The 114,852-nt window shown below is 47.6% G+C and carries 118 protein-coding genes and 2 tRNA genes (1 of these 120 only partly in view); 109 read left to right on the top strand and 11 right to left on the bottom strand.

Annotated features, from left to right (window positions below; all coding sequences use genetic code 11):
* The 7 genes from DWW13_RS06800 to thiI form a co-directional block, all read left to right on the top strand.
* Positions 1 to 262: the 3' portion of an MFS transporter gene (locus DWW13_RS06800; RefSeq protein ID WP_117804627.1), read on the top strand. Its footprint begins 569 nt before the window's first position; 262 of the gene's 831 nt are visible here — the last part of the coding sequence; its start codon lies beyond the left edge, outside the window; the stop codon is at positions 260 to 262.
* Positions 250 to 792 carry a hypothetical protein gene (locus DWW13_RS06795; RefSeq protein ID WP_117804626.1) on the top strand — a complete coding sequence of 181 codons (543 nt, stop codon included), beginning with the start codon at positions 250 to 252 and terminating at the stop codon, positions 790 to 792. The genes DWW13_RS06800 and DWW13_RS06795 overlap by 13 nt, the downstream gene beginning before the upstream one ends.
* 112 nt (positions 793 to 904) lie before the next feature.
* The gene (gene prmA, locus DWW13_RS06790) at positions 905 to 1,861 is read left to right on the top strand and encodes a 50S ribosomal protein L11 methyltransferase (RefSeq protein WP_022461849.1); all 957 of its coding nucleotides are present in this window, start codon (positions 905 to 907) and stop codon (positions 1,859 to 1,861) included.
* 42 nt (positions 1,862 to 1,903) lie between these two features.
* The gene (locus tag DWW13_RS06785) at positions 1,904 to 2,656 is read left to right on the top strand and encodes a 16S rRNA (uracil(1498)-N(3))-methyltransferase (RefSeq protein ID WP_022461848.1); all 753 of its coding nucleotides are present in this window, start codon (positions 1,904 to 1,906) and stop codon (positions 2,654 to 2,656) included.
* Positions 2,656 to 3,810, top strand: a complete 1,155-nt coding sequence (locus DWW13_RS06780) for a cysteine desulfurase family protein (RefSeq protein ID WP_118660036.1) — start codon at positions 2,656 to 2,658, stop codon at positions 3,808 to 3,810. The genes DWW13_RS06785 and DWW13_RS06780 overlap by 1 nt, the downstream gene beginning before the upstream one ends.
* Positions 3,811 to 3,826: 16 nt before the next feature.
* Complete coding sequence (thyX, locus tag DWW13_RS06775; protein WP_022461846.1) at positions 3,827 to 4,483, top strand: FAD-dependent thymidylate synthase; 657 nt, start codon at positions 3,827 to 3,829, stop codon at positions 4,481 to 4,483.
* A 9-nt stretch (positions 4,484 to 4,492) separates the two neighbouring features.
* Entirely contained in the window at positions 4,493 to 5,671 is a 1,179-nt protein-coding gene (thiI, locus tag DWW13_RS06770; protein WP_082424694.1) for a tRNA uracil 4-sulfurtransferase ThiI, read from the top strand.
* A gap of 133 nt (positions 5,672 to 5,804) precedes the next feature.
* Here thiI and DWW13_RS06765 read toward each other — a convergent pair whose 3' ends face one another.
* Positions 5,805 to 6,038, bottom strand: coding sequence for an HPr family phosphocarrier protein (locus DWW13_RS06765; RefSeq protein WP_022461844.1), 234 nt, complete (start codon positions 6,036 to 6,038; stop codon positions 5,805 to 5,807).
* A gap of 162 nt (positions 6,039 to 6,200) precedes the next feature.
* Here DWW13_RS06765 and mtaB point away from each other — a divergent pair, with 162 nt between their 5' ends.
* The 5 genes from mtaB (at position 6,201) to DWW13_RS06740 (ending at position 10,827) form a co-directional block, all read left to right on the top strand.
* Positions 6,201 to 7,535, top strand: a complete 1,335-nt coding sequence (gene mtaB, locus DWW13_RS06760) for a tRNA (N(6)-L-threonylcarbamoyladenosine(37)-C(2))-methylthiotransferase MtaB (protein ID WP_118719654.1) — start codon at positions 6,201 to 6,203, stop codon at positions 7,533 to 7,535.
* Positions 7,536 to 7,795: 260 nt separating this feature from the next.
* A complete protein-coding gene (gene murB, locus DWW13_RS06755; RefSeq protein WP_416388352.1) occupies positions 7,796 to 8,707 on the top strand; it encodes a UDP-N-acetylmuramate dehydrogenase in 912 nt (303 codons plus the stop codon).
* A 29-nt stretch (positions 8,708 to 8,736) separates the two neighbouring features.
* Positions 8,737 to 9,618 carry an RNase adapter RapZ gene (gene rapZ, locus DWW13_RS06750; protein ID WP_022461841.1) on the top strand — a complete coding sequence of 294 codons (882 nt, stop codon included), beginning with the start codon at positions 8,737 to 8,739 and terminating at the stop codon, positions 9,616 to 9,618.
* A gap of 10 nt (positions 9,619 to 9,628) precedes the next feature.
* A complete protein-coding gene (gene whiA / locus DWW13_RS06745) occupies positions 9,629 to 10,567 on the top strand; it encodes a DNA-binding protein WhiA (RefSeq protein ID WP_055227735.1) in 939 nt (312 codons plus the stop codon).
* Positions 10,564 to 10,827 carry an HPr family phosphocarrier protein gene (locus tag DWW13_RS06740; RefSeq protein WP_055227733.1) on the top strand — a complete coding sequence of 88 codons (264 nt, stop codon included), beginning with the start codon at positions 10,564 to 10,566 and terminating at the stop codon, positions 10,825 to 10,827. The genes whiA and DWW13_RS06740 overlap by 4 nt, the downstream gene beginning before the upstream one ends.
* Positions 10,828 to 10,926: 99 nt before the next feature.
* Here DWW13_RS06740 and DWW13_RS06735 read toward each other — a convergent pair whose 3' ends face one another.
* Positions 10,927 to 11,682 carry a GNAT family N-acetyltransferase gene (locus DWW13_RS06735; RefSeq protein WP_055220765.1) on the bottom strand — a complete coding sequence of 252 codons (756 nt, stop codon included), beginning with the start codon at positions 11,680 to 11,682 and terminating at the stop codon, positions 10,927 to 10,929.
* 187 nt (positions 11,683 to 11,869) lie between these two features.
* On the opposite strand from DWW13_RS06735, the gene DWW13_RS18795 reads away from it, so the two are divergent.
* From DWW13_RS18795 to uvrB, 48 genes are all read left to right on the top strand, one after another.
* Positions 11,870 to 12,925 (top strand): hypothetical protein, encoded by a 1,056-nt coding sequence (locus DWW13_RS18795; protein ID WP_158579755.1) that lies wholly within the window; start codon positions 11,870 to 11,872, stop codon positions 12,923 to 12,925.
* A gap of 504 nt (positions 12,926 to 13,429) precedes the next feature.
* Positions 13,430 to 13,747, top strand: coding sequence for a 30S ribosomal protein S10 (rpsJ, locus tag DWW13_RS06725; RefSeq protein WP_117510469.1), 318 nt, complete (start codon positions 13,430 to 13,432; stop codon positions 13,745 to 13,747).
* A 193-nt stretch (positions 13,748 to 13,940) separates the two neighbouring features.
* Positions 13,941 to 14,576 (top strand): 50S ribosomal protein L3, encoded by a 636-nt coding sequence (gene rplC, locus DWW13_RS06720; RefSeq protein ID WP_022461666.1) that lies wholly within the window; start codon positions 13,941 to 13,943, stop codon positions 14,574 to 14,576.
* A gap of 26 nt (positions 14,577 to 14,602) precedes the next feature.
* A complete protein-coding gene (gene rplD, locus DWW13_RS06715; protein ID WP_022461665.1) occupies positions 14,603 to 15,223 on the top strand; it encodes a 50S ribosomal protein L4 in 621 nt (206 codons plus the stop codon).
* Positions 15,223 to 15,522: a 50S ribosomal protein L23 gene (gene rplW, locus DWW13_RS06710; protein ID WP_022461664.1), complete on the top strand. Its 300-nt coding sequence runs from the start codon at positions 15,223 to 15,225 to the stop codon at positions 15,520 to 15,522. Before rplD ends, rplW begins: the two co-directional genes overlap by 1 nt.
* Positions 15,523 to 15,583: 61 nt before the next feature.
* Positions 15,584 to 16,429, top strand: a complete 846-nt coding sequence (rplB, locus tag DWW13_RS06705) for a 50S ribosomal protein L2 (RefSeq protein WP_055266980.1) — start codon at positions 15,584 to 15,586, stop codon at positions 16,427 to 16,429.
* Between the two features lie 11 nt (positions 16,430 to 16,440).
* Positions 16,441 to 16,722, top strand: coding sequence for a 30S ribosomal protein S19 (gene rpsS, locus DWW13_RS06700; protein ID WP_022461662.1), 282 nt, complete (start codon positions 16,441 to 16,443; stop codon positions 16,720 to 16,722).
* A 33-nt stretch (positions 16,723 to 16,755) separates the two neighbouring features.
* Positions 16,756 to 17,142: a 50S ribosomal protein L22 gene (gene rplV, locus DWW13_RS06695; protein ID WP_022461661.1), complete on the top strand. Its 387-nt coding sequence runs from the start codon at positions 16,756 to 16,758 to the stop codon at positions 17,140 to 17,142.
* Positions 17,143 to 17,154: 12 nt separating this feature from the next.
* Positions 17,155 to 17,811 (top strand): 30S ribosomal protein S3, encoded by a 657-nt coding sequence (rpsC, locus tag DWW13_RS06690; RefSeq protein ID WP_022461660.1) that lies wholly within the window; start codon positions 17,155 to 17,157, stop codon positions 17,809 to 17,811.
* A gap of 2 nt (positions 17,812 to 17,813) precedes the next feature.
* The gene (rplP, locus tag DWW13_RS06685) at positions 17,814 to 18,251 is read left to right on the top strand and encodes a 50S ribosomal protein L16 (protein WP_022461659.1); all 438 of its coding nucleotides are present in this window, start codon (positions 17,814 to 17,816) and stop codon (positions 18,249 to 18,251) included.
* Entirely contained in the window at positions 18,241 to 18,450 is a 210-nt protein-coding gene (gene rpmC, locus DWW13_RS06680) for a 50S ribosomal protein L29 (RefSeq protein ID WP_022461658.1), read from the top strand. The genes rplP and rpmC overlap by 11 nt, the downstream gene beginning before the upstream one ends.
* Positions 18,451 to 18,466: 16 nt before the next feature.
* Positions 18,467 to 18,724: a 30S ribosomal protein S17 gene (gene rpsQ, locus DWW13_RS06675; protein ID WP_022461657.1), complete on the top strand. Its 258-nt coding sequence runs from the start codon at positions 18,467 to 18,469 to the stop codon at positions 18,722 to 18,724.
* Positions 18,725 to 18,759: 35 nt separating this feature from the next.
* Entirely contained in the window at positions 18,760 to 19,128 is a 369-nt protein-coding gene (gene rplN / locus DWW13_RS06670) for a 50S ribosomal protein L14 (RefSeq protein WP_022461656.1), read from the top strand.
* Between the two features lie 10 nt (positions 19,129 to 19,138).
* Entirely contained in the window at positions 19,139 to 19,480 is a 342-nt protein-coding gene (rplX, locus tag DWW13_RS06665) for a 50S ribosomal protein L24 (protein ID WP_243026061.1), read from the top strand.
* Between the two features lie 20 nt (positions 19,481 to 19,500).
* Positions 19,501 to 20,040 carry a 50S ribosomal protein L5 gene (rplE, locus tag DWW13_RS06660; RefSeq protein ID WP_022461654.1) on the top strand — a complete coding sequence of 180 codons (540 nt, stop codon included), beginning with the start codon at positions 19,501 to 19,503 and terminating at the stop codon, positions 20,038 to 20,040.
* A gap of 16 nt (positions 20,041 to 20,056) precedes the next feature.
* Entirely contained in the window at positions 20,057 to 20,242 is a 186-nt protein-coding gene (locus tag DWW13_RS06655) for a type Z 30S ribosomal protein S14 (RefSeq protein ID WP_022461653.1), read from the top strand.
* Between the two features lie 24 nt (positions 20,243 to 20,266).
* Positions 20,267 to 20,668 carry a 30S ribosomal protein S8 gene (gene rpsH, locus DWW13_RS06650; protein ID WP_022461652.1) on the top strand — a complete coding sequence of 134 codons (402 nt, stop codon included), beginning with the start codon at positions 20,267 to 20,269 and terminating at the stop codon, positions 20,666 to 20,668.
* Between the two features lie 80 nt (positions 20,669 to 20,748).
* Positions 20,749 to 21,288 (top strand): 50S ribosomal protein L6, encoded by a 540-nt coding sequence (gene rplF / locus DWW13_RS06645; RefSeq protein ID WP_022461651.1) that lies wholly within the window; start codon positions 20,749 to 20,751, stop codon positions 21,286 to 21,288.
* A gap of 17 nt (positions 21,289 to 21,305) precedes the next feature.
* Complete coding sequence (gene rplR, locus DWW13_RS06640) at positions 21,306 to 21,674, top strand: 50S ribosomal protein L18 (RefSeq protein ID WP_022461650.1); 369 nt, start codon at positions 21,306 to 21,308, stop codon at positions 21,672 to 21,674.
* Between the two features lie 20 nt (positions 21,675 to 21,694).
* Positions 21,695 to 22,204, top strand: coding sequence for a 30S ribosomal protein S5 (rpsE, locus tag DWW13_RS06635; RefSeq protein WP_022461649.1), 510 nt, complete (start codon positions 21,695 to 21,697; stop codon positions 22,202 to 22,204).
* Between the two features lie 14 nt (positions 22,205 to 22,218).
* Positions 22,219 to 22,401 (top strand): 50S ribosomal protein L30, encoded by a 183-nt coding sequence (gene rpmD, locus DWW13_RS06630; RefSeq protein ID WP_022461648.1) that lies wholly within the window; start codon positions 22,219 to 22,221, stop codon positions 22,399 to 22,401.
* Positions 22,402 to 22,413: 12 nt separating this feature from the next.
* The gene (gene rplO / locus DWW13_RS06625; protein ID WP_022461647.1) at positions 22,414 to 22,854 is read left to right on the top strand and encodes a 50S ribosomal protein L15; all 441 of its coding nucleotides are present in this window, start codon (positions 22,414 to 22,416) and stop codon (positions 22,852 to 22,854) included.
* Positions 22,854 to 24,170 carry a preprotein translocase subunit SecY gene (secY, locus tag DWW13_RS06620; RefSeq protein WP_022461646.1) on the top strand — a complete coding sequence of 439 codons (1,317 nt, stop codon included), beginning with the start codon at positions 22,854 to 22,856 and terminating at the stop codon, positions 24,168 to 24,170. The genes rplO and secY overlap by 1 nt, the downstream gene beginning before the upstream one ends.
* 167 nt (positions 24,171 to 24,337) lie before the next feature.
* Positions 24,338 to 24,982 carry an adenylate kinase gene (locus DWW13_RS06615; protein WP_022461645.1) on the top strand — a complete coding sequence of 215 codons (645 nt, stop codon included), beginning with the start codon at positions 24,338 to 24,340 and terminating at the stop codon, positions 24,980 to 24,982.
* A gap of 3 nt (positions 24,983 to 24,985) precedes the next feature.
* Positions 24,986 to 25,756, top strand: coding sequence for a type I methionyl aminopeptidase (gene map / locus DWW13_RS06610; protein WP_022461644.1), 771 nt, complete (start codon positions 24,986 to 24,988; stop codon positions 25,754 to 25,756).
* Positions 25,753 to 26,004, top strand: coding sequence for a KOW domain-containing RNA-binding protein (locus DWW13_RS06605; RefSeq protein WP_022461643.1), 252 nt, complete (start codon positions 25,753 to 25,755; stop codon positions 26,002 to 26,004). Before map ends, DWW13_RS06605 begins: the two co-directional genes overlap by 4 nt.
* 3 nt (positions 26,005 to 26,007) lie before the next feature.
* Positions 26,008 to 26,226, top strand: coding sequence for a translation initiation factor IF-1 (gene infA, locus DWW13_RS06600; RefSeq protein WP_022461642.1), 219 nt, complete (start codon positions 26,008 to 26,010; stop codon positions 26,224 to 26,226).
* A 683-nt stretch (positions 26,227 to 26,909) separates the two neighbouring features.
* Entirely contained in the window at positions 26,910 to 28,376 is a 1,467-nt protein-coding gene (locus tag DWW13_RS06595) for a VanW family protein (protein WP_158555030.1), read from the top strand.
* Between the two features lie 93 nt (positions 28,377 to 28,469).
* Positions 28,470 to 28,673, top strand: a complete 204-nt coding sequence (locus tag DWW13_RS06590) for a hypothetical protein (RefSeq protein WP_055220743.1) — start codon at positions 28,470 to 28,472, stop codon at positions 28,671 to 28,673.
* Positions 28,670 to 28,783 carry a 50S ribosomal protein L36 gene (gene rpmJ / locus DWW13_RS06585; protein ID WP_003022746.1) on the top strand — a complete coding sequence of 38 codons (114 nt, stop codon included), beginning with the start codon at positions 28,670 to 28,672 and terminating at the stop codon, positions 28,781 to 28,783. Before DWW13_RS06590 ends, rpmJ begins: the two co-directional genes overlap by 4 nt.
* 295 nt (positions 28,784 to 29,078) lie before the next feature.
* Positions 29,079 to 29,447 (top strand): 30S ribosomal protein S13, encoded by a 369-nt coding sequence (gene rpsM, locus DWW13_RS06580; RefSeq protein ID WP_022461573.1) that lies wholly within the window; start codon positions 29,079 to 29,081, stop codon positions 29,445 to 29,447.
* A 50-nt stretch (positions 29,448 to 29,497) separates the two neighbouring features.
* The gene (gene rpsK / locus DWW13_RS06575; RefSeq protein WP_022461574.1) at positions 29,498 to 29,890 is read left to right on the top strand and encodes a 30S ribosomal protein S11; all 393 of its coding nucleotides are present in this window, start codon (positions 29,498 to 29,500) and stop codon (positions 29,888 to 29,890) included.
* 16 nt (positions 29,891 to 29,906) lie between these two features.
* On the top strand, positions 29,907 to 30,500 hold the full coding sequence (gene rpsD, locus DWW13_RS06570; protein WP_022461575.1) for a 30S ribosomal protein S4: 594 nt from the start codon (positions 29,907 to 29,909) through the stop codon (positions 30,498 to 30,500).
* Positions 30,501 to 30,572: 72 nt separating this feature from the next.
* Positions 30,573 to 31,535, top strand: a complete 963-nt coding sequence (locus DWW13_RS06565) for a DNA-directed RNA polymerase subunit alpha (RefSeq protein ID WP_022461576.1) — start codon at positions 30,573 to 30,575, stop codon at positions 31,533 to 31,535.
* Positions 31,536 to 31,639: 104 nt separating this feature from the next.
* Positions 31,640 to 32,176, top strand: coding sequence for a bL17 family ribosomal protein (locus DWW13_RS06560; RefSeq protein WP_022461577.1), 537 nt, complete (start codon positions 31,640 to 31,642; stop codon positions 32,174 to 32,176).
* Between the two features lie 186 nt (positions 32,177 to 32,362).
* Positions 32,363 to 33,262: a diacylglycerol/lipid kinase family protein gene (locus DWW13_RS06555; protein ID WP_117761416.1), complete on the top strand. Its 900-nt coding sequence runs from the start codon at positions 32,363 to 32,365 to the stop codon at positions 33,260 to 33,262.
* A gap of 179 nt (positions 33,263 to 33,441) precedes the next feature.
* Complete coding sequence (gene fba / locus DWW13_RS06550) at positions 33,442 to 34,305, top strand: class II fructose-1,6-bisphosphate aldolase (RefSeq protein WP_022461579.1); 864 nt, start codon at positions 33,442 to 33,444, stop codon at positions 34,303 to 34,305.
* Between the two features lie 415 nt (positions 34,306 to 34,720).
* Entirely contained in the window at positions 34,721 to 36,835 is a 2,115-nt protein-coding gene (locus DWW13_RS06545) for a glutamine synthetase III family protein (RefSeq protein WP_117761415.1), read from the top strand.
* 205 nt (positions 36,836 to 37,040) lie between these two features.
* On the top strand, positions 37,041 to 37,727 hold the full coding sequence (locus DWW13_RS06540; RefSeq protein ID WP_117510477.1) for a WecB/TagA/CpsF family glycosyltransferase: 687 nt from the start codon (positions 37,041 to 37,043) through the stop codon (positions 37,725 to 37,727).
* 5 nt (positions 37,728 to 37,732) lie between these two features.
* On the top strand, positions 37,733 to 38,602 hold the full coding sequence (locus tag DWW13_RS06535) for a YitT family protein (RefSeq protein ID WP_117510478.1): 870 nt from the start codon (positions 37,733 to 37,735) through the stop codon (positions 38,600 to 38,602).
* A 185-nt stretch (positions 38,603 to 38,787) separates the two neighbouring features.
* Entirely contained in the window at positions 38,788 to 39,876 is a 1,089-nt protein-coding gene (locus DWW13_RS06530) for a PucR family transcriptional regulator (RefSeq protein WP_117510479.1), read from the top strand.
* A 26-nt stretch (positions 39,877 to 39,902) separates the two neighbouring features.
* Positions 39,903 to 40,586, top strand: a complete 684-nt coding sequence (ftsE, locus tag DWW13_RS06525; protein WP_022461638.1) for a cell division ATP-binding protein FtsE — start codon at positions 39,903 to 39,905, stop codon at positions 40,584 to 40,586.
* Positions 40,576 to 41,490 carry a permease-like cell division protein FtsX gene (gene ftsX, locus DWW13_RS06520; RefSeq protein WP_022461639.1) on the top strand — a complete coding sequence of 305 codons (915 nt, stop codon included), beginning with the start codon at positions 40,576 to 40,578 and terminating at the stop codon, positions 41,488 to 41,490. Before ftsE ends, ftsX begins: the two co-directional genes overlap by 11 nt.
* An 83-nt stretch (positions 41,491 to 41,573) precedes the next feature.
* Positions 41,574 to 42,833 carry a S41 family peptidase gene (locus tag DWW13_RS06515; protein WP_055220738.1) on the top strand — a complete coding sequence of 420 codons (1,260 nt, stop codon included), beginning with the start codon at positions 41,574 to 41,576 and terminating at the stop codon, positions 42,831 to 42,833.
* 119 nt (positions 42,834 to 42,952) lie between these two features.
* Positions 42,953 to 44,197: an aminopeptidase P N-terminal domain-containing protein gene (locus tag DWW13_RS06510; protein WP_118719650.1), complete on the top strand. Its 1,245-nt coding sequence runs from the start codon at positions 42,953 to 42,955 to the stop codon at positions 44,195 to 44,197.
* 27 nt (positions 44,198 to 44,224) lie between these two features.
* Complete coding sequence (locus tag DWW13_RS06505; protein WP_117804619.1) at positions 44,225 to 45,103, top strand: NifB/NifX family molybdenum-iron cluster-binding protein; 879 nt, start codon at positions 44,225 to 44,227, stop codon at positions 45,101 to 45,103.
* A 228-nt stretch (positions 45,104 to 45,331) separates the two neighbouring features.
* The gene (locus tag DWW13_RS06500; protein WP_118719648.1) at positions 45,332 to 47,407 is read left to right on the top strand and encodes an efflux RND transporter permease subunit; all 2,076 of its coding nucleotides are present in this window, start codon (positions 45,332 to 45,334) and stop codon (positions 47,405 to 47,407) included.
* Between the two features lie 211 nt (positions 47,408 to 47,618).
* Complete coding sequence (gene uvrB, locus DWW13_RS06495) at positions 47,619 to 49,607, top strand: excinuclease ABC subunit UvrB (RefSeq protein ID WP_117813028.1); 1,989 nt, start codon at positions 47,619 to 47,621, stop codon at positions 49,605 to 49,607.
* Positions 49,608 to 49,818: 211 nt separating this feature from the next.
* Here uvrB and DWW13_RS06490 read toward each other — a convergent pair whose 3' ends face one another.
* A complete protein-coding gene (locus DWW13_RS06490) occupies positions 49,819 to 50,037 on the bottom strand; it encodes a helix-turn-helix domain-containing protein (protein WP_055228291.1) in 219 nt (72 codons plus the stop codon).
* 172 nt (positions 50,038 to 50,209) lie between these two features.
* Between DWW13_RS06490 and DWW13_RS06485 the strand changes: the two genes are divergently transcribed.
* Positions 50,210 to 50,575: a hypothetical protein gene (locus DWW13_RS06485; RefSeq protein ID WP_117804611.1), complete on the top strand. Its 366-nt coding sequence runs from the start codon at positions 50,210 to 50,212 to the stop codon at positions 50,573 to 50,575.
* A 77-nt stretch (positions 50,576 to 50,652) separates the two neighbouring features.
* Here DWW13_RS06485 and DWW13_RS06480 read toward each other — a convergent pair whose 3' ends face one another.
* On the bottom strand, positions 50,653 to 50,871 hold the full coding sequence (locus tag DWW13_RS06480) for a helix-turn-helix domain-containing protein (RefSeq protein ID WP_117509604.1): 219 nt from the start codon (positions 50,869 to 50,871) through the stop codon (positions 50,653 to 50,655).
* A gap of 284 nt (positions 50,872 to 51,155) precedes the next feature.
* On the opposite strand from DWW13_RS06480, the gene hrcA reads away from it, so the two are divergent.
* The 19 genes from hrcA to DWW13_RS06385 all read left to right on the top strand — a co-directional run bounded on the left by hrcA (position 51,156) and on the right by DWW13_RS06385 (position 74,978).
* Positions 51,156 to 52,214 (top strand): heat-inducible transcriptional repressor HrcA, encoded by a 1,059-nt coding sequence (gene hrcA, locus DWW13_RS06475; protein ID WP_022461073.1) that lies wholly within the window; start codon positions 51,156 to 51,158, stop codon positions 52,212 to 52,214.
* Positions 52,215 to 52,263: 49 nt separating this feature from the next.
* Positions 52,264 to 52,875 (top strand): nucleotide exchange factor GrpE, encoded by a 612-nt coding sequence (gene grpE / locus DWW13_RS06470; RefSeq protein WP_055218747.1) that lies wholly within the window; start codon positions 52,264 to 52,266, stop codon positions 52,873 to 52,875.
* A 66-nt stretch (positions 52,876 to 52,941) separates the two neighbouring features.
* Positions 52,942 to 54,819 (top strand): molecular chaperone DnaK, encoded by a 1,878-nt coding sequence (gene dnaK / locus DWW13_RS06465; RefSeq protein WP_117509603.1) that lies wholly within the window; start codon positions 52,942 to 52,944, stop codon positions 54,817 to 54,819.
* A gap of 225 nt (positions 54,820 to 55,044) precedes the next feature.
* Complete coding sequence (gene dnaJ, locus DWW13_RS06460; protein ID WP_118719646.1) at positions 55,045 to 56,256, top strand: molecular chaperone DnaJ; 1,212 nt, start codon at positions 55,045 to 55,047, stop codon at positions 56,254 to 56,256.
* A gap of 329 nt (positions 56,257 to 56,585) precedes the next feature.
* Complete coding sequence (locus tag DWW13_RS06455) at positions 56,586 to 57,185, top strand: Crp/Fnr family transcriptional regulator (RefSeq protein WP_118719644.1); 600 nt, start codon at positions 56,586 to 56,588, stop codon at positions 57,183 to 57,185.
* 203 nt (positions 57,186 to 57,388) lie between these two features.
* The gene (locus DWW13_RS06450) at positions 57,389 to 57,862 is read left to right on the top strand and encodes a zinc ribbon domain-containing protein (RefSeq protein ID WP_118719642.1); all 474 of its coding nucleotides are present in this window, start codon (positions 57,389 to 57,391) and stop codon (positions 57,860 to 57,862) included.
* Positions 57,863 to 58,017: 155 nt separating this feature from the next.
* Complete coding sequence (locus tag DWW13_RS06445) at positions 58,018 to 58,527, top strand: zinc-ribbon domain-containing protein (protein WP_118595864.1); 510 nt, start codon at positions 58,018 to 58,020, stop codon at positions 58,525 to 58,527.
* A gap of 140 nt (positions 58,528 to 58,667) precedes the next feature.
* A complete protein-coding gene (locus DWW13_RS06440) occupies positions 58,668 to 60,596 on the top strand; it encodes a hypothetical protein (RefSeq protein WP_118719640.1) in 1,929 nt (642 codons plus the stop codon).
* Between the two features lie 28 nt (positions 60,597 to 60,624).
* Entirely contained in the window at positions 60,625 to 61,314 is a 690-nt protein-coding gene (locus tag DWW13_RS06435) for a zinc ribbon domain-containing protein (protein ID WP_055228299.1), read from the top strand.
* 12 nt (positions 61,315 to 61,326) lie between these two features.
* On the top strand, positions 61,327 to 63,819 hold the full coding sequence (locus tag DWW13_RS06430; protein WP_118719638.1) for a S8 family serine peptidase: 2,493 nt from the start codon (positions 61,327 to 61,329) through the stop codon (positions 63,817 to 63,819).
* 325 nt (positions 63,820 to 64,144) lie between these two features.
* Complete coding sequence (gene hisA / locus DWW13_RS06425; RefSeq protein ID WP_118719636.1) at positions 64,145 to 64,921, top strand: phosphoribosylformimino-5-aminoimidazole carboxamide ribotide isomerase; 777 nt, start codon at positions 64,145 to 64,147, stop codon at positions 64,919 to 64,921.
* A gap of 301 nt (positions 64,922 to 65,222) precedes the next feature.
* Positions 65,223 to 65,750 (top strand): ribosome hibernation-promoting factor, HPF/YfiA family, encoded by a 528-nt coding sequence (hpf, locus tag DWW13_RS06420; protein ID WP_055218411.1) that lies wholly within the window; start codon positions 65,223 to 65,225, stop codon positions 65,748 to 65,750.
* Between the two features lie 234 nt (positions 65,751 to 65,984).
* On the top strand, positions 65,985 to 68,555 hold the full coding sequence (gene secA / locus DWW13_RS06415; protein WP_118719634.1) for a preprotein translocase subunit SecA: 2,571 nt from the start codon (positions 65,985 to 65,987) through the stop codon (positions 68,553 to 68,555).
* 141 nt (positions 68,556 to 68,696) lie between these two features.
* A protein-coding gene (gene prfB, locus DWW13_RS06410; RefSeq protein WP_117509617.1) for a peptide chain release factor 2 occupies positions 68,697 to 69,804 on the top strand; the annotation gives its coding sequence in 2 pieces (ribosomal slippage) (positions 68,697 to 68,747 and positions 68,749 to 69,804; 1,107 coding nt in all).
* Positions 69,805 to 69,915: 111 nt separating this feature from the next.
* Positions 69,916 to 71,169 (top strand): SPFH domain-containing protein, encoded by a 1,254-nt coding sequence (locus DWW13_RS06405; RefSeq protein ID WP_022461321.1) that lies wholly within the window; start codon positions 69,916 to 69,918, stop codon positions 71,167 to 71,169.
* 56 nt (positions 71,170 to 71,225) lie between these two features.
* Complete coding sequence (locus tag DWW13_RS06400) at positions 71,226 to 72,335, top strand: TFIIB-type zinc ribbon-containing protein (RefSeq protein ID WP_118697830.1); 1,110 nt, start codon at positions 71,226 to 71,228, stop codon at positions 72,333 to 72,335.
* The gene (locus DWW13_RS06395; protein ID WP_118719632.1) at positions 72,332 to 73,177 is read left to right on the top strand and encodes a TPM domain-containing protein; all 846 of its coding nucleotides are present in this window, start codon (positions 72,332 to 72,334) and stop codon (positions 73,175 to 73,177) included. Before DWW13_RS06400 ends, DWW13_RS06395 begins: the two co-directional genes overlap by 4 nt.
* A 106-nt stretch (positions 73,178 to 73,283) precedes the next feature.
* Positions 73,284 to 73,730 (top strand): ACT domain-containing protein, encoded by a 447-nt coding sequence (locus DWW13_RS06390; RefSeq protein WP_022461318.1) that lies wholly within the window; start codon positions 73,284 to 73,286, stop codon positions 73,728 to 73,730.
* A 30-nt stretch (positions 73,731 to 73,760) separates the two neighbouring features.
* On the top strand, positions 73,761 to 74,978 hold the full coding sequence (locus DWW13_RS06385; protein ID WP_022461317.1) for a homoserine dehydrogenase: 1,218 nt from the start codon (positions 73,761 to 73,763) through the stop codon (positions 74,976 to 74,978).
* A gap of 89 nt (positions 74,979 to 75,067) precedes the next feature.
* Here DWW13_RS06385 and DWW13_RS06380 read toward each other — a convergent pair whose 3' ends face one another.
* Both DWW13_RS06380 and DWW13_RS06375 read right to left on the bottom strand, forming a co-directional pair.
* Positions 75,068 to 75,886: a DUF975 family protein gene (locus tag DWW13_RS06380; protein ID WP_118719630.1), complete on the bottom strand. Its 819-nt coding sequence runs from the start codon at positions 75,884 to 75,886 to the stop codon at positions 75,068 to 75,070.
* Between the two features lie 19 nt (positions 75,887 to 75,905).
* Positions 75,906 to 76,382: a DUF4190 domain-containing protein gene (locus DWW13_RS06375; RefSeq protein WP_022461315.1), complete on the bottom strand. Its 477-nt coding sequence runs from the start codon at positions 76,380 to 76,382 to the stop codon at positions 75,906 to 75,908.
* A gap of 209 nt (positions 76,383 to 76,591) precedes the next feature.
* On the opposite strand from DWW13_RS06375, the gene DWW13_RS06370 reads away from it, so the two are divergent.
* The 4 genes from DWW13_RS06370 to DWW13_RS06355 all read left to right on the top strand — a co-directional run bounded on the left by DWW13_RS06370 (position 76,592) and on the right by DWW13_RS06355 (position 81,614).
* Positions 76,592 to 78,736 (top strand): Tex family protein, encoded by a 2,145-nt coding sequence (locus DWW13_RS06370; protein WP_022461314.1) that lies wholly within the window; start codon positions 76,592 to 76,594, stop codon positions 78,734 to 78,736.
* 66 nt (positions 78,737 to 78,802) lie between these two features.
* Complete coding sequence (locus DWW13_RS06365; protein ID WP_022461313.1) at positions 78,803 to 79,567, top strand: YlmH family RNA-binding protein; 765 nt, start codon at positions 78,803 to 78,805, stop codon at positions 79,565 to 79,567.
* A 163-nt stretch (positions 79,568 to 79,730) separates the two neighbouring features.
* Positions 79,731 to 80,816, top strand: a complete 1,086-nt coding sequence (trpS, locus tag DWW13_RS06360) for a tryptophan--tRNA ligase (RefSeq protein WP_022461312.1) — start codon at positions 79,731 to 79,733, stop codon at positions 80,814 to 80,816.
* Positions 80,817 to 80,918: 102 nt separating this feature from the next.
* Positions 80,919 to 81,614, top strand: coding sequence for an anaerobic ribonucleoside-triphosphate reductase activating protein (locus DWW13_RS06355; RefSeq protein ID WP_022461311.1), 696 nt, complete (start codon positions 80,919 to 80,921; stop codon positions 81,612 to 81,614).
* Positions 81,615 to 81,622: 8 nt separating this feature from the next.
* Here DWW13_RS06355 and DWW13_RS06350 read toward each other — a convergent pair whose 3' ends face one another.
* Positions 81,623 to 82,912, bottom strand: coding sequence for a DUF6128 domain-containing protein (locus tag DWW13_RS06350; RefSeq protein ID WP_147398315.1), 1,290 nt, complete (start codon positions 82,910 to 82,912; stop codon positions 81,623 to 81,625).
* Here DWW13_RS06350 and tadA point away from each other — a divergent pair.
* From tadA to DWW13_RS06290, 12 genes are all read left to right on the top strand, one after another.
* Positions 82,912 to 83,460, top strand: a complete 549-nt coding sequence (gene tadA / locus DWW13_RS06345; protein WP_022461309.1) for a tRNA adenosine(34) deaminase TadA — start codon at positions 82,912 to 82,914, stop codon at positions 83,458 to 83,460. The genes DWW13_RS06350 and tadA overlap by 1 nt on opposite strands.
* 179 nt (positions 83,461 to 83,639) lie before the next feature.
* Positions 83,640 to 83,725, top strand: a tRNA-Ser gene (locus tag DWW13_RS06340).
* Positions 83,726 to 83,897: 172 nt separating this feature from the next.
* Entirely contained in the window at positions 83,898 to 85,331 is a 1,434-nt protein-coding gene (locus DWW13_RS06335) for an RsmF rRNA methyltransferase first C-terminal domain-containing protein (RefSeq protein WP_117761689.1), read from the top strand.
* Positions 85,332 to 85,521: 190 nt separating this feature from the next.
* Positions 85,522 to 86,817, top strand: a complete 1,296-nt coding sequence (locus DWW13_RS06330; RefSeq protein WP_117761688.1) for a PcsB-like coiled-coil domain-containing protein — start codon at positions 85,522 to 85,524, stop codon at positions 86,815 to 86,817.
* Positions 86,818 to 87,053: 236 nt separating this feature from the next.
* Positions 87,054 to 87,127, top strand: a tRNA-Pro gene (locus DWW13_RS06325).
* A 99-nt stretch (positions 87,128 to 87,226) separates the two neighbouring features.
* Positions 87,227 to 88,012, top strand: a complete 786-nt coding sequence (locus tag DWW13_RS06320; RefSeq protein WP_022461306.1) for a Cof-type HAD-IIB family hydrolase — start codon at positions 87,227 to 87,229, stop codon at positions 88,010 to 88,012.
* Between the two features lie 517 nt (positions 88,013 to 88,529).
* On the top strand, positions 88,530 to 91,748 hold the full coding sequence (locus tag DWW13_RS06315) for a response regulator (protein WP_117761687.1): 3,219 nt from the start codon (positions 88,530 to 88,532) through the stop codon (positions 91,746 to 91,748).
* Between the two features lie 58 nt (positions 91,749 to 91,806).
* A complete protein-coding gene (locus tag DWW13_RS06310) occupies positions 91,807 to 93,651 on the top strand; it encodes an ABC transporter substrate-binding protein (protein ID WP_117761686.1) in 1,845 nt (614 codons plus the stop codon).
* Between the two features lie 146 nt (positions 93,652 to 93,797).
* A complete protein-coding gene (locus DWW13_RS06305) occupies positions 93,798 to 95,939 on the top strand; it encodes an ATP-binding protein (RefSeq protein WP_117761708.1) in 2,142 nt (713 codons plus the stop codon).
* Positions 95,940 to 96,112: 173 nt separating this feature from the next.
* Positions 96,113 to 96,577 carry a MarR family winged helix-turn-helix transcriptional regulator gene (locus DWW13_RS06300; RefSeq protein WP_022463031.1) on the top strand — a complete coding sequence of 155 codons (465 nt, stop codon included), beginning with the start codon at positions 96,113 to 96,115 and terminating at the stop codon, positions 96,575 to 96,577.
* A complete protein-coding gene (locus tag DWW13_RS06295) occupies positions 96,561 to 97,910 on the top strand; it encodes an MATE family efflux transporter (protein ID WP_022463032.1) in 1,350 nt (449 codons plus the stop codon). The genes DWW13_RS06300 and DWW13_RS06295 overlap by 17 nt, the downstream gene beginning before the upstream one ends.
* 163 nt (positions 97,911 to 98,073) lie before the next feature.
* Positions 98,074 to 98,511 carry a MarR family winged helix-turn-helix transcriptional regulator gene (locus DWW13_RS06290; protein WP_022463033.1) on the top strand — a complete coding sequence of 146 codons (438 nt, stop codon included), beginning with the start codon at positions 98,074 to 98,076 and terminating at the stop codon, positions 98,509 to 98,511.
* Between the two features lie 90 nt (positions 98,512 to 98,601).
* Here the strand turns inward: DWW13_RS06290 and DWW13_RS06285 are convergent, their stop codons facing one another.
* A complete protein-coding gene (locus DWW13_RS06285) occupies positions 98,602 to 99,243 on the bottom strand; it encodes an endonuclease III domain-containing protein (protein ID WP_022463034.1) in 642 nt (213 codons plus the stop codon).
* 45 nt (positions 99,244 to 99,288) lie between these two features.
* On the bottom strand, positions 99,289 to 100,164 hold the full coding sequence (locus DWW13_RS06280; protein WP_022463035.1) for an AraC family transcriptional regulator: 876 nt from the start codon (positions 100,162 to 100,164) through the stop codon (positions 99,289 to 99,291).
* A gap of 167 nt (positions 100,165 to 100,331) precedes the next feature.
* On the opposite strand from DWW13_RS06280, the gene DWW13_RS06275 reads away from it, so the two are divergent.
* The 3 genes from DWW13_RS06275 to DWW13_RS06265 all read left to right on the top strand — a co-directional run bounded on the left by DWW13_RS06275 (position 100,332) and on the right by DWW13_RS06265 (position 104,364).
* A complete protein-coding gene (locus tag DWW13_RS06275; protein ID WP_055265074.1) occupies positions 100,332 to 101,282 on the top strand; it encodes a phospho-N-acetylmuramoyl-pentapeptide-transferase in 951 nt (316 codons plus the stop codon).
* A gap of 276 nt (positions 101,283 to 101,558) precedes the next feature.
* Positions 101,559 to 103,877 (top strand): alpha-xylosidase, encoded by a 2,319-nt coding sequence (gene yicI / locus DWW13_RS06270; protein WP_118719628.1) that lies wholly within the window; start codon positions 101,559 to 101,561, stop codon positions 103,875 to 103,877.
* A gap of 193 nt (positions 103,878 to 104,070) precedes the next feature.
* Positions 104,071 to 104,364, top strand: coding sequence for a hypothetical protein (locus tag DWW13_RS06265; protein ID WP_118719626.1), 294 nt, complete (start codon positions 104,071 to 104,073; stop codon positions 104,362 to 104,364).
* A gap of 58 nt (positions 104,365 to 104,422) precedes the next feature.
* Here the strand turns inward: DWW13_RS06265 and DWW13_RS06260 are convergent, their stop codons facing one another.
* Both DWW13_RS06260 and DWW13_RS06255 read right to left on the bottom strand, forming a co-directional pair.
* Complete coding sequence (locus DWW13_RS06260) at positions 104,423 to 104,989, bottom strand: Uma2 family endonuclease (protein WP_118719624.1); 567 nt, start codon at positions 104,987 to 104,989, stop codon at positions 104,423 to 104,425.
* A gap of 54 nt (positions 104,990 to 105,043) precedes the next feature.
* Positions 105,044 to 105,286 carry a kinase gene (locus DWW13_RS06255; protein ID WP_118719622.1) on the bottom strand — a complete coding sequence of 81 codons (243 nt, stop codon included), beginning with the start codon at positions 105,284 to 105,286 and terminating at the stop codon, positions 105,044 to 105,046.
* Between the two features lie 257 nt (positions 105,287 to 105,543).
* Here DWW13_RS06255 and DWW13_RS06250 point away from each other — a divergent pair, with 257 nt between their 5' ends.
* The 10 genes from DWW13_RS06250 to DWW13_RS06205 all read left to right on the top strand — a co-directional run bounded on the left by DWW13_RS06250 (position 105,544) and on the right by DWW13_RS06205 (position 114,786).
* Entirely contained in the window at positions 105,544 to 108,210 is a 2,667-nt protein-coding gene (locus DWW13_RS06250; protein ID WP_118719620.1) for a glycoside hydrolase family 3 protein, read from the top strand.
* Between the two features lie 107 nt (positions 108,211 to 108,317).
* Positions 108,318 to 108,581, top strand: a complete 264-nt coding sequence (locus DWW13_RS06245; RefSeq protein ID WP_022461716.1) for an IreB family regulatory phosphoprotein — start codon at positions 108,318 to 108,320, stop codon at positions 108,579 to 108,581.
* Between the two features lie 12 nt (positions 108,582 to 108,593).
* Complete coding sequence (gene ruvX / locus DWW13_RS06240; RefSeq protein WP_118719618.1) at positions 108,594 to 109,037, top strand: Holliday junction resolvase RuvX; 444 nt, start codon at positions 108,594 to 108,596, stop codon at positions 109,035 to 109,037.
* A gap of 15 nt (positions 109,038 to 109,052) precedes the next feature.
* Positions 109,053 to 109,313: a DUF1292 domain-containing protein gene (locus DWW13_RS06235; RefSeq protein WP_118719616.1), complete on the top strand. Its 261-nt coding sequence runs from the start codon at positions 109,053 to 109,055 to the stop codon at positions 109,311 to 109,313.
* Between the two features lie 140 nt (positions 109,314 to 109,453).
* Positions 109,454 to 111,118: a ribonuclease J gene (locus tag DWW13_RS06230; protein ID WP_118719614.1), complete on the top strand. Its 1,665-nt coding sequence runs from the start codon at positions 109,454 to 109,456 to the stop codon at positions 111,116 to 111,118.
* A gap of 5 nt (positions 111,119 to 111,123) precedes the next feature.
* A complete protein-coding gene (locus DWW13_RS06225; protein ID WP_158579754.1) occupies positions 111,124 to 111,459 on the top strand; it encodes a YlbF family regulator in 336 nt (111 codons plus the stop codon).
* Positions 111,460 to 111,485: 26 nt separating this feature from the next.
* Entirely contained in the window at positions 111,486 to 111,899 is a 414-nt protein-coding gene (locus tag DWW13_RS06220) for a solute-binding protein (RefSeq protein ID WP_118719610.1), read from the top strand.
* A 30-nt stretch (positions 111,900 to 111,929) separates the two neighbouring features.
* Positions 111,930 to 112,595 (top strand): O-methyltransferase, encoded by a 666-nt coding sequence (locus tag DWW13_RS06215; protein ID WP_118719608.1) that lies wholly within the window; start codon positions 111,930 to 111,932, stop codon positions 112,593 to 112,595.
* Positions 112,592 to 113,821: a peptidase U32 family protein gene (locus DWW13_RS06210; RefSeq protein ID WP_118719606.1), complete on the top strand. Its 1,230-nt coding sequence runs from the start codon at positions 112,592 to 112,594 to the stop codon at positions 113,819 to 113,821. Before DWW13_RS06215 ends, DWW13_RS06210 begins: the two co-directional genes overlap by 4 nt.
* A 254-nt stretch (positions 113,822 to 114,075) precedes the next feature.
* Entirely contained in the window at positions 114,076 to 114,786 is a 711-nt protein-coding gene (locus DWW13_RS06205; protein ID WP_226906334.1) for a WecB/TagA/CpsF family glycosyltransferase, read from the top strand.
* Positions 114,787 to 114,852: the final 66 nt, after the last annotated feature.

The raw sequence follows: 114,852 nt of genomic DNA, 5'->3' as shown, positions 1-114,852 counted from the left end.
ACTTCTGGTACTCCGAAGCTTCTTTTATCTGTGTGCTGTCTGCGTTTTGTTGCAGGCCGCTGCAATCAAAAAAATTCCGGTGAAACAGCAGGAGGAGGGCAAAGCTCCGGCAGAAGCGGGAAATGCATCCTCACGTTTTTCTGTTTCTGACCTGCTGGAGGCGATCACAAGTGTGGGAAAAATAAAGCATTGCGCTGGTTCTTCGTGCCGGTGGTCTTTTTCTATATCACCTGGCAGCTTGACTGGAGCATGTGGTATTTAGGACAGGTCAAATACTGCAAAATGTCGGAGATGACACTTTCCATCTGCAACGGTGTTTTCAATATCGGTCAGCTTGCGGCAGTTGGAATGATCGCGAAGGTTGTCCGGAAAAAATCGCCGGATTTTGCACTGATTTTCGCCGGGATCGGTCTTTGCTTCTGCCCGGTTATTATGATTTTGGTTCCACATTTACCGTTGGCGTACCGCGGGGTTACTTTTATTGTTCTGATGACGGTTCTGAACGCTCCACAGTGTGCCGTTGCACTCTGCACGGTACAGATTCTTTTAAATGCCGCACCGGAAAAGAACCGTTCGCTTTTGATCAGCCTCTTTACGATGATGACGACGCTGACCAACAGTGTTCTGCCGTTGCTTGGTGTCCGTCTGTATACGGCACTTGGGGCAGATCTTACGGCACTGTACCGGTTCAACCTGATAGATCTTGGGGTTCGCATTTTATCCACACTCGGGCTGATATGGCGTTATCAGAAGGCGAAAAAAGATGGCTTTCTGACAAAGATTTCGGATTGAGACGGGCCGTAAAAGCCGAAAATAACATTTACAACAGGAACGATATCGTGTATGATAAATGTGGTTTTCTTTGCACGTATGGAAAAGAGAAGCGCAAAAAGGAGTTTAAACAATGAAATGGAATAAATTTACATTAAAAACAAGATCGGAAGTGGAAGACATTGTGATCTCCACTCTGGCCGATGTGGGAATCGAAGGCGTGGAAATTCAGGACAAACAGCCTTTGACCGAGAGCGACAAACAGCAGATGTTCGTGGATATCATGCCGGATATTCCGGATGACGACGGCATTGCCTACCTGAATTTTTACCTCGATGTGGATGAGGACAAGGAGAAGGTTCTTGCAGATGTCCGCGCGGCACTTGCAGAAATGCAGGAGTTCCTGGACCTTGGAGAGTGCACCATCACAGAGTCTGAGACAGAGGACAAGGACTGGATCAACAACTGGAAACAGTATTTCAAACAGTTCTATGTGGACGACATTCTGATCATCCCGTCCTGGGAGGAAGTAAAGCCGGAAGACCGGGATAAAATGATCATCCATATCGATCCGGGCACAGCCTTTGGAACGGGTATGCATGAGACAACACAGCTTTGCATCCGTCAGTTAAAGAAATATGTGACAAAGGATACCGAGCTGCTTGATGTCGGAACCGGAAGCGGTATTCTTTCGATTATTGCACTGAAGCTTGGTGCGCGTCATGCGGTCGGAACAGACCTCGATCCGTGTGCGGTTCCTGCGGTTGAGGAAAACAAAGAAGTCAATGGAATTCCGGTAGAAGCTTTTGATATGATGATCGGAAATATCATTGATGACAAAGAAGTACAGGACAGAGTCGGATACGAGAAATACGATATCGTTACCGCCAATATTCTTGCAGATGTTCTCGTTCCGCTGACGCCGGTAATCGTACACCAGATGAAGCCGGGCGCTGTTTATATCACATCCGGCATTCTCGATGTGAAAGAGGAAGTTGTCAAAGAGGCAGTCGTTGCAGCGGGACTTGAAGTAGTTGAAGTTACACATCAGGGCGAATGGGTTTCTGTTACAGCAAGAAAACCGATGTAAATTAAGAAAAGCGAAACACCAGAAGAGAAAGAGAACAGATTCATGTACCGTTTTTTTGTAGAAGAAAGTCAGATTTATGACGGCACTGTCCACATCACGGGCAGTGACGTTAATCACATCAAAAATGTGCTCCGCATGCGGCCGGGCGAAAAAATACTGGTCAGTACCGGAGGCGAAAAGGAATATCATTGTGCCGTTTCGGATTTCCCGGAAGGTGAGGTTCTTGCCGCAGTAGAAGAAGTCACAGCAGCAGACAGAGAACTCCCGTCCGGAATTGTACTGTTTCAGGGTCTGCCAAAAGGTGACAAAATGGAACTGATCATCCAAAAAGCAGTGGAACTTGGTGCGACGGAAATTGTTCCGGTGGAGATGAAACGCTGCGTTGTGAAGCTGGACCGGAAAAAGGCGGAAAAGAAAGCAGAGCGTTGGCAGACGATCGCGCTTGGTGCGGCAAAGCAGTCCAAACGGATGCAGATTCCGACGGTACACATGCCTGTTACATTTCAGCAGGCGCTTGCAATGATGGCAGAATCAGACGTTCGCCTGATGCCGTATGAGAACGCAGAGGGGATGGAAGGAACGAGAAGAATTCTGGAATCCATTGAACCGGGTGAATCTATTGCGATCCTGATCGGACCGGAGGGCGGCATCGACGAAGCGGAAGTGGAAATGGCCATGAAGGAAAAGGTAGAGCCGATTACGCTCGGAAAGCGCATTCTGCGCACGGAAACGGCCGGAATGACCGTGCTTTCCATTCTGGTGTATCTTTTAGAAGGAAGGGAACGAACAAGATAATGGAAGCATATCTGGACAATTCCGCAACCACCTGTGTTTATCAGGAAACCGCAGATCTCGTCTGTGATCTGATGGTAAATCATTATGGAAATCCGTCTGCGATGCATCAAAAAGGGGTAGAAGCAGAACAATATATCAGAACCGCCCAGGAAACGCTGGCAAAGATTCTGAAAGTCAAAGAAAAAGAAATTTTCTTTACCTCCGGTGGCACAGAGTCCGACAACTGGGCGCTCGTCGGAACAGCAATGGCAAATAAGAGAACGGGAAACCACATCATCACAAGCGCGATCGAGCACCCGGCCGTGTCGGCACCGCTGGCATTTCTGGAGGAGCAGGGATTCCGTATTACGCGCCTGCCGGTAAATAAAGAAGGCCTTGTGGATGTGAACGAACTCGAAGAAGCGATCACGCCGGAGACGATTCTCGTTTCGATTATGTATGTCAACAATGAGATCGGTTCTGTTGAGCCAATCGGGGAGATCGGACGCAGAATCAAGGCGAAAAATCCGAAAACGTATTTTCATGTCGATGCGATCCAGGCGTTCGGCAAATACCGGATTTATCCGAAACGGATGGGCATCGACATGCTCTCCGTGAGCGGCCACAAGATCCACGGACCGAAGGGAAGCGGCTTTTTATATATTGATGAGAAAGTAAAAATCCGTCCGCTGATCTTAGGCGGCGGCCAGCAGAACGGCATGCGTTCCGGAACCGACAATGTGCCGGGCATCGCAGGCCTTGCGAAATCCGCTGAGATCGTTTACAGGCATTTTGACGAGCAGACTGCGCAGATGCGTGCCTGCAAACACCGTCTGATCGAAGGCTTGCGGGAGCTGGACGATGTGGTCATCCATGGCATGCCGGAAGAAGAGGGTGCGCCGCAGATTGTCAATGCATCGTTCTTAAATGTGCGTAGTGAAGTGCTGCTGCACACGCTGGAGGACCGCCAGATCTACGTTTCCGCCGGAAGCGCCTGCTCATCACACAAGAGAGCCGGAAGCCCGACGCTGACTGCCATCGGCGCATCGAAAGCCGAGATGGAGTCTGCCGTGCGGTTCAGCTTCAGCGAATTTACGACACTGGAACAGATTGATTATACCCTGGATACGCTGCGCGAGGTACTGCCGATGCTGCGCAGATTTACCAGGAAATAATAGAAAGAGGAAAATTATGATTACAATACAGCCGGAAATTGAAATCCTGAGCACCGAATCCTACGAGGATATGCTGCGCCGGATCGAGAAAATCGGAAGAGTCTGCTACAAGAGCGAGGAGCGCATTGGAGAAGGCACTGCAGAGAAATTCATCGCAGGCATCATCAAACGCGGCCATGAATCCGTCATTGAGCACGGCTCCATCACCGTAAAAGTAACGTGCGACCGCGGCGTGACCCATGAGATCGTCCGCCACCGTATCGCAAGCTACAGCCAGGAGAGCACCCGCTACTGCAACTATTCGAAAGATAAATTTGGAAACCAGATCACCTGTATCGATCTGGCAACCGGATTTTCCTATGATCTGGACGACGAGAACGACCGTAAAAAATACGAGGTATGGCAGAAAGCAATGGAAGCTGCAGAGCAGTATTACTTCCAGATGCTCGAACTCGGAGCAAAGCCTGAGGAGGCAAGAAGCATTCTTCCGAACTCCCTGAAAACCGAGATCGTCATGACCATGAACTTAAGAGAGTGGCGCCACTTTATCCGGCTTCGAAGCGCCAACGCCGCACATCCGCAGATGCGTCAGGTATCTGACCTGATCCTGAAGAAATTTTCTGAGGAATATCCTCTGTTCTTCCGCGATCTGGCTGAGAAAAAAGGAGAATAAAAAACGATGATGTACAAAGCATTTCTGGTAAAATATGCCGAGATCGGCATTAAAGGAAAGAACCGTCATCTGTTCGAGAAAGCGCTCTGCGTACAGATGGAGCACGCGCTTGCCCCGGTAGACGGAAATTTCCAGGTCACCCGTGAGATGGGACGAATCTATGTCAACACCGAAGGAGACTTTGATTACGAGGGCGCTGTCGATGCGCTGACAAGAGTTTTCGGTATCGCCGAGATCTGCCCGGTTGTCATTTTAGAGGACACCGGCTTTGAAGATCTGGCAGAGGCAGTGGTTTCCTACGTGAAAGAGCTGTACCCGACCGAGGAGAAAACCTTTAAGGTATGCGCACGCCGTGCGAACAAAAACTATCCGATGCACACAATGGAAGTCAACTGCGAGCTGGGCGGCCGCATCCTCGATGTCTGCCCGAACCTCAAAGTAGACGTTCATGAGCCGGATATCTATCTGAACGTCGAGCTGCGTCAGAAGATTTATCTGTACTGCGAGAGCATCGCAGGCCCTGGCGGTATGCCGGTCGGCACAAACGGACAGGCCATGCTGCTGCTTTCCGGCGGTATCGACAGTCCGGTTGCCGGATACATGATCGCAAAACGCGGTGTTAAGATTGATGCCGTTTACTTCCATGCTCCGCCGTACACCAGCGAGAGAGCCAAACAGAAGGTTGTGGATCTTGCAAAACTCGTTGCACGCTACAGCGGCCCGATCCGTCTGCATGTGGTCAACTTCACCGAGATCCAGCTTGCAATCTACGAAAAATGCCCGCACGACGAGCTGACCATCATCATGCGCCGTTATATGATGAAGATCGCAGAAGCGTTTGCACGTCAGGACAAATGCCTTGGCCTGATCACCGGAGAGAGTATCGGACAGGTGGCAAGCCAGACGATGCATTCCCTCGCCGTTACCAACGAAGTCTGCACCATGCCGGTCTTCCGTCCGCTGATCGGTTTCGACAAACAGGAGATCGTCGATATTTCCGAAAAAATCGGTACGTACGAGACATCCGTTCTGCCGTATGAGGACTGCTGCACGATCTTCGTTGCAAAGCATCCGGTGACAAAACCGAACCTGAATGTCATCAAATGCTCCGAGCGCCATCTGGACGACGTGATCGACGAGATGATGGAACGCGCAGTTTCTACCGCAGAGACGATCGAGGTCTGCTAAGGAAAACTTGCTTTAAAGAACAAAAAGGCCGGATCTTGTTTTGGGGGTTCTGAAAAACAAGATCCGGTCCTGATGATAAACAAAGACAAAAAAAGAGCCGCGGCGAGTGCGCGGCCCTTATGTTCTATCGTAATTATACAATGTACGGAGCAAGAACATCAAGTACGGTCTGAAGAGCATCTCCATCAGCATGGACGTTCAGGTCGATCGGTTTGGAAAGGTCGAGGCTGAAGATTCCCATGATGGATTTTGCGTCGATTACGTATCTTCCGGATACCAGATCGAAATCAAAATCGAATTTGGAAATGTCGTTGACGAAAGATTTTACTTTGTCGATAGAATTAAGAGAAATCTGTACTGTTTTCATGTTTGTAATCCTCCCTGTTATTTGGTTAACATTATTTATTACCCTCATTTAACAGCTTTATCTTACCGTCTGGAGGGGAAAAAGTCAATGCGAAAACATACAAAGATAAAGTGGAATCTTCGTGATTTTTAATAATAAAGATGAAGAAGAAAGGAGTATGGCATGAAAAAAACGGTAGCTTTGCATAATCTTGGGTGTAAAGTGAACGCATATGAGCTGGAAGCCATCCAGCAGCTCCTCGAAGACAGAGGGTACGAGATCGTGCCTTTTGCACCGGGAGCGGATGTTTACATTATTAATACGTGTACCGTGACGAACATTGCGGACCGGAAATCGCGGCAGATGCTGCACAAAGCGAAAAAGATGAATCCCGATGCGGTTGTTGTGGCCTGCGGCTGTTATGTGCAGGCGGCTGGGGAAAAACTCGAAGAGGATACGGCGATTGATCTGATCATCGGAAATAATAAGAAGAAAGATCTTGTGGATATTCTGGAAAACTTTCTGGCAGAACGTGAGGACGGTGGAAAACCATCCAACGCGGAGTGTAAGAGCTTCCTCGTGGATATGACACACAACCGTGAGTACGAGACACTCTCGATCAGCAAAACGGCGGAGCACACCCGCGCATTCCTGAAAGTACAGGATGGATGCAATCAGTTCTGTACTTATTGTATCATTCCGTACGCACGCGGCCGAGTCAGAAGCCGCCGCCAGAGTGATGTGGTAGAAGAAGTAAAACGTCTGGCAGAGGCCGGTTATCAGGAAGTAGTGCTGACGGGTATCCACCTTTCCTCCTACGGACTCGATTTCCCGGAGGGCGAAAAAGAGACGCTGCTCGATCTCATCCGTGCTGTTGATGCAGTGGACGGCATCAGAAGAATCCGTCTCGGATCCCTGGAGCCGGGCATCATCACCGAAGAGTTTGCAGAGGCGATCGCCGCAATGCCGAAGGTGTGCCCGCATTTCCATCTTTCGCTGCAGAGCGGAAGCAATGGAACACTGAAGCGGATGAACCGGAAATATACCGCAGAAGAATACAAACACAAATGCGATCTTCTGCGTAAGGTATATGGAAATCCGGCGCTGACGACCGATGTGATTGTCGGTTTCCCGCAGGAGAGTGAGGAGGAGTTTGAAGAGTCGCGCGCCTTTGTCGAGGACATTCATTTCTTCGAGACTCACATCTTCAAGTATTCGAGAAGAGAAGGCACCCGCGCCGCAGCGATGGCAGGCCAGATTCCGGAGCAGGAGAAGACGAAGCGCAGCCACGTTCTGCTGGAACTGGACGAGAGACGGAGACAGGAATATATGGAAGGCTTCCTCGGAAAAGAGCTGGAAGTGCTCATGGAAGAAGAAGTCGAGATCGACGGCGTCCATTACTGGACGGGACACACGAGAGAATATCTGCGCGTTGCCGTTCTTTCAGAAGAAAATCTCATGAATCAGATGGTGCTTGTCACCCCGGCGAGAATCCATGGAAAAGACTGTCTGATGTAGGAAATGATACCAATCCGGAAGATCTGATAGAAAAAAGAGCCGGAACGAAAAAGTTCGTTGCACTTTTTGAGGGTTCGTGGTAGAATACCCCGTGAGCCTGCAAAAAGGCGGGCAGACGAAGAAGAAAAACAGCGGCTGGCAGAACGAACGAAGAAGTGAGGGATGTCGGCTGCTTTCGCGTCTAAAAAGTATAATCTGTAATTCGTAGTAATTCGTAATGAAATGTTCGGCCGCAGATGCGGCAAAGGGTAAAAATCGTGATCAAAGAAGAGATTGTCAGAGAACTTTATGCAATTGCAGGGGAAGATGCGGTACAGACCGCAGAACCGATGAAAAATCATACGACCTTCCGTGTGGGCGGTCCGGCAGATTATTTCGTCGCTCCTCATACAGAAGAAGAAATTAGAAAAATCGTGGCTCTCTGCGAAGAAAAAGAGATCCCGTGGTTCGTCACCGGAAACGGCAGCAATCTCGTTGTAAGTGACGAGGGCTACCACGGTGTGATTCTTTCGGTTTACAAAAACTTTCAGGGAATCGAAGTGGAAGGAAACAGAATCCGGGCGAAAGCCGGAAGCATGCTCGTATCCATCAGCCGGGCGGCAAGAGAAGCCGGTCTTTCCGGTATGGAGTTTGCCTCCGGAATCCCTGGAACTTTAGGCGGCGGCGTCCGTATGAACGCGGGAGCCTACGGCGGAGAGATGAAGGATATTGTACAGAATGTCACTGTACTCACAAGAGAAGGTGAGATCCGGAAACTGGAAAAAGAAGAGCTCGGCTTCGGCTACCGTGCCAGCGTCATCAAAGACAGAGGCTACGTCGTACTTGGAGCAGAACTTATGCTTGTTCCGGGAGATAAAGAAGAAATTCTTGCCCGCATGCAGGAATTGAAAAACAAGCGGGTAGAGAAACAGCCGCTCGAGTATCCGAGCGCCGGCAGCGCATTCAAGCGGCCGGAAGGCTATTTTGCAGGCAAGCTTGTGATGGATGCCGGATTTTCCGGCTACGCAGTCGGCGGTGCAAAAGTATCGGAAAAACACTGCGGCTTTCTGATCAATGCAGGTGGTGCAACCGCATCGGATGTGATGGAACTGATCCGTCAGATCCAGGCAAAAGTAAAAGAACAGTTTGGCGTACAGCTTGAGCCGGAAATCCAGTTCCTCGGGGAATTCTGATTTTCGTTATCCACCAAAGGAGAAAAAACATGCGTTTTGTAATTGTGACCGGCATGTCCGGTGCGGGAAAAAGTACAGCGTTGAAAATGCTGGAGGACGCGGAATATTTCTGCGTCGATAACCTTCCGATCCCGCTGGTTGAAAAATTTGCACAGCTTACCGCCGACGGTACTTCCGGAGAAATCCAGAAAGTGGCAGTCGGAATCGATATCCGAAGCGGCCAGGCGCTCCCGGACCTGCAGAATGTTCTGGAGTGGATGAGCATCAACGGAATCTGCTATGAGATCCTGTTTCTGGACGCGTCCGATGACGTGCTGGTCAAACGATACAAAGAGACGAGAAGAACGCACCCGCTGGCAGGCCTTGGACGGGTGGATGAGGGAATTAGAAAAGAGCGCAAAGCACTTGAGTTCCTGAAAAAAGATGCGGACTACATTCTCGATACGAGCCAGCTTCTCACAAGAGAGCTGAAAGCGGAGCTCGATAAGATTTTCGTGCAGGATCAGAAATTCAAAAATCTGATGATTACCGTGCTCTCATTTGGATTCAAATACGGAATCCCGGCGGATTCGGACCTTGTTTTCGATGTGCGGTTCCTGCCGAATCCCTACTACGTAGAAGGCATGCGCCCGCTCTCCGGCAACGATGCTCCGGTGCGGGATTATGTGATGGGATTTGAGACAGCGCAGGTGTTTGCGGAAAAATTAGAGGATATGATCCGTTTTCTGATTCCGAATTATATTTCCGAGGGCAAGCATCAGCTCATTATCAGCATCGGCTGTACCGGTGGAAAACACCGTTCCGTAACCCTTGCCAACGAGCTGTACCGGCGTCTTTCCAACGCGAAGGACTATGGAATCCGGATTGAGCACCGGGATCTGGAAAAAGACGCCATCCGAAAAGGAATTTAGAGGTGGAAGGATGTCATTCTCAAGCGAGGTAAAAGAGGAATTATCGAGACATCTTCCGACGGCACGCCACTGCCAGATTGCGGAAACAGCGGCGATCCTGTCACTCTGCGGACAGATTTCCGAGAAGGACGGGACGATACGGATTCAGACAGAGAATGCGTATGTGGCAAGAAAGTACTTTACTTTATTGAAAAAAACATTTAATATAGAGGCAGAGCTTGCAGTTAAGCTGAATCAGAAGGAAAATACGTATCTGATCCGCGCAAATGACAGGGAAGAAACCCGTCAGATTCTGCAGGCAGTGAAGTTACACGAGACAGACCGGCAGTTAACAATGCCGATTCCGGCTGTTGTGGTACAGCGTCAGTGCTGCAAACGGGCATTTCTGCGGGGCGCATTTTTAGCGTCCGGTTCCATCAGCGATCCCAACCGGTTTTACCATCTCGAAATTGTCTGCCCCGATGCGCCGAGAGCAGAACAGGTGCAGGAACTTCTGAAAAGCTTTGGAATTGATGCACGGATCGTTCTCCGGAAAAACCACCATGTGGTTTATATGAAAGAAGGCGCACAGATTGTGGAGATGCTTGGCATCATGGAAGCCAACATCGCACTTATGAATCTGGAAAACGTGCGGATCTTAAAAGAAATGCGCGGCAGTGTCAACCGAAAGGTGAACTGTGAAACTGCCAACATCAACAAAACGGTCAGCGCGGCGATCCGCCAGATCGAAGATATCCGGTATATCGAAGAAACCACAGGCTTTTCTTCTCTGCCGGAACCGCTGGAGCAGATGGCAAGGCTCCGCTTACAATACCCGGAAGCATCGCTTCTGGAACTGGGCAAGATGTTAACGCCGGTTGTTGGTAAATCCGGAGTTAATCATAGATTAAGGAAACTAAAAGAGATTGCAGAAGATTTGCGAAGGAAACAAGGAGGAGAAGTATTATGATTAAGAAACCAATCACAATTCGTCTTTCAAGCGGCCTGGAGGCGAGACCAGTTGCCATGCTGGTACAGGTAGCGAGCCAGTACGAAAGTGAAATCTACGTCGAGAGCGGCAGAAAAAAAGTAAATGCGAAGAGCATTATGGGTATGATGACACTTGGTCTGGACAATGGCGAGGAAGTTACCGTGACCGCAAACGGAAAAGACGAGAGCGAAGCCATGGACGGCGTTGAAAAATATTTAAGCAGTCCTTCTGCTGAATAATCTTACTGCACTTATAGCATAAACATAGAGCAAAACGGCATGTCAGAAAATTTTGACATGCCGTTTTGCTATGCTTTTTTATGCGAAAACAGACGAAAATCAGACCACGTTCTTCGCGCGGAACCAGTAGGTATAGAGATAGGAAAAACCGAGCGATTCATACAGTGTGATCGCAGGCGTGTTTCCCTCGACAACCTGAAGATACGCTTTCGTTGCACCGAGCCGGATTCCCTCGGAGAGGATTGTGCGGCAGATCGAGGAAGCGTAGTGGCGGTGGCGGTACGCAGGATGCACATGGATGGCATAGACACCGACGTAATCGCGGTCGCGGATGCCAAGGCCGGTGGCAACGATTGTTCCGGTTTCATCCTGGATGGAGGTACAGATGGTTTCTTTTGGAATGGCGCGGTACATCGAAGGAACGACCATACGGTGCATCACGTTCGTCGTGCTCTTTAAAGCAAAGAGGCTGTCAATCCATTTCGGCGGGATAAAGCTGCTGACGGTCACGGCAACGGCAGGATCCTTTTTGGCAAAGTTCGCCAGATCCATTGTCATGACGTGCGTCGTGTGCTGGACTACATAGCCGCGGTCGGCGAGCATTGCATCAAAGCCCGGATTGACAAGCGGACTGATCTTGAAAATTGCCGGTGTACCCCAGCGACGGTAGATCTCCTCACAGTACTGCACTTTTTCCTCCACCGGAATCGTGGACGGCCCGATCTGCTCGACGCTGTTGGTCCGGTGTGTATAAAAATAAGAAAAACGAAGAATCCATCCGTCGTACAGCTCGATCTGGTGAGACGGCCATGCGTTCAGGGAAAGATCTTCGATGGTTTTGATCAGTGTATTCATATGAAAGTATTCCCCCTTTGGTTATGTATATAGTATAGAAGAAACAGGACAGATCTTCAAGAAAAAATCGAAAAATTCGACACGCGGAACCGGGCGGCCGGGACACGATGCGTAACGTTTTCTTGCATAATCGAAGAAAAGGGGTTATAATAGGGGGCAAAGACTGAGAATACAAGGAGAATTGAATATGTCAAAATTACTGAAGGTAATTGTGAATACGCTGCTTCTGCTTGCAATCCTGTCAGCAGGCGCACTGGTGATTCCGCCGTTTGCCGGCATCACGACACTTGTCTCAGACGGGATGGGAAATACCAACATTTCTCGCGGCGCTGTCACGTACGCAAAGAAGACAGATACGTCATCGGTTGCGACGGGAGAAAAAATCCTGGTTGATGACAATTCCGGAAAGTATATCTATACGATACAGTCCCTCGACACCGCTGCCGGAACCGCATCCGTAAAAAATGTGATCAGTGGAGACACAACGGAAATTACCGTGAGAGCAACCGTGAGCAAAGTGATCGTCACGATTCCGGTGATCGGCTTTCTGTCGATGGCGGCGCAGAGCAGAGAGGGAATCATGATCATCGGACTTGCCATCCTGTTTCTGGTCATTCTGTTTATCCTTTCCGAGGTATGGAAACGTGATGAAGAAGAGGAGGATGATGAAGAAGAGGAAGAAGACGAGGACGATGAGAAAGCGTCCGAAGAGCTTCGCAGCAGAAAGAAAGCTGCCCTGGAAGAAAAAAAGAAACGGGAAGAACAGGAAATGACCGAACAGTTGAGAGCAGCCGACCAGAAGACGGCAGAAGAAGAGAATCAGGACGAATTTGAAATTCCGGATCTGGAAGAAGAAGAAACGGAGCAGGTGTCCTTTAATACCGTCGATCTGCAGAACCTTGTAAGAGGAGAAGAAACCGAAGAAATTCCGGAAGCCGTGGAAGAAACGGAAATCGTCGAAGAAGCTGCCGCAGAAGAAACAGCGGAAGAAGTGACAGAAGAAACCGAAGAAACGGAATCAGCAGAGCCGGAAACTGTGGAAGAAATCGAAGAGTTTGAAGAAACCATCGAAGAGCCGGAAGAAGAGCCGGAACCGGAACCGTCCGAACCGATCGAACTTGCCATGCCGGTTTACACGGCGGAAGAACTCCTCCAGAAGGCCCACGCAGCCGGAGATGACCCGAAAGTCATTGAAGATCCTGCAACCGGCATCACAATCTTAGATTATTCCGACATTCTGTAACTATTCAGAGCCATGCGAACGAAAAGAACGCAAATCATGCTTGCATGAATGGACGTTCTTTTCTTTTTGTTCATATGGCAAGAAGCCACATCGAGATGCATCGCAGCGGAATCGAGATGGGGCTCTGAATAGTTGGAAAACGTCAAAAAAGAGAGAGATATAGGAAAAGTGCACAACACGGCACCCCTGTATTTCTCTTTTTGCATAAAAACGGATAAATCGAAAAAAATAAAAAAAAACCTTGATTTTTCGCGTGCTTTCTTGTATACTAACAACTGTTGTGACATTGATAGCGTTGAAGCGCGAGGTTGCCGCTGAGAAACAGCGGGTTTTCCGTGGAGCGAATGTCAAGTTAAAGAAACTGGCGACAAGTCACTGTACCCACAATTAAGTCCACCTGTAAGAGTGGAAACGACCGTGTGCAAACATCAGGACACACACGGGTAAGTGTACAGTCACCGCTTGTCGTACTCGTAAAAGTGCGAAAAGGAGGCGACTTTTTTTATGGCAAGTCAAGTAATGAGAATTACACTGAAAGCGTATGATCATCAGTTAGTAGATGCATCTGCACAGAAAATTATCGAAACTGTAAAGAAGAACGGAGCAACGGTGAGCGGACCAGTACCGCTTCCAACGAAGAAAGAGGTAGTAACTATCCTTCGTGCCGTTCATAAGTACAAAGATTCCCGTGAGCAGTTCGAGCAGAGAACCCACAAGAGACTGATTGATATCATCGCACCTACCCAGAAAACAGTGGATGCATTATCAAGACTGGAAATGCCGGCTGGCGTTTACATCGACATCAAGATGAAAAACAAATAAGATCAGCTGTAAAAAGTCCGGGATCAGCCCCCGGCCATCAATTAAGTAAGCAATAGATGATATAGAAGCAACACTCATTCGAAGGAATCAACATCCCTAAGGGTCATAGTGTTCCACTTATATCAACTGTTCGCTAGAATGAACTTCTTTATAATAGGAAGTTCCGCTGTAGATAAAACAGGAGGTAAAAGGAATGAAGAAAGCAATTTTAGCTACAAAAGTCGGAATGACTCAGATCTTCGACGAAAACGGTGTTTTAGTACCGGTAACTGTATTGCAGGCAGGTCCGTGTGTTGTAACACAGGTGAAAACCGCAGACAACGACGGGTACAGTGCAATTCAGGTAGGCTTCGGCGAGAAGAAAGAAAACCGTGTGAACAAACCAATGAAAGGCCAGTTCGCAAAAGCAGGTGTTTCCTGCAAGAGATATCTGAAAGAGTTCAGATTTGAAGATGCTGAAACCTATACATTAGGACAGGAAATCAAGGCCGATATCTTTGGCGCAGGCGACAAAATCGACGCTACTGCAACAAGCAAAGGTAAAGGATTCCAGGGTGCCATCAAGAGACATGGTCAGTCCAGAGGACCTATGGCTCATGGTTCCAAATATCATCGTCACGCAGGTTCCAATGGTGCTTGCTCCGATCCGAGTAAGGTATTCAAAGGAAAAAGAATGCCAGGACAGATGGGCGGAAAGAAAATCACCGTACAGAACCTGGAAATCGTAAAAGTTGACGTAGAGAACAATTTACTGTTAGTCAAAGGTGCTGTACCAGGACCGAAGAAATCCATGGTTACCATCAAAGAGACAGTAAAATGCGGTAAATAAGTTCGTTGAAAGGAGGAACACACGTAATGGCTAACGTATCTGTATTAAATATGGAAGGCAAAGAAGTTGGCAGCATGGAGCTTAATGATGCAGTGTTCGGTGTAGAAATCAACGAGCATCTGGTACATCAGGCTGTAGTGCTTCAGCTTGCAAATAATCGTCAGGGAACTCAGAAAGCTAAAACCCGTTCCGAAGTAAGCGGTGGCGGAAGAAAACCGTGGAGACAGAAAGGAACAGGTCACGCAAGACAGGGTTCAACAAGAGCTCCTCAGTGGACAGGCGGCGGAGTTGTATTCGCTCCAGTACCAAGAGATTACTCTTTCAAAATGAACAAGAAAGAGAAAAGAGCTGCATTAAAATCCGTTCTGACAAGCAAAGTTCAGGAGAACAAATTCATCGTTCTTGATGAGCTGAAACTTGCAGAGGTTAAAACAAAAGAGATGAAGAAAGTGCTTGATAACCTCAAAGTAAACAACGCACTGGTAATCATCGGAGATGACAGCGAAAACGTAGCACTTTCCGCAAGAAATATTGCTGGCGTTCAGACTGCATCTGTTAATACCATCAATGTATTCGACATGCTGAAATACAACACCATCATCGCAACCAAGAGCAGTGTTGCATCTATCGAGGAGGTGTACGCATAATGGCAGATATCAGATATTACGACGTAATCCTGAAACCAATCGTAACTGAGAAGAGCATGAACGCTATGGGCGAGAAGAAATACACATTTATGGTTCACCCGGAAGCAAACAAATCTCAGATTAAAGAAGCAGTTGAGAAAATGTTCGAAGGAACAAAAGTAAAAAGCGTAAACACCATGAACATGGACGGAAAGAACAAACGTCGTGGAATGGTAGTTGGAAAAACTGCAAAGAGCAAGAAGGCAATCGTTGCTCTGACCGAGGACAGCAAAGACATCGAAATCTTCGAAGGACTTTAATTAGCAGCTGTTCGAAATATGCACACATAAGTGCGATACGAAATGAAAGGAGAACAAAGTAATGGGAATCAAAAGCTTTAACCCATATACACCTTCCAGAAGACACATGACCTCCTCTGATTTCAACGAAATCACGAAGAGCACACCGGAGAAATCTCTGGTAGTGTCCCTGAAGAAAAACGCTGGTCGTAACAACCAGGGTAAAATCACTGTAAGACACCGCGGAGGCGGAAGCAGAAGAAAATACAGAATCATCGACTTCAAGAGAAGAAAAGATGATGTTCCGGCAATCGTTAAATCGATCGAGTACGATCCGAACAGAACAGCAAACATCGCTCTGATCTGCTATGCAGACGGCGAGAAAGCATACATCCTGGCTCCGGAAGGACTGAAAGTTGGCATGAAGGTTATGAGCGGCGCTGCTGCAGAGGTAAGACCTGGAAACTGCCTGCCGCTGTCCGAGATTCCGGTTGGTACCATGGTTCACAACGTAGAGCTTCATGCAGGCAAAGGCGGACAGCTTGTTCGTGCAGCTGGTAATGGCGCTCAGCTGATGGCTAAAGAAGGTAAATACGCAACCCTTCGTCTTCCGTCTGGAGAGATGAGAATGGTTCCGATCAACTGCCGTGCATCCATCGGTGTTGTTGGAAATGGCGAGCACAGCCTGATCAACATTGGTAAAGCAGGACGGAAACGTAACATGGGTATCCGCCCGACTGTACGTGGTTCTGTCATGAACCCGAATGACCATCCACATGGTGGTGGAGAAGGAAAGACCGGTATCGGACGTCCGGGCCCGTCTACTCCTTGGGGAAAACCGGCTCTTGGCCTGAAGACCAGAGCAAAGAACAAGCAGTCTAACAAGTACATCGTAAGAAGACGCGATGGAAAAGCTTTATCGAAATAAGGAGGTAAACGATGTCTCGTTCATTAAAAAAAGGACCATTTGCAGATGAAAGCCTGTTAAAGAAAGTTGACGCTGCAAACGCTTCAGGAGATAAAACAGTCATTAAAACCTGGTCACGTCGTTCTACAATCTTCCCGTCATTCGTTGGACACACAATCGCTGTTCATGACGGAAGAAAACATGTGCCGGTATACGTTACAGAGGATATGGTTGGACACAAACTCGGTGAGTTCGTAGCAACCAGAACCTACAGAGGTCACGGCAAGGACGAGAAGAAATCCGGCGTCCGCTAAGTAGAATGATTTGAGAGAGGAGGTTTTTTAGCAATGGCTAAAGGACATAGAAGTCAGATTAAAAGAGCAAGAAATGCTAACAAAGATACCAGACCGTCTGCAAAGTTATCCTACGCTAGAATGTCTGCGCAGAAAGCTGGATTTGTTTTAGATGCAATCCGCGGTAAAGACGTAACAACCGCACTTGGTATTGTAACTTATAACCCGAGATATGCCTCCAGCGTAGTGAAAAAACTGCTGGAGTCCGCAATCGCAAACGCTGAGAACAACAACGGTCTTTCCAGAGAAAACCTGTATGTAGCTGAGTGCTTCGCTAACAAGGCTCCGACCATGAAGAGAATTCATCCGAGAGCACAGGGCAGAGCTTACAGAATCCTGAAGAGAAACAGCCACATCACGATTGTGTTAGACGAGAAATAAGGAGGACATGTCATGGGACAGAAAGTTAATCCACACGGCCTGAGAGTCGGTGTTATTAAAGACTGGGATTCCAAATGGTATGCCGAGGGTGATTTCGCAGATAACCTCGTAGAGGACTACAACATCCGCACATACCTGAAGAAGAAACTGTACAGCGCAGGTGTTTCCAAGATCGAAATCGAAAGAGCATCTGACAGAGTAAAAGTTATCATCTACACCGCAAAACCGGGCGTTGTTATCGGTAAAGGCGGAGCAGAGATCGAGAAAGTAAAAGCTGAAGTTCAGAAACTGACTGACAAAAAGCTTATCGTAGATATCAAAGAAGTAAAAAGACCGGACCGCGATGCACAGCTCGTTGCTGAGAACATTGCATTACAGCTGGAAAACCGTATTTCCTTCCGTCGTGCTATGAAGTCTACCATGCAGCGTACGATGAGAGCTGGCGCTAAGGGAATCAAAACATCTGTATCCGGACGTCTTGGTGGAGCTGATATGGCTCGTACCGAGTTCTACAGCGAGGGAACTATTCCGCTGCAGACCCTGCGTGCCGATATCGATTATGGATTCGCTGAAGCAGATACCACTTACGGTAAAGTTGGCGTAAAAGCATGGATCTACAATGGCGAAGTACTTCCAACCAGAACTAAAAAGGAAGGGAGCGAGAATTAATTATGTTAATGCCGAAGAGAGTAAAACGTCGTAAACAGTTCCGTGGTTCCATGAAGGGTAAAGCCCTCAGAGGAAACAAAATTAACTACGGTGAATTTGGTCTCGTAGCCCTTGAGCCATGCTGGATCAAATCCAACCAGATCGAGGCAGCCCGTATCGCCATGACACGTTACATCAAACGTGGTGGTAAAGTTTGGATCAAAATTTTCCCGGACAAACCAGTAACCGCACAGCCGGCTGAAACCCGAATGGGTTCCGGAAAAGGTTCTCTGGAGTACTGGGTAGCAGTAGTAAAACCAGGCCGTGTAATGTTCGAAATCGCAGGTGTTCCGGAAGAAACAGCCCGCGAGGCATTACGTCTTGCCATGCATAAGTTACCATGTAAATGCAAAGTTGTTTCTCGTGCAGACTTAGAAGGCGGTGATAACAGTGAAAACTAACGAATTTGTAAAAGATTTAAATACAAAGAGCGCAGCTGAGCTGAATGACGAATTAGTAGCTGCTAAAAAGGAACTCTTCAATTTAAGATTCCAGAATGCAACCAACCAGCTTGACAATACAAGCCGAATCAAAGAGGTTCGCAAAAATATTGCAAGAATCCAGACTGTTATTGCCCAGAAGGCAAACGCAGCTGAGTAATTAGGAGGAAAATATCGTGGAAGAAAGAAATCTTAGAAAAACTCGCGTGGGCAAAGTTGTCAGCGATAAGATGGATAAGACTATCGTGGTTGCCATCGAAGACCATGTAAAACATCCTCTGTACAAGAAAATTGTAAAAAGCACATATAAGCTGAAAGCACACGATGCAAACAACGAGTGCCATGTAGGTGATACCGTACGAGTTATGGAAACAAGACCTTTATCCAAAGATAAGAGATGGAGACTTGTGGAGATCGTTGAGAAAGCGAAATAAATAAGAGATCAGAATGCTAAAGGAGGAATACCAGCATGATTCAGCAGGAAACTAGACTGAAAGTCGCTGACAACACCGGTGCAAAAGAAATCTTATGCATTCGTGTTATGGGCGGTTCTACAAGAAGATATGCCAACATTGGTGATGTAATCGTTGCTTCGGTCAAAGATGCAACACCAGGCGGCGTTGTTAAAAAAGGTGACGTAGTAAAAGCTGTTGTTGTAAGAAGCGTAAAAGGCGCTCGTCGTAAAGACGGTTCTTACATCAAATTTGATGAGAACGCAGCAGTTATTATCAAAGATGACAAAACTCCAAAAGGAACCCGTATTTTTGGACCAGTAGCCAGAGAGCTTCGTGAGAAACAGTTCATGAAGATTGTTTCCTTAGCTCCGGAAGTATTATAGGAGGACAGCTATGTCAATGAAGATTAAAAAAGGCGATACCGTAAAGGTAATCGCCGGCAAAGATAAAGACAAAACCGGCAAAGTAGTCAGCGTTGACGTAAAGAACAACCGTGTTGTTGTTGAAGGCGTAAACATGATTACAAAGCATGAGAAACCGTCTATGGCTAATCAGCAGGGCGGAATCGTAAACAAAGAAGCTCCTATCGATGCATCCAACGTAATGCTGGTTGTAAAAGGAGTTCCGACCCGCGTTGGAATCAAAGTTGAGATGGTTGAGAAAAACGGCAAAACAAAAGCTGTTAGAACCCGCGTTGCAAAAGCAAAAGAGCTGAACGGCGCAGTAATTGATTAAGGAAGAGAGGAGGCAAAACCGTGAGTAGACTGAAAGATCTTTACAACGAGCAGATCGTTGATGCAATGACCAAAAAATTTGGATACAAAAACGTGATGGAAGTGCCGAAGCTCTCCAAAATCGTAATCAACATGGGTGTTGGTGAAGCTAAGGAGAACGCTAAACTTCTGGACGCTGCAATCAGTGATATGGAAGCTATCACCGGACAGAAAGCAGTTACCACCAAAGCGAAAAATTCCGTAGCAAACTTTAAAATCCGTGAGGGTATGCCGATCGGATGCAAAGTTACCCTTCGTGGCGAGAAAATGTACGAGTTCGCAGACCGCCTGATCAACCTGGCACTGCCTCGTGTACGTGACTTCCGCGGCGTAAATCCGAACGCTTTCGATGGCAGAGGAAACTATGCTCTTGGTATCAAAGAGCAGCTGATTTTCCCAGAGATCGAGTATGATAAAGTTGATAAAGTCAGAGGTATGGACATTATCTTCGTTACCACTGCTAACACAGATGAAGAAGCTCGTGAATTACTGACATTATTCAACATGCCATTCGCAAAGTAATAGGAGGAATTGATTCATGGCTAAAACAGCAATGAAAATCAAACAGCAGCGCAAAGCTAAATTCTCTACAAGAGAATACAATCGTTGCAGAATTTGTGGCCGTCCACACGCATATTTAAGAAAATACGGAATCTGCAGAATCTGCTTCCGTGAATTAGCATACAAAGGCCAGATTCCTGGCGTTAAGAAAGCTAGTTGGTAAAATTTTAGAAGGAGGCAAATTCAAATGAGTATGAGTGATCCGATTGCAGATATGCTTACAAGAATCCGTAACGCTAACACTGCAAAACATGATACAGTAGATGTTCCGGCATCCAAAATGAAAATCGCAATCGCTGATATCCTGGTAAACGAGGGATACATTGCAAAATATGAACTCAGCGATGAGGGTGCATTCCAGAATATGCACATCACCCTGAAATACGGCGCTGACAAAAACGAGAAGATCATCACCGGTCTGAAGAGAATCTCCAAACCGGGTCTGAGAATCTATGTTGGCAAGGACGAGCTGCCGAGAGTACTTGGCGGACTTGGAATCGCTATTCTTTCCACAAACCAGGGTGTTATCACCGATAAAGAAGCTCGTAAGCTGCAGGTCGGCGGCGAGGTTCTGGCATTCGTTTGGTAATAGAAACGAAACAAGGCAACTGAAAACAGAGAGAGCTTAAAGCTCTCTCCGAAAATCTAAGTTAATAGGAGGAAATTGGTATGTCACGTATTGGAAGACTGCCAGTGGCAATTCCTGCAGGTGTAACAGTAGACATCCAGGAAAATAACCACGTTGTAGTAAAAGGACCAAAAGGAACATTAGAGAGAACTCTCCCGTCTGAAATGACCATCAAACTGGAAGACGGACACGTAGTAGTTACAAGACCGAACGATCTGAAGAAAATGAAAGCTCTTCATGGTCTGACCAGAACTCTGATCCACAACATGGTAATTGGTGTTAGCGAAGGCTATACCAAAACACTGGAAGTAAACGGTGTAGGTTACAGAGCTGCAAAACAGGGCAACAAATTAGTTCTGTCTCTTGGATATTCTCATCCGGTAGAGATGATCGATCCGGAAGGACTCTCCTCCGCTGTAGACGGCAACAAGATCATTGTTTCCGGTATCAGCAAAGAGAAAGTTGGCCAGTATGCCGCTGAAATCAGAGACAAGAGAAGACCTGAGCCATACAAGGGCAAGGGAATCAAGTATGCTGATGAAGTGATCAGACGTAAAGTTGGTAAGACTGGTAAGAAATAATTAAGGAGAGTGTGAACATGATTAGTAAAGTATCAAGAGCGCAGATGCGCCAGAAAAAGCATAGAAGATTACGTAATCATATCGTAGGTACTGCACAGCGTCCGCGTCTGTGTGTATTCCGCAGCAATAACCATATGTATGCTCAGATTATCGACGATACGATTGGAAATACTTTAGTTTCTGCTTCTACTCTTCAGAAAGATGTTAAAGCAGAGCTTGAGAAAACCAACAATGTAGATGCAGCAGCATATCTTGGAACCGTTCTTGGAAAGAAAGCTGTAGAAGCAGGTATTACTGAAGTTGTATTTGACCGTGGCGGATTCATCTACCAGGGAAAAATCCAGGCATTCGCAGACGCAGCTAGAGAAGCTGGGCTGGTATTCTAAGAAAGGAAGGAAAAGAACACATGAAGCATACAATTATTGATGCAAGCCAGTTCGAACTGGAAGAAAAAGTCGTATCAATTAAGCGTGTTACAAAAGTTGTTAAAGGTGGTCGTAACTTCCGTTTCACAGCTTTAGTAGTTGTCGGCGACGGCAATGGACACGTAGGCGCAGGCCTTGGAAAAGCAGCCGAGATTCCGGAAGCTATCCGCAAAGGTAAAGAAGACGCTATGAAGAAACTGGTAAGCGTAGCAATCAATGAGAACGGAAGTATCACTCATGACTACGTAGGTAAATTCGGAAGCGCAGAGGTTCTGTTAAAGAAAGCTCCTGAAGGTACTGGTGTCATCGCTGGTGGCCCAGCCCGTGCCGTAATCGAGTTAGCTGGTATTAAGAACATCCGTACAAAATCCCTTGGATCCAGAAATAAGCAGAACGTAGTTCTGGCTACCATCGCTGGTCTGTCTGAGCTGAAGACTCCAGAAGAAGTAGCAAGACTTCGCGGCAAATCTACAAACGAGATCTTTGCTTAAGGAGGATGTGAAAAATGGCAGATAAATTAAAAGTAACACTGGTGAAATCCCCGATCGGATGTGTTCCGAAACACAGAAGAACCGTGGAAGCACTGGGTCTGAAAAAAGTTAACAAGACGGTAGAACTGCCGGATAACGCAGCAGTTCGCGGCATGGTTAATCAGGTTTCTTACCTGGTTAAAGTAGAAGAAGCATAAGGAGGTACCGTAATGGACTTATCTAATTTACAGCCGGCTGAAGGTTCCAGACAGAACGATAACTTCCGCAGAGGCCGTGGACATGGTTCAGGAAATGGTAAAACAGCAGGTAAAGGCCACAAAGGACAGAAAGCACGTTCCGGAGCACCGAGACCGGGATTTGAAGGTGGTCAGATGCCTTTATACAGACGTCTTCCGAAGAGAGGTTTCAAAAACAGAAACTCCAAGGAAATCGTTGGAATCAATGTAGATGCTCTGAATCGTTATGAGGACGGAGCTGTTGTAACCGTAGAAACTATGATTGAGACTGGTCTTGTTTCCAATCCGAGAGATGGCGTAAAAATCCTTGGAAACGGTGAAGTCACCAAAAAACTCACTGTAAAAGCAAATGCTTTCAGCGAGAGCGCAAAGGCAAAAATTGAAGCGGCAGGTGGAACAGTCGAGGTGATCTAATGTTTAAGACCTTTATCAATGCATTTAAGGTCAAAGATGTTCGTCGCAAAATATTTTATGTGCTTATGATGCTTGTTGTCATCCGGTTAGGCTCTCAGATGCCTGTACCGGGTGTCAATACAAGCTTTTTTGCGAATTATTTTGCAAATAATACGAATGAGGCATTCAGCTTCCTGAATGCATTCACGGGCGGCGGTTTCGACCGTTTCTCCATCTTTGCTCTGAGTATTACACCGTACATTACTTCTTCCATCATTATTCAGCTGCTCACCATTGCAATTCCACGACTTGAGGAAATGCAGCGTGACGGCGAAGAGGGAAGAAAGAAAATGACTGCGATTACTCGTTATGTGACAGTAGGTCTTGCATTGTTTGAGTCTGTTGCCATGGCAGTAGGCTTTGGACGCCAGGGACTCCTCACCACTTTTAACGCAGTTAATGTGATTGTTGTAGTGGCAGCTCTGACAGCCGGTTCTGCCTTCCTTATGTGGGTGGGAGAACAGATCAACGACAAGGGCGTTGGAAATGGTATTTCTATGGTCCTGTTAATCAACATCCTTTCCAGAATCCCGCAGGATATGGTAACCCTTTACGAAACCTTCGTAAAAGGCAAAACCATCGCGCGTGGTCTGCTGATGTGGATTATCATCGCTGTTGTGATCATCGCTGTTGTTGTGCTGGTACTGATCCTGAATGGCGCTGAGAGAAGAATTCCGGTACAGTATTCCAAGAAAATGGCCGGAAGAAAAATGGTTGGCGGACAGTCATCCAATATTCCGCTGAAGGTAAATACAGCGGGCGTTATTCCGATCATCTTTGCATCATCCATCATGTCTTTCCCATCGATTATCCTGTCGTTTGTCGGAAAGTCGGATATCAAAGGTATCGGCGGAACGCTGATCAAGATGCTGAATTCCAACAACTGGTTTGACAAAACCAATCCAGTTGCTTCGCTGGGCCTGATTCTCTACATTGTCCTTGTTATTTTCTTCGCTTATTTCTATACCTCCATCACCTTCAACCCGATGGAAGTTGCAGATAACATGAAAAAACAGGGCGGCTTTATCCCAGGCATCCGCCCGGGTAAATCCACGGTAGATTATCTGAACAATCTGCTCAGCTATATTATTTTTATCGGTGCAGCAGGTCTTACCATTGTTGCAGTGATTCCATTTTTCTTTAATGGATTTTTCAAAGCGAATGTATCCTTTGGAGGTACTTCTCTGATCATTATTGCCAGCGTAATTCTGGAAACCTTAAAACAGATTGAATCCATGATGCTGGTACGCAATTACAAAGGATTCTTAAACGATTAAGGCATAAGAGGGACTGTCTGGATAAGACAGGCCCTTTCTTTTGTTTAAAGCGCTTTTAAAGAGGCTTTAACAGAGAAAATTTTTGCTATTGTGGTTTATTTTATGGTATAATAGGGTAAATTACACGCAGTGGATTGCTGCAAATTCAAACATGGGAGGAAAAGCGCATGAAAATTATTATGTTGGGGGCACCTGGTGCCGGAAAAGGTACACAGGCAAAACAGATCGCTGCAAAATATGAGATTCCTCATATTTCAACCGGCGATATCTTCCGCGCAAATATCAAAGAGGGAACCGAGCTTGGAAAGAAAGCGAAAGCATTCATGGACAAGGGAGAACTCGTTCCGGACGAGCTGACCTGCGATCTTGTTGTAGACCGTATTTCCAAACCGGACGCAGCAAAGGGCTACGTGCTGGATGGCTTCCCAAGAACGATTCCGCAGGCAGAGGCACTGACCAAAGCCCTGGAAGCACGCGGAGAGAAAATTGACTACGCAATCAATGTAGAAGTACCGGATGAAAATATCGTTCACCGTATGGGCGGACGCCGTGCCTGCATCGGATGCGGAGCAACCTATCATGTAGAATTTAACGCACCAAAGGTAGAAGATGTATGCGATACCTGCGGCGGCGAGCTGGTTCTCCGTGATGACGATAAACCTGAGACCGTACAGAAGAGACTGTCTGTATACCATGCTCAGACACAGCCTCTGATTGACTACTATAAGAAAGCCAATGTTCTGGTGGAAGTTGACGGAACCCAGGATATCAACGTGGTATTTCAGGATATAGTAAAGATTTTAGGAGCGTAAAGGATGTCCATATCAATTAAAACTGCCCGGGAAATTGAAAAAATGCGCCGTGCCGGTGAACTGCTGGAGAAGGTACACGATGAATTAGGCCGCGCCATCCATCCGGGAATGTCAACCTGGGAAATCAACAAGCTCGGAGAAGAGATGATCCGCAGCTTCGGATGCACTCCCAACTTTTTAAACTATAATGGGTATCCGGCTTCGATCTGCGTTTCTGTGAACGAAGAAGTGGTTCACGGAATCCCAAGTAAAAAACGGATTCTGAAAGAGGGCGACATTGTCAGCCTGGATGCGGGACTTATCTATGAAGGATACCATTCCGACGCAGCCCGCACACACGCGGTCGGTGAGATCTCGCCGGAGGCAAGAAAACTGGTGGAAGTAACACGCCAGGCCTTTTTTGAAGGAATCAAATACGCAAAAGCAGGCCATCATCTTCATGAGATTTCGGCGGCGATCGGTGCATACGCAGAGAGCTTCGGCTACGGCGTTGTCCGCGACCTGGTAGGCCACGGCATCGGAACGCACCTGCACGAAGATCCGGCAGTGCCGAACTTCGCACAGCCAAGCCGCGGCGTCCGTCTGCAGCCTGGCATGACGCTCGCCATCGAGCCGATGATCACAGCCGGAGGCTATGCAGTCAGATGGCTGGATGATGACTGGACCGTTGTGACAGAAGACGGCTCTCTTGCCGCACATTATGAGAACACGATTCTGATTACGGAGGGAGAACCGGAAATTCTGACACTTTCGCATACGGAGGAGGATTTATGAAACCGATTGTGAAAGGAATGTTTGCCAGAAGCCTGGCCGGCCACGATAAAGGAAAGCTGTATGTGATTTCGGATGTACAGGAGCCATACGTATTCCTGGTGGACGGAAAAATCCGTACCGCCAACCGGCCGAAAAAGAAGAAGCTGATTCACGTACAGCCGGATTACGAAATGACGGATGCGGTTCGTGATGAAGATATCCGTAAGGCATTAAAAGAAAAAAGTTGCAAAGAGTTGAAGGAGGATTAATCAATGTCTAAGGCAGATGTAATTGAAGTAGAGGGAACTGTCCTCGAGAAATTACCAAACGCAATGTTTAAAGTAGAACTGGAAAATAAACACGTTGTACTGGCTCATATCAGCGGAAAGCTGCGTATGAACTTTATCCGTATTCTTCCGGGAGACAAAGTAACCATCGAGCTGTCCCCATACGATCTGGACAAGGGACGTATTATCTGGAGAGATAAATAAGAAATACGATAAAAAAAGCCATCCGGCATGCCGGATGGCTTTTTCTCTGTATGTGTTTCTCTGTATTCATCCCCAATAACAGTAACCGTTCTACAGAACAAAGATTTCGATCACCGGCCTTCAGATTTCTGACAGCCACAAAGCAAGCACCAGTCTGCAAACCCTGCAGCATCCGCGGCGGCGGGCATCTGAATTTCTTTTCAGTCCCTTTTGAAACCTTCCAGATGTATTATGCAATATTTTAATAGAAAAAGCAATGAAAAAAGTATAAAATTTTATGAAAACTTTTTGTAAAAACCAGGAGAATTTGTGCACTTTTGAAACAAAATTTTTAAACCGTCAGAAAAAAAAGAAAAAGTGAAAAGACAGGAGAAAAGAGCGGCCGGAAAACCGTGAAAATGACAGATGAGGGCTCGAAAGCGACAGAAGAATATATGTTTGTGAATTCTGTGTGAAGTTGAAATATTTGGTTGAATTCTCAAAATAATGTGATACAATGCAATAGAGAAACTTTACGGAGAAATTTTACCGGGAAGGATCTCCTGTGCGGTGCGGTAAAATCCATGTACCGGCAGAAATCAGGGAAACATTTTATGAAACAGCAGGCTGCAGTCTGAAAAAAATTCGGATCTGCAGCAATGGCATCGCTGCTCCTTACAGATAACAGGAAAGGAAAATGTGCAATGACAAAAAGGGGAAAGAAAAAAGGCCTTGTTGCAGCATTGAGCGTAGTTGCAGTGATTGTTTTACTTGCCGCTGCATATGGAATCTTCTGTCTGATCATCGAGGATGACAAAATCTGGGCAGATGCTTCTATTAACGGAGTAAACATTCAGGGAATGAGCAAAAAAGAAGCTGCGCAGACAGTAGAACAGAAGTTTGAAGAAGATTATAAAGATACAGCTGTTACCGTTGAGCTGGATGGTCAGCAGTATACGATGAACGTATTTCCAATGCTGGGGATGGATGCTTCCGCAGAAATTGAAAAAGCATATGAAAAAGGCCATGGAAATCTTCTGGTTCGCGGTCTGGAGTGGGTCGAGATGAAATGGGGAAAGGCAGAGAAGCTTTCCTATGATGTGCAGCCGACTGCGACCCATCCAGATGAGGTGGAAGGAATTGTACAGGCATCCGGCATTCAGGATTACAACTCCATGCAGGATACTACATATGAAGTAACAGATACCGGCCTGATCGTGCATAAAGGCATTTCCGGAACCAGACCGGATGTGGATGCCTTAAAACAGCAGATCCAGACGAATGTGACAGCAATGAATTTCCAGGATGTAATTTCCTGCCCGACGGCAGAAAATCAGCTGACAGAACCGGATTTTGCCGGAATTGCAAGCCAGATTTATACCGATCCCGTCAATGCGACGCTGGATCCGGATAACGGATATTCCGTTGTGGCATCGAAAAACGGAACCTCAATGAATGCGGACAATGCGAAAGCCGAGTATGAGAGTGCAGAAGAAAATACGGATATCACGATTCCGTTTACATTTACCGAGCCGGAGATTACAACCGAGAAGATGAACGCAAACCTGTTTAAAGACACGCTTGGAAGTTACAGCTCCAGCGCAGCGGGTGGAACGAGCGGAAGAATTCACAACGTCGGACTTACGGCATCTATCTGCAACGGACAGATTGTTCTGCCGGGAGAAACCTTCTCTTTTAATGGTGTCGTAGGTGATACAACGGCGGAAAAAGGATATCAGGAGGCAGCAGGCTATCAGGATGGCAAAGTCGTCCAGGTACTTGGAGGAGGCGAATGCCAGGTGTCCTCCACACTGTTTTCCGCTATTTTGTACACAGACCTTGATGTGGTGGAAAGAGCCAACCATTCGATGCCGGTACATTATGTGCCGTCTGGAATGGATGCAACCGTATTCTGGGATTCACCGGATTTCAAATTTGAAAATAATCATAAGTACCCGGTGAAAATTGTGATGAATATGGACAGCAGTGACACACTGACCGTAAAAATTCTCGGAACAAAAGAAAACGACTATACCATTGAGCCAAGGGTAAAGCAGATCGATGAAATGAGTAATGTAACGTATCGTGATTACAAAGATGCAAGCGGAAATGTAGTAAAATCAGAATCCGTATGCGCAAGCAAATACAAACCGCTGAACTCAGGATCATGATGCAAAAAAGATGTTACCTGTAAAAAACAGGCGGGACAGAGAAGAGAAATCTGTCCCGCCTGTTTTTTTCTTACCGGTGGGAGAGATGAAAAAATGCACAGAAAAAGAGCAAAAAAAAATGAAAAAATATGTAAAAAATTTCTTGCATTTCCGGGAACAAAATGCTATACTATAAAACGAACTTTTGCGCGTGGACTTTTTTCTAACCCACAAAAAGAAAACGCATTCCAAAAGTTTACAACAGAAAATTCCCCTACACGGGGCGCTAAGGAGCAAAGAAAGGAGGATTCATCATGAAGGTTAGATCTTCTGTAAAACCGATCTGCGAGAAATGCAAAGTTATCAAAAGAAAAGGTAGCATCAGAATCATTTGTGAGAATCCAAAGCACAAACAGCGCCAGGGCTAATCCGTCATTAGGCTTGATCGTAATTGTGCAGATTTTAAGTGCGGCTGCAGCGAGGACGCGCGTGAATGCGTTGTTCTGCTGTTAATATTATAAAGTGAGACACCTGGCAAGTTGCAGCCAGGACACCTCCGGCGGGTGGACGCGCGGAGCGCAGACATCCCTTATAATATTGCTTAATACTCCGATCTGTCAGGTGGCAGAAGGAGAAAGGTCGTGCGAACACGGCTGGATACACGCATACCTGTATCCCAATTAGGAAAATATTAATGTTTTAGAAAAATGGAGGACAAAGTACATGGCTCGTATAGCTGGTGTAGACTTACCAAGAGACAAACGTGTTGAGATTGGTCTGACCTATATCTACGGAATCGGTAGAACAAGTGCAGATCGTATCTTAAAAGAAGCTGGAGTAAATCCGGACACACGCTGCAGAGATTTGACAGACGATGAAGTAAAGAGACTCAGCGCAGTTATCGATGAGAGTCAGGTTGTAGAAGGAGATCTTCGTAGAGAAATCGCTATGAACATCAAACGTCTGCAGGAGATCGGATGCTACAGAGGTATCCGTCATCGTAAAGGCCTTCCGGTTCGTGGTCAGAAAACAAAGACCAACGCAAGAACCCGCAAAGGTCCTAAGAGAACTGTTGCAAATAAGAAGAAATAATTTAACCAGTAGTCCAATATAAGATTAAGAAAGTGTAGGTTAGTTTTAAAATGGCAAAAGTGACAAAGAAAACGACAAAACGTCGTGTCAGAAAAAACGTTGAACACGGACAGGCACATATCCAGTCTTCCTTCAATAATACAATCGTAACACTGACTGATGCAGAAGGAAATGCTCTTTCTTGGGCAAGTGCCGGCGGTCTGGGATTTAGAGGTTCAAGAAAATCTACTCCATACGCAGCTCAGATGGCTGCAGAAACTGCTACCAAAGCAGCGCTGGTTCATGGCTTAAAGACTGTTGACGTTATGGTAAAAGGACCAGGATCAGGTCGTGAAGCTGCAATCCGTGCCCTTCAGGCATGCGGTCTTGAAGTTACAAGCATCCGCGACGTAACACCGGTTCCGCACAACGGATGCCGCCCACCAAAACGTAGAAGAGTCTGATTAGGAGGTTAAGAACATGGCAGTAAATAGAGTACCAGTCCTGAAAAGATGCAGATCCCTCGGAATGGATCCTGTATATCTTGGAATTGATAAGAAGTCCACAAGACAGCTGAAAAGAGCAAACAGAAAAATGTCTGAGTATGGTCTTCAGTTAAGAGAAAAACAGAAAGCAAAATTCATCTACGGCGTTCTGGAGAAACCTTTTGTTAACTATTACAAAAAGGCTGACAGAATGGAAGGACAGACTGGTGAGAACCTGATGATCCTTCTTGAACTCCGTCTGGACAACGTTCTGTTCCGTATGGGAATGGCTAGAACCAGAAAAGAAGCACGTCAGATCGTTGACCACAAACACGTTCTGGTTAACGGCAAACAGGTAAATATCCCGTCTTACCTTGTAAGCGCTGGTGATACCATCGAAATCAAAGAGGGTAAAAAATCCTCTCAGAGATATAAAGACATCGTAGAGGTTACAGGCGGCCGTCTGACTCCGGAATGGATCGAGGCTGATCTTGAGGCACTCAAAGGTGTTGTAAAAGAGCGTCCTACCCGCGAAATGATCGATGTTCCGGTTGACGAAGTGCAGATCGTCGAGCTGTATTCTAAATAAAGAATCGCCATACGCGGAAGGCTTTATTCCCATGAGTAATGAGCCAACCAATTTAAAAGGAGGGGCTTTCGAGTGTTTGATTTTAACAAACCGAAAATTGAAATTACTGAGATTTCTGATGACAAGAAGTACGGCAGATTTGTGGTTGAACCTCTGGAAAGAGGCTACGGTATCACATTAGGTAATTCTCTTCGCAGAATTATGCTTTCTTCCCTCCCTGGAGCAGCAGTAAGCCAGGTTAAAATCGAGGGCGTTCTTCATGAATTCAGCTCCATCCCTGGAGTAAAAGAAGACGTTACAGAAATCATCATGAACCTGAAGAGCCTTGCAATCCGCAATAACAGCGAAACCAACGAAGCAAAAGTTGCTTATATTGAGTTCGAGGGCGAGGGAGTTGTAAGAGCATCCGATATTCAGGTAGATCAGGATATTGAGATCATGAATCCGGATCAGGTAATCGCAACCCTGAACGGCGGCCCGGACAGCAAGCTGTACATGGAGCTGACGATCACAAAAGGCCGCGGTTATATCAGTGCTGACAAAGGCAAGAGCGATGACATGCCGATCGGCGTTCTCGCTGTGGATGCTATCTATACACCGGTTGAGCGTGTAAACCTCAAAGTGGAGAACACCCGTGTAGGTCAGATTACCGATTACGATAAACTGACACTGGATGTTTACACCAGAGGAACACTGGATCCGGACGAGGCAGTCAGCCTGGCAGCTAAGGTTTTAAGCGAGCATCTGAAACTCTTCATCGATCTGTCTGAGAATGCGAAGACAGCAGAAGTTATGATCGAGAAAGAGGACAATGAGAAAGAGAAAGTTCTGGAGATGAACATCGACGAGCTTGAGCTTTCCGTGCGTTCCTATAACTGCTTGAAACGTGCCGGTATCAATACCGTAGAAGAGCTGTGCAACAAAACTTCCGAAGACATGATGAAGGTTCGTAACCTGGGCCGCAAGTCTCTGGAAGAGGTACTTGCAAAGCTGAAAGAACTGGGACTGTCACTGAGTCCTGGGGACGGAGAATAAATCACAGCGATTTATCTTTCCGTTTGATTTGTAGACGAAAACCCCCTGTCAGTAAGTCCGAGGCAGCATGACTTGTGGGTTCCACAAATGGAGGAAAATTTAAAATGGCAAAATATAGAAAACTTGGCAGAACATCTGACCAGAGAAAAGCATTATTAAGAAACCAGGTAACCAACCTTCTGTATCACGGAAAAATCGTTACCACTGAGACCAAAGCAAAAGAGATCCGTAAGATCGCTGAAAGCATGATCGCACTGGCTGTAAAAGAGAAAGATAACTTTGAGACCGTTACCGTTACTGCTAAAGTAGCTCGTAAAGATGCTGATGGCAAACGTGTGAAAGAAGTAAAAGACGGCAAAAAAGTTACCGTATACGATGAAGTTCAGAAAGAGATCAAAAAAGATCTTCCGTCCAGACTTCACGCTAGACGTCAGATGGCAAGCTTCTTCTATCCTGTAACAGAGGTTCCGACCGAAGCAGCAGGACGCAAGAAAAACACCAAGTCCATCGATATGCCACAGAAAATGTTCGATGAGATCGCTCCGAAATATGCAGACCGTAACGGCGGATATACCCGTATCATCAAGATCGGACCGCGTAAAGGTGATGCAGCTATGGAAGTTGTAATCGAGCTGGTTTAATCTGTAAATAGTTTTGAAATCCGCAGGGGCTGCCTCTTAATAGGTGGCTCCTGTTTTGTTGTATATCATATTTTATATGACACAATTGCGAAATTGTGGCAATGTACGGGGTTGCATCTGCTTTGCGAATAAGGTACAATACAGAATACAGAACAGCTAAAATGGGATACAAAGGAGAGCATTTGCATGGAGAGCAAGAAAAAAATGTTGTTTATTTTTAATCCGTTTTCCGGAAAAGCACAGATTAAAAGTAAACTGTTTGAAATTATCGATGTTTTTGTAAAAGGCGGATATGAAGTCATTGTCCACCCGACGCAGGCAGTCGGAGATGGTTTCGAAAAGACAAAGGAGCTTGCGCCGCAGGTGGATCTCGTTGTCTGCAGCGGGGGCGACGGAACACTGGATGAAGTTGTCAGCGGTCTGATGGAAGTGGATCAGCGCGTTCCGATCGGTTATATTCCGGCCGGAAGCACCAATGACTTTGCAAACAGTCTTTCTATTTCGAAAGATATGGTACAGGCGGCAAAGGATATCATCGAGGGAAACCTGTATTCCTGTGATGTGGGAGCGTTCAACAACGACAGCTTTGTCTACATCGCTGCATTCGGCCTTTTCACGGATGTTTCCTATGAGACAGATCAGCACATGAAAAACATTCTCGGCCATCTGGCATACCTGCTGGAGGGATCCAAACGGATCTGGAATGTGCCGACGTACTGGATTAAAGTCGAGGCAAACGGGGAAACCTTTGAGGAAGAGTATATCTACGGTATGGTGACGAATGCCAAGTCCGTCGGCGGCTTCAAAAACCTGCCGGGACAGGATGTACGCCTGGATGACGGACTCTTCGAGGTAACCCTGATCAAACGCCCGAAAAACCCGCTGGAACTGAATGAGATCATTGCGTCCCTGCTGATGCAGGAGGATCACACAGACCTCATCGATTCGTTCAAGACCGACCGCATCATCATCGAGTCCAACCAGGAGATTTCCTGGACTCTGGACGGCGAATACGGCGGAGATCACGGCTATGTCTGCATCGAAGCGCGCAAACATGCCATGGAACTGGTTCTGAACAATAAGTAGGCACGGCTTTTTGATAAGTTTTTCACAAAAAAGTGCAAAAAAATGGATTTCGCCACGAAAACCATTTGGCATTTGCAGAAAGATGTTGTATAATAAAACCAGTTATGAAAGTAACAAGTATGCCGTAAGCCTGAAAACGGTACACGGCACAATTACAGACACAGGAGGTCATTTGAGCTATGTTAGTATCAGCAAAAGAAATGTTGGACAAAGCAAAAGCTGGCCACTATGCAGTTGGTCAGTTTAACATCAACAACCTGGAGTGGACAAAATCCATCCTTCTTACCGCACAGGAGATGAATTCTCCGGTTATCCTTGGTGTATCTGAGGGTGCAGGAAAATACATGACAGGTTTCAAAACTGTAGCTGCTATGGTAAAAGCTATGATCGAAGAACTGAACATCACTGTTCCGGTTGCTCTGCATCTGGACCACGGAACCTACGAAGGATGCTACAAATGCATCGAAGCAGGTTTCTCATCCATCATGTTTGACGGATCTCATTATCCGATCGAAGAGAACGTTGCAAAAACAAAAGAACTGGTAGCTGTTTGCAAAGAGAAAGGAATGTCTCTGGAAGCAGAAGTTGGTTCTATCGGTGGAGAAGAAGATGGTGTTGTAGGTATGGGCGAATGCGCTGATCCAAACGAGTGCAAGATGATTGCAGACCTCGGTGTAGATATGCTTGCAGCAGGTATCGGCAATATCCACGGTGTATACCCGGCTAACTGGCAGGGACTGAGCTTTGAGACTCTGGCAGCTGTACAGGAGCTGACAGGAACTATGCCGCTCGTTCTTCACGGTGGTACAGGTATCCCGGACGACATGATCAAGAAAGCCATTGACCTTGGCGTTTCCAAAATCAATGTAAATACAGAGTGCCAGCTTGCATTCGCAGCAGCTACACGTAAATACATCGAAGAGGGAAAAGATCAGCAGGGTAAAGGATTCGATCCTCGTAAACTGCTTGCTCCTGGCGCAGAAGCTATCAAAGCTACTGTAAGAGAAAAAATCGAACTGTTCGGTTCTGCAAACAAAGCCTGAGTTTAAGCACGAAAATGCTGTGCAGGATTCCTGGGGGACTTCCTCCTCAGGGTCCGCACAGTATTTTTTTTCGTGAGCAACGAGTCGAAGTCCGTGCTTGCACGAGACCTTGACGACTGCCGCGAAAGCTTTCATCGAATCCGCTAATTTTTTCGCCTGAATTAGGAAAGTTTTGTAAAATAATACGAAAAAGGGACTGAGTTCAAAAAAGCACTTGCGTTTTTGGGGTTTTTGAGTTATTTTAGTATCAGTTGGAAATCAAATCCATATGCGAATGTAAAACAAGGGCGTTCTACAAAAAATATAGCTTTTTTAGCTACCTTTTTGAGAACTCCTTTTTCTTGTATTAGGATCTTTTTAGAATCCGGCGGGAAGGTAGCATCGCAAAATTCACAAATGGAAAGGAAGAAAGAAAATGGGAGAATATGTAAATCCGGCCAAAATCTTTGGCGAAAATGTATTCAATGACACTGTAATGCAGGAACGTCTTCCAAAAAATGTTTACAAGAAGCTGAAAAAGATCATCGAAGAAGGCGGTGAGCTGGATCTTGCTACTGCAGATACGATTGCACATGAGATGAAAGAATGGGCAATTGAAAAAGGAGCAACACACTATACACACTGGTTCCAGCCGCTGACCGGTGCAACTGCAGAAAAGCACGATTCTTTTATCACAGCACCGATGCCGAACGGCAAAGTACTGATGAGCTTCTCCGGTAAAGAGCTGATCAAAGGCGAGCCGGATGCATCTTCTTTCCCGTCCGGTGGACTGCGTGCTACCTTTGAGGCAAGAGGATATACAGCATGGGACTGCACCTCACCGGCTTTCGTTCGTCAGGACGCAGCAGGCGCAACCCTCTGCATTCCGACTGCATTCTGCTCCTACACAGGAGAGGCGCTTGACCAGAAAACACCGCTTCTTCGTTCCATGGAAGCTCTGAATGTACAGTCCCTGCGTCTGTTAAAACTGTTCGGAAACACCACTTCCAAGAAAGTAACTCCTTCCGTAGGACCGGAGCAGGAATACTTCCTGGTAGATGCAGAGAAATTCCTGCAGAGAAAAGACCTGATCTACACCGGACGTACCCTGTTTGGCGCAATGCCTCCAAAAGGACAGGAGATGGACGATCACTATTTCGGAACCATCCGTCAGAGAATTGCTTCCTTTATGAAGGATGTCAACATTGAGCTGTGGAAGATGGGTGTTACAGCAAAGACACAGCACAATGAGGTTGCACCGGCACAGCACGAGCTGGCTTCCATTTATTCCGAGGCAAACGTAGCAGTTGACAACAACCAGCTCGTTATGCAGACTTTAAAGAGAGTTGCATGCCAGCACGGACTGAAATGCCTGCTGCATGAGAAACCGTTCGCAGGTGTCAACGGTTCCGGTAAACACGACAACTGGTCCATCACCACAGATGACGGCATCAACCTTCTTGAGCCGGGCAAAACACCGCACGAGAACATTCAGTTCCTACTTGTGTTAAGCTGCGTCCTGAAAGCTGTTGATGTTCACGCAGATCTGCTTCGTGAGTCCGCAGCCGATCCGGGAAACGATCACAGACTGGGAGCTAACGAGGCGCCGCCAGCTATTATTTCTGTATTCCTTGGAGAGCAGCTGGAGGATGTTGTAGAGCAGCTGATCAGCACCGGAAATGCAACCAAGAGCAAAAAAGAGGGCGTTCTGGAGACTGGTGTTAAGACACTTCCGGATCTCAAGAAAGATGCTACCGACCGTAACAGAACCTCACCGTTCGCCTTCACCGGAAACAAATTCGAGTTCCGTATGGTTGGTTCCCGTGATTCCGTTGCAGCTCCGAACATCGTACTGAACACCATCGTTGCAGAAGCATTCCGCGATGCATGCGATGTACTAGAAGGCGCTGAAAACTTCGAGGACGCTGTCCATGATCTGATCAAGAAGAACTTAAGTGAGCATCAGAGAATCATCTTCAATGGCGACGGATATGCAGATGAGTGGTTAGCTGAGGCAGAGAGAAGAGGACTTCCGAACATCAAATCCATGGTGTACGCAATCCCGGCACTGACCACTGATACCGCAATCAAACTGTTCGGCGATTTCAAAGTATTCACCGAGGCAGAGCTGGTATCCCGTGCAGAAGTTAAATTCGAGAACTATGCAAAGACCATCAACATCGAAGCAAAGACCATGATCGACATGGCAAGCAAACAGATCATCCCGGCAGTCATCAAATATGCGACTTCCCTGGCTGGATCGATCAACACCATCACCGCAGCAGGTGTTACAGCAGTTGGTGTACAGAAGAATCTGCTGAACGAGACAAGTGCACTGCTTGAGGAAACCCAGAAAGCACTCGACGAGCTGATCGCAATCGAGAATGCAGGATGCGAGATGGAAGACGGCGAAGCAAAAGCAAAATACTACTACGAGAAAGTTGCTCCGGCTATGGAGGCACTCCGTGCACCGGTTGACAAACTGGAAATGATCGTAGACAAAGAGATGTGGCCGATGCCGTCCTACGGCGATCTGATGTTTGAGGTTTAATCCGCAGACGGTCTGATAAATTGTAAAAATTCTGTGAAAACAGGGCAGAAAAAGAGGCTGTTTTTGACAACAGCCTCTTTTTTTAGTATAATGGGGATTAGCTGTTGCCAGAAGAAAAGGGCGGACAGCGCTGCCGGAAGAAACGGCAGGAAAACATGGAGGAAACGCTTCTGGATTTCGAAGGAAAACAGAAGTATACAGAACAATGAATGCAGAACTGGAAATTTTAGGTGTGAAGCTGAAACATTACCGCGTCGATGCGGCAATGGAGATTGCAGAGGAATACCTCTCGAACGATAAGCTGAACACCATCGGGATTGTTACAATGCAGATGCTGATGCAGGCGAGCAAGGAACCGACGTGGAAACAGTATATCGAAGATCTGGATCTGACGGTCATCGGGGAAACCGAGGTGCTGGAGGCAGCAGGAATTGACCCGGAGACGCCGTCCTATGAGGAAGTGGAGACGAACGAGTTCATCGCACGCTTTTTCTGGGGACTGATTCAGAAGAAAAGCCGGATTTTCGTACTGGGCGACACTGGGGAAGAACTGCAGACACTGCAGAAATATCTGACAGAAACGTATCCCGGCATTGAGATCGGAGGCGGTGCTGTCGTCGAGACGCTGGAGGAATCCGCGTTTGACAGCCTGGTCAACGAGATCAACAGCCAGACGACGGACGTGATTGTGAGCGGCCTTGCGGGAACGCGGCAGGATCGTTTCGTTCTGGAAAACAGCAGCAAAATCAGCGCAAAAATCTGGCTGAGCCTTGGCGAGCATTCGACGCTGCAGAACGAGGCCGGTATAAAAACGAGCTGGTGGGGAACTCTGCTAAAGAAGAATACGTTCAAGTGGATGGTAACAAAATATAACAGCGAAAAGGACGGTTGAAGTTCATGAACTGGATACGGAACAAACAGCAGTGGAGAGATTATCTGCTGATTACGCTGGGAACCGCGGTCATGGCGGTTGCGACCAGCTCGATTTACGACCCGGCGGGGCTTGTTACTGGAGGATTTTCCGGTCTTGCAATCGTCATCAAACAACTGAGCCAGATGCTGTTCGGAAAAGGAGTTCCGCTCTGGGTGACGAACCTTGTGCTGAACATTCCGCTCTTTCTGTTCGGAATTCGCATGAGCCGCGATTTTCTGGTGAAAACCATCTTCGGAACCCTGATGAATACGTTCTGGATTGCCGTTCTCCCGGTGCTGCAGCTGGTGCCGGATGACAGGATGCTTTCCGCACTGTTCGGCGGCGTTCTGATGGGAGCAGGCATCGGCCTCGTCTTCATCGGAAACGGTACGACGGGCGGAACGGATATGATGGCGGCTCTGATCCAGAGAAAGCTGCGCCACTATTCCGTTGCACAGGTTATGCAGGTGCTTGATGGAATCATCGTCATCGCCGGTATTTTTGTCTTCGGTATCCACGCTTCGCTCTATGCGATCGTGGCAATCTACGTGACGACGAAAATGACGGATGCCCTGATGGAAGGTATGAATTATGCGAAATCCGCGTTTATCATTACCGCGCATCCGGAGCAGGTAGCCGATGAGCTCATGAAAGAACTCGACCGCGGCGCGTCCGGCATCCACATCAAGGGAATGTACACGGGCGAAGAGCGTATGATGGTATTCTGTGTTGTGGGCAAAAAACAGATCCCGCAGCTCAAACAGATCGTAGGAACGATCGATCCGGACGCGTTTGTCGTTGTGTCGGATGCAAGAGAGGTCTTAGGAGAGGGCTTCCAGACGGATTTCTCCTGACCTTTTTACGTATTTTGTGGTATAAATGTTGTGTTTTCTCTTCCTTTTTTGTCTATTTTGTATTAAAATAAGTATATCTGTGAGGTACTTTGCATCAGGCGCAGAACCATAGGGGTGTGGATATGCCTGGCAATGAAAGCGGGTGCAGCCGGAGACAAACTATAGGATGAAAGAGGGAAGAAAATATGATTTCAAATCAGATTTTACAGAGTACCATTGAGGGAATCAAAAATATTTCGCGTGTCGAACTCTGCGTGACTGATGTAGAAGGAAAGGTTCTGGTAACGACGTTTCCGGAGGTTGAGATCAGCCAGAATGATATTGTAACGTTTGCGCAGTCTCAGGCAGATTCCCAGACCATGAAAAATTATCAGTTTTTTAAAGTATACGATGAACACCAGCTGGAGTACATTCTGGTTGTAAAAGGCGGAAACGATGACATTCACCTGATCGGGAAAATGGTTACCTTCCAGATTCAGGGCCTCCTTACCGCCTACAAGGAGCGCTTCGATAAAGACAACTTTATCAAGAACCTGCTGCTCGACAACCTGCTGCTGGTCGACATCTACAACAGGGCGAAGAAGTTACATATTGAAGTGGAAGCACGCCGCCTTGTATTTATTCTTGAGACAAATCCGGATAAGAACAGCGGGGCGCTCGAGAGCGTCAAGAGTCTGCTCGGTACCAAATCCGGTGACTTTATCACTGCCGTCGATGAGAAAAACATCATCATCGTAAAAGAACTTGCTCCAGGTGAGGATTATGCCCAGATGAACAAAGTGGCAGCCACCATTCTGGAAGCAGCAGGAAGAGATGAGGAGGGGAAAACCCACGTTGCTTACGGTACCATTGTCAAGGAGATCAAAGAAGTATCGCGTTCCTATAAAGAAGCCAGAATGGCGATGGACGTCGGAAAAATTTTCTCCGCTGAGAATGATATCTATGCATACAGCTCACTGGGCATCGGCCGTCTGATTTACCAGCTTCCGATCCCACTGTGCAAAATGTTCATCAAAGAAATTTTCGGCAACAAATCGCCGGATGACTTTGATGAGGAGACACTGACAACGATCAATAAATTCTTTGAAAATTCTCTGAATGTCTCGGAAACCTCGAGACAGCTTTATATACACCGAAATACCCTTGTCTATCGGCTGGATAAGCTGCAGAAGAGCACGGGACTCGATCTTAGAGTTTTTGAAGATGCGATCACATTCAAGATTGCGCTTATGGTTGTGCAGTACATGAAATACATGGAAACGCTCGATTATTAAGCGAGAACCCTTGAAGGAGGAATTGCATGATAACATTGGATAGTGTAAGTAAGAGTTACGCGAAAGGCCAGCCGGCCGTCAACAACGTATCCTTACACATCGAGAAGGGGGAATTCGTCTTTATCGTGGGAAACAGCGGTTCTGGAAAATCGACGCTGATCAAGCTCCTTTTGAAAGAACTCGAGCCCACATCCGGTACCATTAAGGTAAACGGACAGATCTTAAATAAAATGAAACGCTGGAGAGTGCCGAAATACCGCCGCGGTGTCGGCGTCGTATTCCAGGATTTCCGCCTTTTAAAAGACCGGAATGTCTATGAAAACGTAGCATTCGCACAGCGTGTCATCGAGAAACCGAACCGCGTCATCAAAAAGCGCGTGCCGGAAGTCCTGACGCTGGTCGGACTGGCAGAGAAGTACAAATCCTTCCCGAAGGAGCTTTCCGGAGGAGAGCAGCAGCGAGTTGCCGTGGCAAGAGCCATTGTCAACCGGCCTGACATTCTTCTGGCGGACGAGCCGACCGGAAACCTGGACCCGGGAAACTCCATGGAGATTATGAAGCTCCTGGAGGAAATCAACAACAGAGGAACGACCGTTCTTGTGGTAACCCACAACCGTGAGATCGTCAACTCCATGAAAAAACGCGTTATTACCATGCGAAAAGGCGTGGTAGTCAGCGATGAGAAGGAGGGCGAGTACCATGAGGTTTAGTACACTGGGCTACAGCATCAAACAGGGTGTCAAAAACATCTGGAGAAACAAGATGTTCTCGCTGGCATCCATCGCAACCATGGGAGCCTGTATCTTTCTGTTCGGTATCTTCTTTGCGGTTGTCATCAACTTTAACTACATCGTAAAAAATGCCGAGACAGACGTATCCATGACCGTCTTCTTCAACGAAGATGTGGATCAGGCGACGATCGATGAGATCGGAACGGAGATCAAGGCCAAGACCGATGTGGTCAAGGAATGTAAGTATGTTTCCGCGGATGAGACGTGGGAAAACTTTGCAAAACAGTATTTCGAAGGAAAAGAGGAATACAAGGACGGCTTTAAGCCAAACGACAACCCGCTCGCAACTTCTGCTCACTACGAGGTTTACGTATACCAGGTAGAGACGCAGGATGCACTGGCTGAGTATATCCGCTCGCTGGACGGTGTCCGTGAGGTTAAACAGGCCGAGGGCGCAACAACAACGTTGACGACGATGAACCGTGTCATTGGCTACGTTTCCATCGCGATCATCCTGATTCTTCTTGCCGTATCTGTTTTCCTGATCAGCAATACCGTCACGATCGGTATTTCGGTCCGGAAAGAGGAGATCGGTATCATGAAGCTGATCGGTGCGACGAACCTGTTTGTAAGGGCTCCGTTCCTGATCGAGGGTATCCTGATCGGTCTTGTCGGAGCAGCGATTCCGCTGGGGCTGCTGTACGTTGTATACAACAGAGTCATCAGCTACGTTATGACAGAGTTCAGCGTACTGTCGAACTTTATGGCATTCATGCCGGTATCGGCCGTCTTCCGGATTCTGCTTCCAGTCGGACTCATTCTCGGTATGGGAATCGGTCTTGTCGGCAGTATCTTTACGATTCGAAAACACTTGAAAGTCTGATAGGATTAGACAATATAATGAAGTAAAAATAAGTCCCGGAATCCGTCAAAAGATTCCGGGATCTTTCGATTGGGAGGCATATTTTGGAAGAACTGATGAAGGAAGAAAAAGAGGGCGTAAAAGCGGCAGAGCAGGAAAAACCGAAAAAGCGCAGAAACAGAAAGAAAAACCGAAAAAATGAGATGCGGAAGAGCTACTTTGCGGGCATGATTTCGATGCTGGCGATTGTAATGATCGTGCTTGTCGGAACAACGTTTCTCTGGCCGGGAAGCAGTGCGGACCACCCCGGCGGCTTCTGGTCGTGGCGGAAGACGGCGGCGATCAAAGCGATGATCAGCCAGCTTTACGCGGGCGATGTGGATGACACAGAGCTGTCGGATGCGATGTATAAAGGGATGATCAGCGGCCTCGGCGACAAGTATTCTACGTATTACACGAAAGAGGAATACGAAGCGATCAAGACAGCGCAGGAGGGTTACTATCAGGGCATCGGTGTTACGGTGACGCTGGACGGCGATAAGCTGCAGGTCACCGGCGTACAGGACGATACCCCGGCGGCGAAGGCCGGTATTCAGGCGGATGACCGCATTGTGAAGATTGACGGGCAGACACTCGAAGGCTTAAGCCTCAACGATGCGGTCGGTCTTCTGAAAAACAGCGAGAACGATACCGTGACGCTTTCCATCGAGCGGGAAGGCGAGGCGGATCTGATTGAAACGGAAGTCACAAAAGAGAAGCTTGCGGCGATTGTGGCAGACGGTAAAATGCTGGACGACAAGATCGGCTATCTGGCCATCAGCGAGTTTACAGGGCTTACCTCCGAGCAGTTCCAGAAAGCATACCAGTCACTGCAGGATCAGGGCATGGAGCGCCTGATCATCGACCTGCGCGGCAATCCGGGCGGCCTTGTGACGGCAGTCTGCGACACCCTGCGCCAGATCCTGCCGGAGGGACTCATCGTGTATACCGAGGATAAAAATGGAAAACGGGAAGAGTATACCTGCGACGGCGATACCCCGATCTCGATTCCACTCGTCGTGCTGGTTAATGAAAATACGGCAAGTGCGGCAGAAATCTTCACGGGAGCAGTCAAAGATTACGGCATCGGAACGATTGTCGGAACGACGACATTCGGAAAAGGCATTGTCCAGAATACATTCCAGCTCTCGGACGGCAGCGTGGTGAAACTGACGATTGCCCATTATTACACGCCGCTCGGAAACGACATCCACAAGGTCGGCATTACGCCGGATGTCGAGGTGGAGCTGCCGGATGACGCGACGAGCGATGTGCAGCTCGAAAAAGCGTTGGAAGTTGTCAAAGGACTGGAAAGTGCGGAATAAAATAAGAATTTTCACAGAAAAGCAGGAAAAAGGTAGGAAAAAAAGCACGAACGTGTTATCTTAGTAGAGGAGCCGAAAACAGATCTTGGCAGGCTCTAAAAGAAAGTGAGGAAAGACAGATGAACTTTACAGAAAGAAGAAAACAGGTTTTTGATAAAATGGACCAGGATTCCGCACTGCTTTTGTTTTCCGGAATCGAGCTGCATGTCAGCGCAGACGAATATCTGCCGTTTGAAGCAAACCGCAACTTTTTCTATCTGACCGGCCTTCGCAGAGATCACATGATCCTGATGATGAAAAAGACCGCAAAAGAGGAGAAATCCATTCTGTTTATCGAGGAAGCGGATCCGAGCCAGGAGAGATGGTTTGGAAGAAAAGTAACCGTATCCGAGGCACAGGAGATCACCGGAATCGATGACGTCCGTTTCCTGGATTCCTTTGAGGACATGGTAAACCGTCTGATGGCACGCGAGGACATCGGAACCCTGTATTTCGACTGCTACCGCTATCAGGTCGAGGATCTGCCGGATTACAACATGGTAAAGGCAGAGGAGTTCGCAAAGAAATTTCCAGGCAGACCGATTAAAAACATTGCTCCTGTCATCGCAGCACTGCGGATGCAGAAAGATGAGGATGAGATCGCTCTCGTCCGCCAGGCAATCAAGATCACCGACGACGCGCTGAAATTCGTGATGAAGAATCTGAAACCGGGCTGCACCGAGTATCAGGCACAGGCTGATTTCGAGTACAAGATTTTCCACGAGGGAGCAGACGGAACCGCATTCCCGACGATCGCAGGAAGCGGTGCAAACGGAACGATGCTGCACTACGATACCAACCGTGACGTGTGCGAGGATGAGACCCTGCTTCTGATGGACCTCGGAGCAAAATTCCAGGGCTACTGCGCAGATATCACCAGAACGTATCCAGTCAACGGAAAATATACGGACCGTCAGAGACAGGTTTACGACGTTGTTCTGGCAGCAAACCGCGCCGTTGCAAAAGCAGCAAAACCGGGTATGACATTAAAAGAGCTCGACGATATCGCAAAGGATGTTCTCGGCGAGGGCTGTGTGAAACTTGGCCTGATCGAGAAGAAAGAGGATGTCGGAACCTATTACATGCACGGCGTTTCCCATCACCTCGGCATTGATGTACACGATGTGACCGCGGCATGGAACGACAAGCTGCGTCCAGGCGCCATCATCACCGATGAGCCGGGTCTTTATATTGATGAGTGGGAGATCGGAATCCGGATCGAGGATGATATCCTGATTACAGAGGACGGATGCGAGGTTCTTTCCGAGAATCTGATGCGTGATCCAGACCAGATTGAAGCCTTTATGCAGGAAAAAGAGGCGTAAGAAAAAAACTACGGAGGATTTAGTTAGATGAAAATTGCAGTTACATACGATAACGGGAATATTTTCCAGCATTTTGGAAAAACAGAGAATTTTAAGGTTTACGAAGTAGAAGACAATCAGGTGGTTTCCAGCGAAGTGATCGGATCCAACGGAACCGGCCACGGCGCACTGGCAGGCCTTCTTTCCGAGCAGGGCGTGGATGTTCTGATCTGCGGCGGCATCGGCGGCGGTGCACAGGCTGCTCTTGCTGAGGCAGGCGTAGAGCTCTGCTCCGGAGCGGAGGGAGATGTGGATGCAGCGGTGGAAGCTTACTTAAACGGAACGCTCACATCTGCGGGTGCAACCTGCGATCACCACGATCACGAGGAAGGCCATTCCTGCGGCGACCACTGCGGAAGCCATGAGGAAGAGGAGAGCTCCTGCGGCGGTTCCTGCGGAACCTGCGGCGGCGGATGCGGTGCACCGACTCCGGTTATGGAAGGTAAGAATGTCGGAAAAACCTGCCGTACCCACTACAGAGGAACCTTCAACGATGGAACCCAGTTTGATTCTTCCTACGACCGCGGCGAACCGCTCGAGTTCATCTGCGGTGTGGGGCAGATGATCCGCGGCTTCGATGCAGCCGTTGCAGAGATGGAAGTCGGCGAAAAAGTCAACATCCATCTGATGCCGGAGGAGGCTTACGGAATGCCGGATCCGAACGCAATTTTCACCGTTGCGATCGCACAGCTTCCGGGAGCAGAGGAAGTAGAGATCGGACAGCAGGTTTATCTGCAGAACCAGTACGGCCAGCCGTTCCCGGTAAAAGTTACTGCAAAAGACGAGACCAATATCACGTTTGATGCCAACCATGAGATGGCTGGAAAAGAGCTGAATTTTGAGATTGAGCTGGTTGAAGTGAAATAAAAAAATGCATAAAAAAGAGTGTCAGGACGAAGGAGCCAGGCACTCTTTTTTGATGCGCAGAAAAATCAACGATTCCCATTTCCGATTTCCGTTATTTTTTGTAAAAGTAAACAAAAAATGACCAAAATTCATTTTTCACCATTTCAAATATTGACTAATAGTCATTTAAGTTGTAAGATGTGGTACTAGAAAAACAAGTTAAAAATGAATCAGAGGAGATGAATGAAAATGGTTAAAGTTGGCAAATGGATTGCCAAGCACAGGATTCTGATGCTGATCATTGGATTTCTGCTGATTATTCCGTCAGTCATCGGAATGGCAGCAACGAAAGTAAACTATGATCTGCTCAGCTATCTGCCGGAGCATCTGGAAACTGTAAAAGGACAGGACATTCTGGTAGATGAATACGGCATGGGTGCGTTCTCCATGGTTGTCGTGAAAAACATGGAAATGAAGGACGTACAGAAACTCGAAGAAAAATTCGAGCAGGTAAACCACGTAAAAGAAGTTTTATGGTATGACGATGTGGCAGACATCAGCGTGCCGGTTGAGATGATCCCGGAAAAACTCCGGAAAGCATTCTACAATGGGGATGCAACCATGATGCTCGTTCTGTTCGATAATACGACTTCTTCCGATGACTCCATGGAGGCAATCGAGGATCTTCGTAAAATTGCGAACGAGCAGTGCTTCATCGGCGGTATGACCGGTGTTGTTACCGATATCAAAAACGTAGCATTAAAAGAGCTGCCGGTTTACGTTGTCATCGCCGCAGTTTTGAGCCTCGTTGTCATCGAGCTGACATCGACTTCCTTCGTTGTTCCGATCCTGTTCCTGTTAAGTATCGGACTTGCAATCCTTTACAACCTGGGAAGCAACGTGTTCCTTGGTGAGACTTCCTACATCACAAAAGCGCTGACCGCCGTGCTGCAGCTTGGTGTTACGATGGACTACTCCATCTTCCTGCTGAACAGTTTCGAGGAGAATAAAAAGCGTTTCCCGGATGACAAAGAGCGTGCGATGGGCCATGCAATCGCCAACACGTTCAAATCCGTAGCCGGAAGCTCCGTTACCACCGTAGCCGGTTTCCTGGCACTGTGTGTTATGACCTTTGCCCTTGGCCGCGACCTTGGTATCGTTATGGCAAAAGGTGTTTTGATCGGCGTTGTCTGCTGTGTCACCGTCCTGCCGGCCATGGTTCTGGTATTTGACAAGGCAATTGAGAAAACGAGACACAAACCGCTGGTAAAAAGCCTGGATAAACCGTCCGCCTTTATCACCAAACATTATAAAGTATGGGTTGTGATCTTCCTGGTTCTGCTGTTCCCGTCGATCTACGGAAACAATCATACCCAGATTTATTACAACATCGCACGTTCCCTTCCATCTACCCTGGACTGTAACGTGGCAAACGATGAAGTAAAAGCGCAGTTCAACGTCAGCAACATGCACATCGTCATGATGGACCGCGATATGGATTCCAAACAGAAAAAGAAAATGATGGAGGAGATCGGCAACGTAAAAGGTGTCAAATCGACCATCAGCATGAGTTCCCTGCTTGGACCGACGATTCCGGAATCCATGATCCCGGAAAATCTCCGAAGCATGCTGCAGAGCGATGAGTATGAGCTTGCATTTGTGAGCTCTGAATATGAGTCCGCAACAGATGAAGTAAACGAACAGGTCAAAGCGATTGACAAAATCGTAAAATCCTACGATAAAAATGGAATGGTCATCGGTGAAGCACCGTTGATGAAAGACCTGCAGGATGTTACCGATGCTGACCTTGTCAACGTAAACGTGCTTTCCATTGGTGCAATCTTTATCATCATTCTGCTGATCTTCAAATCGATTTCTCTGCCGATTATTCTGGTAGCAGTCATCGAGTTTGCAATTATGCTGAATATGGCAATCCCGTATTATCAGGGAACCAGCCTTCCATTCGTGGCCAGCATCGTAATCGGAGCGATTCAGCTCGGTGCAACCGTGGACTACGCGATCCTGATGACAACCCGTTATCAGAAAGAGCGCCAGAATGGAAAAGACAAAAAAGAAGCTATCAGTATTGCGCATAAGACCAGTATGCCGTCCATCATCAGCAGCGGCTTCAGCTTCTTCGCCGCAACCTTCGGTGTAGCCTGCTACTCTCAGGTTGAGATGATCGGTTCCATCTGTACCCTGCTTGCACGAGGCGCGATCATCAGTATGGTCGTTGTTATCCTGATCCTGCCGGCGATGTTTATGATCTTCGATAAACTGATCTGCAAGACGTCGATTGGATTTTTGAAGAAGAAAACGAAATAAAACCAATTGGGAGAGTCCCCTGTGTCAGAAATGTGTCTGATGCAGGGGACTTTTGCGTCCAGGAGATGAAAAATGAATAGAACAAATATTCGAAATAGCTATACTTTTGTTATAAAGTCTGGTATAATCAGAGAAGCTATAAGAGAGACCGCAGAAAGCGGACAGACGAACAGATTGGATCTGCAGACAGAGCATACAGAAGGAGATATATATGGATCATTTTGTATTACATTCCGAATATCAGCCGACCGGTGACCAGCCGCAGGCGATTGAGGAGCTGGTGAAAGGATTTCAGGAAGGAAATCAGTGTGAGACACTGCTCGGTGTTACGGGTTCCGGTAAAACATTTACGATGGCGAATGTGATCCAGAAGCTGAATAAACCGACGTTGATCATTGCGCATAATAAGACGTTGGCGGCGCAGCTGTATGGAGAATTTAAAGAATTTTTTCCGGAAAACGCAGTAGAATATTTTGTCTCCTACTACGACTACTACCAGCCGGAGGCTTACGTGCCGTCTTCGGATACGTATATTGCGAAGGACTCTGCGCGGAACGATGAGATTGATAAGCTGCGGCTTTCCGCGACTTCTGCACTGAGTGAGCGGAACGATGTCATTGTGGTTTCCAGTGTTTCGTGTATCTATGGAATCGGAAGCCCGAAGGACTACATGGAGATGATTATTTCGCTCCGCCCGGGAATGGAAAAGGACCGGGACGATGTGATCCGGCAGTTGATTGATATTCAGTATGACCGGAATGATATGGATTTCCACCGCGGTACGTTCCGCGTGCGCGGTGATGTATTGGAGATTTTTCCGGCGGAGGAGACGGACAAGGCGGTGCGCGTCGAGTTCTTCGGGGATGAGATTGACCGTCTGGTGCAGATCGATACGCTGACGGGTGAAATCTTATGTGAACTGAACCACATCGCAATCTTTCCTGCCTCCCACTACGTTGTGCCGATGGACACGATCCTGAAAGCAACAGGCGAGATTGAAAAGGATATGGAAGAGCAGGTGAAGTTCTTCAAGCACGAGGGAAAACTGATCGAGGCCCAGCGCATCGAGGAGCGGACCAATTTTGATATTGAGATGCTCAAAGAAACCGGCATCTGTTCCGGCATCGAAAACTATTCGCGTTACCTCTCCGGATTAAAGCCAGGCGAGCCGCCCTACACACTGATGGACTATTTCGGAGATGATTTCCTCATCATCGTGGATGAGTCGCATAAGACTGTTCCGCAGATCCGCAGCATGTATGCCGGCGACCAGTCGCGGAAATCGACGCTGGTGGACTATGGATTCCGTCTGCCGTCCGCAAAAGACAACCGCCCGTTGAACTTCGGCGAGTTCGAGGACCGGATCGATCAGATCCTCTTCGTATCTGCCACGCCGGGCGACTACGAGGCAGACCACGAGCTGCTGCGCGCCGAACAGATCATCCGCCCGACCGGCCTTCTCGACCCGGATGTCGAGGTGCGCCCGGTGGAGGGACAGATCGACGATCTGATTTCGGAAGTAAAGAAAGAAACTGAAAAACACAACAAAGTTCTCGTGACGACGCTGACGAAGCGTATGGCAGAGGATCTGACCGACTATATGAAAGAGGCCGGCATCCGCGTGCGCTACCTGCACTCCGATATCGACACCCTGGAACGGACCGAGATCATCCGTGATATGCGTCTCGATGTCTTCGATGTGCTCGTCGGCATCAACCTTCTGCGTGAGGGTCTCGACATCCCGGAAATCACACTCGTGGCGATCCTGGATGCCGATAAAGAAGGTTTCCTGCGTTCCGAAACCTCCCTGATCCAGACCATCGGCCGTGCCGCACGAAACAGCGAGGGCCATGTTATCATGTACGCCGATGTGATGACCGATTCCATGCGCCTCGCAATCGACGAGACGAAGCGCCGCCGTGCCCTGCAGGAAGCCTACAACAAAGAACACGGCATCACTCCGACCACCATCAAAAAAGCCGTCCGCGATCTCATCAGCATTTCGAAAGAAGTGGCAAAGACAGAAGAAAAGATGGAAAAAGACCCGGAGTCCATGAGCCGCGAAGAACTGGAAAAACTGATCGGCCAGGTACAGAAACAGATGAAAGCCGCTGCCGCCGAACTCAACTTCGAAATGGCCGCCGAGCTGCGTGACAAAATGATCACACTGAAGAAGAGCCTGGATGACATGGAAGAATAAAAAATCAGAAATAAAAAAGAAGAAAAGAGCATGAAAAAAAGCGTGCCGGAAAAGCGACAGAAAACTTTCCGGCACGCTTTTTTGCGTCCGATTTTGATTCCTTCTTGTTCAGAATTGACGCAAAATAAGAATACCATTATAATATAAAATACGACCAAACGGTCGTATCAAAACGAAAAACACAAAAATAAAAAAGACAACAATAAAAAAATTAATCGCCGAATTTTCTCTTTTTACTGGAGACACTCAGCAGATAGTCGACCGAGCAGTCATAGAACCGTGCAAGCCGGATCACATAGTCGATCGGGATGTCGCGGATTCCTTTTTCGTAGCGGGAATAGACGTCGCGGTTGCATTCGAGCAGGGCAGAAATCTCTTTGATGGTGAGATCCTGATCGATCCGCATATCTTCAATTCTCTGGTATTTCATACGTTGTACCATCCTTTCAGATTCAAACCCATACTACCAAACGGTTGGATGAACAAAGTTAAATCAGATCATATGGTCGCAAATTGGAGAATGGGGCGGGAGAGAGAAACGGCGGGGGAAGACAGCCTGTGCAGAAAACAGAAAAATATGTACGGCAGAAATGGGGGAACGAATGGGAAAAGCAGAAAGAATAGAAATAGAAGATTTTGTCCAGAATATAGTGGAACGGATGGAGACGCCGGAAGCGTTTGAAAAAATGATCAGCCGGGAGGAAGAATGCGAAGCGCAGGGGCGGGAGAGCCGTCTGAGGGATGTGCTGAAGAAAGAATGGCCGGTGGACGAAAAGGGAGAGCGCATCTATCAGATCACTAATATATATGAAGAAAAAGCAGAAGAACTCCTCATTGTAGAACTGTATACCGGCATCCACCTGGAAAACGGAGTCCCGTGCGGGCATTTTACGCTGTATCTCTGCGGGGAGCCGGACGGATGGAAACTCAGCGAAACGCGGATGATGGAATATCTGCAGAATCTGTAAACGAAAAAGCAAAACAGGGAGGACAGGGAGAAGAAAAACTGTCCTCCTGCTTTTGCTGCGGCGGAGACACCGGAAAGTCAGGATCCATACGGCCGCTTCTCATCGCTGATGCCGACCAGATAATCCAGACTGACCTGATACAGCTCCGCCAGACGGATGGCAATGGAGATCGGCAGCTGCCGGACGCCTTTTTCATATCGGGTATACACATCGCGGTTGCAGCCGAGATAGTCGGCAACCTGGCGGATCGTCAGATCGCGGTCCGTGCGCAGATCCTCCAGTCTCTGATATTTCATGATTCATCACCTCTGAGAAAATGCTACTAAATGGTCGTATCGAAATGGCAGAATCCTACCATACGGCTATAGCGCCTTTGAAACAGTAGAATGCAATAAAAAAGAAAAGTCAGATTCCTTTTCAGAAAGAAAACGGTTTATACTTTTTTCACAATTTCTTCATAGAAAAACCGGGAAAAGGTGTTGACAAACAAAAGGCAGAGTGCTATCTTAAGAGCATAGATGTTAGCACTCCACTGAAACGAGTGCTAACAGGACTATACAACAGGAAGGAGCTTATCTTAGTGGATACAGAATTGGATGAAAGAAAAAGAAAAATATTAAAAGCGATCATCCAGACGTATCTGGAAACGGGCGAGCCGGTCGGCTCAAGAACGATTTCCAAATACACGGATTTGAATTTAAGCTCCGCCACAATCCGGAATGAAATGTCCGATCTGGAAGAGATGGGTTACATCTTACAGCCCCACACTTCCGCAGGACGCATTCCTTCCGATAAAGGCTACCGCCTCTATGTAGATGAGCTGATGCGGGAAAAAGAACAGGAAGTTGCAGACATCAAAAACATGGTCATTGAAAAAACAGACCGAATGGAAAAAGTTCTGCAGCAGGTTGTCAAAGTCCTCGCTTCATCTACCAACTATGCAACGTTGATTACAGGACCGGAATATCACAGAAATAAAGTGAAATTCATCCAGCTCTCAAAAGTCAATGAAGAGCAGCTCCTGGCCGTCATCGTCGTAGAAGGCAACCTGGTGAAAAACCAGATGATCGACCTAGACGAGACCATCAACGATGAACAGATATTAAAGCTGAACCTGCTTCTGAACACACAGCTCAATGGCCTGACCATTGAAGAAATCAATCTTGGCATGATCAAGAAGATGAAAGAGCAGGCAGGCATCCACTCCGGCATCATCAGCAAAGTGGTCGATACCGTAGCGGAAGCCATCGCAGTCAGCGAAGAAGATGTGCCGGTGTACACCAGCGGCGCAACCAACATTTTCAAGTACCCTGAGCTTTCCGACAGCAGCAAAGCCAGCCAGCTGATCTCCACATTCGAGGAACGGCAGAAACTGGTCGATATGATCAAAGGAGCTGCCGAGGAGCAGGACGGAGAGGAAAATACCGGTATTCAGGTATACATCGGAAATGAATCTTCGATGGAACCCTTACGGGACTGCAGCGTGGTCACCACCACATACGATATGGGAAACGGTATGCGCGGAACAATCGGTATCGTGGGACCAAAGCGGATGGATTACGAAAATGTGGTAGATAACCTGAAAACATTAAAAGTTCAACTGGACGCCGTCTTCAAAAAGCCGGACACAGGTGAGTAGAAAGGTGGAATGATCAGTGAGCGAAGAAAATAGAAAGAAAGAGGAAACCATGGAAGAACCTACACGCGAGATGGAAAAAGAAACCGGAGCAGAGACCGATCTGCCGGAAACCGAACCGGCTGCGGAGCAGGAAGAAGCAAAGAAAGCAGCAGAGGCAAAAGAAGCGGAAGCTGCAGAAGAAACTGCTGAGGATGGCAAAGAACGAAAGTTCTTCAAAAAGAAAAAAGATAAAAAAGATGAGAAAATCGAAGAGCTGACTGACCGTCTGACCCGTCAGATGGCAGAGTTCGATAACTTCCGCAAACGCACCGAAAAAGAAAAAGCAAATATGTATGCCATTGGAGCAAAAGACATCATCGAGAAGATTCTTCCGGTTGTTGACAGCTTCGAGCGCGGACTTGCAACGGTGGAAAACCCGGAGGAAGATCCGTTCGCAGACGGCATGAATAAAGTATACAAACAGTTTACCACAGCACTCGATGAACTCGGTGTAACCGTGATCGAGGCCGTTGGAAAGGAATTCGATCCGAACCTGCACAACGCGGTGATGCATGTGGAGGATGAGGAAGCCGGCGAGAACATCGTCGTAGAAGAGTTCCTGAAGGGCTACATGTACAAAGGCTCCGTAGTCCGTCACAGTATGGTCAAGGTGGCTAATTAAGCCTTGAAGATAAATAAATAGAAATTAAACCATTTTTTAGCATAATTCATTGAGGAGGAAACAACAATGGGCAAAATTATTGGTATTGACTTAGGAACAACAAACAGCTGTGTAGCCGTTATGGAAGGTGGAAAACCAACCGTTATCGCAAACGCAGAGGGTGAAAGAACAACTCCATCTATCGTAGCATTCACAAAAACAGGTGACCGTCTGGTCGGCGAGCCGGCAAAACGTCAGGCTGTAACAAACGCAGACAGAACCATCCGTTCTATCAAACGTGAGATGGGTACTGACTATAAAGTAGACATCGAAGGAAAGAAATACTCTCCGCAGGAGATCTCCGCTATGATTCTTCAGAAACTGAAAGGTGATGCAGAGAACTACCTTGGTGAGAAAGTAACAGAAGCAGTTATCACAGTTCCGGCTTACTTCAATGACGCACAGCGTCAGGCAACCAAAGATGCCGGTAAAATCGCAGGTCTTGATGTAAAACGTATCATCAACGAGCCTACCGCAGCAGCTCTGGCATACGGACTGGACAACGAAAATGAGCAGAAGATCATGGTATACGACCTTGGCGGCGGTACTTTCGATGTTTCCATCATCGAGATCGGTGACGGTGTTATCGAAGTTCTTTCCACAGCAGGAAACAACCGTCTGGGCGGCGATGACTTCGACCAGAAAGTAACAGATTATATCCTTGCTGAGTTCAAGAAACAGGAAGGCGTAGATCTTTCCAATGATAAAATGGCTCTGCAGAGAATCAGAGAAGCAGCAGAGAAAGCAAAGAAAGAGCTTTCCAGCGCTACTACAACCAACATCAACCTGCCGTTCATCACTGCAACAGCAGATGGCCCGAAACATCTTGATATGAACCTGACAAAGGCTAAATTCGATGAGCTGACCCACGACCTGGTAGAGAAAACCGCAGAGCCGGTACAGAGAGCACTTTCTGATGCAGGCCTTCAGGCATCCGAGCTTTCCAAAGTCCTTCTGGTAGGCGGATCTACCCGTATCCCGGCGGTACAGGATAAAGTAAGACAGCTGACCGGACACGAGCCGAGCAAGAGCCTGAACCCGGATGAGTGCGTAGCACTTGGTGCTTCCGTACAGGGTGGTAAACTTGCAGGAGACGCCGGCGCAGGCGATATCCTTCTTCTGGATGTAACTCCGCTGTCTCTGTCCATCGAGACCATGGGAGGTATTGCAACTCGTCTGATCGAGCGTAACACCACAATCCCGACCAAGAAGAGCCAGATCTTCTCAACAGCAGCAGATAACCAGACAGCAGTAGATATCAACGTAGTACAGGGTGAGCGTCAGTTCGCGAAAGACAACAAATCCCTCGGCCAGTTCCGTCTGGATGGAATTCCGCCAGCAAGAAGAGGCGTTCCGCAGATCGAGGTTACCTTTGATATCGATGCCAACGGTATCGTAAATGTATCTGCAAAAGACCTGGGAACAGGAAAAGAGCAGCACATCACCATCACCGCAGGCTCTAACATGTCCGACAGCGAGATCGACAAAGCAGTCAAAGAAGCTGCTGAGTTCGAGGCTCAGGATAAGAAACGAAAAGAAGCAATCGACGCAAGAAACGATGCAGACTCTATGGTATTCCAGACCGAGAAAGCAATCGAGGAAGTCGGCGACAAGCTGGATGCAAACGATAAGACAGCAGTAGAAGCTGACCTGAACGCACTGAAAGACCTCATTGCAAAATGCAATCCGGAAGAGATGACAGATGCACAGGTAGCTGACCTGAAAGCAGCTCAGGAAAAACTGATGACAAGCGCTCAGAAACTGTTCGCAAAGCTGTATGAGCAGCAGGGCGGCGCAGCAGGCGCTGGTGCCGGAACAGCTGGTGCAGGCCCGGATATGGGAAATGCAGGAGCAGCAGGCGGCCATGACGACGATGTCGTAGACGCTGACTACAAAGAGGTTTAATTTTCAGCATGTCACACTCCGTGAAAATACCGACTGTGAGTTGAAACAATAAGTAAATAAACGCAAAAAGCCCTGTGAGGCGAATGTTTGCAGGGGACGGAAAATACATTCCGCCCCCTGTATTTATGCTGGTATTGCTTTCGGAAAAGTGCTATACTGGAGCGTGCGGAAAAACATTTCTGCAAAGATGAAATTTGTGGAACAGAAATGAAAAGGTGAACATAAATGGCAGAAAAAAGAGATTATTACGAGGTCCTCGGCGTAGACCGCGGAGCGGACGATGCAACATTAAAAAAAGCATACCGTAAACTGGCCAAGAAATACCATCCGGATATGAACCCGGGCGACAAAGAGGCCGAGGCAAAATTTAAAGAGGCGACAGAAGCCTATGGCGTGCTGAGTGATCCGGACAAACGGCGTCAGTACGATCAGTTTGGCCACGCTGCATTTGAAAACGGCGGTGGCGGCGCAGGAGCCGGCGGATTCGGCGGCTTCGACTTTGGCGGCGGAGATATGGGTGATATCTTCGGCGATATTTTCGGCGACCTGTTCGGTGGCGGCGGAAGCAGAAGAAGAGCAAACAATGGACCGATGAAGGGAGCAAACCTCCGCGCTGTTGTCCACATTACGTTTGAGGAAGCTGTTTTCGGATGCCAGAAAGAGCTCGAGATCAACCTGAAGGATACCTGTACAACGTGCCACGGAACCGGCGCAAAACCAGGAACTTCACCGGAAACATGCTCCAAATGTAACGGTACCGGTCAGATTACGTACACACAGCAGACCATGTTCGGTTCTGTGAGAAACGTGACAACGTGTCCGGATTGTAACGGAACCGGAAAGATCATTCGCGATAAATGTACCGCATGCCACGGCACGGGCTATACATCCAGCAGAAAACGCATTCAGGTCAACATTCCGGCTGGAATCGACGATGGACAGAGCATCCGGATCCGTGAAAAAGGTGAGCCGGGTGTAAACGGCGGACCGAGAGGAGATTTGCTTGTCGAGGTTCAGGTAACCCGTCATCCGATCTTCCAGAGACAGGATATGAACATCTTCTCTACCGCACCGATTACATTTGCGCAGGCAGCGCTCGGCGGTGATGTGAAGATCAGCACCGTTGACGGAGACGTTCTCTATACCGTAAAACCGGGAACTCAGACCGATACCAAGATCCGTCTGAAGGGAAAAGGCGTTCCATCTCTCCGGAACAGCAATGTACGCGGCGATCACTATGTAACACTTGTTGTTCAGACACCGACCAGGCTGAACGAAAAAGCAAAAGAAGCCCTTCGTGCCTTTGATGAAGCTTGCGGAAACCGTCAGGTGCCAGAAGCAAAAGCAGCCGATGGTGAGAATACCGCAGAACAGCCGAAGAAGAAAAAAGGGTTTATGGATAAGGTGAAGGAAGCGTTTGAGGATATTGATAAATAAAAAATCTATCTGTTTTTGTTCTCATTCGGACAAAATTTCTCACAGACTTGAGCATGTAGAATATGAAAAGTCTTTTCCAACACGCTCTAATATGAAAGAAATAGAAAATATGAGATAAATGAAAAGAAGAACCTGCAGGAGAAACAGGTTCTTCTTTTTTGACAAAATTTAAAAATACAGAATATTCAGAAAATTGCAATATTGATCTAAATCAAGAGAATGATGAGATGTGAAAAACTGTTCATGATATAATTAACAAAATTGCATAGGAATAAAAAAGATTGATGTTATGTAATGTAAAATAAAAAGGCAGAAAGGAAATAGAGCGGTTGGAAAATGAAAATATAGAAAAACAGGAGTTCTTCAAAACTTATTTAGGTATCAAAAATAAAAATGTGCTGAGCAGTCTGGAACAAATGGCGTATGTCTGGAAGGTGAAAGATAAGGAAGTTATCATTCGAGAAGGGGAACCGCTGCCATGCGTTCCTTTTCTGGTATCGGGCATTGTAAAAGGGTATTGTGAAAGCAAGGGAGATGGAAAAGAGCATGTTTCCTGCTTTGGTTATTTAAAAGGAGACATTGTTGTAGGAATTTCCAATTTATCCGTAAATGTGAAATCACTTTTGACGATAGAATCAATCAGTTCGTGTACCATGCTGTGCGTCCCGATACCAGAATTGTTGAAGTTGATTGAGCAATCGCCGGAAATGATGCGTTTATATAACCGTGCACTCAGCCTTGCATATAAAAAGCTAATTGAACATGAGGATATTGTTGCAAACCACAGGGCAAAGGAACGATATCAATATTTTGTTGATACCTATCGGGATCTGGTAGACGTTGTGAGTAAGAAAGATATCGCTTCCTATCTGCATTTATCGCCGGAGAGTCTGAGCCGTGTCCTGAAAAGCTATAAGGAAGAAAAATAGAAAAACGAATCGAAAAGTGATGCGCGCTGAGCGGAAAAATTTAATCAAATCAAGGAAATCCCTGTTTTCATTGAGGAAAGCAATAAGCAGTGAGGCGGGGAATTGCGTGAATCAGGAGGGGAAAGCCCCTTATAAGAGAGAAGACGGCAGATCTAAAAAAAGCAGATTATAAAGTACAAAAAAGAAATGGAAGGGGAAGAAAAATGGCATTTTTAGATGGAGTAAAAGGAAAAATTTCAAAAGCAGGATATTCAACTATGCAAAAAGCAAAGGATTTGTCGGAGATTACGAAACTGAATATGGTGATTTCTGAATCGGAGACGAAAATCAATGAAATCTACAGTGAAATAGGATATAAAGTTTACTGTGCATATCGGGAAAATCCGCTGGAAGAAGTCAAAGAGGAAATTGGCCAGATCCGGGAGCTGGAAGAGGCTATGGAAGCATGCAAACTGCAGATCCAGGCAATCAATGCAATGAACAGCTGCCCGCGCTGCGGTGCAAAAATCAAACCGGAAATGATGTTCTGCAGCAGCTGTGGAATGAAACTGCAGAGTGAAGAACAGGAAACGGTGGAAGAAGAACAGGAACGGCCGGCTTTTTGCAGTGAATGCGGAGCACCGCTGGAACCGGATATGAAATTCTGTACGGTTTGTGGACATAAAGTTGACGAGTAAAATCGAGAGCGTGTTTGAAAAAGCAAAGCACAGAAGAGAAGATCAAATCAGACAGCAAAAAGATAAATGATCCAAAATAGGGAGGTGGATTTTGGATCATTTATTGCAAAGAAAAAAGATTTGTGGATAAAAAGGGACAGGAGAGGAAAACAAGTATGAAAAAATGCCCGGTATGTGGAAAAGAGTGGTCAGATGCGACAAGATTTTGCGGAAGCTGTGGAGCAAAACTGGAGGATGGAAATATTGTAGTGCCAGATATAGTGCCGGATGATGGGAAAGAGGAGCAGAGAAAAAAAACAGAGCCGGTCAAACCGAGTGTGAAAAAAACGATAGAACCTGTCAGAACGAAAACGAGGGAAACAGCAGAAAATAAAAAGATAGCAGAAGAAAAAGAAGAAGAAAAAAACACAGCTGAACGTAAAAGAGCAGAATACAATAAATCGGACGCCGTGCTGCCGGTAAAACGCAGAAAAAAAGGATGGAAAATTGCGACAGCACTTGGCCTGACTGCAATAGTGGCAGTCGGAGCAGTAGTTTTCTGTGTGAAGTCCGGGGAAAACATGGAACACCCATTTGTAGAATTATATGGGGACAGTTATGAAATTCTCACGAAAGAAAAACTGGGACATACCATAACCATTACAGACAATGGGCTGGACTGGTGAGAAGAGATCCCTATTACCTATTGTGGAAAGCAGAGTAGCAGTGTCCTTACAGAGTAAGAGAGTGCAAAAAATCTGGAAAATTATATTAGGACTCTATTCAGAAGTAAAGATACGATGAGAGAAAAAGGAGTAGAGAATATATGAAAAAAGCAGGAAGCCGAATTTTGATCATTACTTTTGGAATTATGGCGGCTATAGCAATTTTATATCCATGGAAGTTTGTTCCGGAATATGGAATACTCCAGATGACGGAATCAGGGGAAAAAGCTGGAAAAACAGCGGAAAGCCAGGAGTCCGATGAGGAATATATGCAGGTGGCAGATCGTGCAGTCGAAGTATTATTTACAGGAGATACCGATACGCTTCTGAGCCTGTTGCCGGAGCGGTATTTTGGCCAATATGGGGAAACGTTACAGTGGATCATAGAAAATGCAGTGGAAGAGGAACTTCAGAAACTGCAAGATGAAGTTGGGGATATACAAATTACCCATTGGCCAGTCAGATCAGAAAAACAGTCCGAAGGCAACATGGAAAAAATAAAAAGTCATTATGGAGAAGAAGGAGATACGGTCACCGATGCAAGAAATGTGTTTGTGGAAGTGAGTGCATCCGGCATAGAACCGGAAGAAATGGAGATAGCGGTTGTTGAAATTGACGGAAAATGGTATCTCGACTCTGAGGGTTGGGACGATGGATCGAAAGAAAACTATGACGACGAAGACGACGAAGAAGAAGATGATGATGATACATGGTCGGATGATGAAGACGATATAAGTTCAAATGCGGAGACGTCTCATACATTGGAAAATATGAAATTTTCTGATGCAAGAGAATTTCAGGATGGACTTGCCTTTGTAAGAATTCACGGAAAGGGGGAATCTTACAAAGGCTTTCTGGATAAAAAGGGAAAGTTAAAGTTTTATATACCTTTTGATGAAGATGCAATTGATGCAGATATTTATCGGTACGATGTGAATTTTAATAATGGTTATAACTGGTTCGTCTATGACAATATTTTTTATGTGATTGACACGGATGGAATGATAAAAAGCCAGTATGATGCAGACAAAGTGGCAGATTACGGCGGTGGTTATACCTGGCTGGAGGAGGAAGAAAATGTATCCTGGGATGATGCCGGGTTTTGGAAATATACACTGTATAGTCCGGAAGGGGGTGAAGTGTGTGATTATACAGTCAGCAATCAGGACCTGGAAAATCTGAGTTTTAAAAGATCCTACATGGGTGATGGAAAATTTCTGTATAAAAAAATGGACGGTACGAAAGAAGTCTGTGTTCTGGTTGAGCCGGAACTGGGAAAAGAAACAGAGTTAAACGTTTCGTTTGACAAAGCAGAAGAACATGGAATGCGGGACGGACTTATCATAGAAACGGGCGCAATGGACGATGGATATTGGGCAGGGGATGAAAATCCGTTTCATATTACAGTGATCGGGAATGGAGAAGAAAAAGAAATTGAAATCCCGAGTCAGTATCTTGGCCCGTTTGGCGGATATCCGACTCTGCTCGACTGGACAAAAAAATATGCACTTTTTACGGTAAGACAGGACGACCAGGACATTTATTTTTTGTGTGATCTGGAGACAGGCGATATCAAAAAATATACAGGAAAGTATGCGCCGTATTTTAAATATTATTCCACTACAACAAGCTGCATCGAGGATAATGTTCTTGCACTTTCCATGTATGGGGAAGATAATCAGTTTTATGTCTGCCTGATCAATGCGGATACCATGAAAGAAATTGCCGATCCGATTGCCGGAGAATCTTTTTCCATGGAAGATAAGACATTACTGATCGATCAGAAAGAATTGTATGATTTAAGCGGGAATCTGTTATATACCGTTGAGGATGGAAAAAAAGGAGAACTGGTCAGTGATGGAATCCTGCAGGTAACATACAGCGAGGAAGAAAAAGAGACTGTGGATGGTGAGTCGGAATATGTCGAGGTAGATAAGACAGATTATTACGATCTGAAAGGCAAAAAGTTATTTTCGGAAATGGATACAGCAGATAGCAAAATGGTGCCGGAACCATCAGAAGAAGTATAAAAATAGAGCAGAACAGGAGAATTTTCAGATGAAAACAAAAGCAAAATACGTCATTGTAATTCTGTTTTTATGTACGATACCACTATATTTCTGCAGAATGATCGGCTGGAAAGATGATGCCATCCGGCTTTACGATGTGATTCTCTATGGAATGGAAAGCCAGGAAGGAGACTCTTTTGTCGGAGGGATGATCTGGAAACTGATGCAGGAAAGTGTCTTTGAAAATATCAACGCATGGTTGATTGGAACAGCGGCAGTAACGCTTGTGGGATCAGTTCTGGTTACGCTGTTAAATGGAAAAAAGACCTATGTTCTGGCAATTGTATTATCCATCGTGACAAACGGAGGTCTTGCGTGGTCAATGCAACGACTCAGCTGGGGATGGAAAAACAAGGTTGATTATAACGGCCAGATGACAGGAATGCCGCTTCGCATGGAATTTGTGTGGGTGTGGATAGCACTTCATGTTCTGATTCTTATATTTGCACTGTGGGGAATGGTTTCTAAAGAGAAAAGTGCTTCAAAGAAAAGTATTTCAAGAAAAATTGAGCCGGAAAAAATCAAATCAAAAAAAACGGAATCGAAAAAAATCAAGCCGGAAGAAACCGTATCAAAGAACCCGGCAGCTTCGAAGATGCGGTCAGCGTGTCCCTCCTGCGGAAGAATTCCGAAAGAAGGAGAAAAGTTTTGTACGCGCTGCGGATCAAAACTGCAATAAGAGGAGCAGAAAATGAAAAAGGAAATCAAATGTCCCAGGTGCAGACGCAGGATTCAGAAAGAAGATGCCTATTGCCAGTACTGTGGCTGCCATGTGGCGGAAGAAAAAAAGAAGAAGAGAAAAAAGAAAATTCGAAGATTTCTGGTACTTGTCATTGTGATTGTGCTGTTTTTAGGTATCCTGCTTGCCATTGCAGTTGGATCACAGAAGAAGCAAATACAGGGATGGAAAGAAAGACAACTGGAAGAATGGAAACAAAAACAGGAAAAAGTGCAGGCAGATGAAGGTGACCAAAGCCAAAAACAGAACAAGAATCAGAATGGAGAACAGTCGCAGGATAGTCAGGATGTGAAAGAGCCAGGCACAATGAAAAAATGTGCCAATGGGGATACGGTTTATCAGCCGTCGGTAAGTACCGTTTCTTATGATGAAGATACCGGCCTGTTGTACTACGAAAATCTGCTGATTGTTTATCTGATAGAAAACAGCAGCCAGGAAGAGCGGGAAGCACTTGCAGCAAAGGTAGATGGAACGCTGGTTGGAAATATGAGCGGAAGCATGAACGTGATTGAAATCCTGGTGGAGGACACCGCGTATGCGGATCTGGAACAGAAGGCTGAAATTCTGATGGAAGAAGAAAATGTGCTCTACAGTTCGACGGAAATTCCGATGATGATGGAAAATACTGCAGATGAGAATCCATGGGAGGCAGGAGAACAGGATAAAAAGAATAATGACCATAATGAAAGCAAACCAGATGGAAATGACTGGTGGGCAGAGGCAATTGGAGCATTTTCTGCATGGGACTATGTTGATTCCCACGAGCAGGATCTTGCCAATGTGGCGGTCGGCATTATGGATGATGGAGTTGATGCGGAACACGAAGAATTTCAGAAAAACGGCGAAAGTAAAATTCACTGGCTGGAAGATTACAAAGAAAATCTGGCATTTGACCATGGCACACATGTGACGGGATTGATCGGTGCGGAAAATAATCAGGCCGGAATCCGTGGTGTGGCAGATCGGACGGATTTGTATTTTGTGAGCTGGTGGAAAGAAGATCTCTTCAGTACAGGAGAATATGTAAATGTAACAAAACAGATGATTGAAACGATGCTAAGTGAACATACGGCCTGCGTGGTGAATAATTCATGGGCAACTGTGATACAATCCAGAGAGCAGTATTTAAAAGATACGCTAATCGGGGAAAGACCGGTATGGGAAGAAAAAATAGCGGAGTTTCTCATAGAAAAAGGGAAGATTGATCAGAAATATGAGTTGTACGAAAGTTATCAAAAGGAATTAGAAACGAGCGCAAAATGCACTTCCAGTCAGATGATAGTGATGCTTTTTGAATTGCTTTTAAATCAACAGGAAAGATTTTTAATTGTCCAGAGTGCAGGCAATGGGTATGATAACGGTGGTGTGGGATTTGATGCTCAAAAGACAGGAGATTATTGCGGAATTAATGAGGAGGTTTATAACAGACTGGATGGAGAAACGCATAGATTAAGCAGAAGCGGATACTCCTATGAGAAAATTCGAAATCATATCCTGATTGTAGGTGCAGTGCAGGAAACAGAAAAGGGATATCAAATGACAGAATTTTCAAATTATGGTTCCAATATAGATATTGTTGCACCTGGATATGATGTTTACAGCACGATTACAGAAAAAGATGATTCCTATACCGAAGAAAATCCAGGCCATAAAAATCTTAGAACAGTGAAAAACGGGATTAAATATGGAAATCTGTCTGGAACATCCATGGCGGCCCCACTGGTTTCCGGTTCTGCGGCTGTTCTGTGGTCTGTGGCTCCGGAACTTTCGGCGGAGGAGGTAAAAGAGACACTGATCTCCACAGCCGGAACCGCAAGATCAACCTGTCAGGAGGACAAGCGGGAAGAGTATCCGATGCTGAATCTGAAAGCTGCCCTGGAAAAGGTGGCAAAAAAAGATGCAACACATGTAATACTGGAAACCTTTTATAATAACGGAGAAAAAACGCATGACCTGTTTGCTTCAGAAGAAAATCGGGATCAGGAGTATGCTGTGATTACCGGATTGGATCAGGATGAAAATGTAGTATGGACCATTGAGACAGAAAAATCTCCGGCAGCGGAGATAACAGCCAATACAGAAATTGGAATTTATGAAGACAGGTATTATTATGCGCATTGTGGAGTTATTTATGCCGTACGCCTCCGGGACGGAAAAGAAATCTGGCACAGTGCATCATCACATGGTTCCATGACAGGAACGGATTTCGGACCGGACGGAACACTTTATTACTGCTCTTTCTATGGACCGGATTTTGGCGCAATTGATAAAGACGGAAATGAATTGTATGAAGTAGAAAGTTTCTATCCGGGATACTATTGGGCATATGAAGTACATTACGAAGGTGATCATGTTGATGTGAAAATGGACGGTACACCGTCCGGAGAAGAAACGGTGATCCGTGTCAATCTTTCTGACTATTCTTATTCTGTGGTACAGGAGTAGAAAACATGATTCCAGGCATAAACCCAAGGATAGACTGAAACATGAGTCTAGGCATAAGCACGGGATAGGACAAAACATAAGATAAAGTATAATGGGATGCCGCAGTTCGGGAAAAAATCCGGATTGCGGCATTTTTTTGCTGTCATGCACACGAACAAAAGATCCAAGGGGAGCTTTTTAGTGAAAAAAGAGTGAATTTGCACACAGGAAGTCCGAAATTTGATATAATATGAGAAATTTGAGGGAGATAAAAATTTTTTAACCGAATCATCGCTAACTACAGATATCCATTCGATGAACAGGAAAGGGACAGGGGACTTTATTTATGAAATTTCGACCATGTATTGATATCCACAATGGAAAAGTAAAACAGATTGTTGGGGGATCCTTAAAAGATCAGGGAAACCAGGCAAATGAAAATTTTGTTTCGGAGCAGGATGCGTCTTACTATGCGCAGTTATATGAAGAAAAAGGGATCACCGGAGGTCATGTGATTCTTCTGAACAAAAAAGATTCCGAATATTATCCGGAAACAAAGCGCCAGTCATTGCTGGCACTCTCGACGTACCCGGGCGGCCTGCAGGTGGGAGGCGGCATTGATGCGGAGAATGCGTGCGAGTTTCTGACAGCGGGGGCAAGCCATGTGATTGTGACTTCGTATGTATTCCGCGACGGCCATGTGTTCTATGAAAATCTGGACAAGCTGGTGACGACGGTAGGAAAGCAGCGGCTGACACTGGATTTAAGCTGCCGGAAGCGGGACGGAAAATACTATATCGTGACGGACCGCTGGCAGAAGTTCACGGACGAAGAAGTGACAGAGGAACTGCTGCATCACCTGTCAGAATACTGTGATGAGTTCCTGATCCATGCCGTGGATGTCGAGGGAAAGGCTTCCGGCATTGAGACGGAGCTGGTGGAACTGCTTGCGAAGATGAAAGATTTTCCGGTGACGTACGCCGGCGGCGTGGGAAGTTTTGAAGACCTGGAGCTGCTCAAAAAACTGGGAAACAACCACGTCGATGTGACAATTGGCAGCGCACTGGATCTGTTCGGCGGCAAAATGAAGTTTGAAGACGTGCTGGCAGTATGCCGCCGGTAAGCGGAAACGGACGTTCACCCGCGCCATTCGCAAAACCGCGCTTTCAGCGCTCTCCGCTGCTGCGCAGCTCCTTTTTGCTCATAACCAGGCGCTCCCTTTGTATCTTATTCTCGACAGATTTTCATGCGAGCATGAAATCTGTCAAAAATAAGATACAAGTGAACTGTAACAGAAAAAACTCTAAAATATTCATGAATTTTCTAAATACTATTGCAAATAAAGACAACTATTGCTATAATTAGAGTTACTTACAGGGGAAGTGAAAAACCTGTAAAATTTGAGAGCAAAGGGGTTGGGCATAATGAAAATTACCATCAGCGGAAAAAATATTGACGTGACAGAGGGATTAAAAGCCGCGGTCAATGAAAAACTTGGCAAACTGGAGAAATATTTTACGCCTGACACAAATGTCATTGTAACCTTAAGTGTAGAGAAAGAAAGACAGAAAATTGAGGTTACCATTCCGGTAAAAGGAAATATCATCCGTTCCGAGCAGGTAAGCAACGATATGTACGTATCCATCGATCTGGTAGAGGAAGTCATCGAACGCCAGCTTCGCAAATACAAAAACAAAATTGCCGACAAACAGCAGGAAGCAGGAAACTTCCAGAAAGAATATCTGGAGCATGACTATCTGGAGGACGAAGACATCCAGATCATCCGTACGAAAAAATTCGGCATGAAACCAATGTATCCGGAAGATGCCTGTGTACAGATGGAACTTCTTGGACACACCTTCTTCGTATTCCGCAATGCAGAGACCGACGAAGTAAACGTCGTTTACAAGAGAAAGAACAACACCTACGGTCTGATCGAGCCGGAGTGCTGAAAAGTAAATAAAGAATGAACAGTCACCCTGTTTCCAGCTTAGAAAAGCTGTGAAACAGGGTGATTTTTTCGCGGAAAGAGCCGGAAAGTCCGGGAAAAGCCGTAAAAACAGCGGAAAACCGGGGAACGGCACCAAATGTTTACGAAAAATTCATTGTTATCTTGTGCCAGAAGTGGTAGAATAGTACCATATGTTAATATGGCAATTAATAGAGAAAGCAGGAGCAAACATTCTATGAAATTCACAGAAAAACTTTTTGGTACGCACAGTGAGCGCGAGCTGAAACGAATCTATCCAATTGTAGACAAAATCGAAGCTCTCCGCCCGACCATGCAGGCGCTGACCGATGAAGAGCTGCGTGCCAAGACAAAGGAATATAAAGACCGCTACAACGGAGGCGAATCCCTGGATTCCATTCTCCCGGAAGCATTCGCAACCGTCCGCGAGGCAGCAAAACGTTCCCTCGGTATGGAGCACCACCGCGTACAGCTGATGGGTGGTATTATCCTCCATCAGGGCCGTATCGCTGAGATGAAAACCGGTGAAGGAAAAACCCTCGTTTCCACCCTTCCGGCTTACCTGAACGCACTGACCGGACGCGGCGTCCACATCGTTACCGTCAACGACTACCTGGCAAACCGAGATGCAGAGTGGATGGGAAAAGTCCACAGATTCCTCGGTCTGACCGTCGGCGTCGTTTTAAATGATATGAAAAACGATGAGCGCCGCCAGCAGTACGCATGCGATATCACCTACATCACCAACAATGAGCTTGGTTTCGATTACCTGCGTGACAACATGGTGATCTACAAAGAGCAGCTCGTACAGAGAGAGCTTGCTTACTGTATCATCGACGAGGTCGACTCCGTCCTGATCGACGAGGCAAGAACACCTCTGATTATTTCCGGACAGAGCAGCAAATCCACCAAGCTGTACGAGACCGCAGATATTCTGGCACACCAGATGCAGCGCGGCGAGGCAAGCGGCGAGATGACCAAGATGACCGCGATCATGGGCGAGGAGATCGAGGAGACCGGAGACTTCATCGTCAACGAGAAGGACAAATTCGTTACCCTGACCGATGACGGTGTGAAGAAAGTCGAGAACTTCTTCCATATCGAGAACCTCTCCGATCCGGAGAACCTGGAGATCCAGCACAACGTGATCCTGGCGCTGCGTGCCAATTATCTGATGCACCGCGACAAGGACTACGTAGTCAAAGACGACGAGGTTCTGATCGTCGATGAGTTCACCGGCCGTATCATGCCGGGGCGCCGTTATTCCGATGGTCTGCATCAGGCAATCGAGGCAAAAGAGCACGTAAAAGTAAGAAGAGAGAGCAAGACTCTGGCAACCATCACGTTCCAGAACTTCTTTAACAAATACGAGAAAAAAGCCGGCATGACCGGTACTGCCCTCACCGAGGAGCAGGAGTTCCGTGACATCTACGGCATGGACGTTATCGAGATCCCGACCAACCGCCCGGTCATCCGTGTGGATATGGACGATGCCGTATACATGACGAAAAAAGAGAAATTCCACGCAGTCGTAGAGGAAGTCAAAGAGGCACATGCCGTGAACCAGCCGGTTCTGGTTGGTACCATCACCATCGAGACTTCCGAGCTGATCAGCAAAATGCTTCGCCGCGAGGGAATCCCGCATCAGGTCTTAAATGCGAAGTTCCATGAGCTCGAGGCAGAAATCGTAGCCCATGCCGGTGAGGCAGGAGCCGTTACCATCGCGACCAACATGGCCGGCCGTGGTACCGATATCAAGCTGGATGATGTGGCAAAAGCTGCCGGCGGCTTAAAGATCATCGGCACCGAGCGTCATGAGTCCCGCCGTATCGACAATCAGCTCCGCGGTCGTTCCGGCCGTCAGGGAGACCCGGGTGAGTCCCGTTTCTACATTTCCCTGGAAGACGATCTGATGAGACTCTTCGGTTCCGAAAAACTGATGGGCATTTTCAAATCCCTCGGCGTACCGGAAAATGAGCAGATCGAGCACAAGATGCTTTCTTCCGCCATCGAAAAAGCGCAGAGGAAGATCGAGGGCAACAACTACGGAATCCGTAAAAACCTGCTCGACTATGACCAGGTCAATAACGAGCAGCGTGAGATCATCTACAAAGAGAGACGCCGCGTTCTGGACGGCGAGAGCATGAGAGACACCATTTTCAAGATGATTGCCGACACCATCGACAATACTGTGGATCTCTGCATCGGCGAGAACACCGAGCAGTCCGAGTGGGATCTGACCGAGTTAAATGAGATGCTGCTCTCCATCATGCCGGTGAAGGCAGTGACAAAAGAGCGCGTAGAGAAGATTTCCAAAAACGAGCTGAAACAGCAGTTAAAAGAGGAAGCTGTTAAACTCTACGAGGAGAAAGAAGCAGAATTCCCGGAGGAGGAGCAGATTCGTGAGCTTGAGCGTGTCGTTCTTCTGAAGGTTATCGACCAGAAGTGGATGGATCATATCGATGATATGGATCAGCTCCGCGAGGGTATCGGCCTGCAGGCATACGGCCAGAGAGACCCGAAGGTTGAGTACAAGATGGCAGCTTACGACATGTTTAACGAAATGCTCGAGTCCATCCAGCAGGATACCGTCCGTCTCCTGTTCCATGTACGTGTTGAGCAGAAAGTAGAACGTGAGCAGGTAGCCAAAGTGACCGGAACCAACAAAGACGAGTCCGGCCCGAGAAAACCGGTACAGCGCGCAGAGCGTAAGATCTATCCAAACGATCCATGCCCGTGCGGAAGCGGCAAGAAGTACAAACAGTGCTGCGGAAGAAAACCGGTTTGATAAAAGCAGAACAGCAGTGAGACGGATGAGCACGATCCGTTTGACAAAGCACGCAGCTTCCCTACCAGAAGCTGCGTGTCATACAAAATATAAAACAGAAAGCAGGTGAAGCTTGTGGTAGTTGAATTAGACCAGTTCAAAATGGAACTTGGCACATACGATAAACCATTAGTGGAAGTGAGGGATTCACTTTGACCTCGCTAACAAAGAGCAGAGGATCGAAGAATTAGAGCGTAAAATGGAGGAACCCAATTTCTGGGACAACCCCGAAGAAGCGCAGGAGCAGATGAAACAGCTGAGCAGCATGAAAGAGGACAGAGATACGTATCAGAAACTGGTATCCGCCAAAGAAGATATGGAAACTCTGATCGAGATGGGACAGGAGGAGGATGACGATTCCGTTGTTCCGGAAATCGCGGAAATGATGGAAGAGTTCAAGGCATCCTTCGATGCCATCCGCATCAAAACCCTGCTGTCCGGCGAATTTGACAAGGACAATGCGATCATCAAACTGAACGCAGGTGCAGGCGGAACCGAGGCGTGCGACTGGTGCGGCATGCTGTACCGTATGTACACCAGATGGGCAGAACGCAAAGGCTTTACGATCGAGGAACTCGACTTTCTGGACGGTGATGAGGCCGGTGTGAAGTCCGTGACATTCCAGGTCAACGGCGAAAACGCTTACGGTTATCTGAAATCCGAAAAAGGCGTTCACCGTCTCGTCCGTATTTCTCCGTTCAACGCGGCAGGAAAACGCCAGACATCGTTCGTATCGTGCGATGTTATGCCGGATATCGACAAAGAGATCGATGTTGAGGTTCGTGATGAGGATATTCGTATCGATACGTACCGTTCCAGCGGTGCCGGCGGACAGCACATCAACAAGACGTCATCGGCGATCCGAATCACGCATATGCCGACCGGCATCGTGGTTACGTGCCAGAATGAGCGTTCCCAGTTCCAGAACAAGGACAAGGCAATGCAGATGCTGAAAGCAAAATTGTATATGCTGAAACTCCAGGAGCAGGCAGACAAGCTGAGCGACATCCGCGGCGAAGTAACCGAGATCGGCTGGGGCAACCAGATCCGTTCTTACGTTATGCAGCCATACACCATGGTCAAAGACCACCGTACCAACGCAGAGACCGGAAACGTCGATGCAGTCATGGACGGCGGAATTGATCTGTTTATCAACGCATATCTGAAGTGGATTGCCCTCGGAACCGGAGCGAAAGAGGAAGAAGCATAATTCGGCTGTGGGCAGAGCACAGTGACAAGTAAAATAAGGAGCATTTTCACCAACAGAGGACGGAAATGCTCCTTTCTGTTTTGAAGCCAAAGGCAAACAGGAGGTAAAAGTATGGGTATTATCAGAGCAGCAGTCAATGCAGTACACGGCAGTTTCGCCGATCAGTGGCTGGAGACCGTGGAACCGTATGAGATGGGGGAACATACGGTATTTACAGAGGGAATTCTGGTAAGAAAAGGCCAGAATAAAAAGGGAAGCCAGACGATTTCAAACGGTTCTGTGATCCATGTCTATGACAATCAGTTTATGATGCTGGTGGACGGCGGAAAGATCATTGATTACACCGCAGAGCCGGGCTACTTTACCGTAGACCAGTCATCGTCTCCGTCGATGTTCAGCGGATCGCTTGACGCAGCCGTAAAAGATACGTTTGAGCGCCTGAAATTCGGCGGCCAGACCCCGCATGAGCAGAGAGTTTTCTATATTAATCTGCAGGAAATCAAGGGAATCAAATTCGGAACGAGAAATCCGGTCAACTATTTCGACCAGTTCTACAATGCCGAGCTGTTCCTTCGGGCACACGGTTCCTATTCCATCCGCATCATCGATCCGCTCCGCTTCTACGCAGAGGCTGTGCCGAGAAACGCATCCCGCGTAGAGATCGAGGATATCAACGAGCAGTATATGAACGAATTTTTAGAGGGCCTGCAGTCCTCGATCAATCAGATGGCAGCCGACGGCATCCGCATTTCGTTCGCAGCATCCAAGAGCGCCGAGCTGTCCCGCTACATGGCAGATGCGATGGATGAGAGCTGGCGGGCAATGCGCGGCATGGAGATCCAGTCCGTGGCAATCGCAAGCCTTTCCTACGATGAAGCTTCCCAGAAACTGATCCAGATGCGCAACGAAGGTGCGATGATGTCTGATCCATCGATCCGTGAGGGCTATGTACAGGGAGCGATGGCACGCAGTATGGAGAAAGCAGCAGCCAACCCAAACGGAGCCATGAACGGCTTTATGGGTGTTCAGATGGGCATGAATGCCTTCGGTTCCTCGTTTGCATCGGCGTCCGCTTCGAATCAGCAGCAGATGCAGCAGCAGGCGGCAGCCAAGGCACAGCAGGAAGCTGCAAAAGGCGTATGGAAATGCTCCTGCGGAACGGAGAACACCGGCAATTTCTGCTCAAACTGCGGAAGTGCAAAGCCGATGGTGTGGATCTGCGGCAAGTGTGGAACCGAGAACAGCGGTAAATTCTGTTCGAACTGTGGCAGCCCGAAACCGGAAGCGGCAGGAAAATGGGTCTGCGCATGCGGAACGGAGAATACCGGCAAGTTCTGCTCGAACTGCGGAAAACCAAGACAGTAAAAGAAAACAGATAACCATCCAATACAACAGCGGCTCCGGGGAAGGAGGGATAGAATATGGAGGTTATTACATACAAATGCCCGAACTGCGGAGGCGATCTGACCTTCGATCCGGCAAGCGGAAAGTATAAATGCGAGTACTGCCTGTCCTCGTTTACACAGGAAGAAGCCGAAAGGGCGAACCCGAAAGCAGCGGAAGCGCTGAACGGGGAGGACGATGCTGCCGGTGCACAGGAAGCATCCGATGCACAGAAGGAAAGCAGTACGGAGGAAACAAAAGGGGAAACAGAGCAGGGCGAAGCAGTTGTCTACACCTGCCCGAACTGCGGCGCCGAGATTGTGACCGATGCGACGACGGCAGCGACATACTGTTTCTACTGCCACAACCCGGTGGTGCTTTCCGGCCGGCTTTCGGGAGAATATATGCCGGATTTTGTGCTGCCGTTCAAAATCAGCAAGGAGCAGGCAATCGAGAAATTTTTGTCATTTACCCGGAAGAAACACTTTATTCCGAAGGACTTTTTCGAAAAGAGTCAGGTACAGAAGATGACAGGTGTCTATTTCCCGTACTGGATTTACGGCGGAGACTTTGAGACGGATTACATAGCGCGCGGCCGGAAGGTGAGAGTCTGGCAGACCGGTGATGTGGAGTACACAGAGACCAGCATCTACGATGTCCGCCGGGAGGGAGAGGTCCGTGTGGACGGTCTGTCGCGTAACGCTCTGAACAAGGCAGACCGCGATCTGATCGAATGCGTACAGCCATACCGTCTGGAGGAGATGCAGCCGTTTTCCATGGGGTACCTTTCCGGCTTTCAGGCGGAAAAGCGTGATATCGAACAGCAGCAGATCGCACCGGAACTGAAAAAAGAACTGGAGACGATGGCACGCGGCGCCATGCGGAATGAGGCGAACGAATATATCTCCCTCGAGCAGGAAAAAATGAACCTTTCCCCGAAGCAGGAGAACTGGCGTTACGTCCTGTTTCCCGTCTGGACGCTGACGTATCCGGGAAAGGACGGGAAGGTTTACTACTATGCGATGAACGGCCAGACCGGAACGATCAACGGCGATTTTCCCTATGAGCGGAAGAGAGCCCTTCTGACGTCGGCTGTGAGTGCTCTTCTGGTTCTGATTGTGATGCTGATAGGAGGGTATTTCGCATGAGAAGAATGAAAAAAGCAGGACAATATCTGCTCGGAATTTTTGCGGCCCTTCTGCTGTGCGGAGTTTTTTCTGTGAATATTGTAAAAGCCGAATCCCAGTATGTCTACGACAATGCATCACTTCTTTCCGATGAGGAGGAGCAGGACCTCGAGAGATCCTGTACAGAGTTCGAGCGCAATACAAAGCTCCATATGGTCATCCTGACCGAGCGCAGCAGTGGTTCCGAGGACTGTCAGGCGATTGCAGATGATTTTTATGACAAAAAGTATCCGAAAGAGCCAAACGGTGTCTGCTTCCTCATCGACATGGGACAGCGCCAGATCGTGATTTCGACGTCCGGTATTATGCAGTATTATATGTCGGACACGGAAATTGACGATATTCTGCAGGCGGCGCAGGGGTACGCGAAAGACGGCGACTATGCGGGAACTTTTGCAAAAATGATTACGATGACGCAGGAATGCTTCGACCGCGGCGTTTCCGATGCGGACTATCTGATTACAGAAGATGGTTCCATTATTCATTACCGTAAGATCAACAGCACGGAGGCTCTTATTGCTGTTATCGCAGCTGCTGCGACAGGAATTCTTGTTTATTTTGGAATTTGGAAAAGCTATCGACGAAAGAAAAACCGTGGTGCAAAGAGCTATGCGGATCTGAAACGTGTAAACATTAGAGACCGCAGGGATGCGCTGATCGACCGTCATGTATCGATGCACAAAATCCAGAAGGATGATGGAAACTACGGCGGAGGCGCTTCTGGCGGCGGAGGTGGCGGCGGAAGCACCGTTCACACTTCGTCGAGCGGAAACAGTCACGGCGGCGGAAGCATTGGCTTCTGAAAACCGATTCGAAAAAATTCCTTGCGTATTGTGTCGGAATATGATACGATCTTTCCTGTGAAAACAAATGTATTTCCTGGAAAGAGTATAAAGGTAGAGGATTGCCATGAGAGAAGAGAAAACAAAGTACTATGTAATCAAAGAAAAAGCGGTTCCCGAGGTTCTTTTGAAGGTCATCGAGGCCAAACGGCTGATGGATATGCAGGAGCTTACCGTGCAGCAGGCAACGGAAAAAGCGGGAATCAGCAGAAGCTCTTTCTATAAATACAAAGATGATATTCTTCCTTTTCATGACAATGCAAAAGGAAAAACGATTACGTTTATTCTGCAGATGGACGATGAGCCGGGACTGCTTTCCGATGTGCTGAAGATTATCGCCGAGTTTCACGGAAACATTCTGACCATTCATCAGACGATTCCGTTAAACGGCGTGGCGTCACTGACAATCAGCGTGGATATCGCGGAAGACCGGGGAGACGCCTCGGAGATGATCAACGAGATTGAGTCCAGACAGGGAGTTCATTATTTTAAAATCTTAGGACAGGAGTCCTGAAAAAGAAAAAGCAAGAGAGGGACAAAAGAGATGATTCAGATTGCAGTATTAGGATATGGCACCGTTGGTTCCGGCGTGGTAGAAGTCATCAACACGAACCATGACAGCATCAACAAGAGAGCAGAGAACGAGATTAATATCAAATACGTTCTGGATTTAAGAGATTTCCCGGGAGATCCAGTGGAAAAAGTGCTGGTACATGATTACGAAGTGATCGCAAACGATCCGGAGGTTGATATTGTTGTCGAGGTCATGGGCGGCGTTGAGCCGGCTTACACCTTCACAAAACGTGCGCTGGAGGCTGGAAAGAGCGTCTGCACATCCAACAAAGAGCTGGTGGCAAGACACGGTACCGAGCTTCTTGCAATTGCAAAAGAGCACGGCGCAAACTATCTGTTTGAGGCAAGCTGCGGCGGCGGTATCCCGATCATCCGTCCGTTAAACTCCTCCCTGACTGCAGATGAGATCGATGAAGTAACTGGTATCTTAAATGGTACCACGAACTATATCTTAAGCAAAATGGCAAGCGACGGTTCCGATTTCGCGGATGTATTAAAAGAGGCACAGCGCCTCGGCTACGCAGAGCGCAACCCGGAAGCAGATGTAGAAGGCTACGATGCGTGCCGTAAAATTGCGATTCTTTCTTCTCTTGCTTATGGAAAAGAAGTCAATTACGAAGAGGTTTACACCGAGGGAATCACAAAGATCACCGCAGAGGATATCAAATATGCGACCTCGATGGGAACCGCAATCAAACTGCTCGCAACAAGCCGCAAGGTGGGTGATCAGTATTACGCCATGGTAAGCCCGGTGATGATTGACGCGAAAAACCCGCTGTACAGCGTAAACGGTGTCTTCAACGCCATCTTCATCCACGGAAATGTACTGGGTGATGCGATGTTCTACGGAAGCGGAGCAGGAAAGCTTCCGACCGCAAGTGCCGTTGTAGCCGATGTCGTAGACTGCGCAAAGAACAAAGGCAGAAACATCATGATGAGCTGGAGCGAGGAAAAACTGGACCTGCTGCAGATCGATGATGTAAAGAGCCGCTTCTTCGTCCGCGTGTCCGGCCACGCCGCAGAGCGCCAGAGTGAGATCGAGGAGCTGTTCGGAAAAGTAGAAATCGTAGCAGTTCCAAGTCTGTCCGAGGAGTTCGCATTTATTACCGGCGAAATCACAGAGCAGGAGTACAGAGAAAAAGCAGAGAAACTCGACGGAATCCAGAGCAGAATCCGCGCGAGAATTTAAGATCTCGAAATAGACATAACTAAAAAGACGTTTCACAGCCGTAAAGCAAGGGGTGTGAAACGTCTTTTTAGTTATCTTAAAATTTATTTTTAAAGATCTGTGCCGGATCCAAAGGAATCCGTATCATATCCCACCGGTTCCGATGCCGGATACAGGACATCTTTCCGTTCCTGATAGAACGCAGCCATCGTGATCTGCATATAGGGCATTACCCACAAAAAGCCGATGACACAGGAACAGGATGCGAGAATCTCAAACCCTAAGAAACTTAAGAGAAGCAGAATGTAGCGGAAAAAGTTCTTCTTCATCATCGCAAAGCTCTGACGGATCGCCTGGATCGGGCCGATGCCGGGAGCGTCGTTCATCACAAAGGTGGAAAGGGAAAACGGAACCAGCACCAGCGTGGAAACGAGAGAGCCGATCAGCTTGTAAACGTAAACGTTCATCAGAGAAGAAAGCTCGGCTTCGATGGAAAGTGCTGTTCCAAGCGTCAGTTCCGCACTCGGGGAGGAAAGATACTGGAAGCCCGGAATGCTGGAAATCAGGGCGATCACGGAGCTGATGCCGTTGATGATAAGGAACATCAGCACGTACTGGTCCGGGTGGTGATAGAAAGCGTAGAGCATATCACCGACGGAAATCGGTTCCCCGCGCAGCGTCGAGAGGCAGAGTTTTAAGTAGCCTGCCTGGAAGAGGCTGAGGAGCAGGGAAAACAGGAACAGCGTCAGATTCAGGAAAATGATATCGTACAGCGTTGTGCCTGAAAAAATCAGCGTCGGGATGAGGGAGCAGGAGAAGGTGAGAAACAGGTTGATCGCGGTTGCGCCCACCAGCGTGCCGCATCGGCCTGCCATGGCCTCACGGGCCTGCTTTTTCAGTTCTGAAAATTTCTGTTTTTGTCCGTTCATGAAAAATCCTTTCTGGTACCTAGATGGTATTTCCGTCGGTGGTTGTTCCGTTATCCGGTGTCATCTGGTATTCCTGCATGTACTGATTGTAATACCGCTCAAGCAGGTTGGTGCTGCCGCCGCTGACCATGTTGAAAAGCAGGAAAGCATACATGCAGATACCGACAATTATGCCGATGGTACAGCCCGCCAGACCGGCTTTTGCCGTGCCGCTCATGCGTCCTGCGCCGCGGCTTAAAAGGGCGAAGATCACGCCGAGCGAGCCGAAAAACAGGGAACCCATGTTGAGCATGAACAAAAAGGAGCAGATCGCCATGACCATCGAAGCGGCCGCAAGGGCCTGCGAACCCGTCCTGCGCGGCGGCTGTACGGGAGGCTGCTGCTGGTAATGCTGATACGGTCCGGGACGCTGGCCCTCAGGCACGCCGTACGGATGGGAGGACTGATAGGAATCTCCGGACTCATTGGTGTTTGGATCGTAATTTTCTGGTGTCATAAAATGTCCTTTCTTCTGCAAAAAAGCGCGGTTTCACACGCAGTCTGTCAAAAAAGCTATAGTAAAGATTTTATCATGTAAGGTTGACAAAAACAAGACCTATTGATAAGGTAATAGAGTGGCTGTTCCGCCAAGGGTCCCGCTTTTTATGCGGGAAAAACAGAGAAGGAACAGCGTGTTTTGGAAGAGACAACAGGAGGAATTTACCTATGGATATGAATCAGGTATTGGCAGCCGAGCTGAACGTCAAACCGTGGCAGGTAGAAGCTGCAGTGAAACTGATTGACGAGGGAAACACGATCCCTTTTATTTCACGATATCGAAAAGAAGCAACAGGTTCCTTAAACGATGAGATACTGCGAAATCTGTACGATCGTTTGATGTACCTGCGCAGTTTAAATGACCGCAAGGCCGTTGTCCTGGCGAGCATCGAGGAGCAGGGCAAGCTGACCGCAGAACTGAAAAAATCCATCGAAGAGGCCGCAACTCTCGTGGTTGTAGAGGATTTATACCGCCCGTACCGCCCGAAACGCCGGACGCGTGCGACGATCGCAAAAGAAAAAGGACTGGAGCCGCTGGCGAATATCATTCTTCTGCAGATGACAAAAGAGCCGCTCGAAAAAGAGGCAGAGGCTTTTGTTTCAGAAGAAAAGGAAGTCAAAACGGCAAAAGACGCCATTGCTGGTGCCTGCGACATCATCGCCGAGAGCATTTCCGATGAGGCCGATTACCGTATGGAGATCCGCCGCAGAACCGAGGCGAAGGGCCTGATCGTCTCGACAGCAAAGGATGAGAAAGCAGAGTCCGTTTACGAGAATTACTATGAGTTTTCCGAGCCGGTATCGAAAATTGCCGGACACCGTGTGCTGGCACTGAACCGCGGTGAGAAAGAAAAATTCCTGAACGTCAAAATTGAGGCGCCGACGGAAGAAATCCTGCGTTATCTCGAGAAAAAAATCATCACCAAAGAGAATCCGCAGACAAAGCCGGTTCTGCAGGCGACCATCGAGGATGCCTACAACCGTCTGATCGCTCCGGCCATCGAGCGTGAGGTCAGAAATCAGCTCACCGAAAAGGCAGAGGATGGTGCGATCAAGGTCTTTGGAAAGAACCTTGAGCAGCTTCTGATGCAGCCGCCGATCGCAGGCCAGGTTGTCCTTGGATGGGACCCGGCGTTCCGTACGGGATGCAAGCTGGCCGTTGTCGATGCGACCGGAAAAGTGCTCGACACCACCGTGGTTTACCCGACCGCGCCGACGAACGAGAAGAAGATTGCAGCAGCAAAAGCGACCGTAAAAGATCTGATCCACAAATACGGCGTCACCCTGATTTCTGTCGGAAACGGAACTGCAAGCCGTGAGTCCGAGCAGATCATCGTCGAGATCTTAAAAGAGATCCCGGAGAAGGTTGCGTATGTGATCACAAACGAGGCAGGAGCGTCCGTTTACTCCGCAAGCAAGCTGGCAACCGAGGAATTTCCAAACTTTGATGTCGGACAGCGAAGCGCCGCTTCCATCGCACGCCGTGTGCAGGATCCGCTGGCAGAGCTTGTCAAAATCGATCCGAAATCCATCGGTGTCGGCCAGTATCAGCACGATATGAACCAGAAGAAGCTCGGCGAGGCGCTCGGCGGTGTCGTTGAGGACTGCGTGAATAAAGTCGGTGTCGATCTGAACACGGCATCCGCGTCGCTGCTGGAATACATTTCCGGTGTCAGCAAGGTGATAGCAAAAAACATCGTGGCATACCGCGAGGAGAACGGCCGTTTCGAGAGCAGAAAAGAGCTCCTGAAAGTGGCAAAACTCGGACCGAAGGCGTTTGAGCAGTGCGCGGGCTTTATGCGCATCACCGGCGGCAAAAATCCGCTGGACGGCACAAGCGTTCATCCGGAGAGCTACGAGGCAGTCGAGAAGCTGTTTGCAAAGTTAAATATGAAGACAGAGCAGATCAGCGAGGGACCGACGGCGTTCTTCATCAAAGATTACAAAAAGATGGCAGAGGAGATCGGTGTCGGCGAGATTACGCTGCGCGATATCATCAAAGAGCTGCAGAAGCCTGGCCGTGACCCGCGTGACGAGATGCCGCGCCCGATCCTGCGCACCGACGTGCTCGATATGAAGGACCTGAAGGTCGGCATGATCTTAAAGGGAACCGTGCGCAACGTCATTGACTTCGGTGCATTCGTCGATATCGGCGTGCATCAGGACGGACTCGTCCACATTTCCCAGATGACGAAACGCTTCATCAAGCATCCGCTGGAGGCTGTGAGCGTCGGCGATATCGTGGAAGTGAAGGTCATCAGCCTTGATCTGGCGAAGAAGCGGATCGGGCTGTCGATGCTGCTGGATAAATAAAGTGTGATACGTGGGCTGCCCGAAAGAAAACAGGGGCAGCCCGCGGTGTATCAAAGGGGGATTACCATGAATGAGGAAGAAGTGCTGGTAGGACGGATTCAGGATCTGGCAGAGCAGTGTTATCACAGGGATGTTCCGTCACACACGGAGTTTCTGACGCTGGCGGAGCAGGATCTGTTCTACCGTACGGTAAATAAAATCCCGGGCGTGCGTTACGTGCTGTCCGGCGGATACGAGGCGGCAGAGCGGAAAGCGGCGCTGTTTCTGCCATCCTATGCAGAGGACGGTGATGCGTCGATGCTTCCGATAGCAGTCGTGCGCATCAGCCCGCTGAATGAAAAATTTGCGGATGCGCTGTCACACCGTGATTTCTTAGGATCACTGATGAATCTCGGCGTGGAGCGGTATAAGCTGGGAGACATTCTGATCGATGGAAACCAGGCGTATCTGATCTGTATGGCGGATATGGCGGACTACATCTGTGCGGAGCTGAAAAAAGTGCGCCATACGAGCGTGTACTGTGAAGTCGAGGCGGGACTGCCGGAGGAGCTGACGGAGCCGAAAACCGAGCGGAAAGAAGGCTCCGTCGCTTCCGTGCGGCTCGATGCGGTGCTGTCGCTGGCGTTCAGCAGTTCGCGGAGCAAAATGGTGCCGCTGATCGAGGGCGGCCAGGTGTTTATTAATGGAAAACTGGTGACGTCGCCGAGCGCGTCATTAAAAGAGGACGATCTCGTGACCGTGCGCCATATGGGAAAATTCCGCTATGTTGGCGTGCAGAATCAGACGAAAAAGGGAAGGCTGTACGTGGCTGTTGAACGATTTGTCTCATAATAGATATTTTGAGGAATTTTACCGGAAAAGACCATTGACAGTGTTTGTAAAAAGACGGTATTATAGAGGGTATGTAGAAGGTCCGCAGTTATGAGAATTTTCATGAAATTTTTCATACAGAAGCGGACTGCGAAGATTACGTATCAGGAAGGCAGGAAGAAAAATGGGAAAAATTATACTGACCGGTGACCGACCGACCGGCAAGCTGCATGTAGGACATTACGTTGGTTCACTGCGCCGCCGCGTAGAGCTGCAGAACTCCGGTGAATTCGATAAAATTTACATCATGATTGCAGACGCACAGGCGCTGACCGACAATGCGGACAACCCGGAGAAGGTGCGCCAGAACATTCTGGAGGTAGCACTGGATTACCTTTCCTGCGGACTTGATCCGGAAAAGAGCACCATCTTTATTCAGTCTCAGATTCCGGAACTGTGCGAGCTTTCTTTCTATTATATGAATCTCGTTACGGTTTCCAGACTGCAGAGAAACCCAACCGTAAAATCGGAGATCCAGATGAGAAACTTTGAGGCGAGCATCCCGGTTGGATTCTTCACCTACCCGATCAGCCAGGCAGCCGATATCACTGCATTCAAGGCAACGACCGTTCCGGTTGGAGAAGATCAGATGCCGATGATCGAGCAGACACAGGAGATCGTCCACAAATTCAATACAGTTTATGGCGAAGCACTTGTGCAGCCGAAGATTATGCTGCCGGAGAATGATTCCTGCAGACGTCTGCCGGGTATCGATGGAAAAGCGAAGATGAGTAAATCGCTCGGAAACTGCATTTACCTGTCCGAGGAGCCGGATGAGATCAAGAAAAAAGTCATGAGCATGTACACCGACCCGGATCACATCAAGATCACCGATCCGGGCAAGATCGAGGGAAATACCGTATTTACCTATCTCGATGCATTCTGCCAGCCGGAGCACTTCGAGCGCTATCTGCCGGATTACGCAAATCTCGACGAGCTGAAAGCACATTACCAGAGAGGCGGCCTTGGCGATGTCAAAGTGAAGAAGTTCCTGAACAATGTACTGCAGGAGACCTTAGAGCCGATCCGCAATCGCAGAAAAGAGCTGGAAAAAGACATTCCGGCGATCTATGAGATGCTGAAAAAAGGCAGCGAAGAGGCAGAAAAAGTTGCCGCTCAGACACTGGCGGATGTCAAAGCAGCCATGAAAATCAACTATTTTGATGATCTGGACCTGATCCGTTCCCAGGCAGAGCGTTACGGCAAATAATTACCAATAGAAGATGAATGGAAAAAGCGGACATTATGGTTCCGCTTTTTCTGTTGCAGGGCGGACGAAAGTTCGAAGTCCTGCGGTCGGAGAGGATAGCATATGGTCATACATGGATTTCAAAAGCTGACGCTGCTGGATTACCCGGGCAAGGTGGCGTGCACACTGTTTTCGGGCGGATGTAATTTCCGCTGCCCGTTCTGCCAGAACGGAAATCTCGTGCAGCATCCCGAATGGGAGCCGGTGATTCCGGAGGAGGAGATTTTTGCAGTGCTTGAAAAGCGGCGCGGCGTGCTGGACGGCGTCTGCGTGACGGGCGGTGAGCCGACGCTGGATCCGGATCTGGAGCGGTTCGTGACGAAAATTAAGGAACTGGGATATCTTGTGAAGCTCGATACGAATGGATACCGGCCGGAGATTTTGAAAAAGCTGGTGGAAGAGAAGAAAATCGACTACGTCGCCATGGACATCAAAAACGCGCCGTCCCGGTACGGCGAGACGGCGGGCGTGAAAAAGATCGATGTGATGCGGATCAATGAGTCGGTCGAGTTTTTAAAGAGCGGCATGGTGGACTATGAGTTCCGGACAACGCTCTGCAAAGAGCTGCATGGAAGGGAAGAGATCGAAGCGATCGGAAAGTGGCTTTCCGGGGCAAAACGGTACTTCCTGCAGAATTATCGGGAATCGGATTATGTGATTGATCCGAGGTTCTCGGGGTATGCGAGGGAACAGCTCGAACAGTTCTGCGAGATCCTGCGCGGAAAGATTGAGACGGTGGAGATCCGCGGCGTGGATTAAAAAACGCTTTAAAGCGTGCGGTACCAGTAGCCGAAGCGGGCATCGGGCGCGAGCTCGGAGGGGCGCATCGCCTGCTTGAAGTGGAAAAAGCCGAAGAGGCTTGCCATGAACTGCTCATTCGGCGTGTAGACGCCGGGGACGCCGAAATACCAGAGTTCCTGCTGGTCGCGGTTCCGGGCGAGGAGCAGATGGCGATAGGACGAGGAGCCATGGAGGACGAAGCGGTTCGCATCCACCGAAAGACCGGCGGCGCGGAGCTGTGGAAGATCGTCGAGTGAGAGGCGCAGGCAGTCGGTCAGATCATCATCTGGGAACGGATGGAACTCCGGGAACTGGTCCTGAAGCTGGAGATAGAGAGCAGCCCGGGACGGCGGCACGGCTGCTGCGGCGGGAAAATCGGCGGAAGTCATATGTAGCGGCTGGGCGGCAGAATCCGGGATGGGCTGCGGCGGTTCCGGGTTGGCAGAGGGATAGCTTTCTGCGGTTTTCACAGATTCCGCGGATGCGGGATGGAGTGTGTTGGCGGATGATTGCGTGATCCTGTCTGCAGGAACGGTGTTTACCGTGTCAGTTGATGTGGATTCTGTGGAGACGGTGGATTCCGGGCTGGAATTTTGTGGATAAGGTTCGGAATTGCTGCTGAATTCTGTGGAAAGTTCATCGAACTGTGCTTTGGAAGCGTCTGATGATGGCAGGGACTGCGCAGGTACGGCGGGATCCAGAGGTTCGGGTGTTTCGGCAGTTTTCTCTTCGGTCGGTCTGGTACCATTGTCTTCGGAGGTTTTGGGCTCCTGCGGGAGCGTGGGAGCGAAAAACTCCGGCTGAATCGGAAGATCGTCCCACTGGGTGGCGATGACGCCGGTCTGGCGGCAGAGCAGGATCAGACCGCCAAGCTCGTCGAGCGTGACATCCGTCTGCCCAATGGCATCGGAGTGCGTGAAGAGTTTTCCGCTCGTAGAAGAGCGCCCCGCAAGGAGATTTCCGAGCGGAATGCCGTACATCCGCCCTGACCGGCGGATAAATCCGTAGACCGTGACCGAGGTCTCCGGCGGAAGAGACGGCGATTTGATCTGGAAGTCCATGCGGCAGAAGCCGTTCTGCGACTCCACGCGGACAAAGCCGCAGCATCCGCCCTTGCGGTTGTTCGGGTATTCGTATAGATAGGCAATGAAACGCCGGTAATCAGACATAAAAACCTCCTGCATAGAAGTAAAAAGAGTAGAAAAAGATACTGCGCTACAGTTCACGATATGCGGGAAGGACAGAAAATATACGCAGAGAAGAAAGGAAGTGCACAATGGAAGAAGAAACAAAGCTGGAAACGCCGGAGGAAAAAACGCACCGGAAAGAACGGGAACGCTTCATGCGCCAGGCGATTACGCAGGCGAAGAAAGCGGAAAAGCTGATGGAAGTGCCGATCGGCTGTGTGATTGTGTACGAGGGAAAGGTGATTGCGCGGGGGTATAACCGCAGAAATACGGATAAAAACACGCTGTCCCACGCGGAACTGAATGCGATCCGGAAAGCCAGCAAAAAGCTCGGCGACTGGCGGCTGGAGGGCTGTACGTTGTATGTCACCCTGGAACCGTGCCAGATGTGCGCCGGTGCGATCGTACAGGCGAGAGTCAGCGAAGTCGTCATCGGCAGCATGAACCCGAAGGCGGGCTGCGCGGGATCGATCTTAAATATGCTGGAAATGCACGAGTTTAACCATCAGGTGAAGGTCGAGCGCGGCGTGCTGAAAGAAGAGTGCTCGGAGATGCTGAGTGCGTTTTTCAGGAGACTGCGGGTGGTGAAAAAGAAGAAAAAAGAAGAGAGGAAGAGGGCGGAAGAAGGGAAAGAATAAAAGGAGAGGCAGCATCGGGATGGGATGCTGCCTGAGGAAGATTATTTGTTTGAGTAAGTTGCACTTTCGAATATTTCCGTAAAAAATACAATCCCCGTATTTCTATCGGAAACCATCGAAAAAATCATTGACGAATCCCGAAAAAAGCACTATAATATATGATGTATTTGACAAAATACGGAGAAGTACCCAAGAGGCTGAAGGGTCTGGCTTCGAACACCAGTAGGTCGGAAACGGCGCAAGGGTTCAAATCCCTTCTTCTCCGCTATGCAAAAAAGAGACAGCAAAAAGATTGAAAAATCGAAAAAGCTGTCTCTTTTTCTGTGAGAAATTATGAAATAGATGCAAAACAAAAGAAACAAAGACAGAAAAAACATCGCCAGTTCACGAAAAGGGACCGATGCACAACAAAGCAAAATAAAAAGGAGAGACAATACATGGCGCAGTTACCACAGGAATTTCTGACCCGCATGCAGGACATGCTGGGCGATGAATTTGATGCATTTTTAACTTCCTACGACGCACCCCGCACAGCCGGGCTGCGTGTGAATACAAAAAAATGCCGGACCGAAGATTTCCCGCCGCTTGTTCCGGGAACGTGGAAGAAAATTCCGTGGATTCCAAACGGCTATTTCGTGCCGGACGGCATGCGCATGGGCCAGTCTCCGCTGTATGCGGCAGGCGTCTTCTATCTGCAGGAGCCAAGCGCCATGACCCCGGCGTCCCGCCTCCCGATCGAACCGGGTGAGCGTGTGCTCGATCTCTGCGCCGCACCGGGCGGCAAGGCAACCGAGCTGAATGCGCGCCTGAAAGGAACCGGCCTTCTCGTCGCCAATGACATCAGCAACGCCCGCGCCAAAGCACTGCTGCGCAATCTGGAGCTGTTCGGAAGCGAAAACGTGCTTGTCACCAATGAGACACCGGCAGGCCTTGCAGACGTCTTCCCGGGCTTCTTCGATAAAATCCTCGTGGATACACCGTGCTCCGGCGAGGGCATGTTCCGGAAAGACGAGGCAGTCATCGGCACCTGGACCCCGGAGCGGCCGGATTTCTTTGCGGATCTGCAGCGCGAGATCACCTCGAATGCTGTCAAAATGCTGCGTCCGGGCGGCCTCATGATGTATTCGACGTGTACCTTCGCCCCGCAGGAGGACGAGGGAACCGTTTCTTTCCTTCTGGAAAACTTCCCGGAAATGGAACTGATCGAGATGGAAGGCTACGAAGGTTTTTCAAAAGGCAATCCAGTCTGGGGAAACGGCGATCCGGAGATCGAAAAGACCGTGCGCATCTGGCCGCATAAAATGAACGGCGAGGGCCATTACCTTGCCCTGTTCCGCAAAAAAGGCGAAGCCATTCCTTATGAGACAGAAGAAAAACCGATCGAAAAGAAAAACAAAAAACAGAAAAACCGGAAAAAAGACCGCGGAACGGAAGCACCGGGTCCGTCGAAAGCAGAAAAACAGATCCTTTCCGATTTCCTGTCCCGGATGACAGCACCGATCCCGGTTGAGGAACTGGAAGTCCGCGCCGGAAAAGTATACCATTCCCCGTCCCTGCCGGATGGCGTGCGGAATCTTCATTTCCTGCGGAACGGTCTGTATCTCGGTGAACTGAAAAAAGACCGTTTCGAGCCGTCACAGCCGTTTGCCGTGACACTCTCCGCGGACAAGTTCAAAGATTACATGAATTTAAAGGCAGATGACGAGCGTACCGAAAAATATCTCCACGGTGAGACAATTTCCGTAGAGCCGGGAGAGACCGCATCGCCGTCGGGCTGGAAGCTGGTCTGCGTCGATGGATTCGGCCTTGGATGGGGCAAACTGGTCAATGGAACCTTGAAAAATAAGTACCCTGTTGGATGGAGAAAGTAGAAAAATCATGCCAGTTTTTGCAGGAAAAACGTCGAAATATTACAAAGTTATTAACAGAAATTAAAAAAGACTTTCATTTCAGACATACTTGTGTTATAATGGCAAAGTACGGCGGGAAAAAAGGCCCATTTTCCGCAGTAACTTGGAGTGACAATCAGCAACAGAACGTAATAAGTATGAGGTGTACGACATGAAAAAAAAGAAATTATTCAGCCTGGTTTTGGCCACAGTGCTTACGGCAGCAACCGTTCTGCCATGCTATGGTGCCAGTACAAAGGAGAAAATTTCAAATGCTCAGGCAGAACAGGCTGCCGCACAGTCTCAGCTTGACAGCATACAGAGCAGGATTGACGAACTCAATTCCAAAAAGGGACAATCAGAAGAATATCTTTCCGAACTGAACCAGCAGCTGGACGATCTGCAGAACCGTCTGCAGGAGCTTCAGGATCAGTATGATGCGAAGCAGAACGAACTGGTACAGATTCAGGCAGATCTGGAAGATGCAAAAGCAAAAGAAGAAGAGCAGTACGAGGCGATGAAGCTCCGTATCCAGTATATGTATGAAAATTCCTCCGGAAACGGATACATGGCAATGCTCTTTTCTTCCAAAAGCATTTCAGAGCTGATCAGCCGGGCAGAATACATACAGAAAATTTCCGATTTCGACCGCGATCTTATGCAGGAGTATGAGGACACGGTAGACCAGGTAAAAGAAAAAGAAACACAGGTGCAGGAAGAGCAGGCAGCGATCGTAGAACTGCAGCAGCAGAGCAGCGATCAGCAGGAAGCCATTCAGGAGCTGTACGCAGCAGCTTATCAGGAACTCCGTACCTACTCCGCAGAGCTGGACGATGCAAAATCCAGCGAGAGTGCACTGGTAGATGAAATCAACAGCAAAGCAGATGCAATCAATGACCTGATCCGTCAGGCGAAAGAAGAGGAGATTGCAGCGCAGAAGAAAGCAGAAGAGGAAGCAGCCGCAGCAGCCGCCGCACAGCAGGCTGCCGCAGAAGCTGAGGCTGAGGCCGCCAGAAAACAGGCAGCCGAGGCCGCAAGAGTCGCAGCCGCAGAAGCAGCAAATGCCGCAGCGAAAGCAGATACCGATACAAGCAGCAGCTCCGGAAGCAGTTCTTCGGACAGCAGCGCATCCTCCACGACAACGGGGAGTCCATCCGCGTCAGATACTTCCAGCAGCTCCTCCAGCGGAACATACCTTGGAAGATTTAAACTGACAGGCTATTGCTCCTGTTCCATCTGTACCGGACAGTGGTCCGGCGGATCCACCGCGAGCGGAACCACACCGACCGCCGGCAGAACGATCGCCATGGGCGGTGTACCATTCGGAACGAAACTGATGATCAACGGCCAGGTTTACACGGTAGAAGACCGCGGAACCGCTTACGGCCACGTAGACATCTTCTGCAGCAGCCATTCCGAGGCGCTGAGCTTCGGCGTGCAGTATGCAGATGTATATCAGCTGAGCTGAGAAACAAAGATAAGAGATATGCCGGAACAGAACTTCCGGCATATCTCTTTTTTTGACTTTCTCAGAAACTGTCATTCTAAAATAACACCAAAAAGGCCGCAAACCTGTGTAAAATGTACCTTTTGAAGCAATAATAAAAAAAATTAAAAAAAATTCAAAAAAGGTGTTGACATTCCTATAGACATCATATATAATAGCTATTGTTGACGGACGAGAGTTCAGAAAACAAATAAAATCGAAGCGTGGCTCAGTTTGGTAGAGCGCTGCGTTCGGGACGCAGAGGTCGTGGGTTCGAATCCCGTCGCTTCGACTGGAATGAAAATGCCGAAAGCCTTGACAATCAAGAGCTTCGGCATTTTTTCGTATGTCAGAAAGAGAACAGGAAACAGTACACGAGGAGGAAATTTTTGTGAAAGCATTATTTTTTGATATTGATGGAACGTTACTGAGTGAGATTACAAAAGAAATTCCGCAGAGCGCGCTCGATGCATTGAAAAAGACAGCGGAAAAAGGAAATCTTACGTTTATTAATACCGGCCGCACCTGGTCGGAGCTGCCCGAGGAGCTGAAAAAGCTTCCGTTTTCCGGATTTCTGTGCGGCTGCGGGACCTATCTGCGCCGGGACGGCGAAATTCTGATGCATCAGACGATTCCGAAAAAGCGCTGTGAGGAAATCCCGGTTATTTTAAAGGCGTGCAGGATCGGCATGATTCTGGAGGGAACGGATAATGTTTATTTTTCGTCGGAGGTATCCCGTTTTCGGGAGGTCGAGCAGACCCGTGCCTATTTCGCTGCTGTCGGAATCGGACTCGCGGAGACAGCGGAGACAAAAGGAATCATTTACGATAAATTTTGTATCGTAACCGATGCACAGTCTGATATAGAACGTATGTACCGTGAATTTGAGCAGGAGTTTGATATCATGGATCGCCGCGGCGGTGTATACGAAATCGTTCCGCACGGCTGCAGCAAAGGAACAGCTGTGGACTATGCGCTGAAACAGTTTCAGCTGGAGAAAGAAGATGCATACGTATTTGGCGACAGCAGCAACGACCTTACCATGTTCCGGTGCGGCGCACACACCATTGCGCTTGGAAAACATGATGAGGTTCTGGATCCGTACACAGAGTACGTAACCGATACCGTCGAGCGGGACGGCGTGGCAAAGGCGATGGAGCATTACGGATTGATCTGATAGAAAAACAGAAAAAAGAAAGCGAAGGGGCGCATTTGAAAAGAAATTTTCAGGTGCGCCCCTTTGGTTGCAATTTTCTGAAAAAGGAAACAAGAAAAGCAGCGTCTGAAAAGGTATGTGCATTGCAAAGTAAAAAATTTCGTGGTAATATAAAAATGAGTTTTTATGTATATTTGTAATGATACCAGGAGGTGAGCGTTCAGAAGTTCCATGGAAACAGAAAAAAATCAGATAAATAAAAAAAGCCTCAGATACCGTTTTACAGCAGGAACGATCGGAGTAAGTGTCTGGCAGCAGGAATGAATGCTCACTTGGCAAAGCCTATGAAAATTGAAAACATAAAGAGAATTTTGTATGAATATTGTGTGTAGTGGCTGCAACTTCTCAAATCCGTATACCTGTTTTTCACGTTTTGTAGGATATTATAACGTAAATGTAAAACTGGCAGGGACAGGTTCTCTGTATACAGATAAAAGCAGGATAATGAAGCATAAAACAGAGAGAGGATTTTTATAAAATGGAAAAGTATGAAGACAAAATATATTCTTTAGGTGAGGCTGTAACGGGACAGACACAGGCTATGTCACAGGCTATGTCACAGGCCGTACAGAAAACACTGGAAAATAATGGCGGGGTAGGTATAATGACAGGATCTTATGACCAAAACCTGTCTATTTTGTCTGTGAATAATCTGCTGTTGCATAGTACAGGATATACATTCGATACTTTCATGGAACAGACAAAAGGCTCATTGAGAAACTTCTTTTATGACGAGGAAGATAGACAGGAGCGAGACCATTTTTTGCAGCTTCACGGAACAGGGGAAGCACAGATCCTTACAGCAGACGGTACAGTGAAAAATGTACGGCTTTGTAAAGAGGATGCGACAGATGAGGCGGGCAGACAGATCTGGGTTATGTCCGTACAGGTCAACTGGGATCATGTAAATTTGACACTGCTCAATGAGGCTATCTGTTCCGGCTTCTGGTATTTTGACTGTGACGAAAACAGTGAGATTGTGAATGCAAACTGGAGTCATGAATTCCGAAAAATGCTTGGCTATCATGACACTCTGGACTTTCCGAATAAACTGGAATCCTGGTCAGATCTTCTGCATCCACAGGATAAAGAAAGAGTAATGGTGCAGCTTCAGGCGGCAATTAAGGATAAGACGAACCAGATAAAATACCAGGTAGAGTATCGTATGAGAATGAAGGATAATCAATACCAGTGGTTTCGGGCATCGGCAGAAGTAATACGCCGTCTGGATGGTTCTGCCAGCAGGATTGCCGGGATTTTTATTAATATTGATGCGGAAAAAAAAGAGGCCATGCAGGCACAAAAATCTGCTGCTTTCCACCGGGCTTTTACGAAAGCAGACCTGTGTGAGTATTATGTAAATCTGGAAGCGAATACTTTTGATACCTTTAAGGTTGAACCGTCCCTGATGACAGTCTTTGAACAGAGTCATACATGGGATGAACTGATCCGTCATTTTGTGGATTCCTATGTTGTGGAGACAGATAAGAAGGCGGTATCCTCTTTTTACGACCGTGGTTATATTGCAGAAAGGCTGAAGGGTCTGGAAACCGAATTGGCTTTAGAGTGCCGTATCACTCTGAATGGAGAAGAACGATGGGTCCGCAATGTGGTCATACGTGGCGAAATAGAGGATTCAGAATATGCCATGATCTTTCTGCGTGATATCACAGAGACAAAGGTAGAGAGCGCACGGCATCTGCAGATGGCAGCGGATAATGCTTCCATGGAGCAGATAATTCAGAGTATTGTGCGTCTGGTTGACCGCTTTGTTGTCTGTGATCTGGAAAATGACAGATATGAATTCTATAACCTGAATGGACAGATGCTATATAAACCTTTGGGATTCTATCATGATTTTCAGATGCAGGTTCTTGAAAAGTATAAGACACTGGAACCATTGGAAACTATGGACATCCTGATCGCACCGGAAAATATCCGGAAGAATCTGAAAAGTGAAAATGATATTTATAAGTTTGAGTACTGCAGCCTGGATGAAAAGACTTATAAGATCGCTTCTTATATTCCTTTGGAATGGAAGAATGGAAAGCTGGAAAAGGTATTGCTGGCATCCATGGATGTGACACAGGAGAAGAAAGCAGAGATTGAATCCCGTCAGGCACTGAAAGAGGCTTACCGGTCTGCAGAAAATGCAAACCGTGCGAAAACAGAATTCCTTTCCAATATGTCACACGATATCCGGACACCGATGAATGCCATTGTCGGCCTGACAGCAATTGCAGGAGCAAATATTGAGAGCCAGGACAGAGTCATTGAATGTCTCAGCAAAATTACAAAATCAAGCCGTCATCTGCTGGGGCTGATTAATGAAGTGCTGGATATGGCACGTATTGAAAGTGGAAAAATGACGCTGGCACAGGAGGATTTCAATCTGCCAGATCTGGTGGATAATCTTATAACACTCACAAAACCGGTGATTGATGAACATAAACACAATTTAGATATACACATTAATCACATTGAACATGAGAGTGTCTGTGGTGACAGCCTGAGAATCCAGCAGGTATTTGTGAATCTGATGAGTAATGCGGTCAAGTATACACCGGATGGTGGGAATATTACTTTTTCCATAGAGGAAAAGCCAAATGGATTTTCGGAACTTGGATGCTATGAATTTACGATTGAGGATAATGGGATCGGTATGTCACCGGAATTCCAGAAAATCATGTTTGATCCTTTCAGCCGCGCAGATGACCATCGGACAACCAGAGTCCAGGGAACAGGTCTGGGAATGGCAATCAGCAGAAATATTGTGAACCTGATGAATGGTAATATTAAAGTGGAAAGCACCTTACATAAGGGAACTAAAATTACAGTAACAATTTATCTGGAACTTCAGGAAAAAGAAAAAGAACAGGACAGAAATCTGATGAATCTACCTGTTCTGGTTGTGGATGATGATAAGACATGCTGTGAAAGTACAGTTGCCACATTGAAGGAGATTGGGATTACAGGCGAATGGGTTCTCTCCGGCAGAGAAGCCGTTGAGCGCTGTTATGCACATCATGAGCTAAAAAATGATTACTTTGCTGTTATTTTAGATTGGAAAATGCCGGATATGGACGGAATTGAAACAGCCAGACAGATCCGGAAACGGATAGGGAAAGAGATTACCATTATTGTACTGACATCTTATGAATTCAGTGAGATCGAAGAAGAAGCAAAGGCTGCAGGCGTAGATGCTTTTATTGCAAAACCGCTGTTCCGTTCCCGTTTGACGGCTACATTGCGGCAGTTTACTTCTGGCAGAAAAGAAAAAACAGCAAGAAATTATCTGGATGAGCTGTCTGAAGCAGATTACACAGGAAAAAGAATTCTGCTGGTCGAGGATAATGAGTTAAACAGAGAAATTGCTGTTGAAATTCTGCAGATGACCGGGGCGGAAGTGGAAACGGCAGAAAATGGAAAAATTGCAGTTGAAAAAGTAGAAGCTTCTCCGAAAGGCTTGTATGACCTTATTTTTATGGATATCCAAATGCCCGTCATGAATGGTTATGAGGCAACCGCAGCAATCAGGAGCCTTCCGGGTGAACAGGGAAAACTACCGATTGTTGCCATGACAGCAAATGCTTTTGCAGAAGATGTACAGCTGGCAAAAAATACAGGCATGAATGGACATATCGCGAAACCGCTGGATATGAATAAGCTGAATGATGTTCTGGAAAACTGGCTGTAATTGTTTCCCAATTATTGAATTAATGATTTTATCAGGAAAGAATGAGGAAAATACGAGGATGAAAAAGGCAAAACAATGTCTGATAGCATTACTGCCAGGTGTGCTTTTAACAATTACTGTTTTGTCTGGCTGTGGACAATCTCAAAAAGCAGTATCTAAAAATGACGATCACCTTACCGTGTATCTGTGGGAAAATCGTTTAATGAAAAATATTGTACCCTATATCCATGAGCAGTTTCCAGATCAGGATATTGAGTTTATTACCGGTAACAATGATACCGATTTATACAGCTATTTTGAGGAACATGGTGAACTGCCGGATATCATAACCGTACGTCGATTTTCTGGAAAAGATGCACAGGATCTGGAGCCATATCTAATGGATTTTGCTTCTTATGACGTGGTTTCCAGGTATTACTCCTATGCATTGCAATATTATAAAAATTCAAAAAATGAGATTCAGTGGCTTCCTATCTGCGGTATACCGCAGACGATTATTGCCAACAAGACATTGTTTGAACAGTATGGAATCAAGATACCGAAAAACTATAAGGAATATGCACAGGCATGCCAGCAATTTTATGATAATGGTATAAAACCGTATTCCCTGGATCTTGCAGAAGACTGGTCTGCTCATGAGGTGATTCAGACAGGTGCAATTGGGGAATTCATGAGTCTGGATGGAATCGAATGGAGAAGCTCAGCTGAAAGTGCATCAGGGGATATCGCGTTTGATGATGCGTTATGGAAACGTATTTTTTCAGAAACCAATACATTTTTGAAGGACTCACATTTTACAAGTGATGATATCAGCGTCGATATTAATACTGCAACGCAGATGTTCCTTGAGGGAAAAGCAGCAATGTTTCATGGTTATCCGGCACTTATGCAGGAATTTCAGGAACAGATGGATGCAGAATTAACTCGTATACCGTTTTTTTCACAGATTTCGGATGAAGCTTTTATAAATATGACCCCTTCTCTGAATATTGCATTTAACAAAGAACTGGAAAAAGATCAGGAAAAACTGGACCTGGCATTCGATGTCCTGGAGTGTATGATTTCAAAAGAAGGACAAACATTGATCGCAGATGGAAAGGGTGTAATTTCATTAAATGTAGATGTTCCAAACATGATGGAAGATGTACCTGGACTGGAAGATGAAATTAATAATAATTCTGTTTATATCCGATATTCTGCTCAAAAATCATTTTATGCCAGTCTTGAGGCTGTTCACGGATTATTGTCAGGGGAAATGGATGAAACACAGGCTTATGATGCTTTTCGCAGCACAATGAACAGTAAGGATTCAAAAGAAGAAACCACAGTTAATTTTGAAAATGAATATTCCATTTCGCTAAATGATAAAAACGGTCGTGATGCGGCATCTTCTATGTTAACTACGATTAGAGAAGAAAAGGATGCTCAGCTGGCTTTGGCACCATATTATTATTTTACTTCCTCCATTTACAAAGGGGAGTGTACCTGCAGCCGGGTTGGTCTGATGACAGCAAAGAGTTTAGATACACCATTATACCTGGCAAAAATCAATGGCAAAGAGATTTATGAACTTGCGGAGAAATATCTTGCTGATTCTGATGAGAAATTCCATATAACCAATAAATATGAATTACCAATTGCATCCGGTATGAAAATAATCGTTAGGCAGGAGGAAAACGGATTCTCATTAAAGGACATAGAAGTAAATAAGAAAAAAATAGACAAAGACAAGGAGTGCTCTATTCTTCTTACAGAAACCACAATGTCTGTTTTGAAAAAAATAAATCCGGAATGTGAGATCAGGCAGCTTGGTAACACAACATTATCAAGTGCATGGACCGCAGCAATGGAAAACGGACAGCAGCCGTCAGCACCGGAAGATTATATAGAGGTTGAAAAATAAAAGTGGGAACAGAACAGGCGAAAACAAAAAGAAAAAAGATGATAGTACCATTGTTCTTTTTAATTCTTATCTTTTTAAACTTAATTTTTGTAAAGCTCCTTTTGAACAGGATGAACAGCTATATCGCAGAAAACGGGAAAAGCAGTATGGGAGCAGTTGTTGAACAGATACAGCAGACCTATGATCTGCAGGTGAATGGATACTACAGTCGGCTGCATATGCTTGAGGATTTTCTTACTCAAGAGGGAGTGAGATCTATTGAACTGGATAGAAACAAGAAGTTCTTTGAGGCATGGCAGAAAGAATCTGAAAGTACACTTATATTTCTCCAGGAAAATGGAAAGGCAATAACCACTGATGGAACAAAACTTCGGGTTGACATGCCAAGTAAACTTTTGTTGGATTTGAGGAACGGATATAATATTGGAAAATTGGTTACTCTTGATTACAACCAGAAGAAAAAAGATGGTTATCTGGTTGCAATTCCATGTCAGGAATATACGATTAAGGGGGAAACTTATACGGCAATTGGAACCTTGTATGATCATTCAAAATTAGATTCCATGTTAAGTGTGAAAAGCTATAACGGGAATGCGTATCTGTTTATGCTGGATAACGACGGAAATATTACTTATACAAATCAGAAAGAAGATAAATTTTTCAGGAACTATTTCTTGTTAAAGCATTTAAAAGGAGATCAGGCTATCACTGAGGAAGAGGCTGATTCTCTTCAAAAAAAGCTGGATGGCAGAGAACAGGGGGTAGAACTTGTGGAAAGTGACAAACCTTACTATCTGGGATACTGTCCGATAGAAAATAATAACACCATGCTGATTTGTATTGTAGAAAAAAGTGTTGTAGATAATGTACTGAGAGATTATCAGAAAACAATAGTGTTTGAAACAATACTCATGGCAGGTTTTATACTTTTGCTTTTTGCCGGATTATTCTACAGTATTTCCAGACGCAGTCTTGCTGAGCAAAAAGCTGAATACGAAAAAAGAAATAATGAGATTCAGACGCAGGCAATGAAGGAAATGGAGGAGTCCAATAAAAAACTGAAAAAAGCAAAGAACATTACAACGGAAGCCTTGCAGACCGCTGAAAATGCAAATAAGGCGAAAACAGATTTCCTGTCCAATATGTCACATGATATTCGTACACCAATGAATGCAATTATCGGCATGACATCATTGATCAGACATGATGCCGGTAATAAAGCGAAAGTAATAGAGTATGCAGATAAAATAGACATTTCATCACAGCATCTGTTAGGAATCATTAATGATGTTCTGGATATGAGCAAAATTGAGGCAGGAAAAACAGTTTTTAAGTATACCGATTTTTCCATCTTGGATTTTATTACAGAACTCAATACCATATTCCATTCACAGATAGACGAAAAAAATCAGACTCTTACAATCATAAAAGAAAACATCCGGCACGAGTGGGTGAACGGAGATCAGGTTCATCTGATGCAGATTTTCAGCAACTTGGTTTCTAATGCAGTGAAGTACACGCAGGAAGGTGGAAAAATTCAGTTTCTGGTAGAAGAATGTGAGACAAAATCATCTGTCTACGCAAAGTACCGTTTCTTAGTCAGCGATAATGGCATGGGAATGTCGGCAGATTTCAAAGATACAATTTTTGATGCTTTTACTCGTGCTGAAAGTTCTATGACGAATAAGATACAGGGAACTGGTCTTGGAATGGCTATTACTAAAAATCTGGTTGAAGCAATGGGAGGCACCATTGATGTGGAGAGTGAACTGGGCCAGGGAAGCTGTTTTGAGGTTCTTATAGATCTGAGAATAGCAGAAGATAGATTTGTTTCTTCAGCAGAACAGGCAGAAAAGGATGAACCGGCTGGCAATGTCCTGAAAGAAATGAGGTTTCTGTGTGCAGAGGACAATGAGCTGAATGCAGAAATCCTGATGGAATTGTTAAAGATTGAGGGTGCAGAGTGTACAATCTGTGAAAATGGTAAAAGGGTCTTAGAGGCATTTGAGCAGTCTGCTCCGGGGGATTATGACATGATCCTGATGGATGTGCAGATGCCGGTTATGAATGGTTATGAGGCAACAAAAGCAATCCGAAGAAGCTCCCATGAACTGGCAAAGACAATTCCAATCATTGCTATGACCGCCAATGCGTTTTCTGAGGATATTCAGCATTCTCTGGCAGCCGGTATGAATGCCCATGTTTCAAAACCGGTTGAGATGAAGGTACTGGAAAAGACGATCAGAAGCATAAAATCCGGCGGGGGGCACCGAAATGCAGCTCATTGAACAGTGACAAATGGATATGGAAAAGAGCTGATGAAAGAATCTGGCATTGCCAGAACTTTCAATCAGCTCTTTTTTAGCATCAGTTCCCTCTTGACATTTTTTCATTTCCTGCTATACTTATCAAAAGTAATTACTAAAGATAACTAATTTTTAAACAGAAAGGAACCTTTTCCATGACACAGGAAAAATTAAAGCAGTTCCTGGATGCGTGTTTTGATGCAAAGCGTCTGATCGAGAAGCTCCCGGACCTGCCGGACGGTATGAAGCCGCGGCAGGTGCATGTGCTGGATGCGGTGAATGAGATTCAGAAAAAGCAGGGCTTCTGCCGCGTCAGCGACATCAGCAGCTATATGAACACAACGCTGCCGAGCATCACCAAGCTGGTGCAGGAACTGGAGGAGAGAAATCTTCTCGTGAAACAGGCGGATGAAAAAGATAAGCGCGTGATCAACCTGACACTGACCGAAGAGGGAAAAGAGTTTGTGGAACTCCGCGTGACGCACTTTCACGGGGAATGGGCATCCCGCCTGCCAGATCTGGACGACGCGGTGGTGGACGAATTTGTGCATGCAATCACACGGATGCAGGAAACGATGCCGGGAATAAAAGGAGTGAAAAACAATGGCAAAAGAAAATAAGAAAGAAGTATCGTTTGTAGAGGGACCGATTTTCCAATCCCTGATCCGCTTTGCGCTGCCGGTGCTCGGCGCGCTGATTCTGCAGGCGGCTTACGGTGCGGTCGACCTTCTCGTGGTCGGCTGGTTCGGCGATGCGTCGAGTATTTCCGCTGTCGGAACCGGAAGCAACTTCATGCAGATGGTAACACTTATCATCACCAGCCTTGCGATGGGTTCGACCGTTATGATCGGCCAGCACATCGGCGAGGGCAAGCCGGATAAGGCCGGCAAAACCGTGGGAACCTCGATTGTTCTGTTCGCCATCATCGGTGTCGTCATGACGGTGATTCTGGAGCTGTTCGCAGGCCCGATCGCCAATATTTTACAGGTCCCGGCGGAGTCTTTTGACAAAACCGTCCTCTACCTGCGGATCTGTTCCGGCGGTATTCTGATCATCATCGCGTACAACGTCATCAGCAGCGTGCTTCGCGGAATCGGTAATGCAAATCTGCCGCTTTTATTCGTCGGCATCGCCTGCGCAGCCAATATTGCCGGAGATCTGTTCTTCGTCGGTGCGCTGAAACTGGACGTTGCGGGAGCAGCGCTTGCGACGGTTCTGGCGCAGCTTATTTCTGTCATCGCTTCCATGGGTGTGTTGAAAAAAGGCAATCTGCCGATTGAATTCAAAAAAGAAGACTGCCGCATCGACCGCGACGAGCTGAAGAAAGTCCTGAACGTCGGTGTGCCGATCGCGCTGCAGGAGACGACCGTACAGATTTCCTTCCTTGTGATCAACTCGATCATCAACGGCATGGGCCTGATGCCGTCCGCCGGATACGGTGTGGCGCAGAAGCTGACCTCATTCATCATGCTGATCCCGTCCTCTGTGATGCAGTCTGTGTCAGCATTCGTGGCACAGAACACCGGAGCCGGAAAGAAAGACCGCGCGTGGAAGGGCTTCCTCACCGCAATCGCAACGGGCTGCTCTCTTGGAGTTGTGATTTTCTGCATCGGTTTCTTCGGTGGAAGTGTCATCTCCAGAATCTTCACGAGCGATCCGGCCGTTATCGAGCAGAGCGCCGCTTACCTGCGCGGTTTCGCACCGGAATGTATTCTGACCTGTGTGCTGTTCAGCAGCATCGGATACTTCAACGGCCGCGGCATCAGCATCCCGGTTATGATCCAGGGAATCACCTCCGCCTGCCTGATCCGTATTCCGCTGGCGCTGTTCTTCTCACACCTGCCGAATACGAACCTGACCTTTGTCGGCATGTCCACCCCGATCACAACCGTATACGGCATCTGCTTTTTCATGATCTGCTTTGCACGGTTAAAGAAAAAAGGGCAGATGTAATTGAATCAAACATAACAGAACTGCCTGGGAAACGGCACGGAGCGATCCGCCGTCTCCCAGGCAGTTTTTGGTATTGTTTGTCCGGAACTTTTTTGATACAATACAGACAGAAAGAGCGGAACCCTGTTCAGAAGGGACAGAACAGACGGAAAGGGGAAGAGGAGTGGATAACAGAGAAATCATCAATGAGACACTGGTCCATCTGTTTCACGAGATACAAAAACTGGAAGAAGAGGCGATCATCACCGAGGATTTCAAGGATCTGACGAACAACGATATGCACATCATAGAAGCCGTCGGCCTGGAGGGCGGCAATATGTCATCGATCGCGGCAAAGCTCGACATCACGGTCGGATCGCTGACAACGTCGATGAACAGTCTGGTGAAAAAAGGCTACACCGAGCGGGAGCGCAGCGAGAAGGACCGCCGGATCGTCTACATCCACCTGACCGGAAAGGGACGGCAGGCATTCCATCATCATGCAAAATTTCACGAGCAGATGACGGATGCCGTGATGGCGGAACTCGGAGAAGAGGAAGTGCAGGTGCTCGGGAAAACGCTGAAAGCGCTGACGGACTTCTTTCGGTCGTATAAAAAATAGAAACAAAAAGGCTTTTGCAGCCGGGACAGAATCAGAAAAATCTGTCCAGTATGCAAAAGCCTTTTTCGCATGGAAACGCATAGAAAAATGCTATTTTTCTACGCCGTTCTTCTCACAGATATCCGCGAGCACACACCGTTCACAGTGCGGTGTCGTCCGCGCAGTACAGACCTCGCGTCCGTGCTCCACAAACCGGTGGCAGAGCGAGCTTCCTTCTTCCGGCGGCACAATTTTCCAGAGTGCCATCTCCACCTTCTTCGGATCCTTGCAGTCATGCACGAGCCCGATGCGGTTGCACAGCCGGATGCAGTGCGTATCCGTCACAATCGCAGGCTTTTTGAATACATCGCCCATAATCAGGTTCGCACTTTTCCGTCCCACGCCCGGGAGCTTCAAAAGTGCGTTAAAGTCATCCGGCACCTGGCTGTGGTACTCGTCGCGCAGCATGCGCATGCAGGCGTTAATGTCGCGTGCCTTGCTCTTTCCAAGACCGCACGGCCGCACAATTTCCTCGATTTCCTCCGGTGTCGCGTTTGCCAGCGCATCGATATCAGGATACTTTGCGTAGAGATCCTCCACCACAACATTGACCCGCGCATCGGTGCACTGTGCGGCCAGGCGGACACTGACGAGCAGCTTCCACGCCTGGTCATAGTCAAGCGTACAGTCGGCGTCAGGATATTCTTGTTTCAAACGTTCAATGACGGCAAGCGCCAGTTCTTCTTTTGTCATCGTGTTAAACTCCCATTCTCAAAGATATTAAAACAGCGAAAGCTATCAGGATCCTTTCTCGCGTGCTGCCTTCCGAAGCTGCAGCGGCGTCGTGTGAAACCGCTCGCGGAAGAGGCGGTGAAACAGCTTATCGTTTGTAAAACCATGCTTTTCCGCGAGCGTGCCGACCGGCAGATCCGTGGCGATCAGGTCGCGGTAGATGCGGGAAAGACGGTAGGAATTCAGATATTCCAGATACGTCGTTTCCATGTTCTGGCGGAAGAACCGGCAGAAATATTCCGGCTGCAGCGAGACAACATCGGCAGCCTCCTTCAGCGTAATCGGCCGCTGGTAATTTTCCTGCGTGTACGTCAGAATCGTATCGAGCCGTGTCTGCGTCCGGGAGCTCATCGGGTGGTGCGCAAGCGGGCTCTTCTCGGAAAATTTCGTGTAGAGCAGATCGAGAAACGTAAAAAGCTCCCGCTGGAACGTCAGCAGATAGCCGTCGGGCATTTCCTCATGAAGCTGCATCATCGAAAGCAGAAGACGCCGGAACTGGCTGATATTTTTCTGCACTTCCGGATTCGTACTGTCGTAGTCAATCGAGAACCAGAGCTGTGACGGATCAGGCAGATAGTTCGCAAGGAACGCATCCGGAATCTGCATCAGAATCGAGCGGTTTCCCGTGGACGGACAGCGCGCCGTGTGGATACGCCCGGAATTGATCAGCAGAAATTGACCCGGAAGGACGGTCTTGGTGCGGTCCGAGAGCGTGACAATGGAGGAACCCTCCAGAATATAAATAATTTCCAGCGCGTCGTGCCAGTGCGGCGGCGAAAAACTGCCGAAATCGTCGGTTACACGAAATTCGATGCTGCGGTTCGGCTGCAGCGTGATGTGTTCCTGGCGTGTCTGGCGCGGCAGATGATCTTTGCGTGGCATAAAAAACTCCTTTTTTGTTCAACTTAGTGTATCACTATCTTATCACGAAACCCCCGAATTGGGTATAGCAATTTTTGCATGAAGTTGTTATAATAAATGAACACAAAGCCACGTCACATACGGCTTCGTGCAAACTCAATCTAAAGAAAAGTGAAGGAAGAAAACGTATGTATCAAGTATGGAGTAACTTTTTAAATCCCGGCCAGATCGCCATGCTGGGAATCGTGGTCACCTTTCTGCTGACCTTTCTGGCGTTAAAGCATCCATTTTCCTTTCTGCCGAGCGATCACGGCAGAGAATTTGCCGTAAACGGCGGCCTCTCCCGCGGAAAACTGCGCGGCGTCGGCCTTGTGATCGTCATCTGTTTCCTGATCGGAAGCGTATTGTTCCTGCCTCTTGGCGCCGAGTATGTGATCTACGCGATCCTGCTCGTCTGCATCATGCTGAGCGGCTACCTCGATGATGCATCCGAAACCCCGTGGAGCGATTACAAAAAAGGCGCGATTGACCTCGTCATCTCCATTGTGACCGTCATCACCTTTGTGAATTACAATTCCACCACGATCTACTTCGGAAGCATGTCCCTTACCATTCCGAAAGTGGTCTACATAATCCTCGGCATCATCCTGATCTGGATTTCGATCAACGTTACAAACTGTTCCGACGGTGTCGACGGACTCTGCGCGAGCCTTTCCTGCGTGGTTATCTTCGCGTTCAGTATGATTTTCCACGATGTCCTTGGAAGCTTCACCGTAGCCAATTACCTGTTCGTGGCAGCGCTTCTCGCGTACCTGTATTTCAACACCTCGCCGAGCAGCATGCTGATGGGAGACGCCGGTTCGAGAGCACTTGGCTTCTACATCGCCATCCTTGCCATGCAGTCCCGCCATCCGTTCTTATATCTGCTGATGGCAGGCGTGATGATCGTCGACGGAGGAATCGGTCTTGTCAAAGTATTTTTACTCCGTTTCCTGAAAATCGCGATCCTCAAAAATACAAGAACACCGCTGCATGACCATGTCCGCCTGAAATACAAATGGTCCGACAGTCAGGTTGTGATCCGCTTTGTGATCCTGCAGATCCTGCTGGCCGTCATTGCGTATCTGATTGCAGCATAAGAAAAAACAGAAGAGAAACGGGAGTGTGTCTTTTGCAGACGTCTGCGGGGCACACTCCCGTTTTGCATCCCAGCCCCCGAATACACCAAAAAGATAGAAAAAGATAATATCGCCGTATTTTTTCACAGAATCCGCCCTGTTTTCGAAAGCAAGAGTGTGGTAGTATAAAATTACCAAAAAACGTCAGCCTGAAACAATAATTCTGTAAAGATTGATGAAAAGAAAGTGCTTTCGGCTATCTGTTTCAGGCTCATCCAATCAGGAGGTAATGAAAAAATGAAATTCACAGAAGGTTACTGGCTTCCGAGTGAAAAAGCAAATGCATCCCATGCAATGCAGGCTTATGAAGTAGAGCAGATCCCAGGCGGTATGCGTATCCTGGCTACCACCCGCCCGATCGAGCACAGAGGTATGACCCTGAACCTGCCGACCATCACCGTTGAGTTCGTGGCACACACACCGGATACCATCTCCATGGAAGCATGGCACTATGAAGCATACGACAACAAAGTTCCGTCCTTCGACAAAACAGAGAGCGTATATGAGGACGTAACCGTTACCATCAACGACGATGAGGCAGTTCTCGACACCGGAAGCGTACTGGTACGCGTACAGAGAAAAGGAATCTTCGCTTACACCTTCGAGGCAGACGGAAAAGTCCTGACCGGAAGCGGATTCCGCAACCTTTCCTATATCAGATGGGATCGCAAGCAGAGCACCATGCTGCCGGCACCGAACTACATGACCGAACAATATCAGCCATACATGGTAAGTGAGCTGTCCCTTGGCGTAGGTGAGTGCGTATACGGCCTTGGCGAGAGATTCACCCCATTCGTGAAAAACGGACAGGTTGTAGACACCTGGAACGAGGACGGCGGTACTGCATCCGAGATCGGATACAAATGCGTACCATTCTATATGACAAACAACGGCTACGGTATTCTCGTTGACAGCACCGACAACGTTTCCTTCGAAGTAGCAAGCGAAAAAGTTGAGTATGTCGGCTTCTCCGTACCGGGCGAGAGAATTAAATATTATCTGTTCCACGGCCCGTCACCGAAGAAGATCATGAACGAGTACACCGCACTGACCGGACGTCCGGCACTTCCTCCGGCATGGTCCTTTGGTCTGTGGCTGTCCACATCCTTCACCACCAACTACGACGAAGAGACCACCACATCCTTCATCGAGGGAATGGAAAAGAGAAATATTCCGCTCAGCGTTTTCCATTTCGACTGCTTCTGGATGCATGAATTCCACTGGTGCGATTTCGAGTGGGATAAGAAATGCTTCCCGGACATCCGTGCAACCTTAAAGAAATATCATGACAAAGGCCTGCACATCTGCGCATGGATCAACCCGTACATCGCACAGGGAACCGCGTTCTTTAAAGAGGGTGCAGCAAACGGCTATCTCCTTCAGAGAGCAGACGGCAGAGGCGTATGGCAGACCGACAACTGGCAGGCTGGTATGGGTCTGGTAGATTTCACCAACCCGGATGCCGTAAAATGGTACACAGACAAACTGAAAACCGTTCTGGACTGCGGCGTAGACTGCTTTAAGACCGACTTCGGCGAGAGAATCCCGGTTGACGTTGTTTACCACGACGGAAGCGATCCGCAGGCAATGCACAACTACTATACATACCTGTACAACCAGGCAGTATTCAGCCTGTTAAAAGAAGTAAAAGGTGAGAACGAGGCAGTTCTGTTTGCGAGAAGTGCAACAGCAGGAAGCCAGAAATTCCCGGTACACTGGGGCGGCGACTGCTCCGCAAACTATCCGTCCATGGCAGAAACCCTGCGCGGCGGCCTTTCCTTCGCGATGAGCGGATTCTCCTTCTGGAGCCATGATATCTCCGGCTTCGAGAGCACAGCAACACCGGATCTGTACAAGAGATGGTGCGCATTTGGACTGATGTCTACCCACAGCCGTCTGCACGGATCAGGAAGCTACCGTGTGCCGTGGCTGTTTGACGACGAAGCATGCGACGTTGTAAAATTCTTCACCAACCTGAAATGCTCTCTGATGCCGTACATCTTCCAGAAATCTGTAGAGGCACACGAGGAAGGAACCCCGGTTATGCGCCCGATGGTATTCGAGTTCATGAACGACCCGGCCGTTCCGTATCTGGATCAGCAGTACATGCTGGGTGATGCCCTTCTGGTAGCACCTGTCTTCCGTGAGGACAAGGTAGCACAGTACTATCTGCCGGAAGGCACCTGGACAGAACTTCTGACCGGCGAGACAAAAGAAGGCGGCAGATGGTTCCAGGGAACCTATGACTACTTCTCCATGCCGCTGTATGTAAGAGAAAACAGCATCGTAGTCAGAGGAAACTGCGACACCAAACCGGATTATGACTACGCGGACCATGCAAACGTATGCGTATATCAGTTAAAAGACGCAGCTGAGACAAAGGTTTCGGATATCCACGGAAACACCGTATTCACCGTGAAAGCAGTCAAAGACGGCGATGCAGTGAAAGTATCCGTAGAAGGCGCACATACCGAACTGAAAGTAGAAGTATTCGTCGGAAACGAGAAGAAAGAGGCTGTACTCGCAGCAGATGCGAGCGAAGTTGTTGTTGCATAAAGACAGCGGAACGACATAAAGAAATAAAGAAATCCCGGGGCCGGAGGTGCTCCGGGATTTTTGATGGCTTGACAGAAAAAACAAACCTGGGGTAAAATAAAAAAGCAGTACAGAGAGGCGCGCGCACCGTGGATTTCCTGTGCTGTTTTTTCGTTTTATCCATTCATTATAAAGAAAAGGGGAGGTTTTCACCATGAACAATTTAGTCGATCTCTTAGACCAATTACAAAAAGAAGCCAAAGCAGACCCGGCCCTTCGAGAAGCACTCCTGCAGACCCGGAACGATCCAAACCCGATCCGCGCCTTCTGCACCATCTGCCGCGCCCGTGGCTATGCAATCTACGAAATGGATCTCGCCATGGCCGGTGAAGAATTCTACGCCGAAATCAAACGCAGCACCAACGGCGGCGGCGAAAACTCCCCGGCGCTTGAAGGGGAAGATGATTTTTATGAATTGTTTCTGGCGGCGCTGGAGAGCGGAAAATAAAACAAAAAATGCAGGAAAGAAGGGGAAAACAACATCTTTCCTGCATTTTTTGAGAAAATTAAAGATCTAACAGCTCTGAAATCTCCGCAAAATTGATAAACAAATCATCGTAAATATTAACCTTGATCACAGAATCAAACGAATACTGTACACTGACCAGATCCTCTTCGAAATAGTTCACAGTAACAAGTTTCCTTTTCGGGTCTACGATCCAGTATTCTCGGACGCCATACGTTTTGTAATAATAAAGCTTTCGAATATAATCGTCCGAAGAAGTGCTTGGCGAAACGATTTCGATGATGAAATCCGGCGCACCATTGCAGCGTTTTTGGTCCAGCTTATCTTTGTCGCAGATGATCATAATATCAGGCTGAACCATAGTCAGCGGTTGATCCGCCAGTTTCACATCAAAAGGAGCAGTAAAAACACTGCAGGGCCCCTTTTTGCGGAGAATATAGTTATTGATTACTGTGGAAAGCTGCATAGACAACGCCTGATGCGTCTGCGACGGGCTCGCCATATCGTAGACAGCGCCGTCGAAAACTTCAACACGCTGTTCCGCAGGAAGTAATTCGTATTGTTCCAGAGTGAGTTTTTCAACCTGGGACTGTAAAACAGGAGTCATAAAACACACTTCCTTTCTAAATCGGTTCTGAGCGTTCCAACGTTACCGTGTTTCTTAAAATTCCTTCTTCAAATGCTCCGCAAGCAAACGGTCATAATCCCCTTCGATCTCTTCATCCCGTCCCGCATACCGAAGATTCGTCTCCACGCCGACCGGCTCCGCATCGTCAGCGTATTCCCAGATATGGTAGCGGAGACCGCGGTGCTCGAAATCGATGCTTCCGCAGTTGTCCTCCTCAATATAAGAAAAAGAGATATTTTTTTCATTCAAAACAGCCTGAATTTTTGGCATATGCATAAAACTATAATCCTCCGAATCTTTGATAACATATCTGTTATCAGTATAGGGCAATGGCGGGAAAAATTCAATCGAAAACTCCGGAAGAGCCGTATTGTTGCCTTGGTCAGAATCTACCCGGAAAAGATCAAAAAGAAATCTATCAAAAAGTGGAAAACAAAGCTATAATGGAGGATAAATGAGGCAAATATGTTTGCTATTGTGGAAAAAATCAGACAACAGATCTGCCAGTGGGGACAAAGGAGGATTTTTACGAGATGAAACTGCGAACAAGAGGAATTTCCGGAACAAGAAATCAGGCGGAGTCAGAGCGTGAGCGTGCGCACCGCGTCATTGCAAGAAAAGCAGCTGCAGAGGGCATCGTGCTGCTGGAAAACAACGGTGTTCTGCCGCTGAAAAAAGGAAGTAAAGTGGCACTGTACGGGGGCGGCGCCCGCCACACCATCAAAGGCGGCACGGGCTCCGGCTCCGTGAATAACCGAAGCAACGTGAGCATCGACGAAGGCCTGCGAAATACCGGCTTTACCGTCACAACCGATGCATGGCTTGACGCATACGATGCTGCGTACGAGAAAAGCTATGAGGAATGGAAAGATTACATCTATGAAATTTCCGAGCCGGGCAATTTCGATTCCCTCTACCGTGCACATGCCAGCCATCCGATGCAGATGCCAAAGGGCAGCGCCATCACAAAAACGGAAGCGGCAGATGCCATTTACGTGATCAGCCGCGTTTCCGGCGAGGGCGCAGACCGAAAGGCAGAGCCGGGAGACTATTACCTGTCGGAACAGGAAGAGGAAGAACTGAAAGCCATCACAGAGTGCTATGACAACACAATTGTTGTTTTAAACGTCGGCGGTGTGATGGATGTCTCCTTCCTGGAAAAATACAACATCGCCGCACTGGTCATGCTCTCTCAGGCAGGCATGGAGGGCGGCAATGCGCTGGCCGATGTTTTATCCGGTGCCGTCACCCCAAGCGGAAAGCTGACCGACACCTGGGGCTGCCGCTACGAGGATTACCCGTCCAGCGCGACATTCAGCCATAACAACGGAAACATCATCGAAGAAAAATATTACGAAGGCATTTACGTCGGCTATCGTTATTTCGACAGCTTTGAAGTGGAACCGCGCTATCCGTTCGGATATGGAATGTCCTACACGACCTTTGATGTAACAACAGAAAATGCAGCGTGGAAGCCGGATGCAGAGCCAAAAACAATCACAGTAACCGTAAAAGTAACAAACACCGGCTCCTGTGCCGGAAAAGAGGTGGTACAGGTTTACGCCGCCTGCCCGTCCGGAAAACTGAAAAAAGAGCGGAAACGTCTGGTGGCTTTTGGAAAAACAGCGCTGCTGCAGCCGGGAGAATCCGAGACACTGCACCTTAAGGTACCAACTGTCCTGCTGGAATCCTACCGGACAGGCAAAGCCGTATACTGTATGGAGGCCGGAGACTATGATTTTCTGGTCGGAACCTCAAGCCGGGATGTAACCCTGGCTGCGAGACTGACACTTGATAAAACCGTGGAAACCGAGCATCTGACCAACATCTGCCCGCTGCTCGACGCATTAAAGGAAATTCAGCCGGAAGAGGAAAAAGAGGAGCGCTGGAGAGCAGAACGGGAGCAGATGTGGGAAGAAAAGAAAGCAGAAATCCCGCTGCTGTTCCTGGACGAAAAAGGTCTGATCCGCGATGGAAAGAGTGCCGAAGAAATGTATAAAATTCTGAAATTCGGAGAAACAAACGCAGCGGAAGCAACGGAATGCGATGCCAACGGCTGTGAATTTGAAGCAGAAGCAACAGAAGCGAAAGAGGATGCCGGAAACTGCAGATGTGGAGCAGAACAGCCAAAATGGGAAGAAAGACGGCGCCTGGCAAAAGAAAAAGCCGCCGAACTTGTTCAGAAGCTGACACCGGAAGAAAAAACGGCACTTGTCTGCGGCCGCAGCAGCAGCGGAAGCAAAGAAATCATCGGAGCCGCTGCCGTTACCGTGCCGGGTGCAGCCGGGGAGACAACCGCCTCCTTGCTGGAAAAATACGGTGTTGCCAATGTCATTCTGGCTGACGGCCCGGCAGGCATCCGCATCACCTCACATTATCAGAAAAATCCGTCGGACGGCAGTGTTTACAAAATGAACAGGTACCAGCGTCTCAAGAACCGTATTTTCGGAACCGAATTCCTCCACGACGACGGAGAAGATTACTATCAGTACTGCAGTGCGATCCCGGTCGGAACGCTTCTGGCGCAGACGTTCGATGCGGCGCTTCTCGAGGAAGTGGGACGCATGATCGGCACAGAGCTGGAGGAGTTCGGCGTGACCCTCTGGCTTGCTCCGGGCATGAATATCCACCGCAATCCGCTCTGCGGCCGCAACTTCGAATACTATTCCGAGGATCCGCTCGTCAGCGGAAAAATGGCGGCAGCCCTCACAAGAGGCGTCCAGAGCCGGTACGGGGTCGGAACGACCATTAAGCATTACGCCTGCAACAATCAGGAAGAAAACCGCCGCGGCGTATCGAGCATCGTCTCCGAGCGCGCCCTGCGTGAGATTTACCTGAAGGGCTTCGAAATTGCAATCAAAGAATCCCAGCCAAAGGCGATCATGACCTCCTACAACAAGGTAAACGGTGTCCACACCGCCAACAGCTACGATCTGTGCACGACCGCTGCAAGAAAGGAATGGGGCTTTGCGGGCATCATCATGACCGACTGGACCACAACAAACGCTGATGGAGGCTCCTCCGCCGCAAAATGCATCGCCGCCGGAAACGACCTTGTCATGCCGGGAACCGACAGCGACCGCCGTGAAATCCTGGATGCGCTGACGGCCGAGCATGACCAGTATCTCGAGGAAAAAGACCTGACCGCCTGCGCCGAAAGAATGCTGGAAATGATCTTTTCCTCCAACTTATATGAATAATGAGACTGTATCAGGGATAAAATAAGTTAGGCAATTTCACGATTGAAATTTCCCATAACATGTATTAGAATATAAATGATATCAATAAATACGAGGACGTGAAAAGAATGTCAGGATTAAGCAACACACAATATTTTAAAGTAAAAACAGAGCCGGAGATTCAGGTAAAAGAAGTGCTCGAAACCGTTTACAACGCCATGGTAGAAAAAGGGTATAATCCAGTCAACCAGATCGTAGGATATATCATGTCAGGCGACCCGACCTATATCACAAGCTTCAAGGGCGCCAGAAGTCTGATCATGAAAGTTGAGCGTGATGAACTGGTAGAGGAACTGTTAAAAGAGTACATCAAAAATGAATCCTGGAAGTGAGCGTAACTACTTATGAGAATAATGGGATTAGATTACGGCTCAAAAACAGTAGGGGTGGCGGTGAGCGACCCTCTGGGTCTTACTGCGCAGGGAATCGAAATTGTCCGCAGAAAATCGGAGACTAAGCTGCGCCAGACGCTGGCCCGGATTGAAGAGATAGCAAAAGAATACAGTGTGGAAAAGATTGTACTCGGCTTCCCGAAACACATGAACAACGACATCGGAGAGCGGGCTGAAAAATCTCTCGAGTTCAAAGAAATGCTGGAGAGACGGACAGGCCTGCCCGTTGTCATGTGGGACGAGCGGCTGACCACTGTCGAAGCAGACCGCACCATGATGGAAACCGGAATCCGCAGAGAAAACCGCAAGGAGTACGTGGATATGATTGCGGCTGTCTTTATCCTGCAGGGATATCTGGACTATCTTTCCAACCACAAAGAATCACAGGAAAACTGAACAAAGGAATATTGTATGGAAAAAATAACATTTGTAACAGATGATGGCGGCAAAGAAGAATTTTACGTGGAGGAGCAGACCAGAATCAACGGAGTCAACTACATTCTGGTATCCGATTCCCAGGATGACGAGGCAAACGCCTACATCCTGAAAGACATCTCCACAGACACCGACGCAGAGGCAGAGTATGTCATGGTAGAAGACGACACCGAGTTCGATGCCGTTTCCGGCGTATTCGCTTCCATGTTGGACGACGAGGCAGACATCACCTATTAAACAATGACATCCGAAGGATTTGAACCCAAATCCTGCAGGTGCGGGACATGCCACGCCAGCCTGGGGTGACGCTCAGGGGACGAGTGCGTGAAGCCGCACCGGTAACGGAATCGTTTCGAAAACATGCGCGGAGGTGCTATTTGAAAAAGAATAATGGAAGTAAATTAAAAATTATACCGCTTGGCGGTCTGGAACAGATCGGTATGAACATCACCGTTTTCGAGTATGAGGACAGTATCATCGTCGTAGACTGCGGACTTGCATTCCCGGAAGACGACATGCTCGGTATCGACCTGGTCATCCCGGATGTAACGTATCTGAAAGAGAACATCGACAAAGTCAAAGGCTTCGTCATCACCCATGGCCACGAGGACCACATCGGTGCGCTGCCGTACATCTTAAAAGAAGTCAACGTGCCGGTCTACGCCACCAAACTGACCATCGGCCTGATCGAAAACAAATTAAAGGAGCACAACCTGCTCCGTACCACAAAACGGAAAATCATCAAACACGGACAGTCCATCAATCTGGGCGCATTCCGCATCGAGTTTATCAAAACAAACCATAGTATTGCAGATGCAGCAGCACTGGCCATCTACTCCCCGGCGGGCATCATCGTCCACACCGGAGACTTCAAAGTCGACTACACACCAGTCTTTGGTGATGTCATCGACCTGCAGAGATTCGCCGAGATCGGAAAGAAAGGCGTTCTGGCACTGATGTGCGACAGTACAAACGCAGAGCGTCCTGGCTTTACCATGTCCGAGCGGACCGTAGGAAAGACAATCGACAGCCTGTTTGCCGAGCATCAGAATTCCCGCATCATCATCGCAACCTTCGCATCGAACGTTGACCGTGTGCAGCAGATCATCAACTCCGCTTACAAATACGGCCGTAAAGTTGTCATCGAAGGCCGCAGCATGGTCAACATCATCTCCATCGCGCAGGAGCTGGGCTACATCAATATCCCGGAAAACACCCTGATCGATGTCGAGCAGATGAAAAACTACACCGGCGAGCAGCTTGTCCTGATCACCACCGGAAGCCAGGGCGAGTCCATGGCAGCGCTGTCCCGTATGGCGGCACACCTGCACAAAAAGATCTCGATCCTGCCGGGTGACACCGTGATCTTCAGCTCTCACCCGATCCCGGGAAATGAGAAAGCCGTTTCGAACGTCATCAACGAACTGTCCGCACAGGGCGCAAACGTTGTATTCCAGGACGTTCACGTATCCGGACATGCCTGCCAGGAGGAAATCAAACTGATCTACTCCCTGGTAAAACCGAAATACGCCATTCCGGTACACGGCGAGTACCGCCACTTAAAAGCACACGCAGAAGTAGCACAGAGCCTCGGCATCCCGAAAGAGAACATTTTCCTCATGTATTCCGGCGATGTCATGGAGCTTGACGAGGACGGCGCAGCAGTGACCGGCAAAGTCCACACCGGAGCCATCATGGTAGACGGGCTCGGCGTCGGCGACGTTGGAAACATCGTTCTGCGCGACCGTCAGCATCTGTCCGAGGATGGTATCATGGTTGTGGTACTGACCCTCGAAAAGAGAACAAACCAGCTTCTGTCCGGACCGGATATCGTATCCCGCGGTTTCGTCTATGTACGGGAATCCGAGGATCTGATGGGCGAGGCAAGAGAAGTTGTAGAAGAGGCGCTGGATAGCTGCCTTTCCAAAAATATCTCCGACTGGGGCAAGATCAAATCCACGATCAAAGATGCCCTCGGCGATTATGTATGGAAGAAAACAAAGAGAAGACCGATGATCCTTCCGATCATCATGGAGGCATAAATACCATGGACAAAGTAACAGAATGTCTGGATGCGCTCATCGAAGAAATGAGGGAGAGCAGGGCATATCAGAATTACTTGTGGATGGAAGAGGAACTTGAAAAAGACCCGGACTTAAAAAGCCGGGTCGACGACTATCGAATCCGCAACTACCGACTGCAGCAGTCCGAAAACGTAGACCTTTACGATGCGGTAGATTCCCTGGAGCGGGATTCCTACGCACTACGCAAAAGCGAGAAGGCAAACGCTTATCTTGAGGCGGAGCTTGAGGTCTGTAAGATGGTACAGAAGGTGCAGGACCGTATTTCAGAAGAAATCCGCATCGGCGTACCGGAAATCTAAAACCGAAAATCAAAAGGAGAGCGCCCATGTCCGAAAAGAAAAGTGATGCCGGATACCGAGCAGCGCTGACAGGTGCGAAAGGAACCGTGCGCCTGCTCATTTACGTCTGCGTGATTCTTGTGATCATTCTGGCAGCGAAAACTTCATATCAGTTCGGACATGATGTATTTGCCGAGGAACCGGTCAGCCTGAAGGGAAAAGGAAAAGAAGTCACCGTACAGGTGCGTTCCGGCATGGAGGCGAAAGAACTTGGCGAACTCCTGAAAGACAACGGACTGATCGACGAAAGCCTTCTGGTTTTCGAAGTCCAGTACCGCCTGTCCGGCTACTACGGCGGCATCAAGGACGGTTCCTACGTGCTGAACACCGCACAGACCGTCGATGAAATGCTGGAAATCCTGGCGGGCATCAACACCGAAGGACAGCCGTCTGCGGAATAACGCACGTTTGCAAAACAAGAGGAATCTTACATGATAATAGACGAACGAATGGTAACCTACATCAATTCTCTGGACACCGGCCACACCCCGTTTCTGGAAAACCTGGAGCGGACGGCCAAACAGGACCGGGTACCGATCATTCGCCGTGAAATGCAGAGCTTTTTAAAAGTATTCTTAAAGATGAAACAGCCAAAGAGAATCCTGGAGGTAGGAACTGCCGTAGGATTCTCTGCTGTTTTCATGGCACAGTACGGCGAACCGGATGCAGAGATTACCACAATAGAAAATTACGAAAAACGCATCCCGATCGCACGGGAGAACTTCGAAAAATCCGGCTTCGCCGACCGCATCACGCTGATCCCGGGAGACGCTGCAGAAGTCTTAAAAACCCTGGACGGTCCGTACGATTTTATCTTTATGGACGCCGCTAAGGGACAGTACATCCACTTCCTGCCGGAAGTCCTGCGTGTCCTTGATAAGAACGGCGTACTGATCACCGATAACGTGCTGCAGGACGGCGACGTCATCGAATCCCGCTTCGCTGTGGAACGCCGGAACCGCACGATCCACAAACGGATGCGGGAATACTTATTTGAACTGACACACAATGAAGGGTTGCTGACATCGGTCGTGCCGCTGGGAGATGGAATCGCGATCACGATGAAAAGCCACGATACAAGAAAGGAAACAACATGAGAAAACCGGAATTACTGGTTCCAGCCAGCAGTCTGGAAGTATTAAAAGTAGCAGTGATCTTCGGCGCAGATGCCGTATATATCGGCGGAGAAGTCTTCGGACTTCGGGCGAAGGCGAAGAACTTTTCGATGGAAGATATGAAAGAAGGTGTGGAGTTTGCGCATGAGCATGGCGTAAAGGTCTATGTCACCGCGAATATTCTGGCACATAACCAGGATCTTGAGGGCGTGCGGGCTTACTTTGACGAATTGAAAGAGATTGGACCGGATGCACTCATTATTTCGGATCCGGGAGTGTATCGGATTGCGATGGAAGTGTGCCCGGAGATTGAGCGGCATATCAGTACACAGGCGAATAATACGAACTATGGGACGTATCAGTTCTGGTATGAGCAGGGAGCGAAACGTGTCGTGACGGCAAGAGAACTGTCTCTGGCGGAGATCAAAGAGATTCGGGAGCATATTCCGGAGGAGATGGAGATCGAGACGTTTATTCATGGGGCGATGTGTATTTCGTACTCGGGAAGATGTCTGCTGTCCAATTATTTTACGGGAAGAGATGCGAATCAGGGGGCTTGTACACATCCGTGCCGGTGGAAATACGCGGTTGTGGAAGAGTCCAGACCGGGGGAGTATTTGCCGGTGTATGAGAATGAGAGAGGGACGTATATCTTTAACTCGAAAGATCTTTGTATGATTGAGCATATCCCGGATTTGCTGGATGCGGGGATTGACAGTTATAAGATTGAAGGAAGAATGAAGACGGCGCTGTATGTGGCGACGGTAGCCAGGACGTATCGGAAGGCGATTGATGATTATCTGGAGAGCCCTAAGAAGTATGAGGAGAATATGGAGTGGTATCGGGATCAGATCTCGAACTGTACGTACAGGCAGTTTACTACGGGATTTTTCTATGGGAAGCCGGATCATGAGAGCCAGATTTATGATAGTAATACGTATGTGAAGGAATATACGTATCTGGGGATTGTTGGGGAGAAGAATGAAAAAAGCAGATATGCGATTGAGCAGAGGAATAAGTTTTCGGTTGGAGAAGAAATTGAAGTGATGAAACCGGATGGGGAGAATGTCTGCGTTACGGTGAAGGGGATCTGGGATGAGGAAGGGAACCAGATGGAGAGTGCGCCGCATCCGAAGCAGAAATTGTGGATTGATCTTGGCGTGGAATTGGATAGGTTTGATATTTTGAGAAGGAAAGAAATGGAATAAAGCATTAGAAAGAAAAAGAAGGTCAAAACTGCTGAAAACAGCAGAAAAGATCTTCTTTTTGCGTAATGAAATAAGAAATAATGGGGGGGGGTAAACACTTAGGAGTGTGTCATGAAAAGATCATAAAAAAATAAGAGTAAGGATTGAAATATGTTGAAATGTAACGAAAATCAGGAGCGGATATTTACAAAAAGTACAGAATAGGGTAAAATATTATAGATTGTAATTGAAAGTCAGAAGTAAATATTGGGGTAATGAAAAAGTTACAGAAATGTTTCGGAAATCATTACGTTCCATCTAATTGCGATAAAATCGCTTGTGATAAAGTTTATCAGATACGTAGAAAAGAGGAAAAGGTGCAAAAAATGGAGTATAAGAGAAAGGTTGATAAAGGACGCATTCCAACTTGCAATATTATGGGAGTTAATATTGCGGCAATTAATATGGAATGGTTAGTACAATATCTCAAAAAAAATCTTTCAGAAATAAAAGGGGACTATATCTGTGTCTCAAATGTACATACCACGGTAACCAGCTATGAAGATGCAGCGTACTGTGCAATTCAAAATGGTGGGTTAATGGCAATCCCTGATGGAGGTCCTCTTTCTACTGTTGGCCGGAAACGTGGCCATAAAAATATGGAGCGTACAACCGGTCCAAGTTTAATGGGAGAGATTTTCGAAATCTCTGCTGAGAAAGGGTATCGCCATTATTTTTTTGGCAGCAAAGAAGAAACTTTGGAAGTGTTATATCAAAAGCTTACAGAAAATTATCCGGGAATTCAGATTGCCGGAATGTACAGTCCGCCGTTTAGACCTCTGACGGAAGAGGAAGATAAAGTAGTTATAGAAAGAATTAATGAAACCAAACCGGATTTTGTATGGGTTGGACTTGGAGCACCGAAACAGGAAAAGTGGATGGCAGCTCATCAGGGGAAAATTGAGACTGTGAGAAAAAGTCTGTAAATAAGATTCTACTATGATATGCAAGGGTGGTGAGCTTACAGTTTGAGCTTTTCACCCTTGTTTTAT

The sequence above is a fragment of the Blautia sp. AF14-40 genome (assembly GCF_003479665.1).
GTDB classification, from domain to species: Bacteria; Bacillota; Clostridia; order Lachnospirales; family Lachnospiraceae; genus Fusicatenibacter; species Fusicatenibacter saccharivorans.
This window is presented reverse-complemented; position numbering and strand designations above follow the sequence as displayed.

What these genes read in the sequence shown, in the direction of transcription:
- DWW13_RS06795 (WP_117804626.1), top strand. Translation starts at nt 250, where the DNA reads ATGTGGTATTTAGGACAGGTCAAATACTGCAAAATGTCGGAGATGACA.
- prmA (WP_022461849.1), top strand. Translation starts at nt 905, where the DNA reads ATGAAATGGAATAAATTTACATTAAAAACAAGATCGGAAGTGGAAGAC.
- DWW13_RS06785 (WP_022461848.1), top strand. Translation starts at nt 1,904, where the DNA reads ATGTACCGTTTTTTTGTAGAAGAAAGTCAGATTTATGACGGCACTGTC.
- DWW13_RS06780 (WP_118660036.1), top strand. Translation starts at nt 2,656, where the DNA reads ATGGAAGCATATCTGGACAATTCCGCAACCACCTGTGTTTATCAGGAA.
- thyX (WP_022461846.1), top strand. Translation starts at nt 3,827, where the DNA reads ATGATTACAATACAGCCGGAAATTGAAATCCTGAGCACCGAATCCTAC.
- thiI (WP_082424694.1), top strand. Translation starts at nt 4,493, where the DNA reads ATGTACAAAGCATTTCTGGTAAAATATGCCGAGATCGGCATTAAAGGA.
- DWW13_RS06765 (WP_022461844.1), bottom strand. Translation starts at nt 6,038, where the DNA reads ATGAAAACAGTACAGATTTCTCTTAATTCTATCGACAAAGTAAAATCT.
- mtaB (WP_118719654.1), top strand. Translation starts at nt 6,201, where the DNA reads ATGAAAAAAACGGTAGCTTTGCATAATCTTGGGTGTAAAGTGAACGCA.
- rapZ (WP_022461841.1), top strand. Translation starts at nt 8,737, where the DNA reads ATGCGTTTTGTAATTGTGACCGGCATGTCCGGTGCGGGAAAAAGTACA.
- whiA (WP_055227735.1), top strand. Translation starts at nt 9,629, where the DNA reads ATGTCATTCTCAAGCGAGGTAAAAGAGGAATTATCGAGACATCTTCCG.
- DWW13_RS06740 (WP_055227733.1), top strand. Translation starts at nt 10,564, where the DNA reads ATGATTAAGAAACCAATCACAATTCGTCTTTCAAGCGGCCTGGAGGCG.
- DWW13_RS06735 (WP_055220765.1), bottom strand. Translation starts at nt 11,682, where the DNA reads ATGAATACACTGATCAAAACCATCGAAGATCTTTCCCTGAACGCATGG.
- DWW13_RS18795 (WP_158579755.1), top strand. Translation starts at nt 11,870, where the DNA reads ATGTCAAAATTACTGAAGGTAATTGTGAATACGCTGCTTCTGCTTGCA.
- rpsJ (WP_117510469.1), top strand. Translation starts at nt 13,430, where the DNA reads ATGGCAAGTCAAGTAATGAGAATTACACTGAAAGCGTATGATCATCAG.
- rplC (WP_022461666.1), top strand. Translation starts at nt 13,941, where the DNA reads ATGAAGAAAGCAATTTTAGCTACAAAAGTCGGAATGACTCAGATCTTC.
- rplD (WP_022461665.1), top strand. Translation starts at nt 14,603, where the DNA reads ATGGCTAACGTATCTGTATTAAATATGGAAGGCAAAGAAGTTGGCAGC.
- rplW (WP_022461664.1), top strand. Translation starts at nt 15,223, where the DNA reads ATGGCAGATATCAGATATTACGACGTAATCCTGAAACCAATCGTAACT.
- rplB (WP_055266980.1), top strand. Translation starts at nt 15,584, where the DNA reads ATGGGAATCAAAAGCTTTAACCCATATACACCTTCCAGAAGACACATG.
- rpsS (WP_022461662.1), top strand. Translation starts at nt 16,441, where the DNA reads ATGTCTCGTTCATTAAAAAAAGGACCATTTGCAGATGAAAGCCTGTTA.
- rplV (WP_022461661.1), top strand. Translation starts at nt 16,756, where the DNA reads ATGGCTAAAGGACATAGAAGTCAGATTAAAAGAGCAAGAAATGCTAAC.
- rpsC (WP_022461660.1), top strand. Translation starts at nt 17,155, where the DNA reads ATGGGACAGAAAGTTAATCCACACGGCCTGAGAGTCGGTGTTATTAAA.
- rplP (WP_022461659.1), top strand. Translation starts at nt 17,814, where the DNA reads ATGTTAATGCCGAAGAGAGTAAAACGTCGTAAACAGTTCCGTGGTTCC.
- rplN (WP_022461656.1), top strand. Translation starts at nt 18,760, where the DNA reads ATGATTCAGCAGGAAACTAGACTGAAAGTCGCTGACAACACCGGTGCA.
- rplX (WP_243026061.1), top strand. Translation starts at nt 19,139, where the DNA reads ATGTCAATGAAGATTAAAAAAGGCGATACCGTAAAGGTAATCGCCGGC.
- DWW13_RS06655 (WP_022461653.1), top strand. Translation starts at nt 20,057, where the DNA reads ATGGCTAAAACAGCAATGAAAATCAAACAGCAGCGCAAAGCTAAATTC.
- rpsH (WP_022461652.1), top strand. Translation starts at nt 20,267, where the DNA reads ATGAGTATGAGTGATCCGATTGCAGATATGCTTACAAGAATCCGTAAC.
- rplF (WP_022461651.1), top strand. Translation starts at nt 20,749, where the DNA reads ATGTCACGTATTGGAAGACTGCCAGTGGCAATTCCTGCAGGTGTAACA.
- rplR (WP_022461650.1), top strand. Translation starts at nt 21,306, where the DNA reads ATGATTAGTAAAGTATCAAGAGCGCAGATGCGCCAGAAAAAGCATAGA.
- rpsE (WP_022461649.1), top strand. Translation starts at nt 21,695, where the DNA reads ATGAAGCATACAATTATTGATGCAAGCCAGTTCGAACTGGAAGAAAAA.
- rpmD (WP_022461648.1), top strand. Translation starts at nt 22,219, where the DNA reads ATGGCAGATAAATTAAAAGTAACACTGGTGAAATCCCCGATCGGATGT.
- rplO (WP_022461647.1), top strand. Translation starts at nt 22,414, where the DNA reads ATGGACTTATCTAATTTACAGCCGGCTGAAGGTTCCAGACAGAACGAT.
- secY (WP_022461646.1), top strand. Translation starts at nt 22,854, where the DNA reads ATGTTTAAGACCTTTATCAATGCATTTAAGGTCAAAGATGTTCGTCGC.
- DWW13_RS06615 (WP_022461645.1), top strand. Translation starts at nt 24,338, where the DNA reads ATGAAAATTATTATGTTGGGGGCACCTGGTGCCGGAAAAGGTACACAG.
- map (WP_022461644.1), top strand. Translation starts at nt 24,986, where the DNA reads ATGTCCATATCAATTAAAACTGCCCGGGAAATTGAAAAAATGCGCCGT.
- DWW13_RS06605 (WP_022461643.1), top strand. Translation starts at nt 25,753, where the DNA reads ATGAAACCGATTGTGAAAGGAATGTTTGCCAGAAGCCTGGCCGGCCAC.
- infA (WP_022461642.1), top strand. Translation starts at nt 26,008, where the DNA reads ATGTCTAAGGCAGATGTAATTGAAGTAGAGGGAACTGTCCTCGAGAAA.
- DWW13_RS06595 (WP_158555030.1), top strand. Translation starts at nt 26,910, where the DNA reads ATGACAAAAAGGGGAAAGAAAAAAGGCCTTGTTGCAGCATTGAGCGTA.
- DWW13_RS06590 (WP_055220743.1), top strand. Translation starts at nt 28,470, where the DNA reads ATGCACAGAAAAAGAGCAAAAAAAAATGAAAAAATATGTAAAAAATTT.
- rpmJ (WP_003022746.1), top strand. Translation starts at nt 28,670, where the DNA reads ATGAAGGTTAGATCTTCTGTAAAACCGATCTGCGAGAAATGCAAAGTT.
- rpsM (WP_022461573.1), top strand. Translation starts at nt 29,079, where the DNA reads ATGGCTCGTATAGCTGGTGTAGACTTACCAAGAGACAAACGTGTTGAG.
- rpsK (WP_022461574.1), top strand. Translation starts at nt 29,498, where the DNA reads ATGGCAAAAGTGACAAAGAAAACGACAAAACGTCGTGTCAGAAAAAAC.
- rpsD (WP_022461575.1), top strand. Translation starts at nt 29,907, where the DNA reads ATGGCAGTAAATAGAGTACCAGTCCTGAAAAGATGCAGATCCCTCGGA.
- DWW13_RS06560 (WP_022461577.1), top strand. Translation starts at nt 31,640, where the DNA reads ATGGCAAAATATAGAAAACTTGGCAGAACATCTGACCAGAGAAAAGCA.
- DWW13_RS06555 (WP_117761416.1), top strand. Translation starts at nt 32,363, where the DNA reads ATGGAGAGCAAGAAAAAAATGTTGTTTATTTTTAATCCGTTTTCCGGA.
- fba (WP_022461579.1), top strand. Translation starts at nt 33,442, where the DNA reads ATGTTAGTATCAGCAAAAGAAATGTTGGACAAAGCAAAAGCTGGCCAC.
- DWW13_RS06545 (WP_117761415.1), top strand. Translation starts at nt 34,721, where the DNA reads ATGGGAGAATATGTAAATCCGGCCAAAATCTTTGGCGAAAATGTATTC.
- DWW13_RS06540 (WP_117510477.1), top strand. Translation starts at nt 37,041, where the DNA reads ATGAATGCAGAACTGGAAATTTTAGGTGTGAAGCTGAAACATTACCGC.
- DWW13_RS06535 (WP_117510478.1), top strand. Translation starts at nt 37,733, where the DNA reads ATGAACTGGATACGGAACAAACAGCAGTGGAGAGATTATCTGCTGATT.
- DWW13_RS06530 (WP_117510479.1), top strand. Translation starts at nt 38,788, where the DNA reads ATGATTTCAAATCAGATTTTACAGAGTACCATTGAGGGAATCAAAAAT.
- ftsE (WP_022461638.1), top strand. Translation starts at nt 39,903, where the DNA reads ATGATAACATTGGATAGTGTAAGTAAGAGTTACGCGAAAGGCCAGCCG.
- ftsX (WP_022461639.1), top strand. Translation starts at nt 40,576, where the DNA reads ATGAGGTTTAGTACACTGGGCTACAGCATCAAACAGGGTGTCAAAAAC.
- DWW13_RS06510 (WP_118719650.1), top strand. Translation starts at nt 42,953, where the DNA reads ATGAACTTTACAGAAAGAAGAAAACAGGTTTTTGATAAAATGGACCAG.
- DWW13_RS06505 (WP_117804619.1), top strand. Translation starts at nt 44,225, where the DNA reads ATGAAAATTGCAGTTACATACGATAACGGGAATATTTTCCAGCATTTT.
- DWW13_RS06500 (WP_118719648.1), top strand. Translation starts at nt 45,332, where the DNA reads ATGGTTAAAGTTGGCAAATGGATTGCCAAGCACAGGATTCTGATGCTG.
- uvrB (WP_117813028.1), top strand. Translation starts at nt 47,619, where the DNA reads ATGGATCATTTTGTATTACATTCCGAATATCAGCCGACCGGTGACCAG.
- DWW13_RS06490 (WP_055228291.1), bottom strand. Translation starts at nt 50,037, where the DNA reads ATGAAATACCAGAGAATTGAAGATATGCGGATCGATCAGGATCTCACC.
- DWW13_RS06485 (WP_117804611.1), top strand. Translation starts at nt 50,210, where the DNA reads ATGGGAAAAGCAGAAAGAATAGAAATAGAAGATTTTGTCCAGAATATA.
- DWW13_RS06480 (WP_117509604.1), bottom strand. Translation starts at nt 50,871, where the DNA reads ATGAAATATCAGAGACTGGAGGATCTGCGCACGGACCGCGATCTGACG.
- grpE (WP_055218747.1), top strand. Translation starts at nt 52,264, where the DNA reads ATGGAAGAACCTACACGCGAGATGGAAAAAGAAACCGGAGCAGAGACC.
- dnaK (WP_117509603.1), top strand. Translation starts at nt 52,942, where the DNA reads ATGGGCAAAATTATTGGTATTGACTTAGGAACAACAAACAGCTGTGTA.
- dnaJ (WP_118719646.1), top strand. Translation starts at nt 55,045, where the DNA reads ATGGCAGAAAAAAGAGATTATTACGAGGTCCTCGGCGTAGACCGCGGA.
- DWW13_RS06450 (WP_118719642.1), top strand. Translation starts at nt 57,389, where the DNA reads ATGGCATTTTTAGATGGAGTAAAAGGAAAAATTTCAAAAGCAGGATAT.
- DWW13_RS06445 (WP_118595864.1), top strand. Translation starts at nt 58,018, where the DNA reads ATGAAAAAATGCCCGGTATGTGGAAAAGAGTGGTCAGATGCGACAAGA.
- DWW13_RS06440 (WP_118719640.1), top strand. Translation starts at nt 58,668, where the DNA reads ATGAAAAAAGCAGGAAGCCGAATTTTGATCATTACTTTTGGAATTATG.
- DWW13_RS06435 (WP_055228299.1), top strand. Translation starts at nt 60,625, where the DNA reads ATGAAAACAAAAGCAAAATACGTCATTGTAATTCTGTTTTTATGTACG.
- DWW13_RS06430 (WP_118719638.1), top strand. Translation starts at nt 61,327, where the DNA reads ATGAAAAAGGAAATCAAATGTCCCAGGTGCAGACGCAGGATTCAGAAA.
- hisA (WP_118719636.1), top strand. Translation starts at nt 64,145, where the DNA reads ATGAAATTTCGACCATGTATTGATATCCACAATGGAAAAGTAAAACAG.
- hpf (WP_055218411.1), top strand. Translation starts at nt 65,223, where the DNA reads ATGAAAATTACCATCAGCGGAAAAAATATTGACGTGACAGAGGGATTA.
- secA (WP_118719634.1), top strand. Translation starts at nt 65,985, where the DNA reads ATGAAATTCACAGAAAAACTTTTTGGTACGCACAGTGAGCGCGAGCTG.
- DWW13_RS06405 (WP_022461321.1), top strand. Translation starts at nt 69,916, where the DNA reads ATGGGTATTATCAGAGCAGCAGTCAATGCAGTACACGGCAGTTTCGCC.
- DWW13_RS06400 (WP_118697830.1), top strand. Translation starts at nt 71,226, where the DNA reads ATGGAGGTTATTACATACAAATGCCCGAACTGCGGAGGCGATCTGACC.
- DWW13_RS06395 (WP_118719632.1), top strand. Translation starts at nt 72,332, where the DNA reads ATGAGAAGAATGAAAAAAGCAGGACAATATCTGCTCGGAATTTTTGCG.
- DWW13_RS06390 (WP_022461318.1), top strand. Translation starts at nt 73,284, where the DNA reads ATGAGAGAAGAGAAAACAAAGTACTATGTAATCAAAGAAAAAGCGGTT.
- DWW13_RS06385 (WP_022461317.1), top strand. Translation starts at nt 73,761, where the DNA reads ATGATTCAGATTGCAGTATTAGGATATGGCACCGTTGGTTCCGGCGTG.
- DWW13_RS06380 (WP_118719630.1), bottom strand. Translation starts at nt 75,886, where the DNA reads ATGAACGGACAAAAACAGAAATTTTCAGAACTGAAAAAGCAGGCCCGT.
- DWW13_RS06375 (WP_022461315.1), bottom strand. Translation starts at nt 76,382, where the DNA reads ATGACACCAGAAAATTACGATCCAAACACCAATGAGTCCGGAGATTCC.
- DWW13_RS06370 (WP_022461314.1), top strand. Translation starts at nt 76,592, where the DNA reads ATGGATATGAATCAGGTATTGGCAGCCGAGCTGAACGTCAAACCGTGG.
- DWW13_RS06365 (WP_022461313.1), top strand. Translation starts at nt 78,803, where the DNA reads ATGAATGAGGAAGAAGTGCTGGTAGGACGGATTCAGGATCTGGCAGAG.
- trpS (WP_022461312.1), top strand. Translation starts at nt 79,731, where the DNA reads ATGGGAAAAATTATACTGACCGGTGACCGACCGACCGGCAAGCTGCAT.
- DWW13_RS06355 (WP_022461311.1), top strand. Translation starts at nt 80,919, where the DNA reads ATGGTCATACATGGATTTCAAAAGCTGACGCTGCTGGATTACCCGGGC.
- tadA (WP_022461309.1), top strand. Translation starts at nt 82,912, where the DNA reads ATGGAAGAAGAAACAAAGCTGGAAACGCCGGAGGAAAAAACGCACCGG.
- DWW13_RS06335 (WP_117761689.1), top strand. Translation starts at nt 83,898, where the DNA reads ATGGCGCAGTTACCACAGGAATTTCTGACCCGCATGCAGGACATGCTG.
- DWW13_RS06330 (WP_117761688.1), top strand. Translation starts at nt 85,522, where the DNA reads ATGAAAAAAAAGAAATTATTCAGCCTGGTTTTGGCCACAGTGCTTACG.
- DWW13_RS06315 (WP_117761687.1), top strand. Translation starts at nt 88,530, where the DNA reads ATGGAAAAGTATGAAGACAAAATATATTCTTTAGGTGAGGCTGTAACG.
- DWW13_RS06310 (WP_117761686.1), top strand. Translation starts at nt 91,807, where the DNA reads ATGAAAAAGGCAAAACAATGTCTGATAGCATTACTGCCAGGTGTGCTT.
- DWW13_RS06305 (WP_117761708.1), top strand. Translation starts at nt 93,798, where the DNA reads ATGGGAGCAGTTGTTGAACAGATACAGCAGACCTATGATCTGCAGGTG.
- DWW13_RS06300 (WP_022463031.1), top strand. Translation starts at nt 96,113, where the DNA reads ATGACACAGGAAAAATTAAAGCAGTTCCTGGATGCGTGTTTTGATGCA.
- DWW13_RS06295 (WP_022463032.1), top strand. Translation starts at nt 96,561, where the DNA reads ATGGCAAAAGAAAATAAGAAAGAAGTATCGTTTGTAGAGGGACCGATT.
- DWW13_RS06285 (WP_022463034.1), bottom strand. Translation starts at nt 99,243, where the DNA reads ATGACAAAAGAAGAACTGGCGCTTGCCGTCATTGAACGTTTGAAACAA.
- DWW13_RS06280 (WP_022463035.1), bottom strand. Translation starts at nt 100,164, where the DNA reads ATGCCACGCAAAGATCATCTGCCGCGCCAGACACGCCAGGAACACATC.
- DWW13_RS06275 (WP_055265074.1), top strand. Translation starts at nt 100,332, where the DNA reads ATGTATCAAGTATGGAGTAACTTTTTAAATCCCGGCCAGATCGCCATG.
- yicI (WP_118719628.1), top strand. Translation starts at nt 101,559, where the DNA reads ATGAAATTCACAGAAGGTTACTGGCTTCCGAGTGAAAAAGCAAATGCA.
- DWW13_RS06265 (WP_118719626.1), top strand. Translation starts at nt 104,071, where the DNA reads ATGAACAATTTAGTCGATCTCTTAGACCAATTACAAAAAGAAGCCAAA.
- DWW13_RS06260 (WP_118719624.1), bottom strand. Translation starts at nt 104,989, where the DNA reads ATGACTCCTGTTTTACAGTCCCAGGTTGAAAAACTCACTCTGGAACAA.
- DWW13_RS06255 (WP_118719622.1), bottom strand. Translation starts at nt 105,286, where the DNA reads ATGCATATGCCAAAAATTCAGGCTGTTTTGAATGAAAAAAATATCTCT.
- DWW13_RS06250 (WP_118719620.1), top strand. Translation starts at nt 105,544, where the DNA reads ATGAAACTGCGAACAAGAGGAATTTCCGGAACAAGAAATCAGGCGGAG.
- DWW13_RS06245 (WP_022461716.1), top strand. Translation starts at nt 108,318, where the DNA reads ATGTCAGGATTAAGCAACACACAATATTTTAAAGTAAAAACAGAGCCG.
- ruvX (WP_118719618.1), top strand. Translation starts at nt 108,594, where the DNA reads ATGAGAATAATGGGATTAGATTACGGCTCAAAAACAGTAGGGGTGGCG.
- DWW13_RS06235 (WP_118719616.1), top strand. Translation starts at nt 109,053, where the DNA reads ATGGAAAAAATAACATTTGTAACAGATGATGGCGGCAAAGAAGAATTT.
- DWW13_RS06225 (WP_158579754.1), top strand. Translation starts at nt 111,124, where the DNA reads ATGGACAAAGTAACAGAATGTCTGGATGCGCTCATCGAAGAAATGAGG.
- DWW13_RS06220 (WP_118719610.1), top strand. Translation starts at nt 111,486, where the DNA reads ATGTCCGAAAAGAAAAGTGATGCCGGATACCGAGCAGCGCTGACAGGT.
- DWW13_RS06215 (WP_118719608.1), top strand. Translation starts at nt 111,930, where the DNA reads ATGATAATAGACGAACGAATGGTAACCTACATCAATTCTCTGGACACC.
- DWW13_RS06210 (WP_118719606.1), top strand. Translation starts at nt 112,592, where the DNA reads ATGAGAAAACCGGAATTACTGGTTCCAGCCAGCAGTCTGGAAGTATTA.
- DWW13_RS06205 (WP_226906334.1), top strand. Translation starts at nt 114,076, where the DNA reads ATGAAAAAGTTACAGAAATGTTTCGGAAATCATTACGTTCCATCTAAT.